Annotated in this window: 65 protein-coding genes and 2 pseudogenes; 33 read left to right on the top strand and 34 right to left on the bottom strand. The window is 74.1% G+C overall.

Annotation, left to right across the window (positions count from 1 at the left end):
• Positions 1–31: 31 nt before the first annotated feature.
• Entirely contained in the window at positions 32–331 is a 300-nt protein-coding gene (locus TR48_RS17540; RefSeq protein WP_042368150.1) for a hypothetical protein, read from the bottom strand.
• Complete coding sequence (locus TR48_RS17535; RefSeq protein WP_042368148.1) at positions 328–1,482, bottom strand: aKG-HExxH-type peptide beta-hydroxylase; 1,155 nt, start codon at positions 1,480–1,482, stop codon at positions 328–330. The genes TR48_RS17540 and TR48_RS17535 overlap by 4 nt, the downstream gene beginning before the upstream one ends.
• 306 nt (positions 1,483–1,788) lie before the next feature.
• Here TR48_RS17535 and TR48_RS17530 point away from each other — a divergent pair, with 306 nt between their 5' ends.
• The gene (locus TR48_RS17530; RefSeq protein ID WP_042368146.1) at positions 1,789–2,712 is read left to right on the top strand and encodes an LLM class F420-dependent oxidoreductase; all 924 of its coding nucleotides are present in this window, start codon (positions 1,789–1,791) and stop codon (positions 2,710–2,712) included.
• A gap of 109 nt (positions 2,713–2,821) precedes the next feature.
• On the opposite strand, the gene TR48_RS17525 is transcribed toward TR48_RS17530, so the two are convergent.
• On the bottom strand, positions 2,822–4,951 hold the full coding sequence (locus tag TR48_RS17525; protein WP_042368195.1) for a prolyl oligopeptidase family serine peptidase: 2,130 nt from the start codon (positions 4,949–4,951) through the stop codon (positions 2,822–2,824).
• A gap of 229 nt (positions 4,952–5,180) precedes the next feature.
• Here TR48_RS17525 and TR48_RS43325 point away from each other — a divergent pair, with 229 nt between their 5' ends.
• A complete protein-coding gene (locus TR48_RS43325; protein ID WP_161789849.1) occupies positions 5,181–5,336 on the top strand; it encodes a hypothetical protein in 156 nt (51 codons plus the stop codon).
• Between the two features lie 83 nt (positions 5,337–5,419).
• On the opposite strand, the pseudogene TR48_RS40585 reads toward TR48_RS43325, so the two are convergent.
• The 5 genes and pseudogenes from TR48_RS40585 to TR48_RS17500 form a co-directional block, all read right to left on the bottom strand.
• A pseudogene (locus TR48_RS40585) lies at positions 5,420–5,539 on the bottom strand (sigma factor-like helix-turn-helix DNA-binding protein); the annotation flags it as partial.
• A gap of 704 nt (positions 5,540–6,243) precedes the next feature.
• Positions 6,244–7,557, bottom strand: a complete 1,314-nt coding sequence (locus tag TR48_RS17515) for an SUMF1/EgtB/PvdO family nonheme iron enzyme (RefSeq protein WP_042368144.1) — start codon at positions 7,555–7,557, stop codon at positions 6,244–6,246.
• Between the two features lie 133 nt (positions 7,558–7,690).
• Positions 7,691–8,368, bottom strand: a complete 678-nt coding sequence (locus TR48_RS17510) for a lysophospholipid acyltransferase family protein (protein WP_042368142.1) — start codon at positions 8,366–8,368, stop codon at positions 7,691–7,693.
• A 215-nt stretch (positions 8,369–8,583) separates the two neighbouring features.
• On the bottom strand, positions 8,584–9,231 hold the full coding sequence (locus tag TR48_RS17505) for a class I SAM-dependent methyltransferase (RefSeq protein WP_236652195.1): 648 nt from the start codon (positions 9,229–9,231) through the stop codon (positions 8,584–8,586).
• A 230-nt stretch (positions 9,232–9,461) separates the two neighbouring features.
• Positions 9,462–9,938: a DUF5709 domain-containing protein gene (locus tag TR48_RS17500; protein WP_042368139.1), complete on the bottom strand. Its 477-nt coding sequence runs from the start codon at positions 9,936–9,938 to the stop codon at positions 9,462–9,464.
• A 351-nt stretch (positions 9,939–10,289) separates the two neighbouring features.
• Here TR48_RS17500 and TR48_RS17495 point away from each other — a divergent pair, with 351 nt between their 5' ends.
• Positions 10,290–10,730, top strand: coding sequence for a hypothetical protein (locus TR48_RS17495; protein WP_042368137.1), 441 nt, complete (start codon positions 10,290–10,292; stop codon positions 10,728–10,730).
• Positions 10,731–10,990: 260 nt separating this feature from the next.
• Here the strand turns inward: TR48_RS17495 and TR48_RS17490 are convergent, their stop codons facing one another.
• A complete protein-coding gene (locus TR48_RS17490; RefSeq protein WP_084729513.1) occupies positions 10,991–11,380 on the bottom strand; it encodes an STAS domain-containing protein in 390 nt (129 codons plus the stop codon).
• 323 nt (positions 11,381–11,703) lie between these two features.
• Positions 11,704–12,015 carry a WhiB family transcriptional regulator gene (locus TR48_RS17485; protein WP_042368135.1) on the bottom strand — a complete coding sequence of 104 codons (312 nt, stop codon included), beginning with the start codon at positions 12,013–12,015 and terminating at the stop codon, positions 11,704–11,706.
• 257 nt (positions 12,016–12,272) lie between these two features.
• Between TR48_RS17485 and TR48_RS17480 the strand changes: the two genes are divergently transcribed.
• From TR48_RS17480 to TR48_RS17470, 3 genes are all read left to right on the top strand, one after another.
• Positions 12,273–12,437, top strand: coding sequence for a hypothetical protein (locus tag TR48_RS17480; RefSeq protein ID WP_042368133.1), 165 nt, complete (start codon positions 12,273–12,275; stop codon positions 12,435–12,437).
• 490 nt (positions 12,438–12,927) lie between these two features.
• The gene (locus tag TR48_RS17475; protein WP_042368131.1) at positions 12,928–13,800 is read left to right on the top strand and encodes a SigB/SigF/SigG family RNA polymerase sigma factor; all 873 of its coding nucleotides are present in this window, start codon (positions 12,928–12,930) and stop codon (positions 13,798–13,800) included.
• A gap of 33 nt (positions 13,801–13,833) precedes the next feature.
• A complete protein-coding gene (locus TR48_RS17470) occupies positions 13,834–15,120 on the top strand; it encodes a PP2C family protein-serine/threonine phosphatase (protein WP_236652194.1) in 1,287 nt (428 codons plus the stop codon).
• Between the two features lie 115 nt (positions 15,121–15,235).
• On the opposite strand, the gene TR48_RS44960 is transcribed toward TR48_RS17470, so the two are convergent.
• From TR48_RS44960 to TR48_RS17455, 3 genes are all read right to left on the bottom strand, one after another.
• Entirely contained in the window at positions 15,236–15,433 is a 198-nt protein-coding gene (locus TR48_RS44960) for a hypothetical protein (protein WP_042368127.1), read from the bottom strand.
• Between the two features lie 145 nt (positions 15,434–15,578).
• On the bottom strand, positions 15,579–16,778 hold the full coding sequence (locus TR48_RS17460) for a carboxylate-amine ligase (RefSeq protein WP_236652193.1): 1,200 nt from the start codon (positions 16,776–16,778) through the stop codon (positions 15,579–15,581).
• 256 nt (positions 16,779–17,034) lie between these two features.
• On the bottom strand, positions 17,035–17,277 hold the full coding sequence (locus TR48_RS17455; protein WP_042368125.1) for a hypothetical protein: 243 nt from the start codon (positions 17,275–17,277) through the stop codon (positions 17,035–17,037).
• A 237-nt stretch (positions 17,278–17,514) separates the two neighbouring features.
• On the opposite strand from TR48_RS17455, the gene TR48_RS17450 reads away from it, so the two are divergent.
• Positions 17,515–17,991, top strand: a complete 477-nt coding sequence (locus TR48_RS17450; protein WP_042368123.1) for an SRPBCC family protein — start codon at positions 17,515–17,517, stop codon at positions 17,989–17,991.
• On the top strand, positions 17,988–19,640 hold the full coding sequence (locus TR48_RS17445; protein ID WP_042368180.1) for a phytoene desaturase family protein: 1,653 nt from the start codon (positions 17,988–17,990) through the stop codon (positions 19,638–19,640). The genes TR48_RS17450 and TR48_RS17445 overlap by 4 nt, the downstream gene beginning before the upstream one ends.
• A 53-nt stretch (positions 19,641–19,693) precedes the next feature.
• Here TR48_RS17445 and TR48_RS17440 read toward each other — a convergent pair whose 3' ends face one another.
• Complete coding sequence (locus TR48_RS17440; RefSeq protein ID WP_084729512.1) at positions 19,694–20,758, bottom strand: LacI family DNA-binding transcriptional regulator; 1,065 nt, start codon at positions 20,756–20,758, stop codon at positions 19,694–19,696.
• Between the two features lie 258 nt (positions 20,759–21,016).
• Between TR48_RS17440 and TR48_RS17435 the strand changes: the two genes are divergently transcribed.
• From TR48_RS17435 to TR48_RS17415, 5 genes are all read left to right on the top strand, one after another.
• Entirely contained in the window at positions 21,017–22,096 is a 1,080-nt protein-coding gene (locus TR48_RS17435; RefSeq protein WP_042368121.1) for a LacI family DNA-binding transcriptional regulator, read from the top strand.
• 71 nt (positions 22,097–22,167) lie between these two features.
• A complete protein-coding gene (locus TR48_RS17430) occupies positions 22,168–23,325 on the top strand; it encodes a substrate-binding domain-containing protein (RefSeq protein WP_042368119.1) in 1,158 nt (385 codons plus the stop codon).
• Between the two features lie 5 nt (positions 23,326–23,330).
• Positions 23,331–24,911 (top strand): sugar ABC transporter ATP-binding protein, encoded by a 1,581-nt coding sequence (locus tag TR48_RS17425; RefSeq protein WP_042368117.1) that lies wholly within the window; start codon positions 23,331–23,333, stop codon positions 24,909–24,911.
• The gene (locus TR48_RS17420; protein WP_042368115.1) at positions 24,908–25,915 is read left to right on the top strand and encodes an ABC transporter permease; all 1,008 of its coding nucleotides are present in this window, start codon (positions 24,908–24,910) and stop codon (positions 25,913–25,915) included. Before TR48_RS17425 ends, TR48_RS17420 begins: the two co-directional genes overlap by 4 nt.
• Positions 25,916–25,993: 78 nt before the next feature.
• Positions 25,994–27,067 carry an aldose epimerase family protein gene (locus tag TR48_RS17415; protein ID WP_084729511.1) on the top strand — a complete coding sequence of 358 codons (1,074 nt, stop codon included), beginning with the start codon at positions 25,994–25,996 and terminating at the stop codon, positions 27,065–27,067.
• 701 nt (positions 27,068–27,768) lie between these two features.
• On the opposite strand, the gene araA is transcribed toward TR48_RS17415, so the two are convergent.
• Genes araA through araB form a run of 3 tightly spaced genes read right to left on the bottom strand, consistent with a single transcriptional unit; the run spans position 27,769 to position 31,666 of the window.
• Positions 27,769–29,256 carry an L-arabinose isomerase gene (gene araA, locus TR48_RS17405; protein WP_042368110.1) on the bottom strand — a complete coding sequence of 496 codons (1,488 nt, stop codon included), beginning with the start codon at positions 29,254–29,256 and terminating at the stop codon, positions 27,769–27,771.
• Positions 29,253–29,951 carry an L-ribulose-5-phosphate 4-epimerase gene (locus tag TR48_RS17400; RefSeq protein ID WP_042368109.1) on the bottom strand — a complete coding sequence of 233 codons (699 nt, stop codon included), beginning with the start codon at positions 29,949–29,951 and terminating at the stop codon, positions 29,253–29,255. The genes araA and TR48_RS17400 overlap by 4 nt, the downstream gene beginning before the upstream one ends.
• Positions 29,948–31,666: a ribulokinase gene (gene araB, locus TR48_RS17395; protein WP_236652192.1), complete on the bottom strand. Its 1,719-nt coding sequence runs from the start codon at positions 31,664–31,666 to the stop codon at positions 29,948–29,950. The genes TR48_RS17400 and araB overlap by 4 nt, the downstream gene beginning before the upstream one ends.
• 321 nt (positions 31,667–31,987) lie before the next feature.
• Here araB and TR48_RS17390 point away from each other — a divergent pair, with 321 nt between their 5' ends.
• Complete coding sequence (locus TR48_RS17390) at positions 31,988–32,374, top strand: hypothetical protein (protein ID WP_042368106.1); 387 nt, start codon at positions 31,988–31,990, stop codon at positions 32,372–32,374.
• 167 nt (positions 32,375–32,541) lie between these two features.
• On the opposite strand, the gene TR48_RS45595 is transcribed toward TR48_RS17390, so the two are convergent.
• The 12 genes from TR48_RS45595 to TR48_RS17335 all read right to left on the bottom strand — a co-directional run bounded on the left by TR48_RS45595 (position 32,542) and on the right by TR48_RS17335 (position 80,611).
• The gene (locus tag TR48_RS45595; RefSeq protein WP_236652191.1) at positions 32,542–32,823 is read right to left on the bottom strand and encodes a DUF6479 family protein; all 282 of its coding nucleotides are present in this window, start codon (positions 32,821–32,823) and stop codon (positions 32,542–32,544) included.
• A gap of 138 nt (positions 32,824–32,961) precedes the next feature.
• A complete protein-coding gene (locus TR48_RS17385; RefSeq protein WP_042368104.1) occupies positions 32,962–33,918 on the bottom strand; it encodes a TIGR03557 family F420-dependent LLM class oxidoreductase in 957 nt (318 codons plus the stop codon).
• A 355-nt stretch (positions 33,919–34,273) separates the two neighbouring features.
• Positions 34,274–34,966 (bottom strand): Type 1 glutamine amidotransferase-like domain-containing protein, encoded by a 693-nt coding sequence (locus tag TR48_RS17380; protein WP_042368102.1) that lies wholly within the window; start codon positions 34,964–34,966, stop codon positions 34,274–34,276.
• Between the two features lie 121 nt (positions 34,967–35,087).
• Entirely contained in the window at positions 35,088–35,729 is a 642-nt protein-coding gene (locus tag TR48_RS17375) for a DUF4230 domain-containing protein (protein WP_042368100.1), read from the bottom strand.
• Between the two features lie 123 nt (positions 35,730–35,852).
• On the bottom strand, positions 35,853–36,944 hold the full coding sequence (locus TR48_RS17370; RefSeq protein ID WP_084729509.1) for an SDR family oxidoreductase: 1,092 nt from the start codon (positions 36,942–36,944) through the stop codon (positions 35,853–35,855).
• 47 nt (positions 36,945–36,991) lie between these two features.
• On the bottom strand, positions 36,992–37,909 hold the full coding sequence (gene ddaH / locus TR48_RS17365; protein ID WP_369405586.1) for a dimethylargininase: 918 nt from the start codon (positions 37,907–37,909) through the stop codon (positions 36,992–36,994).
• 36 nt (positions 37,910–37,945) lie between these two features.
• Positions 37,946–38,461 carry a GNAT family N-acetyltransferase gene (locus TR48_RS17360; protein WP_042368098.1) on the bottom strand — a complete coding sequence of 172 codons (516 nt, stop codon included), beginning with the start codon at positions 38,459–38,461 and terminating at the stop codon, positions 37,946–37,948.
• Positions 38,462–38,573: 112 nt separating this feature from the next.
• Complete coding sequence (locus TR48_RS17355) at positions 38,574–38,777, bottom strand: MbtH family protein (protein WP_042368096.1); 204 nt, start codon at positions 38,775–38,777, stop codon at positions 38,574–38,576.
• 91 nt (positions 38,778–38,868) lie between these two features.
• On the bottom strand, positions 38,869–59,046 hold the full coding sequence (locus tag TR48_RS17350) for a non-ribosomal peptide synthase/polyketide synthase (protein WP_042368094.1): 20,178 nt from the start codon (positions 59,044–59,046) through the stop codon (positions 38,869–38,871).
• A gap of 13 nt (positions 59,047–59,059) precedes the next feature.
• Positions 59,060–77,890 (bottom strand): non-ribosomal peptide synthetase, encoded by an 18,831-nt coding sequence (locus tag TR48_RS17345; RefSeq protein ID WP_042368093.1) that lies wholly within the window; start codon positions 77,888–77,890, stop codon positions 59,060–59,062.
• Positions 77,891–78,022: 132 nt separating this feature from the next.
• Positions 78,023–79,375, bottom strand: a complete 1,353-nt coding sequence (locus tag TR48_RS17340; protein ID WP_042368091.1) for a serine hydrolase domain-containing protein — start codon at positions 79,373–79,375, stop codon at positions 78,023–78,025.
• Between the two features lie 141 nt (positions 79,376–79,516).
• Positions 79,517–80,611 (bottom strand): cytochrome P450, encoded by a 1,095-nt coding sequence (locus TR48_RS17335; protein WP_236652190.1) that lies wholly within the window; start codon positions 80,609–80,611, stop codon positions 79,517–79,519.
• Positions 80,612–81,314: 703 nt separating this feature from the next.
• Between TR48_RS17335 and TR48_RS17330 the strand changes: the two genes are divergently transcribed.
• From TR48_RS17330 to TR48_RS17315, 4 genes are all read left to right on the top strand, one after another.
• The gene (locus TR48_RS17330) at positions 81,315–82,349 is read left to right on the top strand and encodes a magnesium transporter CorA family protein (RefSeq protein ID WP_152628014.1); all 1,035 of its coding nucleotides are present in this window, start codon (positions 81,315–81,317) and stop codon (positions 82,347–82,349) included.
• A 49-nt stretch (positions 82,350–82,398) separates the two neighbouring features.
• Positions 82,399–83,304: a LysR family transcriptional regulator gene (locus TR48_RS17325; RefSeq protein WP_042368165.1), complete on the top strand. Its 906-nt coding sequence runs from the start codon at positions 82,399–82,401 to the stop codon at positions 83,302–83,304.
• Positions 83,305–83,382: 78 nt separating this feature from the next.
• Entirely contained in the window at positions 83,383–83,958 is a 576-nt protein-coding gene (locus TR48_RS17320) for a cysteine dioxygenase family protein (protein ID WP_042368089.1), read from the top strand.
• A gap of 101 nt (positions 83,959–84,059) precedes the next feature.
• Positions 84,060–85,589: an FAD/NAD(P)-binding protein gene (locus tag TR48_RS17315; RefSeq protein WP_084729508.1), complete on the top strand. Its 1,530-nt coding sequence runs from the start codon at positions 84,060–84,062 to the stop codon at positions 85,587–85,589.
• Between the two features lie 45 nt (positions 85,590–85,634).
• Here TR48_RS17315 and TR48_RS17310 read toward each other — a convergent pair whose 3' ends face one another.
• The gene (locus TR48_RS17310; protein ID WP_152628013.1) at positions 85,635–85,844 is read right to left on the bottom strand and encodes a hypothetical protein; all 210 of its coding nucleotides are present in this window, start codon (positions 85,842–85,844) and stop codon (positions 85,635–85,637) included.
• A 357-nt stretch (positions 85,845–86,201) separates the two neighbouring features.
• On the opposite strand from TR48_RS17310, the gene TR48_RS17305 reads away from it, so the two are divergent.
• From TR48_RS17305 to TR48_RS43320, 7 genes are all read left to right on the top strand, one after another.
• Positions 86,202–87,353, top strand: a complete 1,152-nt coding sequence (locus TR48_RS17305; protein WP_042368084.1) for a GNAT family N-acetyltransferase — start codon at positions 86,202–86,204, stop codon at positions 87,351–87,353.
• Entirely contained in the window at positions 87,350–88,522 is a 1,173-nt protein-coding gene (locus TR48_RS17300) for a LuxE/PaaK family acyltransferase (protein ID WP_042368079.1), read from the top strand. The genes TR48_RS17305 and TR48_RS17300 overlap by 4 nt, the downstream gene beginning before the upstream one ends.
• Positions 88,519–91,044 (top strand): acyl-CoA reductase, encoded by a 2,526-nt coding sequence (locus tag TR48_RS17295; RefSeq protein WP_042368077.1) that lies wholly within the window; start codon positions 88,519–88,521, stop codon positions 91,042–91,044. Before TR48_RS17300 ends, TR48_RS17295 begins: the two co-directional genes overlap by 4 nt.
• Positions 91,045–91,151: 107 nt before the next feature.
• Positions 91,152–92,423, top strand: a complete 1,272-nt coding sequence (locus tag TR48_RS17290) for a phenylacetate--CoA ligase family protein (protein WP_042368075.1) — start codon at positions 91,152–91,154, stop codon at positions 92,421–92,423.
• 643 nt (positions 92,424–93,066) lie between these two features.
• The gene (locus TR48_RS17285; protein WP_236652189.1) at positions 93,067–93,660 is read left to right on the top strand and encodes a hypothetical protein; all 594 of its coding nucleotides are present in this window, start codon (positions 93,067–93,069) and stop codon (positions 93,658–93,660) included.
• Between the two features lie 89 nt (positions 93,661–93,749).
• Entirely contained in the window at positions 93,750–93,986 is a 237-nt protein-coding gene (locus TR48_RS44380) for a hypothetical protein (RefSeq protein ID WP_042368073.1), read from the top strand.
• Positions 93,987–94,150: 164 nt separating this feature from the next.
• On the top strand, positions 94,151–94,303 hold the full coding sequence (locus TR48_RS43320; protein ID WP_161789848.1) for a hypothetical protein: 153 nt from the start codon (positions 94,151–94,153) through the stop codon (positions 94,301–94,303).
• 37 nt (positions 94,304–94,340) lie between these two features.
• On the opposite strand, the gene TR48_RS17275 is transcribed toward TR48_RS43320, so the two are convergent.
• Positions 94,341–94,733 (bottom strand): hypothetical protein, encoded by a 393-nt coding sequence (locus TR48_RS17275; protein WP_042368071.1) that lies wholly within the window; start codon positions 94,731–94,733, stop codon positions 94,341–94,343.
• A 157-nt stretch (positions 94,734–94,890) separates the two neighbouring features.
• Here TR48_RS17275 and TR48_RS17270 point away from each other — a divergent pair, with 157 nt between their 5' ends.
• Together TR48_RS17270 and TR48_RS17265 are read left to right on the top strand one after the other, a co-directional pair.
• Positions 94,891–95,208: a UBP-type zinc finger domain-containing protein gene (locus TR48_RS17270; RefSeq protein WP_084729507.1), complete on the top strand. Its 318-nt coding sequence runs from the start codon at positions 94,891–94,893 to the stop codon at positions 95,206–95,208.
• A gap of 405 nt (positions 95,209–95,613) precedes the next feature.
• Entirely contained in the window at positions 95,614–96,339 is a 726-nt protein-coding gene (locus TR48_RS17265) for an SDR family NAD(P)-dependent oxidoreductase (RefSeq protein WP_042368068.1), read from the top strand.
• 4 nt (positions 96,340–96,343) lie between these two features.
• Here the strand turns inward: TR48_RS17265 and TR48_RS17260 are convergent, their stop codons facing one another.
• The 3 genes from TR48_RS17260 to TR48_RS17250 all read right to left on the bottom strand — a co-directional run bounded on the left by TR48_RS17260 (position 96,344) and on the right by TR48_RS17250 (position 98,871).
• Positions 96,344–96,796 (bottom strand): hypothetical protein, encoded by a 453-nt coding sequence (locus TR48_RS17260; RefSeq protein WP_042368066.1) that lies wholly within the window; start codon positions 96,794–96,796, stop codon positions 96,344–96,346.
• Between the two features lie 291 nt (positions 96,797–97,087).
• Entirely contained in the window at positions 97,088–97,774 is a 687-nt protein-coding gene (locus tag TR48_RS17255; RefSeq protein WP_042368064.1) for an SRPBCC family protein, read from the bottom strand.
• An 89-nt stretch (positions 97,775–97,863) separates the two neighbouring features.
• Positions 97,864–98,871 carry a LysR family transcriptional regulator gene (locus tag TR48_RS17250; RefSeq protein ID WP_042368062.1) on the bottom strand — a complete coding sequence of 336 codons (1,008 nt, stop codon included), beginning with the start codon at positions 98,869–98,871 and terminating at the stop codon, positions 97,864–97,866.
• A 176-nt stretch (positions 98,872–99,047) separates the two neighbouring features.
• On the opposite strand from TR48_RS17250, the gene TR48_RS17245 reads away from it, so the two are divergent.
• The 6 genes and pseudogenes from TR48_RS17245 to TR48_RS17220 form a co-directional block, all read left to right on the top strand.
• Positions 99,048–99,950 carry an FAD binding domain-containing protein gene (locus tag TR48_RS17245; protein ID WP_042368060.1) on the top strand — a complete coding sequence of 301 codons (903 nt, stop codon included), beginning with the start codon at positions 99,048–99,050 and terminating at the stop codon, positions 99,948–99,950.
• Between the two features lie 2 nt (positions 99,951–99,952).
• On the top strand, positions 99,953–100,456 hold the full coding sequence (locus TR48_RS17240) for a (2Fe-2S)-binding protein (protein ID WP_042368058.1): 504 nt from the start codon (positions 99,953–99,955) through the stop codon (positions 100,454–100,456).
• A complete protein-coding gene (locus TR48_RS17235) occupies positions 100,453–102,843 on the top strand; it encodes an aerobic carbon-monoxide dehydrogenase large subunit (RefSeq protein WP_042368053.1) in 2,391 nt (796 codons plus the stop codon). The genes TR48_RS17240 and TR48_RS17235 overlap by 4 nt, the downstream gene beginning before the upstream one ends.
• The gene (locus TR48_RS17230; protein ID WP_236652188.1) at positions 102,840–103,865 is read left to right on the top strand and encodes an XdhC family protein; all 1,026 of its coding nucleotides are present in this window, start codon (positions 102,840–102,842) and stop codon (positions 103,863–103,865) included. Before TR48_RS17235 ends, TR48_RS17230 begins: the two co-directional genes overlap by 4 nt.
• Positions 103,862–104,797, top strand: a complete 936-nt coding sequence (locus tag TR48_RS17225; protein WP_084729505.1) for an AAA family ATPase — start codon at positions 103,862–103,864, stop codon at positions 104,795–104,797. Before TR48_RS17230 ends, TR48_RS17225 begins: the two co-directional genes overlap by 4 nt.
• Positions 104,790–105,093 (top strand): annotated as a pseudogene (locus TR48_RS17220) (hypothetical protein); the annotation flags it as partial. The gene TR48_RS17225 and the pseudogene TR48_RS17220, both read left to right, overlap by 8 nt.

The following is a 105,093-nucleotide window of genomic DNA, read 5'->3' as shown; positions in this document are numbered from 1 at the left end:
TTAGGTGCGAGGGCACCCTGCCGCGGAGAACTCAGGTTCCGACGACGATGTGCTTCTCCATGAGCAGCTGCACAGCCTCACGCAGCCGTTCACGTGCCTCGTCGGGTCCCACCTCGTCGCTCGTGAACTCGACGAAGGCGTCCTCCAACTCCATGGGGGTCCGGCCGTCGCACAGCTCCAGGACGGCCCATGTGGTGGTGTTCAGATAACACAACGCTGGCGAGCTCGGCGTGTAGACAAGTGCGCCGGCCCATTCGGGCAACGCCCGCACCCGCGTATCGGCGACGCGCCGGTAGACCGTTTCTTGGATGAGCGGTTCCTGATTGGTCATGCGAGCTCCTGAATACGTTGCGGGCCGATGCGGGAGCCGGTGGACGGGTCGCCGAATACCCGTGCGAGAAACTCCACGAGGCGGATGCCGTCCGGGCCGAGGACAGGGTTCATCTGACGACGAAGTGTGGCCAGCAGGTACCTGCCCCTGGTATGGCACCGCCGCAGCCGTGCCACGACTGGCTGCCTTTCTTCGGGAAAAAGGACGTCATCCCGGCCCAGCGCGGCCGTCCATAGGGCGGCGAGGTGGGCGTACACGTGTAATGCCGCGAGCACCCGGTCCGCGTGCCAGGCCTTCCCCCCGCCTGACTCGCTCGCGTACCAGGGGGGCGTCACCCGTGGCGACGTCTGCGGCGAGTAGCGCGGCGCGTACAACTGGCGGCAGAGCATGAGGTCGTACAGTCGTTGGTGAGTCCCTTCGTGCAGGACCGCCTCCGCTGCCGAGAGCCGGTCACCGAGCGCCGCCACGGAGAGGAACAGCGTCCCGGGAATCGTGGAGTCCGATGCGCTCAGCATCCTGACGGACACCCCGCCCGGCACGACGACACTGATCAGATGTACGTGACGGCCGATCGACGCGGTCAGTTCCGGCGCAGCAGCGCGCAGCAGCCGCAACGCCGCGGTCAGCACTCCCACGTGCCCGGATACGTCAACGCCGTCGCCGGCCACGATCCGCGCGGGCGCGTCGACGGCTACTGAGCGTTCGAACTGACGGGTCAGCAGGCGCTGCGCCGCGCCGCCGGGCGTCCGCGGCAGCCAGAGGCGGAACTCGTCCCCCTCCGGCCCTTCCAGCGGGAGCACGTCTCCTTCGAGCGCCGCACCGGTACGAGGAGGAGCGTCGAGGAGAGCCGCACCCTCTCGCAGCACGCCCTGGGCGTCGGCATTGCCACTGGCGGCGTCGCCCCGCACAGCCGGGTGGGCGGCGAGCAGTTCTGACACCGCACATCGAAGTGCCGACGAACTCAGCAGTCGGTGCACCTGATCAGGGGGCGCTGCTGACATATTCCGGGCCAGGTCCGCAGCCTCCGGGATGCTTCCGGCCAGCGCCTCGATGCCCAGATCGAAGTAGGCTTCAGCGGATTCGGTGATGATGTCGGCATCAGCCAACAGTCGATCGCTCAGTAGATATTGCTGTAAATCGGCGCGCTGCATACGTGTCCGCCGTCCTGGACCAGTGGCCGTCCATTTCGCCGTGGTTCACCAACTGCCGTTTGGTTCCTGCGCGTTCGGAACCGTGCGTTTCAACCATAAGCACACATCCGAATGATGTCGACCGCACTGTGCTCGAATCGAGGGATCGAGCGGCGCATCCGTCCGGCGAAATGCGCGCTGAGCTGCGGTGGAGTGCGGGGCGGATTGATCCGTGGAATCTTTGCCGCTCCGGGTCTGTCGCGGCGTCAGGCGCGGTCGGGAGCGCGTCTGCGAATCAGTCACGGTCGTCTGGCGTAGCGTGGGCGCATGGATCTGCGCATCTTCACCGAACCTCAGCAAGGCGCCGACTACCGGACGCTGTTGCGGGTGGCCCGAGCCGCCGAGGAACTCGGCTACGACGGCTTCTTCCGCTCGGACCACTACCTGAAGATGGGCGACGTGAGCGGCCTGCCCGGGCCCACCGACGCCTGGATCACGCTGGCCGGCCTGGCTCGGGAGACCACCCGGATCCGCCTGGGGACGCTCATGACCGCCGCGACCTTCCGGCTGCCCGGAGTACTCGCCATCCAGGTCGCGCAGGTCGACCAGATGAGCGGTGGCCGCATCGAGCTGGGACTCGGCGCTGGTTGGTACGAGGCCGAGCACGCCGCCTACGGCATCCCCTTCCCGGCCGCCAGGTTCGGGCGACTTGAGGAGCAGTTGGCGATCGTGACCGGGCTGTGGCGGACCGCACCCGGCGAAACCTTCGACTTCGACGGCCGGTACTACCAGCTGAAGGGCTCCCCCGCGCTTCCGAAGCCGGCGCAGGAGCGGCTTCCCGTCGTGGTCGGAGGCATGGGCCCGAAGCGCACCCCTGAGCTCGCTGCCCGCTTCGCCGACGAGTTCAATCTCCCCTTCGTCTCCGTCGCCGACAGCGCCGTCCAGATCGCGCGGGTCCGCGAAGTCGCGGAGGCGCACGCCCGAGCGGCGGACTCGCTGATCTACAGCAACGCACTGGTCGCCTGCGTGGGCCGGAACGACGCGGAGGTGAGGCGCCGCGCCGCGGCCATCGGACGGGACGTGGCGGAGCTCAAGGAGAACGGCCTGGCCGGAACGCCGGCCGAGGTCGTCGACAAGATCGGCCGCTATGCCGGGGCGGGCAGCAGCAGGATCTACCTCCAGATCCTCGACCTCCACGACCTGGACCACCTGGAGCTCATCGCGGACCAGGTGATGCCGCAGCTGAGTTGACCGATCCGTGCCGCGTCGCCCACCTCGACGGACGAGCACCCCGCCCCGCGAGGAGGCCGCCCGGCGCACTGTCGCATCTGACGCGTCGGATGCGACGGCAGCCGGGTGTTCAGTCGTCGAACGGGACCGGGACGGCGAGCTGGGCCGCGAGGAAGGAGAGCCGGTCGACGGCCAGGCCGATCTGCCGCGAGACGGCCCGTTGGCCGTGGCCGACGCCGGTCTCGTCGCGCAGCAGGATCGGACGCGCGCCGACGGTGGCGTGCTGGAGGGCGGCGGCGAGTTTGCGCGCGTGGAGGGGATCGACCCGGGTGTCGCCGTCGAAGACGGTGAACAGCGTGGCGGGGTAGTCGGTCCCGCTGTCCGCCGCGCGGACGCGGTGGTACGGGGAGTAGGCGTGGAGCCAGCCGAACTGCTCCGGCTCGGCCACGGTCCCGTACTCCCCCGTCCACAGCGCGCCCTTGCCGAACCGCTCGTAGCGGACCATGTCCAGCAGCGGGGCGGAGCAGACGACGGCAGCGTACTTCTCCGGATGCTGCGTCAGGGCCGCCCCCACCAGGAGGCCGCCGTTGGAGCCGCCGAAGACGGCGAGCCGGTCACCGCTGGTGAGACCGGCGGCGACCAGGTGGTCGGCCGCGGCGTGGAAGTCGTCGAAGACGTTCTGCTTGCTGCCCAGCATCCCGGCCCGGTGCCACGCCTGGCCGTTCTCGGAGCCGCCGCGCAGGTTCGCGATCGCGTACCGGCCCCCGGCCTGCACCCAGGCGAGGACCGCGGCGTCGAACGCTGGGGTGAGGGCGATGTCGAAGCCGCCGTAGCCGTAGAGGATCGTCGGGCGCGGTCCCGGGTCACCGCCGTCGTCCATGACGAACATCCGCACCTCGGTGCCGTCCTTGGACGGGTAGGCGATCTGGCGCACCCGGATCGGGGGGACCTCGACCTCGCCGGGCGCCGCGGCCCACAGCGTGGTCTCGCCGGTCGTCGCGTCGTAGCGGTAGACCTGGCCCGGGGTCGCGTAGTCGGTGTAGCAGAACCACGCCTCATGCCCGCCCTCGGGGCGCACGTGGAGTTGGCGGTCGAAGGCGCCGCCCAGCGTGCCGAGGCCGGGCAGCGGCACCTCGCCGATCCGCTCGCCGGTGGCCAGGTCGTGGACGGTGATCTCGCCGATCGCGTGGCGGGCGCGGGCGACCAGGAGCAACGGCCGCTCCACCTGTGGCCCGTCGAGGACCGCGAAGTCGTGCAGCACCGCGTCCGGATCCTCCGCGACCAGCTCCCGCCAGGACTCCGCCGACAGGTCGTCGACGGTCGTCACGCACAGCCGCCCGCGTGGCGCGTCCCGGTCGGTGAGCACGTAGACCCGTTCGGCCAGGGGGCTGTCGGGCCGGGCGAACTCCAGCCGGGTGCCCGCGTCGACGCCCGCCTGGACCGGCTCGAACCTCGGGGTCTCGGGCGCGTCCGCCGCCAGGTCCGCCAGCCACACGTCGTTGGCCGACGAGGTGCCGTCCCGGGACTCCACCTGGACCCAGCGCCCGTCCGGAGCGACCGAGACCTGGTACCGCTCGGTCATCGGCCGGCCCTCGCCGAACACCATGACGTCGTCGGCGGCGTCGGTTCCCACCCGGTGCAGCCAGAGCCTGCTGTGGTACTCCCGCTCCTCCACGGGCAGCAGGTCCGCGGGTATCTGACGGGTGAAGAAGAACGCCTTGCCGTCGGGCAGCCACGCCAGGGAGGTGAACCTGGTCCGGTCGATCGGACCGTCCACGGTCCGGCCGGTCGACGTCTCCATGACGTACAGATCCGACTCCTCCAGGCCGCCGGCCTCGACCCCGTACGCGAGCAGGTCGCCCTGCGGCGACGGCGTCCAGTGGTCCAGGGTCGTGGTCCCGGCGGGGTCGAGCGCGCCCGGGTCCACCAGGACGCGCTCCCGGCCGTCCGGGTCGACCGTGAGCAGCACGGCGTGCTCCTGCTCCGCGGTGCGCCGGGTGAAGAAGGGCCGGTCCCCGCGCCAGACCGGCGTCGTGACGGCGCCGCAGGCCAGCAGGCCGGCGAGCCGCGCGCGGAACCACTCGCGTCCCGGCCAGGTCTCCCGGGCGGCGGTCAGGAGCTCCTCCTGCGCCTGCCTCCAGGTCGCGGTCCGGGGATCGGCGGGATCCTCCAGCCACCGGTAGGGATCGGCGACAGCCTGCCCGTGGATGGTTTCGACCAAGTCGAGCCGCTCGGCGCTGGGATAGGGAGGTCGCGTCATGCGACGCAGCATAGGCAAGGCGGCAAGTGGTTCGCAGCCGAATCGGCCGTCCGGAGCGCCACGAGGTGACGGCCCGACAGGTGGCTTCAATCACAAGGCGACACTCGGCCGATGGGCAGAAAATAAAGGTGCAGCCCCGGCTTGGGTGCTACAATCGTAGCCATACGGGCCTCCGGGCCACCATTGCGAAGGCGCCGACGACTTCTCCGTCGGCCAGGGGGACGTCACCATGACCTACCAGCTCGAAGCCACGACCCAGGCCGCCATCGACGAGCGCCTGCGCGCGGCACGTCAGTACCGCCTCGCCCGCGCCGCCCGGCTCACCAACCGCGCCGAGCGCGCCGAGCGACGCGCCCGCAAGGCCCTGACCAGCCTGCACGCATGACCACCCACCCGAAACGGGCCGCCACCTCATCAAGGTGACGGCCCGTTTCCGTATGCGGCCGACCGGGCCGTCCCGACGGGTCAGCCCGACAAGTCAGCGACCTGCGCCTCTGGCAGGTCCTGGTAGTAGCGCAGCACGACGGCCGCGCGCTGCCGGGCCGGTAGGCGTGCGAGCGCGGCTTCGAGCCGGTCCCGCTCGCCGACCAACTCGGCGGGGTCGTGGAGTCCTCGGCATCGGTACTGCGGGCGGGCCGAGTACTGGCACGCTGGACGGGTGCTGCCCGCCTCCGCTGAGCGTGCCGATGGCCGTCGACCCCAACATCGGCGAGGAGGTCGGCTGGCAGGAGCTCACCGCGGCGACCGCCGCCGGCTGGGCGGCGATCCCAATGGCGGAGCGTTCCCACGCAGTCGTGCTCACCGCCAACTACGGGGAGGCCGGGGCCATCGCGCGCTACGGGCCGGGGCTCGGGCTGCCCGCCCCCTACTCCGGACACATGGGCCTGTGGCTCTGGGGCCCACCCCCGGCCACCGACGACGGGCCCGTGCTGCTCGTCCACCCCGCCCACTCCCCCGCGCTGGAGCAGTACTTCCGGGACTGCCGTCCGGTGGCCCGGGTCGACAACGGCCACGGGACGCCGAACCTGGAGCAGCACGCGGCGGTCGTGCTCTGCGCGGGCCCGGACCGGTCATGGGCCGCGCTGTGGCCCGCGTTGCGGAGGTACCGACGGCGCGTTCCCCGTCTCGGCACCCGCGTCCGGGCGGACTCGCTGGAACCACGTCCGCGCCGCGGCGGCGCCTGCGTCCGCCGCGGCGCCGGCCCCCGCGCTGATCCGCCGGCAGCGGCGGCCGGGCGGGGCCAGGGCCGAGCCCAGACCTCCCCGGCCGACGGCTCCCCCAGGGAACGCCGCTCAGCGCGGTGCGCACGGCGTCAGGTCGCCGATGACGCCGATCCGCATGCTCAGCCACGGGTAGGTGTGGTTGAAGAAGACGTTGTCCTGCGGCTGCAGGCCGACCGCCGAGGGCCACATCTGGTAGGCCGAGGCGTTGGAGACCCCACCGTGCAGCCTCCGCCAGACGCGCGCCGAGCTGCCTCCGGCCGGGGGCGGCGCGATGGTGTCGGTCCACTCGACGGCGTTGCCGCCCTGGTCGAGCGTGCCCCACGGTGAGGTCGTGCGCGCCTGGCCGACCGAGCTGAGGCTGCCCTGGTACAGCGCGGCGTACTCGATCGGATTGAGCCCCAGCGGGTTGACCGTCGCGCACGCCTCGCGCGACACCTCACCCGGGCACCAGCTCGGCGCGGGCTGGCCGTCGGCGTGGTAGGAGGCCAGCGGCTGGGTCGAGGCGTTGGTGACGTCGCCCGTCAACGGGTTGAGCACGGTGGTGTGCGGGGCCGTCGCGTCGCCGTCGCCGAAGACGCCCGGGTTCGTCGGGTACTTCCAGTAGCTGTAGGTGCCGCCGCCGCGCGGGTCGAAGTAGGCGGCCTTGATCCACTCGTCCTGGCTGGGCACGACGAACCCGGTGGTGTTCGACCGGACCGCCTTCGGGTTCGCCAGGTCGTACATGCCGCTCTCCGTGCGCGCGGAGAGCTGGACCCGGTAGCTGACGTACCGGAAGTCGCCGCTCTGGCTCGTGGTCTTGGAGATCACCCGGCCGTTGTAGAGCGAGTTGACGAACCGTGCGGCCCGCAGGAAGGTCGCGAAGCCGTAGGGCTTGTCCGCCCACTCCGGGTAGGCGACCGAGTAGTGCCGGCCGGCCCCGGTCTGCGCGGAGAAGTTGATCTGCCCGTACTTCGGCCAGGCGGACGAACTCTCCGTCTCTCCGTCGTAGAGCCCGTGGGGATCGCTGCCGGTCGGGTCGGCCGTGTTCAGGAACGCCACCCACTGCGAGACGGTGACCTCCGTCTCGCCGATCTCGTAGGGCTTGGCCACGCGGCCGACCATCAGGCAGCCGCGCGAGCTCGCGGGCGCGTCGGCGCACGAGCGGTAGACCGCGTCCGTGAACGGGACGACGCCGACGGCCCGGTTCCCCGGCGCGCCGACCTCGGCGGTCGTCACCGTGACGACCGCACCCTTGGAGCCGGCGGCGTCCGCGGCGGCGGAAGCGACGGAAGCGGCGGCGGCCGACGAGCCGACGGTGAGAGAGGGAGCGAGCACTGCGGCCGCTGTGCCGCACGCCGCCATCAGCGCCTTGACGGAAGGGAGACGACTGGATACGAACCGCATGAGCACACCCTTGGGATCGAATATCACCGTTCGTGTGCACAAAGTAGCCAGAGCCGGACCACACGCCGTCAGCGGCACGCGGAAGGATCAACCGGGTGGCGGCGGCAGCGCGAGCCTGCCTCGCGGCCGGTGACTACGCCGCCCGCCGGTGCGACCGGGCGCCCCGCGGCCCGGCGCCGAGACCGTCCATCGCCATCAGCCAGGCCTCCGTCACGGCCGCGCGGGCCTGGGCCGTCGCCTGCGGGACCGAACCCGTGAGCTGGACCGGGGCGCCGAGGACGACCTGGATCCGCGGCCGCCGCAGCGGCGCGGTGGCCGCCCCCGCCACCTGCTTCACCACGCTCCCCGAAGTGATCCGCCGCGCCCCGGCCTGGCCGAGCGGCACCACGGGCACACCGGTGGCCAGCGCCAGCCGGGCCAGCCCGGTACGGAACTCCTGCGGAGCGCCGTCGGCCGAGTCCCTACGGCGGGGAAGTCGGCCCTCCGGGTACATCACCACCACGCGACCCAGCAGCAGCTCCCGCTCGGCCGCCTCCAGCGCGGCCGCGGCCTGCGCCGTGCCGCGCCGCACCGGGATGTGACCCTCGGTCCGGAGCATCCGCCCGAGCGCCGGAACGCGCCACAGCCCCGCCGCGGCCAGCACCACCGGCCGCGACTCGCCCAACCGCCCGAGCGCGGCCAGCACCACCCCCGGGTCGATCAACGAACTGTGATTGACCGCCACGATGCACGGCCCCTCGGGCAGCCGCCCGCCGCTGACACGGAACCGCCCCATCACGGGCACCACACGACGAGCGAGATCACTGAGCATGCCGCGATCATCGCCCCGGGCGGGGACGCGGCGCCTGAGTCCGTGTACTCAGCCGAGGTACTCAATCCGCGCCTTCCCCGCAGCAATGGACCGAGGCACACCCGGCGAGCTCATCAGTCAGCTGGCCGAGGCGATCGGCTCCGTCACGGCCGCGCAACCGCTGCCGGTCGCCGTCGACGGGCCGCCCGCCTCCGGCAAGACCACGCTGGGCGGATTCACGGGGAGGCCGAGAAGGCGAGATACGTCCAGCCCACGCCCGCACGAGCGTGGGGGTCCTCCCGGTGGGCGACGTGAAGGACCTCGAGCCCGTGCTCGTGGGCGAGGTCGATGGTCTCCTGCGCGGTGACCGCGAACATCCGTCGCCCCTCCGGTACGGGGCCGTGGCGCAGGGACAGGATGACGCGACCCCGCTCGGCCAGGAGCGCCGCCAGGCGGGCCATCGCCGTCGCGCGCTCCTCCGCGTCCAGATGCATCCACACCGCCGTCAAGAGGATCAGATCGAACCGCCGCTGCTCAGTCGTCAGGCCCGGCAGCTCCGGCAGCGCATCGCCGACCCACTCGATGTCCCGGTCGGCGTGGATGGACCGTCCCAGCTCTCGCAGCTCGGCCGTGGGCTCCGCAGCCACGACCCGGTGACCTCGCGCCGCAAGAGCCGCGGCGTCACGCCCGCTCCCCGCGCCGACATCCAGAACGGAGCCGGGCTGAGCGGGGAACAGGTGCAGCACCTCTCGGTGGACTTCAGCGAAGGTCACGCTCTCGTACTGCTCGACCAGGGCCTCGGCGGCCTCGCCGTATCCGGCGGTGCTGTCCATCGCGAGGAGCTGGGCGTCGAGGGGCCGGGCGTCGGGGGTCTCGTTGATCACAGCGAGAGACCCTATGCCAGCCTGCGCGCGAGGACCAGCACACGAAGCTCGGTGGCAGCTCGGCACCTGAGTACGCGTCCTCAGGTGGGTCACAGACGAGTTGCGGCAGAGTGCTCACTTCGCGGAGGACGATCACGGGGGTGCGGAGTGTGCGGCCCAGGGACAGCTGAACCGACGTCAGGGCCCGCGCGGGGTGAGCCCAACCCACCCAGTCAGTGACGGGGCCTCGTTCATTCAGGCGTGGGCGCGGCGTCGCGCTCGCGGTCCTCCTCGGGGAGGAGGTGGACGGCGGCCTCCTCGGCGCCCGCGGCACCGCCGTCGATACCGACGTCGGTGGCGACGAGGTCCTTCTCCGTCTCCGGATGGACTCCTTCGTCCGGGGCCACCAGCCGTCCGGCCCGCTCGGCGCCGGCCTGCGGGTCGACCGGCTCGCCCGCCCCCTCGGGAAGGTCTCCGACGCCGTCACCCTCCACAGGCGCGGGTTCGGGCTCCTCTTGGGCGAGCCGTTGCTCCAGCGACTCGCCCTCACGCTGTTCGGCGGCGGTGACCCCCGACTTCCGCACTGCGAGAGGCTTCTCCGGCGGGGAGTACCCCTGGTCGAGAAGCTCGTCGTAGTCCGGCCCATCGACGGCGTCCTCCGGGTCCAACGCTGCCGCGTCCGCCTGTTCGTCCATGTCCCCGGTGGGCTGGTAGACGTCGTCGCCCATCCCTGCGGCGTCGCTCAGGTGCGCTCCCGTGTGTCGCGTTCGCTCGTGTCGCCGGGCGGAGGCCGTCTGCCGGTTCCCGGGCGGCGACTGTCCGTACGGCGCCGCTACCCCGGGCCGTCGCGCTCACGCCTGCCTCGTCGGAGTTGCCCCTGGAGCAGGCACCCCACGCCTACGACCAGTGCGACATGCGCGCCGACGGCTGGACCGAGGTCCTGCTCCACCCCCAAGCTGCCTGGCCCGCCCGGCTCAGCGCCCCAGGGCTGGATTGCAGCCGAACGCGTGCCCTGGGTCGGAGCGGGTTAGACGACTCGAGAGAAGCACCCCGAACGACGCGAACGAGAGGAACACTCCGTGGGCAAGGACACCATCGCGCAGGCCAGGACCGAGGCCGTGATCAAGGCCGTCGCGGACGCCACCGACAGCGTCAGGACGCATGCCGAGCAGGCGGCCCAGGCGACCCGGACGGCCGCGGGCACGGGCGTCCAGTCGCTCCGGCACGGCAGCGGGCACGTAAGCGGGACGCTGCAGGACGCCGCCGAGCAGGTCCACCAGGCTGTCGGCCCGGTGTGGGACGCGGCCGCCCAGGCCGCGGACCAGGTCCGGCACACCGCTGCGGCACTGACCGGGCGCTCCGCCGACCACCGGCAGGCCGTCGCACGGACATGGAAGGTCTGCGCGCTGATCGCCGCCGGGTGCACGCTCGGCGCGGCGGGACTGACCTGGTGGCTGACCCGCACCCCGGAGGAGGCCACGCCTGCCGTGGTCCCGGCCCAGCCCGTGCCGCCCGCCTGACGCGCGACGCCCGAACCGGGCTTCCCGGTGCCGGCTACGACGAGACGACTGCGGCGATGAGAAGCGTCGCCCGCCGCGAGTGCGACGCGCATGCGGCGCGGCTACCCCGCTTGAGCGCCACGAAGGGGTAGAGAGCGGCCCCGCCCGGGAAGACGGGGTTGGGCGGGGCCGCGGCTCGACGGCGACCGGGACCACACGGGACGGCCGCAAAGCCGGCCGCCGGTGCCGAGCGTGGCCATCGGCACCAGGGGCGGCGGTGTTCACGCCGCCGTGCTGGGCGTCGCCAGCAGTTCGGGAAGGTCGGCGAGGGCGGAGCTGACGCTGTCGTAGACGAGGACGACCGTGTTCGCGCCGGTGAGCTGGAAGACCCGGGCGACCGCCGCCGTGATACCGGCCACGCAGACGACCACCCCACGCGCGTGTGCCTCCAAGCGCAGGGCGAGCACGGTGTTGACTCCGGACGAGTCGCAGAACCCCACCTGGGAGAAGTCCACCAGCACCAGCCGGTCGGCGTAGTCGACGGCGGCCGCGAACAGCTCCTCCACCGCGGCGCGGCGCTCACCGTCCACGTCTCCGGTCACTCGGCACACCACCACGCCCGGGCAGGGCATGGACCAGCCCAGCTCCCACCCCGTGCGATCGGCATCCATCGGGGACCACCCCAGTCCGCCGGGAACACGACAGCAGCCCTGGTGCGGGCCGAGCCCACCGGCCTCCTCCAGCGCACCGCCGCGGACGCGCGCGGGCAATCCATGAGGCGAACGGAGTCAGGGCAAGGACGCGCAAAACGAAACGTCGACCATCCGGACGGGCGTGCCGCCATGTCTGATCACGGAGCACGCGTGGGGGCTGGGCGGTGCTGCCCGCTCTGGAGACGCTGGGCACCGGCGCGTACATCCCCGATGACCGACGCGATAGGGGGCCGGCGCGGTCGTCTCGCCCGCCCGCCCAGCGCTCCCTCGGCGTGCAGCGGTCACGCGGCGATGGTCCGGGCGGCACGGGCGGCCTTGCGTCGCCGGCGCCGCACCTCTCCACGTTCGTTCTCGGTGAGCCCGCCCCACACCCCGAACTCCTCAGCGCATTCGAGTGCGTACTCGCGGCACTCCGCCAGGACCGGGCAGGCGGCACAGATCCGCTTCGCCGCCCGCTCCCGCTCCTCGAACATGGTCCCCCGCTCGCCGGCTGGGTGGAAGAACAACCTGGTGTCCACGTCGGCACACGCCGCCTGGTCCTGCCACGTCCAAGCCCACTCCATCAGCCCGGGAAGGTCCGGCTTACGCCCCATCAGCTGTCTTCCTCTCTCCGTCGTCGCGGGGGTCGCGCGTCGTTTCGGATCCCCTTGGTCACCTACGCCGATCCTGGGGCGGGACAGTGCCGCCCGAGGTCGCGCCTGCCCCGCCGCTGTGGATCCCACACGCCCGCTCTCGCACCGTCTGACGGGGGCTCATGGCGCGGGCGGCCGGGCGGAGCGGCTCCTCGAAAATCCGACGCATGCCGGCGCGGTCCGGGGGCACACGTGGCCTCAAGAAGGAGGGATACATCATGGGTGCTCTGCTGTTGGTGCTGCTGCTGGCTCTGATTCTGGGCGGCATCGGGTTCGCCGTTCACATCCTCTGGTGGGTCGCGCTGGTGGTGCTGGTGCTGTGGATCGCCGGGTTCTTCTTCCGCGGGGCGGGTGAGTCCCGCGGTCGCTGGTATCGCTGGTAACCGCCTCCCAGCGCACCTGCACATGCGGTGCGGGAACCGCCACCGGAGCGGTTCCCGCACCGCATGTGCGTGGAGGCACGGGCATCGCGATGTTCGTCCGGCGGACAGCCGCCTTCGCTGACGGGGCTGTCGCCTTGCCCGTTGCGGGCATGCGCCGGACATGATTGACGAACTGCGGGCGCAGTACGTCGCGCCCACCCGTGCGAGCCGATCGGGCTGTGGCACGTCGTCGAGATCGGGCGGCTGCGAGCGCTGTGCGGCCACGCCGTCTGCGGCCTGGTGGGGTCCGCGCCGCTCGCCGACCTGGCGGGCATCGACCCGACTGCTGCTGCGACCCGTGCGAGCGGATCTACCGCGGCACCGCCGCACGAGTCCTCGACGAGCCGGTCCAATGACCTGCACGGTCGCCTGCATATCGGCGGCGGTCCGGGGCATGCGCGCGTGGCTTGTCTGAAAATGTCCTGATTCGCTCATGAGAAGGTGAACCCCCGTGGTTGCCCGAACCGCCCTCCCGCTCGACCCCGCACCGTCCCCTCAGACGGCGAGGGACGACGCGCCGGAGCTGCCGCGGCCGATCGCCTGCGACCCGGTCACTCTGGACGCCCTGGAACTGCGCGCGCTCAGCGACGTGCTGCTGGTCCGGCTCGCGGAGCTGGAGGAGGGCACCGCCGCCTACTCCTACGTCCGCAACACCCTGGTCGAACTGAACATGAGCCTCGTCCGCGCCGCCTCACGGCAGTTCGCCCACGGGCGCGAACCGCTCGAGGACGTGCTCCAGGTGGGCATGGTCGGACTGATCAAGGCCATCAACGGATTCGACCCCGGCCGCGGCGTGGAGTTCACCACCTACGCGCTGCCCACCATCACCGGAGAGATCAAGCGGTACTTCCGCGACACCACCTGGGCCGTCCACGTCCCGCGCCGCCTGCAGGAGCTGCGCCTGATGCTCGCCAGGACCTCCGACACGCTGGAACAGGAACTGCATCGCGAACCCACCACCGGCGAACTCGCCGACCGGCTCGGCATCACCGAAGCCGAGGTCGCCGAGGGACACAAGGCCGCCGACGCCTACACCGCGGGCACGATCGAAACCCTCGCCGGCGACGACGCGGAACACGAGGGACCGGTCCAGCGACGCCTCGGCACGACCGACCACGACCTGGAACTGGTCGTCGACCTCACCGCCCTCCACCAGATCCTCCCCGCCCTCCCGGAACGCGACCGCCGCATCCTCCACCTCCGCTTCGTCCAGGACCTCAGCCAGGCCGAGATCGGAGAGGAGATCGGCTGCTCCCAGATGCACGTCTCCCGGCAGCTGGCCCGCATCCTGAACAGGCTGCGCGACCAGCTCGAGGGCCGATAGGGCGGCCTGACCGGCGGCGGGCACACCAAGGCGGTGACCGAGGTGGACAGGTTCGACGTGGATGCGGTGCTCCAGCAGGCGCTGGACCGTCTCGCACTGCTGGCCGAGGTCACCACAGCGCTGGCCGGCACCCTGGACGCGGACGTCGGCCTGCGACGCACCTGCCGGATCATCGTGCCCCAGCTGGCCGACTGGTGCGCCCTCGATCTGCTCGACCAAGGCGACCGGCCGCGCCGGGTGTGCATCACCCACCGCTCACCCGGCGCGCTCCCGGACGGACTCGGCCAGGGCTGCCTGAGCCCTCTGGCCGACGAGGACACCGGCGCCCTGGCCCGGGTCCTGCGCGGCGCCGGCCCGCTCCTGATCGCGCAGCCCCGGGACGCCGACCTCAAGCTCCAGACCATGATCCCCGCGCTGGAGGCGTCCAGCGCGGTCCTCGCCCCGCTGCGGGCCAGACGCAGGGTGATGGGCGCGGTCACCCTCGCCCGCCAGGGCGACCGGCCGCCGTACACCCAGGACGACCTGGCCCTCGCCGACGACCTCGCGCACCGCCTCGCCCTGCACGTCGACAACGCCCGCCTGCACCGGGAGGTGCAGTCCACGGCCGAGCACCTGCAACGCGCGCTCCTGCCCGACCTGCCCCACCCCGACGGGCTGCAGCTCGAAGCCCGCTACACCCCCGCCCGCTCCGAGAGCGCCAAGGTCGGCGGCGACTGGTACGACAGCTTCACCCTCCCCACCGGGGACACCACGCTGATCATCGGCGACGTCACCGGCCACGACATGCGCGCCGCCGTCGCCATGAGCCAGCTGCGCAACATGCTCCGCGGCATCGCGTGCGACCGTCAGGAGCCCCCGGACGCGATCCTGCGCCGCCTCGACCTGGCCCACCACACGCTCACCACCACGACCGCTACCTGCCTGTACTCGATCGTCCACGGCACGGAAGGCGGCCCCTGGCACCTGCGCTACGCCAGCGCGGGCCATCTCGCCCCGCTGCTGGTCACCCACGAGGGCGACACCCGCTACCTCCGGACCCACCACGACCTGCTCCTCGGCGTCGACCCCGGGCGTCCCCGTCACAGCGCCACCGAGCCGCTGCCCGCTCGCAGCACCCTGCTGCTGTACACCGACGGCCTGGTCGAACGCCGTGGGGAAGACCTCGGCACCGGCCTGGCCCGCCTGCGCCAGCACGCCGCCGCGCTCGCGCACGAACCCCTGCCCGCGATGTGCGACGAACTCCTCGCCGGCCTGCTCCCCGAGAACTACCCCGACGACGTCGCCGTCCTCGCCCTGCGCCTGCCCCCAGCAGCAGGCTAGGAAGCACCACCCAGGAGTGCGGGGAACCGGGCCCTGCGCCCGGCAGCCCGCGCCTGCCCGTGCCTGAGGACGCGTCAGGAGTGGAGGTGGTGCTCGGCGCTTCGCCGAAGGCGTGCTAGTAGTGGGCGGCGAAGTGGCCGGTGTGCAGGAAGCCCCAGCGGGCGGCGATTTCGGTGACGGTGGTGCGGGCGGGGTCCGCGGCGAACAGCTCCCGGTGGACGCTGACCGACCCGTAGGCCTGCTCGATCAGTTCGACGGCCAGATCGGGTTCGGTGGCCTCGAAAGCCACCCGCTGCACAGCCGTGCCGGTCATCACCGGTCTCCTGACGCTGTCGGAAACGGCCGCGCGTGGCAGCCGCCTCGTCCGTCTGCCTCGACGCTACCTCCCTGGCATCCCTGCGGCGAAGCGGCCTCGGGCTCCGGCCTCTCCGGTACACCGCCGTCGTCGCGTCACGCGGTCAGGGTGTCCGTGAGACGTGGTCCAAGCTTCCCCGGGTCCTGGTGCGCAGGTAGGGCAGGACCGCAGGCCATCCCTGGGCCGCGAGGGTCCGGCGCAGCACCACGGCGCCGTTTCCGTCCCGGACCATGCGCTCCAGAGCGGGGCGCACGATGGACTGGTCGCCGGAGCGGTCCAGCGCCGGGCCCAGGCGGTCGAGTGCGTCGTTGACGACGTCGGCGGCCGGGCGCGGCCGGAGATCGTGGGGGTCGTGCAGGTCACCGGTCAGGCCGTGCCGGGCGGCGTGCCATACGGCCGCGTCCAGTTGCTCGGGCTCGGCAACGGGTGCCTTCCGGCCCGCCTCTGCCTCGGCGAGCACCGTCATGACCTGGGCGCGGACCAGACCCGCCAGGACGACGGCGTCCTCGGCGGCCACCTGCACGTCGCAGGCTCGCACCTCCAGGGTCGGGTAGCGGGCCGACGCCCGCGCCAGCCAGTACATCTGTCCGATGTCGGCCACCATGCCGCGGTCCACCAACTCCCGCGTGCGGCGCTCATAGTCGTCCGGGTCCTGGAAGCGCGGCGGGATGCCGGCGACCGGCCAGCGGCCGTTGACCATGTGGCGCCAGCTGGCGAAGCCGGTGTCCCGGCCACGCCACAGCGGGGAACTGGCCGACAGGGCGACCAGCAGCGGTAGCCACGGCCGCATCCGGTTCAGCGCCTCGATCCGCGCCCCGTCGTCGCGTACCTCGACGTGCACGTGCAGGCCGTTGATCAGCTGCTCGTCCGTCAGCAGCGGCGCCTCGTCGTGGAGGTGCCGGTAGCGGGGCTTGTCGGTGACCGGCACCGCGACGGCGCCGTCGGGGAACGGAGACGCCGCGCACGCGGCAAGGACACAGCCTTCGTCCTGCGCGGCCTCGCTCAGCGTGCCGCGCATGCGGGAGAGCTGACCGTGCAGCTCGGGCAGCGTCGTGCAGACGGGTGTGGCGATCTCCAGCTGCGCCTGCAGCAGTTCGTGCTGCACCTCGTCGGCGCCGAGCCCGGGATACAGCCGGGAGCGCCTGCGCACCTGCGCGGCGCGCGGCAGCGGCCGCCCGCTGCCGGGGTCGAGCAGCAGGAACTCCTCCTCGACGCCCAGCCGCGGAGCCGCCCCCGAGGCGGAGAGGCCCGCACCGTTCGTCCGTGGCTCTACCGGCTGCGCCGTGTGGTTCTCAACGCTCACTCCGTCTCCCAACCGCGACCCGTCCGGCCGCCGCGAAGCGGGCGGCGCGACGGGCCCTGCACCGTCTGCTGATGCGATGCGTGTACCCCGCGCCACGCTCCGCCACCGCCCCGGAACGAAAGGCCTCACGTGCGGGCACGACGGCTACGGAGCATCGGCAGGGGACGCCCGATGCGGCCGGCTGGAGCGCGTGAGGTCGTCGGCAGTAGTCGGGGCGGGCGGGCACGATGCCCGCCCGCCGCCCTGAACGGCGTGGTTACGCGGAGGTGCGCCGTTCCCAGGCGTCCGGGCCGCCGCCACGCCATTCCACCATGCCCGGACTGTGGACGAGCGCCGTATCCAGGCCCGCACGATCCATGAACTCCGCCACGTCGGCCGCGGCGTACGCGTGCCAGACGGCCTGCCCCAGCACGTCGACACGCCGGAAGGGCCTTCCGTCCGTCCCCAGCTCGACTGGCTGCACCACCACGTGCGGCAGGTGTCCGCTTTCGGCATTCATGCGTTCCGTCCTCTTTCCACTCGGTCGAAGTTGTCGGCTGATTCCGCGCACGGGCAGGAGTCCTGGGCACGGTTTCCGCCGGTCCTGCGGCTGCCCCGTTTCCGCGTCGGCACGCGCCGCCCGGATCGGGCTATCCGATGAGCGGGTATGACCTGGCGTTTCGCGGGCAGGCGCAGACGCGAGTGCCGAACCGACATGGCCGGGCGAGCCGCGAGGCCGCTCTGCCGAGGAGGCGAGATGGCTGTCCGTCACGTGCTGATCGGGCGACCGCCCGAAAGCGTCTGGAACATCCTTGCGGACGAGCGGTGCTACGCCCGGTGGGTCCCCGGGACCTCCCGGACCGAGCCGGGAGACGGCCACTGGCCGGACGTCGGGTCGAGTCTGCGCTACACCGTCCGGCTCGGCCCCTGGCAGTTGCAGGGCCGCACGGTCGTCCGCCGTTGCGCGCCGAACGCGCGCCTGGAACTCGAGGCCCACGCGGGCCGTCTGGGCACGGCCCGGATCGGCATCGAACTGCTGCCCTGGGGCAGCGGCACGCTCGTGATCGTCGACGAGCACCCGCTGCAGGGCCTGGGCGGCAGCCTGCACGCGGCGCCGTCCGAGGCGCTGCTGCACCTGCGCCACCGCAGCATGCTCTCCCGGCTCGCCCGGACGGTCGAGGCCCGCGACGGCGCGACCACGGAAGCCGGACGAGCCGGGTGGGCGGCGGCATGAACGACGCGGTCGTGATCGGGGCCGGCCCCAACGGCCTGGTGGCGGCGAACGTCCTCGCCGACGCCGGCTGGCAGGTCGAGGTCCTCGAAGCCCAGGCCCGTCCCGGTGGCGCGGTGCGCAGCGACCGCGAGGTCCACCCCGACTACGTCAGCGACGTCTTCAGCTCCTTCTACCCGCTCGCCGCCGCCTCCCCCGCCATCACGGCGCTGGGTCTGGAGGAGTTCGGGCTGTCCTGGAGCCGGGCCCCGAGGGTCCTGGCGCACCCGCTCTCCGACGGCCGCTGCGCCGTGCTGCACGACGACCCCGCCGCGACGGCGGAAGGGCTCGCGCGGGACTTCGGCAGCCACGACGCACGGTCCTGGGAACGGTTGTCGCAGTTGTGGCAGCGTCTGGACCCGTGGCTGGTCCGCGCGATGTTCGCGCCGTTCCCGCCGGTGCGCGCGGGTCTCGCGCTGGCCGCCCGGGTCCGGGCCGCCGGAGGCCTGCGGCTGGCGCGGTTCGCCGCCCTGCCCGTACGGCGGCTCGCCGAGGAGGAGTTCGACCACGAGGGTCCCGGCCTGCTGCTGGCCGGCTGCGCCCTGCACGCCGACCTGCTGCCGGAGTCCCCGACCAGCGCCGCGTTCGGCTGGTTGATGGCCATGCTCGGCCAGCAGTACGGCTGGCCCGTCCCCGTCGGCGGATCCTCCGCCCTCACCGACGCCCTGGTGCGCCGACTGGAGGCCAAGGGCGGCCATGTGCGCTGCGCGGAGCCGGTGGTCGAGGTCGTGGTCCGCGGCGGTCGGGCGGTGGGCGTCCGTACCGCGGGAGGCGACGCCGTGCCGGCGCGGCGGGCCGTGCTCGCGGACCTGCCCGCCACCGCCCTGTACGGGGGCCTGGTCGACTGGGACCAGCTGCCCGGGGGTCTGCGGGAGGAACTGCGGCGCTTCCACTGGGACTTCTCCACCGTCAAGATCGACTGGGCGCTGGACGGCCCGATCCCGTGGACGGCCCCCGAGACGGCCCGGGCCGGCACCGTGCACCTGGGGGCGGACCTGACCGAGTTGAGCGACTACGCGCTCCAGGTCAGCACGGGCAGGATTCCGGCACGACCGTTCGGGCTGCTGGGCCAGATGACCACCGCTGATCCGTCCCGCTCCCCCGGAGGCACGGAGTCGGCCTGGATGTACACCCACGTCCCCCAGCACGTCGTCTCCGACCTCGGTCCGGACGGCCTCACCGGGATCTGGGACGAGCGCGAGACCGAGGCCTTCGCACGCCGCATGGAACAGCGGGTCGAACGCTTCGCCCCGGGGTTCCGGGCCCGCATCGTGAACCGACGAGTGCTCACCCCGCCGGTCCTGCAGCGCCTCGACGAGAACCTCGTCGGCGGCGCCCTCAACGGCGGCACCGTCGCACTCCACCAGCAGGCCGTGCTGCGGCCCGTCCCTGGCACCGGCCGCCCGGAGACCCCGGTCCGCGGCCTCTACCTCGCCTCCTCCTCGGCCCATCCCGGCGGCGGCGTCCACGGCGCCTGCGGCGCGAACGCGGCCCGTGCCGCGCTGCGCAGCCAGCACCCGGCCACGCGCTGGCTCTCCGGGACGGCCGCGACGCTCGCCCAGCGGACGCTGACCGCGCACCCCGGCGACGGCTCCGCTCGGGCGAGGGGTTAGTCGCCCGCGCCGGCGGTGTGCTGGGCGAGGGATCCGCTGACCGCTCCGCACGGTCAGTGTGTGGCGGGCACGCTGCTGGAGCGGATGATCAGGCTGGGGGCGATCACCACCCGCTCGTCGGGCCGGGCCGCCTGCCCGTCGAGCTGCCCGAGCAGCAGGCGGATGCTGGCCTGTCCGACGGCGGTGAAGTTCTGCCGGACAGTGGTCAGCGGGGGCAGGAAGAACTCGGCTTCGGGGATGTCGTCGAAGCCGACGACGGCCAGGTCGTCCGGGACCGACAGGCCCGCCTCGCGCACGGCCCGCAGCAGGCCCAGAGCCATCTGGTCGTTGGCGACGAACACCGCCGTCCGCCCCGCGGAGCGCCGGCCGGCCGCGGCGGCGGCGACACGTCCGGCCAGCTCCTGACCGACGCGGTAGCCCGACAGCGGCGTCCAGTCGCCCACCAGCGGAGCCGGAACCTGGACGCCGGCCTCTTCGAGCGTCGCCCGCCAGCCGGCGCTCCGCGCCTCGGCCTCGAGCCAGTCCGGCGGCCCCGCGACATGCCACACCGTGCCGTACCCGGCCGCGAGCAGGTGGCCGGTGGCCAGCCGCGCCCCGAGCTGCTGGTCCACCGAGACGCTGGGCAGGTCGAGGTCGTGTCCGCCCTCGACGGTGACGACCGGCAGCTGAACCTTCAGCTCCTTGAGCGCCGAGACGGCCTGGCGCTGCGGGACGATGACCACGATGCCTTCCACACCCCGGTCCTGGAGGTGGTCGATCGCGTCGGCCAGCTCCGTGCGGGTGTAGCGGCGCAGATTGACCGTGGAGACCGTGTAGCCCTCCTCCCGCGCGGCTTCCTCTATGCCGAGGAGCGTGCTGGCGGGGCCGAACAGTGCGGGGTGGCAGGCCACCACGCCGAGGGTCTGGGTGCGCCGGGTCACCAGCGCCCGCGCCGCCGAGTTGCGCCGGTAGCCCAGCTCCTCGATCGCGCGCAGCACCACCTCGCGCGTCTCCTCGCGCACGTGGGGGTGCTTGCTCAGCACCCGGGAGACGGTCTGGTGCGACACTCCGGCCCGCTGGGCGACGTCGGTCATCGTCGGCGGGCGGCGGACCGCGGCGTCCTCCATGTCACGCGACATGGCTCCTCCTTCTCTGCCACGGCCCACATGTGCACGCTCACAGGAACTATAGGCCAGAGCGATGTACGCCTGGAAGGCGCAGTCGCGCGCGCAACGCGGGGGTCCTGCGCAACGCAATCGTGACCTGCACGACCCATTGACGCACCTGTATGTGAACGCTAACAATCAAGTGCCCCGAAACCGCCGGGGCCGTGCGCGGCCCCGAAGGGCGGCCCAACGGCCACGGCATCATCCCCACCTGATGCCCCAGGAGTTCCCATGCCGTCAGATCACGCTGTCCGCGGCGCGCAGCCGGTGATGGCGGATGTCGCGGCGCTGGCCGGGGTCTCCCACCAGACCGTCTCCCGGGTGCTCAACGACCGCCCCAACGTCCGTCCCGCGACCCGGGAGCGGGTGCTGGCCGCGGTCCGCGAGCTGGACTACCGCCCGAACCCCGCGGCCCGCAGCCTGGTCACCCGGCGCTCGCAGACGCTCGGCGTGATCAGTTTCGACAGCACCCTGTACGGGCCCTCGCAGATGCTCTACGGCATCGAGCAGGCGGCGCGCGGCGCGGGCTACTTCACCACCATCGCGAGCCTGCGCCACCAGGACGTCCGCTCCATCCGCGAAGCCGTCGACCGGCTGCGCGACCAGGCCGTCGAGGGGGTCGCCGTGATCGCCTCGCAGGCCTCGACAGTGGCCGCGTTCGCGCAGCACGTCGGCACGGTGCCGATGGTCACCGTCGGCGCCACAGGCTCCGGACGCCTGCCCGGCGCGGGCGTCGACAACGCGGCCGGGGCCGAGGCCGCGGTCCGCTACCTGCTGGACCTCGGCCACCGGACCGTCCACCATGTCGCCGGGCCGGCGGACTGGCTCGAGGCCGTCGCCCGCAGGAGGGGCTGGGCCCAGGCCCTCGATGCCTCCGCCGGGCAGGTTCCCGACAGCCTCACCGGCGACTGGTCCGCCCGCTCGGGCTACGAGGCCGGGCTCCACCTGCGCCGCGACCCCTCGGTGACCGCCGTCTTCTGCGCCAACGACCACATGGCGCTCGGCGTGCTGCGCGCCTTCCACGAGATCGGCCGTCGCGTGCCGGAGGACGTCAGCGTCGTCGGGTTCGACGACATCCCCGAGGCCGGCTTCCTCGCCCCTCCCCTGACGACCGTCCGCCAGGACTTCGGAGAGCTGGGCCGCCGCGGGCTCGAACTGCTCCTGCGGTGCGTCCAAGCCCCCGGGCCCCCGACAGGGCCCCCGACCGCCGGGCCTCCCGCCGCGATCGTGGCCCCCGAGCTGGTCCTTCGGGCCAGCACCGGACGCCCGGCGGCCGGTCCGCGCACCCCTCGCCGACCGACGAAGTGTTAGCGATAACAGAACCCGCTCCACCCTCCACTCCAGCGGAAACCCCACCCCAGCAGCACCGGAAGAGGAGAACCATGAGCCGTACCGGCACCCGCCACGCCAGAGGCCTGCGCTACGCGGCAGTCGTCGCCGTCGCCTCGATGGCCCTGACCGCGACCGCCTGCAGCAAGCAGGGCGCGGGCAGCCCGTCCACCGGCGACGCCGCCAACTCCGGCACCGCGGCGGCCGCGGCGCCGATCCAGGGCGACATCACCTTCAACGACGCCAACCTGGCCAAGCTCGACGCCGCCCTCAAGGCCGCCCTGCAGGGCAAGGACCTGTCCCGGCTCGACCTCGCGATGGTCGTCAACGTGGCCGTGGACTACTGGAACGCGGGCAAGGCCGGGTTCACCAAGGGGCTGTCGGACCTCGGCGTCAAGGGGACCTTCCAGGCGCCCGCCAACGGCCGCCTGGACCAGCAGCTGTCCATCATCCAGACCATCCGCGGGCAGAACATCTCCGGCTTCTCCGTCTCGGCGATCGACCCGACCGCCATCAAGTCCCCGATCCAGTCCGCGAACTCGGCGGGCATCCCGGTGCTGGCGATCGACTCGCCGCTGCCGGCGGAGGACGGCGCCGCGCTGTACCTGGGCACCCCCAACTACACCGCGGGCCTGAAGGCCGGCGCGGCGATGAAGTCCGCGCTCGGCGGCAAGGGCGAGGTCGTGGTCCTGGTCGGCTCGCTCACCGCGTCCAACGCGGTGCAGCGCATCCAGGGCTTCGAGGACGCGCTCAAGGGCAGCGACATCAAGGTCGTCAACAAGCTCTCCGACAGCATGGACGCCTCGAAGGCGCTCACCAACGCCCAGACCGCGATCCAGACCGACCCCAACGTCAACGGCCTGTACGGCGTCTACTCCTACGACGGCCCCTCGGCCGCGCAGGCGGTCCAGTCGGCGGGCAAGGCCGGACAGGTCAAGGTCATCTCCGACGACACCGACGCCCAGACGCTCAGCTTCATCAAGCAGGGCGTCATCCAGGCCAGCATCGTCCAGTCCCCCTACCAGCAGGGCTACACCGGCGCCTACCTGCTCGCCGCGCTGAAGGTGCTGGGCAAGGACGCCACGCTGAACATCGTCAAGCCCTACCTGGAGTCCGACGGCACCACCCTCAGCTCCGGCGTCGGCGTGGTGACCCAGGACAACCTGACCGCGTTCCAGGCCAAGCAGGCCGCGCTCGGGATCACGGGGTGACCTGAGTGACCACCAGTGCTCCCCGCGTCGGGACCGAACCGGCCGCAGGCGCGGCCGCGGTGCTGCGCGCGGTCAGGAAGAGCTACGGGCCGGTCACCGTGCTGGACATCCCGGAGCTGGAGCTGAAGCGTGGTCAGATCACCTGCGTCGTCGGGGAGAACGGCGCCGGGAAGTCCACCCTCATGGGTGTGCTCTCCGGCACGGTCTCCCCGACCGGCGGGGAGATCCTGATCGCCGGCCAGCCCCTGCTCCCGGGACGGCCCGACCACGCCAAGGCCCTGGGCGTCAGCATGGTGGCGCAGGAGTTCCCCCTGGTGGGCCGGCTCAGCGTCGCGGAGAACCTGCTGCTGGGCCGCCACACCCGGGCCACCGAGAAGGCCGGGGCCCTCCGCCGGGCCCTGTTCGACCGGGCCGGCACCCGCCGCGAGGCCCGCGAGCTGCTGGAGGACATCGGCGTCCACGGCGTCGACGTCGACCGGCCGGTGGAACAACTGCCCGTGCCGCTGCGGCAGATGATCGAGATCGCCAAGGCCTGGGGCAACCGCCCCCTGGTGCTCATCCTCGACGAGCCGACCTCCTCGCTCGGCCCCGTCGAGGCCGGCAAGGTCCTCGACCTCGCCCGTCGGCACACCGCCGGCGGCGGCGCCGTCCTGTTCATCGGGCACCGCCTCGACGAGGTCCGCGACATCGCCGACCGCGTCGTGGTCCTGCGCAGCGGCCGACTGGTGGCGGACCTCAGCCCGCAGGAGGCCACCGAGGAACGCATGATCCGCGAGATGGTCGGCAGCGAACTCGCCCACGGCGACATCGCGCCGCCCGCGACCGTGGAGGCCCGCACGGTCCTGGTCGCGCGCGGCCTCGCGGCCGACGGCCTCGGGCCCGTCGACCTGGAGCTGCGCGCGGGCGAGATCGTGGGCGTCGCCGGGCTGATGGGATCGGGCCGCAGCCGCCTGCTTCACACGATCATGGGCGCCCAGCCCCGGACCGGCGGCGAGGTCCGGCTCAAGGACCAGCCGTTCCACCCCCGGCATCCGGCCGACGCCGTCGCGGCCGGCATCGGCCTGGTACCCGAGGACCGCAAGGAGCAGTCGCTGCTCCCGCTCCACCCGGTCCGCTGGAACGCCACGCTGGCCACCCTGCGGCGCGACTCCCGCCACGGGGTGCTCACCCCGAAGGGCGACAAGGAACGCTCCCGGGAGATCGTCAAGGACCTGGGCGTGCGCATGCACTCGCAGGAGCAGCCGATCGGATCCCTGTCCGGCGGCAACCAGCAGAAGGTGGTCTTCGGCCGCTGGCTGCACGCCAGGCCCGACCTGCTGCTCCTGGACGAGCCCACGCGCGGGGTCGACGTCGGCGCGAAGGCGGAGATCTACCACCTCATCGACCAGGCGGCGCAGGACGGCCTGGCCGTGCTGGTGGCCTCCTCGGAGCTGGAGGAACTGCTGTGGATCTGCCACCGGATCGTCGTCATGGCCCACGGGCGGATCGTCGCCGACCTGCGCCGTGACGACTTCAGCAAGGAACGGATCATGACAGCGGCCGCGGGAACGCAGCCACTGGTAGCAGGTATGGAGGAACCGGCATGACCGCCCAAACCGCTCCCGCCCGCGAGCGGGCCGGCGTGCCCGCGCGCAACCGGCTGCGCGCCCTGGTGGAGACACCCGAGGTGGGCGTCGTCGCCGCCTGCGTCGCGGTCTTCGTCGCGCTCTCGCTGGCCCGCGACACCTTCGCGAGCGCGGTCAACCTCCAGGGCATGGGCTTCGACCTGGCCCAGTACGGTCTCATCGCGATCGGCGAGTCCCTGGTCATCCTGACCGGCGGCATCGACCTGTCGGTGGGCGCACTGCTGGGCACCTCGGTGATCCTGATGTCCTGGTTCAACGTCAACGCCCACCTCCCGGCGGGCGTCGCCGTGCTCGCGACACTCGCCCTCACCGGTCTGGTGGGCCTGTGGCACGGCCTCGCGGTCACCCGCCTGAAGATGCCGCCGTTCGTGGTGACGCTGGTGACGTACACCGTCGCGCAGGGCGTCACCCTGGCCATCACCTCGGGCACCTCGATCGTGGGGATCTCCGGCTTCTTCTCGAACGTCGGCCAGACCTACATCGCCCAGATCCCCGTCCCGCTGATCCTCTTCGCCATCGTCGCGGTGGCGGCCTGGTTCTTCCTGGAACGCACCTACGCGGGCCGTCAGGTATACGCGGTCGGCGGCAACCCGGAGGCGGCACGCCTGGCCGGCATCCGCGGGGACCGGCGCGTCATCAGCATGTACGTCACCAGCTCGCTGCTGTCCGGCTTCTCCTCGATGCTGGTGCTCGGCCGCATGGGCGTGGGCTCCGCCAGCGGCGTCGGCGTCGGCTGGGAGCTGTCCGCGATCGCCGCAGCCGTCATCGGCGGCGTCAGCCTGGTCGGGGGCCAGGGCCGGATCCTCGGCATCGTGGCCGGCACGGTCCTGCTGGAGCTCATCAACAACGGCCTGACGACGCTTCAGATCAACTCCGACTACACCAACATCGTCCTCGGCGGCGTCCTCGGCATCGCCATCCTCGCCGACCGCCTCCGCGCCCAGCACCTGTCCAGGCGCACCTGACCGGCACAGCGTCTGTTTGCAGGAGGGGCTCTGTGGTCACCTCCGCCGAGGAGCCCCTCCACGGACACAGGAACAGCCATGCTCTTCGTCTCCAGCGAACCCCACGGCCGTCTCCCCGACGGCAGGCGGATCGAACGATGGACCTTCGGCTCCGAGGGTGCGGTGACCGCCCAGGCGCTCACCCTCGGCGCCACCCTCAGCGCACTCCACGCCCCGGACTCCGAGGGGCGGCGGGCCAACGTCGTCCTGTCGGCCGGCGACCCGGCGGACCTGACCGGCGAGGCCCGCTATTTCGGGGCCACGATCGGCCGCTACGCCAACCGCATCCGGGGCGGCCGATTCCCCTCCGATACCGGCGTCCACCGCCTGCCGCGCAACGAGAACGAGCGCACCACCCTCCACGGGGGTCCGGACGGCTTCGACAACCGCCTCTGGCGCGCGCGACCCGTCCGGCGCAGCGATCGCGTCGGGGTCGCCTTCCACCTGCACAGCCCCGCGGGCGACCAGGGCTTTCCCGGGGCGCTCGAGGTGACGGCGACCTACGAGCTCGACTCCGTCGGAACGCTGAGCATCACCTACCGGGCCGTCACGGACGCCCCCACGGTCGTCAACCTGACCAACCACGCCTACTTCAACCTGGCCGGCGAGGGCAGCGGAGACATCCTCGACCACGCGCTCCAGATCGAAGCCGACCGGTACCTGCCCGTGGACCGCGACCTGGTGCCACTGCCCGGGCAGGCAGCGCCGGTCTCCGGAACTCCCTTCGACTTCACCCGGCCGCAGTTCCTCAGCCGCGTGACAGCCGGACACCACCCCCAGCTGACGCTGGCCGGCGGCGGCTACGACCACAACTGGATCCTGCGCGACAGGCCCGGCGACAGGCCGGCGCCGGCCGCCCGGCTCTGGCATCCGCCGACCGGCAGACACCTCACCTGCTTCACGACCGAGCCCGGACTGCAGGTCTACACGGGACACCGTTTCGACGGCAGCGTGTCCGGACCCGGGGGGCGGCCCTACCGCGCCTTCGCGGGAATCGCGCTGGAGACCCAGCACTTTCCCGACTCTCCGAACCGGCGAGAATTCCCCTCGACAATGCTGCGGCCGCGCGAGCAATTCACCTCCACGACCGTCTACAGGTTTTCGGTCGCCTGATCCCGTCGGCGCGGAATGTCAGCTTCGCCTCGGCCCGGCCAGAGTTGACCTCGGGCGACCGCACGTTCTCACTGATCGGGGTCGGGTCCGCGGTCGTCGCCGCCCTGTCCCAGAACGGGGCCCCGAACGTGCTCGCGGGCGTGATCACCGGGGTCGGTTTCGTCGGCGGAGGGCTGACCTTCCGTCCGGCCGGCGCGGGCAGGATCGGAGGCACGGCAGCACGACCGCGACGATCTTCGCCCCGGCCGCGATCGGGGCCGCAGCGGGCGTAGGCCTCCTCGCTCTCGCGACCGTGGGAACGCTGCCACGCTGCTGGCACTCGAAATCCGGCACATCCCACTCCCGCGGCTGCTCGCCGGAGGCCACCGGGTCCACCGGTACCGCGAGGAGGACGCGGTCTGTGACGTGCCCGACCCTCGCCCTGACTCCCCGACCGTCCAGGAGCAGGTCATGACCGGAGCCCGCGGCAGGCCGGCCGGCACCTGCGTCAAACCGTCGATGCCGGGATCCCGGACGATGAGGCCGTCGGAGCACCGGAAGGAGCGGTCATCCAGGGCCTCGCCGGTGCGGGACCATCTGTCCATGATGCGCTCGACCTCGGCGTCAGAGCCCACGGGCGATGGTCCCGCGGATCCTCCCCGGCGCCAGGAGCGTGATCGAGGAGGCCGGCGCCTGGCCGTCGGACAGCGGGTGGTCGTGGGTCAGAAGCCCTGGGCCAGGCGGTGGTAGGCCTGGTTCCAGCGGAGCTCCTGGGTGAAGCGGCGGACGGTGGTGTCGGCGTCGATCAGGGCCAGTTCGGTGCCGGTCATCTCGGCGAAGTCGTGGAGCTCCTCGCTCCCGATCGCGGTCGACAGCACCGTGTGGTGGGGCCCTCCGGCGGTGAGCCAGGCCTCGGCCGAGGTGGCGAGGTCGGGGCGGGGCGCCCAGACCGCCCGGGCGACGGGCAGGGCGGGCAGGGGCTGGAGGGGTTCGACGACGTCGATCTCGTTGGCCACCAGGCGGAACCGTGCGCCCAGGTCCGCGAGTCCCACGACCACCGCGGGCCCGGGGGCCGCGTCGAAGACCAGGCGTACCGGGTCCTCCCGGCCGCCGATGCCCAGCGGGTGGATCTCCGCGGTCGGCCGTGCCGTGGCGATGCTGGGGCAGACCTCGAGCATGTGGGCGCCCAGGATCAGCTGCTGCCCGGGGGCGAGGTGGTAGGTGTAGTCCTCCATGAAGGACGTGCCGCCCGGGCGGCCGGCGCCCATCGCCTTGAGGGTGCGCAGCAGGGCGGAGGTCTTCCAGTCGCCTTCGCCGCCGAAGCCGTAGCCGTCGGCCATGAGGCGCTGGACCGCGATGCCGGGGAGCTGGCGCAGGCCGCCCAGGTCCTCGAAGTTGGTGGTGAAGGCGCCGAAGCCGCCCTCGGTGAGGAAGGTGCGCAGTCCGGCCTCGATGCGGGCCGCATAGCGCAGCGAGGTGTGCCGCTCTTTGCCGACGCGCAGTTCGGGGGCGACCGTGTAGAGGTCCTCGTACTCCTTGACCAGGGCGTCCACCTCTGCGTCGGCGACCGCGTCGACCGCCTGGACCAGGTCGTTGACGCCGTAGGTGTTGACCGAGACGCCGAAGCGCAGCTGTGCGTCGACCTTGTCGCCCTCGGTCACCGCCACGTCGCGCATGTTGTCGCCGAAGCGGGCGAGCTTCAGGCTGCGCAGTTCGGCGCGACCGGCCGCCGCGCGTGCCCAGGCGCCGACGCGCCGGGCGACGCGCAGGTCGCTGACGTGGCCGGCGACGGTCTTGCGGGCGAGGCCGAGCCGGGCCTGGATGTAGCCGAACTCACGGTCGCCGTGGGCGGCCTGGTTCAGGTTCATGAAGTCCATGTCGATGCTGGACCAGGGGATCTCGACATGGGACTGGGTGTGCAGGTGCAGCAGCGGTTCGGCCAGGGCGTCGAGGCCGGAGATCCACATCTTGGCCGGGGAGAAGGTGTGCATCCACGCGATCACGCCGACGCAGTCGTCGTCCGCGTTGGCCTCCAGCATCACCCGGCGGATGGCGGCCGCGTCGGTGAGCACCGGCTTCCAGTCCAGCGCGGTGGCGAGCTCGCCGCTCGCCGACAGCGCCCGTGCGATGGCCTGGGACTGTTCGGCGACCTGCCGCAGGGTTTCCTCACCGTAGAGGTGCTGACTTCCGGTCAGGAACCAGATGCTCATGCGGTGACTCCGTCGGTAGAGGGCTTCTGCTGGCCGTAGACGTTCTGGTAGCGGTCGTAGAGGCGGTCGATGGCGTCCGCTTCCAGCCGGGTCACGGGGCCGAGCTGGCGGGCCAGGTGCACCGTGCGGGCGACGTCCTCGCACATGACGGCCGCCTTGACCGCCGCCTTGGCGTCCTTGCCGATGGTGAAGACGCCGTGCTGGCGCATGAGCACCGCGGGCGAGCGGTGGCCCTTGAGCGTCGCCACGATGCCCTCACCAATGGAGTGGTCGCCGATCAGGGCGAAGGGTCCGACGGGGATGTCGTCGCCGAACTCGTCTCCCATCGCGGTGATCGCGCAGGGGATGGGCTGTCCGACGGCGGACCACGCTGTGGCGTAGGGCGAGTGGGTGTGCACCACTCCCCCGACCTCGGGCATGTTCCGGTAGACGTAGGCGTGCGCGGCGGTGTCGGAGGACGGCTTGTGGGAGCCGTCGACGACGGTGCCGTGCAGGTCGGTGACGATCATCGACTCGGGGGTCAGGTCGTCGTACGACAGGCCCGAGGGCTTGATCACCATCAGGTCGCGCCCCGGAACGCGGGCGCTGACGTTGCCGCTGGTCCAGGCGACCAGCCCCCAGCGGAGCAGCTCCGCATGCAGGGCGCAGACCTCGGCCCTGAGCGTCATGAGCGTGGTGTCCGGGTCGGTGGTCATGCGCTCGCTCCGTCGAGGTCGGGGAGGGTGACGGCCGTGCGGGCGCGGGTGCGCAGCGCGCGCAGGCGGTGCATCGCACCGGAGCCGCCGCGGCCGAAGTGGTCGTGCAGTTCCTTGTATTCGGCGTAGAGCAGGTCGTAGGCGCGGGCCCGGTCGGGGTCGGGGGTGTGGACGGCGCGGTGGATGCTGCCCATCGCGGCCGATGCGGCCTGGATGTCCGGGTACGCCCCGGCGGCCACGGCGGCGTGGATGGCGGAGCCGAGGGCGCCGCCCTGCCGGGAGCCGATGACGTTGATCGGGCGGCGCAGCACGTCGCTGTAGATCTGCATCAGGAAGGCGTTCTTGGGCAGGCCGCCGGCGACGGTGAACTCGGTGACCGGAACGCCGGCGAGTTCGAACGCGTCGACGATGGTGCGGGTGCCGAACGCGGTCGCCTCCAGCAGCGCGCGGTAGATCTCCTCGGGGCGGGTGTCCAGGGTGAGCCCGAGAATCAGCCCGGACAGGTGGTGGTCCACCAGCACCGAGCGGTTGCCGCTGTGCCAGTCCAGCGCCACCAGGCCGTGTTCCCCCACGGCCTGTTCCGCGGCCTTCTCCGTCAGCAGCTCGTGCGGGCCGAGGCCCCGCTGGAGCGCCTCACGCTCGTAGGACGCGGGCAGCGCGGTGCGCACGGCCCAGGCGAAGACGTCGCCGACGCCGGACTGCCCGGCCTCGTAGCCCCAAAGACCCGGAACGACGCCGTCCTTCACCGCTCCGCACATGCCCGGCACGTCGGCAGGCCGGTCGGAGTTCATGATGTGGCAGGTGCTGGTGCCCATGATCGCCAGCATGTGGCCGGGTTCCAGAGCCCGGGCGGCGGCGCTGGTGACGTGGGCGTCGACGTTGCCCACGCTGACCGGAGTGCCCTCGTGCAGACCGGTCCACGCCGCCGCCCGGGGGCTGAGGCCCCCCGCGCGCCCGCCGAGCGGGGACAGGGGGAAGTCCACCTTCCGCGTGAAGTCGGCGAACTCCGGGTTGAGCGCACGCAGGAACTCCGGGCCGGGGCGGCCGGAGCCTGAGAGGAGGTCGGGCTGGTGGATCCCCTTGTACCCGGCGGTGCACAGGTTCCGGCTCTCCGCGCCGGTCAGCTCCCACACGATCCAGTCGGCCGCCTCGATCCAGCGGTCGGCGGCCCGGTACAGCTCCGGGTCCTCCTCCAGCAGTTGGAGCGCCTTCGCGTACTCCCACTCGCTGGAGATCCTGCCGCCGTACCGCGCGAGCCATGCCTCGCCGCGTTCGGCGGCAAGAGAGTTGATCCGGTCCGCCTGCGGCTGCGCGGCGTGGTGCTTCCACAGCTTCGGGTAGGCGTGCGGCCGGTCCGCGAACCGCGGCAGGTCGCACAGCGGCGTCCCGTCCGCGGTGGTCGGCAGAACCGTGCATGCGGTGAAGTCGGTGCCGATCCCCACCACCCGGTCCCGGCCCGCCCCCGCGCGCTCGAGCGCCTTCGGCACCGCGTGTCGCAGCACGTCGCGCCAGTCCTCCGGCACCTGCAACGCCCAGTCGGGCGGCAACCGCTCGCCGGTCCGGGGCAGCGTGTGTTCCGCCGCGCCGTGGCGGTACTCGTGGACGGCCTCGCCCAACTGCGCACCGTCGGCGACGGAGACGACCACGGCACGCCCGGACAGGGTGCCGAAGTCCACCCCGATCGTCACGGCCTCGTCGAGAGGTATGTGCTGCACCAGAGGACTCCTGGGAGTATGCCCCGCGCCCACAGTATTGTGAGCGCTAACATCATGACGAAAAGTAGCGCTACGTACGTTGCTCGAACTCAGGCGAGCCCTGGATTCGCAATCGGATCCGCAGCACCCACACCCCCACCACGTGGGCCGGGGCGCACGAACCGAGATGGCACGCCTAGATTGTGAACGCTAACACCACAGACGTCAACCGTCCTGAAGCGGGGTTGGAGGCCCCGTGAGAGGGCATGCGCGCCGCGACCGATCGGCAGGAGGCGTCACAAGGTGCGGTCAGCACCGCCGCCCCCTCGGAAGGAGATCACCATGTCCGTGACCGAGCCCGCCCGCGACAGCGTCGACGACGAGATCCAGGTCCTGCTCGAGCCCTGCCGGCCGCGTGACGCGGACGCGGTCGTCGCCGTCGTCCAGGACCACTTCCAGGCCGACATCCCCACGCCGCCGCCGGGCGAGGGGGCCCGCACGGGGACGGACGGGAACAACCCCGTCTGGGCGTTCGTCCTGCACGCCCGCCCCCGCGGTCCGAAGCCGCGGCAGCCCGTGCAGCTCACCGACCCGGTCAACGTGGACCTCAGTGGCCCGGCGGAAGCCGTCCGCCGCGTCCGGGAGCTGCTCGCCTCGTCCTTCCGTGTGCACGACCGCGCCGACATCCCTGGCGAGCACGAGATCGAACTGCGGCTGCAACTGACCTGAGACAGCGTGAGCCGGCGTCGGCGGCCCGGGCCGCCGACGCCGGCGGCTGCGGCTGCGGCTGCGGCTGCGGACGCCGACCTGACTTGGCGTCCGTCAGTCGCTGTCCGGATCAGCGAAGGTGGCAGCCGATCACGCGAGGGGGAAGGACCTGCTGCCCCGATCCCTGCTCACGAGGCGCGGCCTGCTCCCGGCCCGCCCCTGTCCGCCCTCCTTGTGCCCGCCTGTCGGGGGTGCGCTTCCGCATCCGGGGCTTCCGCATCCGGGGTGGTCCAGGAGTCGGGATCCGGCGCCAGAGGAGAGTCCGCCGGAGGGATCGGCGGCGATTCTCGACGCTTGCGTCGGGACCCCCAGACGAAGGACGCGACCAACACGACCACGACCAACACGCCGATCACGAACACGCTCCAGTCGAGCGCCCCGAAGCCAGTCAGGGCCAATTCCGTGCTCATTTCCGCCTCCCGGTGTCACACGCATCTCATGTCGCCCCGGACGGGCCACGAGCGCCTTGCCCCGGCGGGAGATCCCAAACGGCTGATCGTCAACGGACGGTCGGCCTCGGGTCGTCGTCGGGTCCCCGTCGGAAGCGGTCAGCCGCGCAGGGCCGGCAGGACCTGCTGCCGGTACGCCTCGAAGAACGCCTCGTGGTCGGTGCCGATCTGGCCGACGTAGACCTCGTCGAAGCCGGCCTCCACGTAGGCCTGGACGGTCTTCGTGTGCTCGCCCGGGTCGTCGCCGCAGGTGACGGCCTCGGCGACCATGTCGCGGGTGACGAGCCGACTGGCCTGCTCGAAATGCGCCGGGGTCGGCAGGATCTGGGCCAGCTCTCCCGGCAGGAGCTCGGTCGGCCACAGCCGGTGCACCAGGTCGACGGCCTTGTCGCGGTCGGCGCTCCAGCAGACCTTCACCCCGCCGATCACCGGCTTGCCGACGCCTCCGCCCTGCCGGAAGGCCTGGACGAGCTCGGTGTCGGGCGTCATCGTGACGAAGCCGTCTCCGATCCGCCCGGCGAGGCGTGCGGCGTTCGGCCCGAAGCCGGACACGTAGACCGGCAACGGAGCCTGCGGCGGGGTGTAGAGGCGGGCGTCGTCGACCGTGTAGTGCCTCCCGCGGTGGCTGACCCGGCGGCCAGTGAACAGCTCGCGCATCACCTCGATCGCTTCCTCCAGCATGGCGGCGCGGTCGTCGTAGGAGGGCCACCGGTCGCCGTGGATGTGCTCGTTCAGGGCCTCACCGGTGCCGACGCCCAGGGTGAAACGCCCGTCGAGTAGCACCGAGGAGGTAGCCGCTGCCTGCGCGGTGACGGCGGGGTGCAGGCGGACGGTGGGGCAGGTCACCAGGGTGGTGACGGGCAGATCGGTGACCTGGGACAGGGCGCCGATCATCGACCAGACGAACGGGCTGTTGCCCTGGGCGTCGTTCCACGGGTGGAAGTGGTCGGAGATCGCCAGGCGGGTGAAGCCCGCCTCCTCGGCGCGCCGCGCCTGGTCCAGGAGCTCGGCGGGCGTGAACTCCTCGCAGGACAGGAAGTAGCCGTACTCGGTCATCGTGTCTCTCGCTTCCTCTCGACCGTCCGTCTGCGGACTCTCGCGGGTGGCGGCTACCCCGTCACTCCCCGTGGACACCGGCGCGCTCCGGTCACGCGCCTCGGCGGCGGTCGCGGGCGGCCGGCGCGCCGTTCAGCCCAGTGCGGCGCGGGCGATGCCGAGGAGGAACGGGCTCGTGTCGGCGGACTCGCTGGTCGGAGTGAAGGCGTAGACCAGGATCCGCCCGCTGTCCCTGGTCGCGAACACGCCGTCGGTGCAGCCGGGGGGTGAGCCCGTCTTGCCCCAGACGGTGATGCAACCGCGAAGGGGCGTCGGGCCCCGCTCGCACGGCGACCCCGCGCTCCGAACGGCGGTGTCAGACGCCGCGCGGAGTGTCGTGCCGCGGGTGGAACCGCCACCGGCCTTCCGAGACGATGTCCAGCTTGTCGTCGACGACGCGGAGGGCGGTGTCGTCGTCGATGAAGTAGATCGGGAAGTCCGCGCGGGCGACGATGCGGTCGGCCCAGGCGTCGTCGCGCTCAGGGAAGTGCGGCGAGTACAGGTGCGGCTTCAAGTACCAGTCGAAGAGGCCGAAGGGCGACTCGACCGTCGTCGCGCCGAGGACGTGCAGGTCCGCGGCGTCGCCGATGACGTCGGCGGAGTGCTCGGTGAGGTGCCGGCTGAAGATCATCGATCCCGCGCTGACGCCGACGTAGACCCGGCTCTCGAGCGCCTGGAGGATGCCCTCGGCCAGGCCGTTGCCGGTGATGCTGCGCGCGAGGTGGTAGTGGCTGCCGCCCTCGACGTAGATCACGTCGGCGCGGAGCAGCCGGTCGAGGACCATCCGCTGGGGCAGTCCGTTGAGCTCCAGAACGTCGAACTCCCGCCAGCCGAGGGCGTGCACGCGGTTCAGGTCCTCGATGAACCACCCGTGGTCGCCGGGTTCGGCGACCGAGGCCGTCGGCACGTAGACGACGTTCGCCGACGCGAGCGGCTTGCCGAGGAGGTCACGCAGCGCCTCACGCAGGGTGTCGTTGCGCAGGCCGCTCGCTGTCAGCAGGAGTTTCACCGGCCGAGCCAACCATGGCCGACGGGCGCGTGCAAGTCGCGCCCGGGCCCGCTCCGTCCGCCGTGCGTGCCTGCGTGCCCGCGTGCCTGCGTGCCTGCGTGCCTGCGTGCCCGCGGGTCGCTCACTGGTAGGTGACGGTGACCTTGGTGAAGCCCAGGGACTTCAGCAGCCCTTGAAGCATCGAGGTGGTGTTCTGCTGGGCACGCGTCGTCAGGCCGCTGGCTGCCGCGGCAGCCTGGATGTGGTTGACCGCGAGCACGTTCAGGGCCTGCTGGTCGCCCGGGTTGCCGGAGAAGAACTGGCCGATGCGGTCGAACAGTCCGCGCTGCTGGGCGAAGATGTAGGAGCGCTTGGCGTCCAGCGCGGCCCCGGCCAGCTGCGCGTGCGGCAGGACGATCGACGCGGAGAGGCGGTCGGACGTCACCGACACCTTCGCTCGCGACATGTCGACGTAGGAGTCGACGCTGCCGGCCGCGACGTAGAGGGTCCGGTCGCCGACCAGGGCGGACGGCAGGAAGGTCGCCTCCTTGTCCAGGTCGACGACGACCTGGAAGTTGCCTGCGGCGCCGTCGAAGCGGCTCATGTTCTGCACGGACTGGAGCACCGCCGGGCCGCTGCGGTCCACCGCCTGTTCGCCGAAGGGGTTGGGCAGGCCCGGGAGCCAGTGGAAACGGCCCGCGGCCAGGAAGAGGGCCACGATCACGGCGAAGGTGATCGGGATGCTGAGATACCACGGCACCCGGCGCCGGTTGTTCACGTCCACGCCACCCTCCCCTGGGCGAGCATCCGAGACGGGGCGCGGCGTCTGCCGCGCCCCGAGAGCGCTTCTACCCTGTCCCGGAGCGGTCAGTGATGCCGGGTCAAAAACGAAAAGGGAAGGCCGGGGTCAGCTCGGCGGCGCGGCCTCGACACCGCGGGGCCCGCGGCTCGCCCGGGCCGCCTGTCCGGCCGCCGCGATCCCGGCGCGGAGGGCGGGCATGCCCGCTCGGGCGCGTCCGAGCGCCCGCTGCGCCGAGCGGGCCAGCTCGCCGAGGCGGTGGGCTGCCGTCAGCTGGACGCTGAACGCGTGGGCGCGGTCGTCGAAGCGGCCGTGCGAGCCGAAGTCCTGGTCGGCGTCGGCCGGGGCGAAGAGGTTGTCCGGTGCGTCCTGCGGCTGGAGCTCGGCGGTCTGCTGGGAGTCGAGCCCGGTGCGGGCGAGGTAGCGGTCGAGCAGCCCCGGCGCGACCGCGTTGGCGATCAGTGTCGCGGCGGTACTGCCGCCGACCCAGTACTCGCGCCGGCCGGGGTGGTCGGCCGCGTACAGGACGGCGCGGGCGGCGACCTCCGGCTGGTAGATCGGCGGCACCGGCTGCGCACGCCTGGGCAGCCGGGAGCGGACCCAGTCGAACTGCGGGGTGTTCACCGCGGGCATCTGCACCATGGTGGTCCGCACGCGGGTGCCGGAGGCCAGCAGTTCGCAGCGCAGTGCCTCGTGCCAGCCCTGGAGCGCGTGCTTGGCGCCGCTGTAGGCGCTCTGCATCGGGATGCCGCGGTAGGCGAGCGCCGAGCCGACCTGGACGACGACGCCCGCGTCGCGGGGAAGCATGCGGCGCAGGGCGGCCGCGGTGGCGTAGACGTAGCCGAGGTAGGTCACCTCCGTCACCCGGCGGAACTCCTCCGGGGTGATCTCGGAGAACGGGGCGAAGACGGACGTGAAGGCGTCGTTGACCCACACGTCGATCGGGCCGAGCTCGTCCTCGACGCGCTGGGCGGCGGCCTCCACCGCGTCGGGGTCGGCGACGTCGGCCTCGATGGCGATCACCTTCGCGGCCCCCGCCTGTTCGGCTTCGCGGGCGGCCCCGTCCAGACCGGCCCTGCCGCGCGCGATGAGCGCGACCCGGTCGCCGCGCAGCGCGAACCCCGCGGCGCAGGCGCGTCCGATCCCCCCGCTGGCTCCCGTGATCACCACTGTCCGGCTGCGCGCGTCGTCTCGTGTCATGAGGCGCGTGTTTCCTCGATCATGGCGGGCAAACCGGGCTGCGGACCTCAGGAGCGCAGTTCCAGGGTGCAGCACTTGGCGCTGCCGCCGCCCTTGAGCAGTTCGGACAGGTCGACGCCGAGGGGTTCGAAGCCGCGGGCGGCGAGCTGTGCCGCGAGGCCGGTGGCGGCCTGCGAGAGGATCACGTGGCGTCCGTCGCTCACCGCGTTGAGGCCCAGCACCGCGGCGTCCTCGGCGGTGGCCTGGAGCGCGTCGGGGAAGAGCCGTGCCAGCACAGCCTGGCTGCCGGGTGAGAAGGCCCCCGGGTAGTACATGACCTGGTCGCCGTCGAGGACGGCCAGGGCGGTGTCGAGGTGGTAGTAGTCGGGGTCGACGAGCCGCAGGCCGACGACGGGGCGGCCGAAGTAATCCTGCGCCTCGGCGTGGGCCTCGGGGCGGGTGCGGAAGCCCTGCGCCGCCAGGATCCAGCCGCCGACGACGAGGAAGTCGCCCTCGCCCTCGTTCACGTGCTGCGGGTCGTGCACGTCGGCGAAGCCTGCCGCCCGGAACCAGTCCAGGTACGCGCTGCCCTCGGCGGCTCGCTCGGGGTGGTGGAAGCGCGCGCCGAGGACCCGGCCGTCGACCACGGTGGCGCCGTTGGCCGCGTAGACCATGTCCGGCAGACCGGGCACCGGGTCGATCAGGTCCACCTGGTGTCCCAGGCTCAGGTACAGCTCCCGCAGCTGCTCCCACTGCCGGACTGCCAGCGCGGTGTCGACCGGGACGGCGGGGTTCATCCAGGGGTTGATGGCGTAGGTGACCGCGAAGTGCGTGGGACGACACATCAGGTACCGGCGCGGGGTCGCGGACCGCTGGACGGCATGGACTTCGGGGACGGCGTGGACGGCGTGGACGGCGGCGCGTTCGGCGGTCGTTTCGGCTGTCGGTTCGGCGGTGCGGGCCTGCTGGGCGGCGACGGTGGCCACGGGCGCTCCGTTCGAGAGGGGTAGGGGGAAGGGCCGTCAGGGAAGGTCGGTCGTGGAGATCACCACCATCCTGGTCACCGAGCCGTCGTCGCCGACGACGTCGCGCAGCTCCCGGAAACCGAGCCGACGGCACATGTCCAGGCTCGCGGTGTTCTCCGCGCCGACCATGCCGTAGGCCTCCTTCAGGCCCAGGTTGCCGGCCGCGTGGCGCAGCAGGCCGCGGACGACCTCGGTGCCGAAGCCCCTTCCCCAGTACTCGGGGCGCAGCGCGGTGACCAGTTCGTGCCCGTCGACGTTGCCGGTCTTCTTCACCTCGGCGTGCCCGGCGTACTCCCCGTCATGCCACAGCGCCCACACGTCGAAGAGCCGCTTGGGGTAGACGTCGACGAGGATCGCGCGGAACAGGGCGCGCAGGTCGGGCTCGGGCACCTCGTCCTGACCCATCCAGCGGCACACCAGGGGGTCGCGCAGCAGCGCGACGAAGGCGTCCTCGTCCTCGGGACGGTAGGGCGTGAACTCCAGCCGTTCGGTGCGCAGGGTGGGCGTCGTCATGCGGAACTCCTCGGCGCGGTGGAGTGGCGGTGTCGGTGCGAGGTGCGGACGCTTCGGGAGACCGGGGCGGAGGGGTGTGGCCTCCGCCCCGGCCGGGTGGGCGGGACCGGACTCAGGCGCCGGCGTTCTCCATGCGCTCGCGCAGGCTGCGCGGGCGCATGTCGGTCCAGACCTCGTCGACGTAGGCGGAGCACTCGGCCTCGGTGCCCTCCTTGCCGACCGGCTCCCAGCCGGCCGGCACCTCCACGTCGACCGGCCACAGCGAGTACTGCTCCTCGTCGTTGCGCAGCACCTGGTAGCGGGTGTTCTCGTCCATGTCGGTTTCTCCTGTGATCGGTTGGGCGGGCGGGGTCAGGGGTTGCTCACGGTGTGGGCGGGCGGCGGCGCGCGGGTGGCGCCGGGCGGCGTCACCGCCCGGCCCGCGCGTGCCGGGCGATGTGCCGCAGCGCCTCGGCGAAGTCCTCGGCGACGCGGCGGATTGTCGCGGGGTCGTGACGGTCGGGGCGGTGGTGCCAGGTGAAGGCCAGGCGGCCGCCCTGGACGGCGCCCACCACCTCGAGCGGGTGCGATCCGCCGTCCCTGGGGTCGTGGTCCCGGCCCAGGGAGCCGAGTTCGGCGCGGACCAGGCCGCCTTCCGCCTCGTCCGGGCGGGCGTCCCACTGGCCGAGGTAGTTGAACACCACCTGGCTGTGCGCCGCGTGCCCGAGCCGTCGGCGGACCTCGGGCGGCCCGTAGGTGCGCAGGGCGCCGAAGCCGAGCCCGTTGCCCGGGACGGCCCGCAGTTGGCGGCGCACCGACTTCACCAGGCCGCGCCAGTCCCGGTCGGGCCCGGACAGGCCGGGCTCGCTTACGGCGAGGCGGACCGGGTGGACGGTGGTGAACCAGCCGACGGTGCGCGAGAGGTCCACGCCGTCGAGCAGGTCCTCGCGGCCGTGGCCTTCGAGGTCGAGGCGGACCTCGTCGCGCCCGGTCCAGCGGGCCAGAGCCAGGGCGAGGGCGGCGAGCAGGACGTCGTTGACGCGGGTGCGGTACGCCGTCGGCGCGGCGCGCAGCAGCGCCTCGGTGTCCGGCTCGTCGAGTTGGACGGTGAACGCGTGGGCCGGTTCCGTGTCAGGGCCGGACCGCACGTCGACGGCGCCGGAGGGCGCATCGTCCACGCCGACGGCCACCGCCTGCTCCCAGTAGGGCAGTTCGTGGTCCAGGCCGCCGTCGGCGACGTGGGCGGCGAGTCGGCGGGACCAGTCCAGGAAGGAGGTGGTGCGCTCCCCCAGGGCGACGGGCTCGCCGCTCGCGGCCTGCCGGTAGGCGGCCTCCAGGTCGTCGCGCAGGATGCGCCAGGAGACGGCGTCCACCACGAGGTGGTGGGCGGTCAGGAAGAGGTGCGCCGGACCGCCTCGGCCCCGGGTGAACAGGGCCGCGCGCAGCAGCGGCCCCCGGGCCAGGTCGAATCCCGTGTGCAGGTCGTCGGCGGCCTTCTCCATCGCGGCGTCGGCCTCCTCGGACGGGAGCCCGGCGAGGTCGTGGTGGACGAGGTCGAAGCCGTCGTCCTCGGACGGCGCCGGGTTGAACTGACGCCAGCCGTCCCGCTCCTCGGTGAATCGCATGCGCAGCGCGTCGTGGTGCACCAGCAGCGCCTTCAGGGCGGTACGCAGGGCGACCGGGTCGGGGGTCTCCTGGAGTGCGAGCAGCACGGACTGGTTGAAGTGGTGGCGGCCGGCGCGCGGGGTGGTCAGGAACCACTCCTGGATGGGCGTGAGCGGAACCTCCCCGGTCACCGGGCCGTCGGCCGCGCCGCCCTGGCGCACCGGCCGGACGACGGCCGCGAGCTCGGCCACCGTCTGATGGGTGAACAGGTCGCGGGTGGCCAGGTGCAGGCCGTCGCGGCGCAGCCGGGACACCACCTGCATGCTGAGGACCGAGTCGCCGCCCAGGTGGAAGAAGTTGTCGTCCGCGCCGACCTCCGGCACCCCGAGGACGTCCGCCCAGATGCGGGCGATGCGCCGTTCGGTCGGCGTGCGCGGTTCGGTGCGCGGCCCGCCCGCGGTCGCCGGGCCCGGGTCGGGCAGGGCCTGCCGGTCGGTCTTGCCGCTCGGGGTGAGCGGCAGCCGCTCCAGCGGCACGAAGGCGGAGGGCACCATGTGCGCGGGCAGCAGACCGGCCAGATGCTCGCGCAACTGCGGCACGGCCAGGTCGTCGGCTCCTCCCTCGGCCGGGACGAGGTAGGCGACGAGCCGCGCCGCACCGCCGGACTCACCGCCGCCGGCGTCGCGCCCGGCACGGACCACGACCACCGCGTCCCGGACCTGGGGACTGCGGCGCAGCGCGCTCTCGATCTCCCCCGGCTCGATGCGGAAGCCGCGCAGCTTGACCTGGTGGTCGGCGCGGCCCGCGAAGTACAGCTGGCCGTCGGCGCCCCAGCGGGCCAGGTCGCCCGTGCGGTACATCCGCTCCCCCGGCTCCCCGAACGGGTCCGCCACGAAGTGACGGGCGGTCAGTCCCGGGCGGCCGAGGTAGCCGCGGGCGAGGCCGGGGCCCGCGAGGTACAGCTCGCCGGTGACGCCGGGCGGGACCGGCCGCAGCCGCGCGTCGAGCAGCAGGACCCGGGTGGCGCCCGCCGGACGGCCGATCGGCGGTACGGCGGCGGTCGGAGCCAGCGGTCCGGTCCAGGTGGCGACCACGGTGGCCTCGGTCGGCCCGTACGAGTTGACCACCCGGCGTCCGGGGGCCCAGCGTTCGACGAGGTCGGCGGGGCAGGCCTCGGCGCCCACGATCAGGGTGCGCAGACCCGGCAGGGCCGCGGGGGCGCCCGGGGCCAGGGTGGCCAGGGCCGCCGGGGGGATCAGGGCGTGGCTGATGCTCCGCTCGGCGAGCACCTCGGCCAGCCGTTCGCCGACGAGCGGGCCCTCCTCGCCGGTCACCAGGGTGGCCCCGGCGAGCAGCGACACGCACAGCTCCAGCACGGAGGCGTCGAAGCTGGGGGACGCGAACTGCAGCACCCGGTCGCCGGGGCCGACCGCGTAGCGCTCGGCCGCCGCGGCGGCGAAGCCCGCCAGCCCCCGGTGCGTGACGACGACGCCCTTGGGGGTGCCCGTCGACCCGGAGGTGTAGATCACGTACGCCGGGTGGTCGGGGGTCAGCGCGGCGGTGCGGTCGGCGTCGACGGGGGCGGCCTCCGGCTCGTCGGCCGAGCCGTCGGCCGGAACATCAGCCGGGACGTCGAGCAGGATCTCGGTGGGGTCGTCCAGGACCATCCGGGCGCCCGCGTCGCGCAGCATGAAGTCCCGTCGCTGCTGCGGGTAGTCGGGGTCCACCGGCAGGTAGGCGCCGCCCGCCTTGACCACCGCGAGCTGCGCCACGACCATGGCCGCGCCGCGCGGCAGGGCGAGCGCCACCACCTGCTCGGGACCGACGCCGCGCGCGATCAGCCGGTGCGCCAGCCGGTTCGCGGCGCGGTCCACCTGGGCGTAGGTCAGCCGCCAGCCGCCGTCCGCCAGCGCCGTCGCGTCGGGCGTGCGGGCGACCTGCCGTTCGAACAGCTCCGGCAGGGTGGCCGCCGGGACCGGCCGGGCCGTTCCGCGGCCCTGCGCGAGGACGGCGGCCAACTGTTCCTCCGAGGCCAGCGGAAGGCTGCCCAGCGGGCGGCGCGGATCGTCGGCGACGGCGGCCAGCAGGGTGCCGAGCTGGTCGGCCATCCGTTCGGCGGTGGCGGCGTCGAACAGGTCGGTCGCGTAGGTGAGCAGGCCGTGCAGGGCGCCGGAGTCGGTCTCGGCGAACTCCAGGGTGAGGTCGAACGGCGCGTGGTCGATCTCGGTCGCGATGTCGTCGACCTCCAGGCCGGGCAGCGCGAGGTCGGCCCTCGGGGTGTTCTGGAGCACCACCATGACCTGGAAGAGCGGCGTGCGGCTGGTGTCGCGCTCCGGCTGCACCGCGTCCACGACCTGCTCGAAGGGGGCCTCCTGGTTTTCGAGTGCGTCCCGGACCGTCCCGCGCACCGCGTCGAGGAACTCGGTGAACGGCCGGGCCGGTTCGACCTGCGAGCGCAGCACCAGGGTGTTGACGAAGAACCCGACCAGGGCCTGCGTCTCGGCCCGGTCGCGGCCGGAGGTGACGGTCCCGACGGCGATGTCCCGGCCGCCGGAGAGCCGCGCGAGGAAGGTCTGCGCGGCGGCGACGAGGGTGGTGAACACCGTGGTGCCGTGGGCGCGGCTCAGCCGGGCCAGGCCCTGGGCGGTGCGCTCGGTCAGTGCGAGGCGCGTGGTCGCGGCCGCCCGGGTGCGCACCGCCGGGCGCGGCCGGTCGGTGGGCAGGTCCAGCGGCGGGACGTCGGCGAGGTGCTGCTTCCAGTAGGCCAGCTGCGCGGCGCTCTCCTTGGCGCCGTCGGTGCGCTGCCAGTGGGCGTAGTCTGCGTACTGCACCGGGAGCGGCGGCAGCGGCTGCGCGGTGGCGCCGAGTTCGAGGCGGTAGAGGTGGGCCAGGTCGCCGGTGAGCACCGCCGTGGACCAGCCGTCGGTGACGATGTGGTGCAGGCACAGCGAGAGCACGTGGTGGTCGTCGGCCAGGCGGACCAGCCCGGCGCGCAGCAGCGGGCCCGTGCGCAGGTCGAAGGGCTTGTTGCGCTCGCCCGCCAGCAGCCGGTCGAGCCGGGCGGCCTGTTCCCGCTCGGGCCGCCCGGACAGGTCGTGCAGCGGCAGCGGCACGACCGTGGGCGGGTGGATGTGCTGGACGCCGTGACCGTCCACCGAGTCGAAGGTGGTGCGCAGCGACTCGTGCCGCGCGACCAGGGCGTCCAGGGCCGCCGAGAGGGCGCGGCGGTCGAGGCCGCCGCGCAGGCGCAGCGCCAGCGCGGTGACGTACTCCGCGCCGCCGGGCGCGAACTCCTCCAGGAACCACAAGCGTTGCTGGGCGTAGGACATCGGCGCGACGCCGTCCGCGGCATCCCTGGCCACGGGTCGGACCGCGCGCCGCGCGGTGTCGTCGGCGCGCCCGGCGCCCGGCGCGGCGAGCAGCCCGGCGACCAACTCGGCGAGCGCCGCCGGAGTGGGGTGCGTGAACACGGCGCGCGGGGACAGCGGGGCGCCGAACTCCTCGGCGAGGCGGGAGGCGAGGCGGATGCTGAGCAGGGAGTCACCGCCCAGCCGGAAGAAGTCGTCCTCGACTCCCGGCCGTTCGACGCCGAGCACCTCGGCGAAGACGTCCGCCGTGCGGCGTTCGCCGTCGGTGCGGGGCTCGGTGCGCGGCCGGCCCCCGTCGGGGTCGGCCTGCGGGGCGGGCAGCGCCGCGCGGTCGACCTTGCCGTTGCCGCTCAGCGGCAGTGAGACCAGCGGCACGAACGCCGAGGGGACGAGGTAGTCGGGCAGCGAACGGCGCGCGAACTCCCGCAGTCCGTCGTCGTCGTGGGCGTCGGGGCCGACCACGTAGGCGACCAGCCGGCGCGCGCCGGGCCGGTCCTCGCGGGCGATCACGGCCACGTCGGTGACACCGGGGTGGGCGGCGAGGGCGGCCTCGGCCTCGCCGGGCTCGACCCGGAACCCGCGGATCTTGACCTGGTCGTCGGCCCGGCCCAGGAACTCGACCGTGCCGTCCGTGCGCCGCCGGGCCAGGTCGCCGGTGCGGTACATGCGGGCGCCGGGCGGCCCGGACGGGTCGGCCACGAAGCGGGCGGCGGTCTCGCCGGGGCGGCCGAGGTAGCCGCGGGCCACGCCCTCCCCGGCCGCGTACAGCTCCCCCGGGCTGCCCGGCGGGACGGGCCGCAGCCGGGCGTCGAGGACGTGCACCCGCATGTCGTCCAGCGGGCGGCCGATGGGCAGCGTGTCGGGCACGGCGGCCGCGTCGGCGAACGCGCAGGAGGTGGTGAAGGTGGTGGCCTCGGTCGGCCCGTAGCCGTCCACGACCGTCAGGCCGGGGCAGGCGGCGAGCACCCGGCGCACGGCCGCGGCGGGCACGGTGTCGCCGCCGGTCCACACCTGGCGCAGGCCCGCGAGGCACTCGGGGGCGTCCTGCGCGAGCAGCCGGAACAGGCCCGCGGTCAGCCAGGCGGCCGTCAGCCCGCCGTCGGCGCGGAGCCGCCGCAGCACCGCCGCGTCGACCGGGCCTTCGGGCGCGACGACGACACGGCCGCCGGTGAGCAGCGGCGCCCACACCTCGAAGGTGGCGGCGTCGAAGGCGACGGGCGAGTGCAGCAGCACGCGGTCGCAGACGCCGTCGGCGAAGCGGCTGTCGGTGGCGAGCGAGGCGATGTCGCGGTGGCGGACCGCGACCGCCTTGGGGGTGCCGGTGGATCCGGAGGTGAACATCACGTAGGCCAGCCGGTCCGGGTCCGCGACCGCGGCGCGAGTCGCGGCCGGGTCGGCTTCGGCGGCCGCGACCTGCGCGGCGGTGAGCCGGGCGGCGACGCCCGCCTCGGCGAGCAGGGCGAGACGGCGCTCCTCCGGGGCGCGGGTGTCCACGGGCAGGTAGGCGCCGCCGGCCTTCAGCACGGCGAGCTGGGCGACGACGAGTTCGGCGGATCGCTCCAGCAGCAGCGCCACCCGGCCCTCGGGCGCGAGCCCGTCGGCGCGCAGGCGGGCGGCCAGGCGGTCCGACCACGCGTCCAGGCGGCGGTAGGTCAGCCGGCGCGGGCCGTCCTGCACCGCCACCGCGTCCGGTGTGCGACGGGCCTGCTCGGCGAAGACCGCCACCGGGCTCGCGGGCGCGGCGCGGCGGGCGGTGGCGTTCCACCGCGCGAGCAGCGCGCTGTCGTCGGGGGTGAGCGCCGTCAGGTCGCGCACCTCGCCGTGGTCGTCCAGGCTCTCGGCGATGGCCGTGAGCAGGGCCGCGAGCCGGTCCCCTGCACGTTCGACGGTGGCCCGGTCGAACAGGGCGGGGTCGTAGGCCAGGTCGAAGCCGAGCCGGTCGGCCAGGTGGGCGCGAAGGCACAGCGGGAACGTCGTGGCGTCCTCGGCGCGGACGCCCTCGACGCGCACGCCGGTGCGGTCCGCGGCCGACTCGTCGACCGGGTAGTTCTCGAACACCACCATGCTGTCGAACAGGGTCTCGCCCGCGGGCACGCCGCTGACGGACTGGATGCGGGGCAGCGCGAGCCAGTCGTGCGGGCGGGCGTCGCTCTGCTGCTCCTGGAGGCTCCGCAGCCACGACAGGACCCCGGTCTCGGGGACGCGGACGCGGGTCGGCACGGTGTTGATGAACATGCCGGTCATGGTGTCCACGCCCGGCAGTTCGGCCGGGCGGCCGGAGACGGTGGTGCCGAACACCACGTCGGCGGTGCCGCCGGAGCGGGCCAGCAGCAGCGCCCAGGCGCCTTGGAGCACGGTGCTGACGGTGAGTCCCGCGCGGGCGGCGCTCTCCCGCAGGCGCGCCGAGGCGGGCGCGGACAGCTCGTGGGAGACAGCCGCGGCGGAGCGGGCGCGGTGCGCCTCCGCGGGGGTCCGGTCGTAGGGCAGCGGGGTGCGCGCCGTGAACCCGTGGAGGGCGTCGGCCCAGTACCGTTCGGCGACCGTCTCGTCCTGTTCCGACAGCCAGCGCAGGAAGTCGGCGAACGGACGCCGGACGGGCGGGGCGGCGTCGGGGCCGCCGGTGAGCGCGGCGTAGCGCTCGCACACCTCGGTGAGCAGTTGGGCGGTGCTCCAGCCGTCGAGGATCAGGTGGTGCGTCGTCCACAGCAACCAGACCTCGTCGCCGGGCAGCTGGGCGAGGGTCAGACGGGTGAGCGGCGCGGTGGTCGGCTCCATGCCCGCCGCGCGGTCGCGCTCCAGCAGGTCGTCGAGGGCCTGCTGCCGCTGGGCGGGGGCAAGGTCGCGCCAGTCGAGGTGGGTGACGGGCAGCTCGGCGCGCCGGTGGACGAGCTGCACCGGGTGGGGCAGGCCCTGCCAGTGGACGCTGGTGCGCAGCACCGGGGTGCGGTCGGCGACCTGCTGCCACGCGGTGGCGAACGCCTGCGGGTCGGCGACGCCCGAGAGCCGGACGGCCGTCCGGTCGACGTAGGCGCTCCCGGTGTCGGTGTGGACGTCGGTGTCGGCGTCGACCAGCCCGTGGAAGAGCATCCCGGCCTGCAGCGGCGTCAGTGGCAGGACGTCGTCGACCTGCCGGCCGTCGCCGACCAGCGCGTCCAGCCGGTCCTGGTCGAGCCCGGCGAGCGGGAAGTCCGAGGGGGTGCGTCCCCCTGCGTCGGGGCGGGCGCAGTGCTCCGCGATCTCGCGCAGCGCCCCGGCCATGTCCTCGGCCAGGCGGCGCACCTCGGCCTCGTCGTAGAGGGCGGTCGGGTAGGTCCAGCCGAGCTCGAGCCGTCCGTCCTGGACGACGCCGGTGACGTCGAGCAGGTAGGGCCGGGGCTCGTCCGGGTCGGTGTCGCGCCCGACGGGCGGAAGCGCGGCGCGGTAGAGCCCGTCGGCCTCGCCGTGGCCCGCGTCCCACCGGCCGTGGTAGTTGAACCCGACCTGCGGCGCGGGTGCGCCCGCGAGGGGGCTCTCGGGCAGCAGGTGGCGCAGCGCGCCGTGGCTCAGGCCGTGCAGCGGGACGGCGCGCAGCTGCTCCTTCACCGACCGCAGGGTGTCGTGCCAGCCTGCGTCCGGACGGACCGTCAGGGCGAGCGGGAACTCGGCGGTGAACCAGCCGACCGTGCGCGACAGGTCCATGTCGTCGAAGAGGTCCTCGCGCCCGTGGCCCTCGACGCCGACCAGGACGGTGTCGCTCGCGCACCAGCGGGTCAGGGTGCGGCCGAGGGCGCTCAGCAGCACGTCGTTGACCTGGGTGCGGTAGGCGTCGGGGACGTGGCGCAGCAGGGCGTCGGTCAGCTTCGGCTCCAGGGTCACCGTGACGGTGGCCGCGGCGCCGTGGGTGTTGGCGCCTTGTCCGGGGGCGCGCAGCGCGACCGGGGCGGCGGCGGTGCGCCTCCAGTGGGTGAGGTCAGCGTCGAACGCGCCGGAACGCGTGTGCTGCTCCAGGCGGGCGGCCCACTGGCCGTGGGTGGCGCCCGGCTCGGGCAGCTCGACGGGGGCCCCGGCCTCTGCCGCCCGGTAGGCGGTCTCCAGGTCGGGCAGCAGGATGCGCCAGGAGACCCCGTCCACCACCAGATGGTGTGCGACGACGAGCAGTTGGGCGGGGCGTCGCGGTCCGCGGTCGAACAGCAGCACCCGCACCACCCGGCCCTCGGCGGGGTCGAGCACGGACCGGGCCTCCTCGGCGGCCTGCCGGACGCGCCCTTCCAGCGCGGCCCCGAACAGGCCCGCCAGGTCGTGGCGCCGGAACACGCCCGCCGGGGCCTCGGGCAGCACCTCCTGGCGCCAGCCGGCGCCGGTGCGACGGAACCGGGTCCGCAGGGCGGCGTGCCGCCGCACGAGCGCGTCGACGGCCGCGCGCAACGCCTCCGGGTCGGTGCCGGGAGCGAGTTCGAGCCGCTGGGACATGGTGAAGCGCAGCGGGTCGCCCGGGCGGCGGGCGTCCAGGTACCAGCGCTGGATCGGGCTGAGCGGCGCCTCGGCCGGGGCGTCGGCGGCCGCGGCGGCGGGCCGCCGCTCGGTCTCGGTGACGCGCAGGGCCAGTTCGGCGACGGTCTGGTGGCGGAAGACGTCCTTGGTGGTCAGGTTCAGCCCGGCCTGGCGGGCGCGGGAGACGATCTGGATGCTGAGGATCGAGTCCCCGCCGAGGGTGAAGAAGTTGTCCTGCGCCCCCACCCGTTCGACGCCGAGGACCTCCGCCCACAGGGCGGCCAGCCGTGCCTCCGTGCCCGGACGCGGGGCCACGTACCGGGTGCCGGTCCCGGGGCGCTGCGAGGGGGCGGGCAGGGCGCGCCGGTCGGTCTTGCCGCTGGTGGTGCGCGGGATGCGGGCCAGCGCGACGAAGGCGGCGGGCACCATGTGGTCCGGCAGCGTCCGGCGCAGCCACAGCCGCAGCTCGTCGGGCGACGGGGTGCGGTCCCCGGCGGGCACCAGGTAGCCGACCAGCACGGGACGCCCGGCGAGCTCACGGACGGTCACCACGGAGTCGGCGACATCGCGGTGCCCCAGCAGGGCCGCCTCCACCTCGCCCGGTTCGATGCGGAAGCCGCGGATCTTCACCTGCTCGTCGACCCGGCCGAGGAACTCCAGCCGGCCCTGCGCGTCCCAGCGCGCCCGGTCGCCGGTGCGGTACATCCGCTCCCCCGGCGCGCCGAACGGGTCGGCGAGGTAACGGCTCGCGGTCAGGCCCGGCCGGTTCAGATAGCCGCGCGCCACCTGCGCCCCCGCCAGGTACAGCTCTCCCGGCGTGCCGGGCGGGACCGGGCGCAGCGCGTCGTCGAGCACGTAGGCGCACAGGTTCCGCCCGGGACGGCCGATGACCGGCCGGTCGGGCCGGTCGGCGCACGGGCCGTAGACGGCGTCGACGGTGCACTCGGTGGGCCCGTACACGTTGTACGCGGTGACGCCGAGCTCCTGCTCGGCCACGGCCAGCCGCTGCCAGAGCGCGGGGCCGACGGCCTCCCCGCCCACCAGCAGCACCCGGGGCCGGTGGCCGTCGGCGGCGAGGAGTCCGGCGGCGATCAGTTCCCGCAGGAAGGTGGGGGTGACGTTGACCAGGTCCAGCCGCCGGTCGGCGACCAGGGCGTGGAAGGCCTCGGGGTCCCGGCGCACGTCCTCGTCGACGAGGTGCACCTCGTGGCCCAGCGCCAGCAGCAGCGGGCCCTCCCAGAAGGTGTCGAAGGAGCACGAGGCGCTGAGCGCCGCGCGCAGCCGGCCGCCGTCGGCGGTGTGCGGGGCGAGCAGGCCGTCGCGGTGGTCGTGGCAGAGGTTGGCGAGCTGGCGGTGTTCCACCGCGACGCCCTTGGGACGGCCGGTCGAGCCGGAGGTGTAGACGAGGTACGCGGTGTTCTCCGGATGCAGCGGGGCGATCCGGTCGGCGTCGGTCGGGTCGTGGCTGGCCAGGGCGGACCACGGGGCCGCGTGCAGCGTCTCCGCCGTGACGACGGTGTGCGGCGCGGCGTCGTCGAGGAGGAACGCGACGCGCTCCTCGGGCAGGTCGGGGTCGAGCAGCAGCAGCGCGCCGCCCGTCTTGAGCACGGCCAACACGGCCACCATCAGGTCGGTGGTGCGCGGCAGCCGGACGGCGACGACGCGTTCGGGGCCCACCCCGAGGGCGATCAGGTGGTGGGCCAGCCGGTTGGCGCGCGCGTTGAGGGCGCCGGCGTCGAGGACGGCGTCGCGGGCCGTCAGCGCGGCGGCGTGCGGGTCGCGCGCGGCCTGTGCCTCCCACAGCTCGGTCAGGGTGGCCTCGGCGGGGGGCGTGCGCTCGCCCTGCCACCGCGTGAGGACGCGGCGGCGCTCGTCGTCCGTCATCAGCGGCAGCGCGCCGACCGGCCGGTCCGGGTCGTCGGCGGCGGCCTCCAGCAGCAGGCGCAGCCGCGCGGCCAGGCTCGCGGCGGTGGCCGCGTCGAACAGGGCGGTGTCGTACTCCAGATGGCCGGTGAGGCCGTCCTCGCCCGCGACGAAGTCGAAGGCCAGGTCGTAGGAGGAGTGGCGGACCGGCGGCGTCACCGGTTCGACGTCGAGGCCGGGCAGCCGCGGCGCCTCGACGCCGAGGTTGTGCAGCGCCACCATGACCTGGAACAGCGGGGTGCGGCTGGTGTCCCGCTCGGGCTGGAGGGCGTCCACGAGCCGCTCGAAGGGCGCCTCCTGGTGGGCGAACGCGTCCAGGACGGCGGCGCGCCCCTCCGCCAGGTGCTCCCGGAAGGACCGCTCCGGGCGGATCCGCCCGCGCAGCACCAGGGTGTTGACGAACATGCCGACGACCTCGTGCAGGTCGGGGTCGTCCCGGCCCGCGGTCACCGTGCCGAGGGCGACGTCCCGCTGACCGGTCCAGCGCGAGAGGAGCACCTGGCAGGCTGTCACCAGCGTGGTGTAGAGGGTGGTGTCGGCGGCGCGGCCGGTCTCGCGCAGCCGCTCGGTCAGCGCGGCGGGCAGGGTGAAGGTGACCAGGGCGCCCTCGCCGGTGCGGACGGCGGGCCGGGGCCGGTCGGTGGGCGGCTCCAGCGGGGCGAGGCCCTCCAGGGCCCCGCGCCAGTAGGCCAGGTCCGCCTCGGCCCGGTCGGCGCGGCTGCGCTGCCGGACGGCGAAGTCGCTGTAGCGCAACGGGAGTTCGGGCAGGTCGGGGGCGCGGCCCGCGAGCGCCGCCGCGTACAGCTCGCTCAGGTCCCGTCCGAGCACGCCGAGCGACCAGCCGTCGGTGACGATGTGGTGCAGGGCCAGCGTCAGGACGTGCTCGTCCGGGCCCAGTCGGGCGAGCCGGGCACGCAGCAGCGGGCCGGTCGCGAGGTCGAACGGGGTGGCGGCCTCGTCCGCGAGGAACGCCTCCAGCGCCGCCGACGGGTCGTCGGCCGCGCCCAGGTCGTGGACGGGCAGCGCCACCGGGTACGGCGGGTGCACGGTCTGGCGCGGCGCGCCGTCGTGGTCGGCGAAGGTGGTGCGCAGCGCCTCGTGGCGCGCGACCAGGCCGTCGACGGCTGTGCGCAGGGCGGCCTCGTCGAGCTCTCCGCGCAGCCTGAGCGCGGACAAGGTGGTGTACTCGGTGCTGCCGGGCTGGAAGCGGTCGAGGAACCACAGGCGCTGCTGGGCGTAGGACAGCGGCGCGGGCGTGCTCGGGTCGGTGGCCGGGACCGGCGGCGCGGGCGTGCTCGGGTCGGTGGCCGGGACCGGGCCCGTCGGCCGCTGCGGCTCGGGCTCGGGCGGCTCGCCGAGGGCGACGGCCAGTGCGGCAACGGTGGGGTGGGTGAACAGCAGCCGCGGGGAGACGTCCGCGCCGAAGGCGGCGCGCAGCCGGGAGGTCACCCGGACGGCCAGGATGGAGTCGCCACCCAGGGCGAAGAAGTCGTCGCCCACGCCGACCTCGTCCACGGCGAGGACGTCCGCCCAGGCCCGCGCGACCAGGCGTTCGGCGGCGGTGCGCGGCGCGGTGCGGTCCGCGACGGTGACGAAGCCGTCCGGTCCGGGGGCGGGCAGGGCGCGCCGGTCGAGCTTGCCGTTGGGGGTGAGCGGCAGCGCGGGCATCGGGACGTAGGCGGCGGGCACCATGTGCGCGGGCAGCAGCCGCTCCAGATGGGCGCGCAGCTCCGCGGCGGACGGCTCCTCACCTGTCATGGGGACGACGTGCGCGACCAGCCGCCGCGTCCCGGCGGCGTCCTGATGGACGTTCACCGAGGCGGCGGCGACACCCGGGTGGGTGTGCAGCGCGGCCTCGATCTCGCCGGGCTCGATCCGGTAGCCGCGGATCTTCACCTGCTGGTCGGCCCGGCCCAGGTACTCCAGGGTGCCGTCAGCGCGCCACCTTGCCCGGTCGCCGGTGCGGTACATGCGGGCGCCGCTCCGTCCGAAGGGATCGGCGACGAAGCGGGCGGCGGTCAGTCCGGGCCGGCCGAGGTATCCGCGCGCGAGGCCTTCGCCCGCCACGTAGAGCTCGCCGACGGCCCCGGGCGGCGTCGGGACGAGGTCGCCGTCGAGGACATAGGTGCGCAGGTCCGGGATGCCCGTGCCGATCGGGCTCGCGCCGCCTTCGGCGGCCACCGCGTGGCCGAGCGGGGCGTAGGTGACGTGCACCGTGGTCTCGGTGATGCCGTACATGTTGACCAGGCGCGGGGCGCTGTCGGGGTGACGGCGGTACCAGTCGGCGAGCCGCTCGACGTCGAGGGCCTCCCCGCCGAAGACCACTGTGCGCAGGACCAGCCGGGAGCGGATCTCCGGGTGCTCGGCGTCCGCGCGCACCAGCGGATAGAAAGCGGACGGGGTCTGGTTGAGCACGGTCACCTGCTCGTCGGCGAGCAGGCGCAGGAAGTCCTCCGGGGAGCGCGCCACGTCCTCGGGCACGACCACGAGCCGGCCCCCGTGCAGCAGCGCGCCCCACAGTTCCCACACGGAGAAGTCGAAGGCGTAGGAGTGGAACAGGGTCCACACGTCGTGCTCGTCGAAGCCGAACCAGCGGCTGGTCCGGGTGAACAGGCGCACCACGTTGGCGTGCGGCACCACGACGCCCTTGGGGCGTCCCGTCGAGCCGGAGGTGTAGATGGTGTAGGCGGGGTTCTCCGGCCGGGGCCGCAGGGCGGGGTCGAGCGCCTTCACGGGGCCGGAGGCCAGGTCGGCCCGCACGGCCGGGTCGTCCAGCGGCAGCATCGGCACCGCGCCGCCGCGCAGCCGCCCGACGGTCGCGGTGGTGGTCACCAGGGCCACCGGGGCGGCGTCCGCCAGCAGCCCGGCGATCCGCTCCTCGGGCGAGGCGGGGTCGATCGGCAGGTAGGCCGCACCCGTCTTCAGCGTGGCGAGGATCGCGACGACCTGGTCGGTGCAGCGCGGCAGGGCGAGCGCCACGTAGCGCTCCGGTCGCGCGCCCAACTCGGCCAGCCGGTGGGCGAGCCGGGTTGCCCGGGCGTCCAGGGCGGCGTAGTCGAGGCGGTCGGGGCCGCAGCTGACGGCGACGGCGTCGGGGCGGCGGGCGGCCTGGGCCTCGAACAGCTCCACCAGGGTCCGGTCGGGCCGGCCCTGCTCGGCGCCGTTCCACTCGGTGACCAGCTGCCGCCGTTCCTCGGGGGTCGTCCAGGCCAGGGCGCGCAGCGGGCGGCCGAGGTCGTCGGCGAGCTCGGTGAGCAGCCGGCACAGCCGCCCCGCGAGCGCCCGGACGGTCGAGGCGTCGAACAGCCGCGGGTCGTAGGCCAGGTCCAGGCCCAGGCGCTCACCCTGGTAGGCCCGGAGCACGAGCGGGTAGTTGGTGGCGTCCCGCGAGGCGACCTCGACCAGCCGCACCCCGGACGTGGCCGCGCGGGCCTCGTCGAAGGGGTAGTTCTCGAAGGCGACGACGCTGTGGAAGAGCGGGCTGCCGGAGGGCACCTCGCTCAGCGAGGCCAGCTCGGCCAGCGAGACCGCGGCGAAGCGCCGCGACTCGGCCTGGGCGTCCTGGAGTTCGCGCAGCCACTCGTCGGCGGCGCGGTGGCCCGGCACGCGGACCCGGGTGGGCAGGGTGTTGATGAACATGCCGACCATCGACTCGACGCCGGGCAGGTCGTCGGGCCGTCCCGAGACGGTGGTGCCGAACACCACGTCCTGCTCGCCGCTGTAGCGGGAGAGCAGCAGCGCCCACGCGCCCTGCACCACGGTGCCGGCCGTGAGCCCGGCCTGCCGGGCGGTGCGCGTAAGGCGCTCCGACACCTCCTGCGACAGGTACGCCTGGTGGAGGTCAGCGGAGCGGGCGTCGTGCACCGCGCGCGGGGTGCGGTCGGCGGGCAGCGGGGTGGGCGTGGCGAAGCCGTCGAGGACGCCGCTCCAGTGGGCGCGCACGGCCTCGGCGTCCTGGTCGGCCAGCCAGCGCACGTAGTCGCCGAACGGACGGCGCAGCGGCGGGCGGCCCTCACCGCCCGCGGTGAGGGCCGCGTACTCCTCGAACACCTCGGTCAGCACCTGGGCGAGGCTCCAGCCGTCCAGGATCAGGTGGTGCGAGGTCCACAGCAGGTGCAGCCGTGCGTCGGGGAGCCGGACCAGGGTGAGCCGCATCAGCGGGGCGGTGTTCAGGTCCAGGCCGCGGGCGAGGTCGTCGGCGCGCAGCTCGGCCAGGCGTTCGGCGCGCTCGGCCTCGGTGAGGTCCCGCCAGTCGAGGTGGGTCACCGGCAGGCGCACCCCCCGGTGCACGACCTGCACCGGCACGGGCACGTCCTCCCAGACCACGGAGGTGGCCAGCGCGGGCGTCCGGTCGGCCACACGCTGCCAGGCCCGTTCGAGGGCGTGCGGGTCCGCGACGCCGTCGAGGAGCAGGGCGGCCTGGTCCACGTAGACGTCGTCGGGGCCGCCCACCAGGCGGTGGAAGAGCATGCCCTCCTGAAGCGGCGTCAGCGGCAGGACGTCCACCACGTCGCGGCCGTCGCCGACGAGGCGGTCCACCCCGGCCTGGTCGAGCCGCGCCAGCGGGAAGTCGGACGGCGTGCGGCCGCCCGCACCGGGCTGGGCGCAGTGCTCGATGATCGAGGTCAGAGCCCGGACCATGGCGTCCGCCAACCCCTGCACGGTGGCGGTGTGGTGGACCTGGTCGCTGTAGTGCCAGGTGATCTCCAGCGCGCCGTCGAGCACCAGGGCCGAGACGTCCAGCAGGTGGTCCAGCGGTTCGTCGGCCGCGACCTCCCGGCCGGGCACGTCGTCGGCGGCCGGGGCGAAGTCCCGCCCGTCGGGCAGCTCCCACTGCCCGTGGTAGGTGAAGCACACCTGCGGCAGCGGCCGCGCGCCGAGGGCACAGGCGGCGGGGTCGGGCGAGCCCAGGCGGGCCAGCGCCTCGTAGCCGAGGCCGCGCCGCGGCACGGCCCGCAGCTGTTCCTTCACGCCCTTCAAGGTGGCGGCCCAGTCCGGGTCGGCGGCGGGTCCGGCCGGGGCCAGCGTGACGGGGTACTGGGTGGTGAACCAGCCGACCGTGCGCGACACGTCGACGCCCCGGTCGGCGGCCGGGTCGCCCAACTCCTCGCGGCCGTGGCCCTCCAGGGCGACGGTTACGCGCTCGGTGTCCGCCCAGTCGGCGAGCGCCCGGCCCAGGGCACTGAGCAGCGCGTCGTTGACCTGGGTGCGGTAGACGCCGGGCACCTGGCGCAGCAGCGCGTCGGTGGCGGCCCGGTCCAGGCGGGTGCGCACGGTCCGGACCGTGCCGGCGAGCGCCTCGCCGGAGCGGTCGACGGGCAGGGGGGTGGTCGGTTCGGCTGCCTGGGCCGTCCAGTAGGGCAGGTCGTCGTCCAGTTCGCCCGCGCGCACCCGCCGCGAGAGGTGGGCGGCCCAGTGGGCGAAGGGCGTGCCGGCCGGTTCCAGCCGGATCGTCTCGCCCCGGCACGCCTGCCGGTAGGCGTCCTCCAGGTCGGCGAGAAGGATCCGCCAGGAGACGCCGTCGACCGCGAGGTGGTGCGCCGTCAGGAACAGCTGCGGGCGCACGTCCTGCTCACCCGGTGCGGGCAGCAGCAGAGCGGCGCGCAGCAGGGAGCCGATCGCGGGGTCGAGGGCCGCGCGGGCGGCCTCGGCGGCCTCGGCGCGGGCGGCGTCCGGGTCCTCCGCGGTGCGCTCGTGCCGGGTCATCAGCCCGTCGACGGGACCGACGCCGGGCTCCTGCCGCCAGCCGGACCCGTCGCGCGTGAACCGGGTGCGCAGCGCCGGGTGCCGGGCGGCCACCGCCTCGACAGCCCGGACGAGGGCCTGCTCGTCGAGGTCGCGGGGCAGGTCCAGCAGCATCGACATGCTGTAGTGGCGCAGCGGACCGTGGGTCGCGAAGAACCACTCCTGCACGGGCGTCAGCGGCGCGGGGCCGTCGTCGTACGCCTGGGCGGCCTCGGGGTGCTCGGTCGCGCGGCGGCCCGCGGCGGCGGCCGCCAGGTCGGCGACGGTCTGGTGGCGGAAGACGTCCTGGGAGGTGAGGTGCAGCCCGGCGGCGCGGGCCCGGGAGACCGCCTGGATGGAGAGGATCGAGTCGCCGCCGAGCTCGAAGAAGTTGTCGGTCACACCGACCTGGGCGACGCCCAGCACCTCGGACCAGATCGTCGCGAGGGCCTCCTCCTGTGGGGTGCGGGCGGCGACGTACTCGCGTTCGCGCGGAGCCGTTCCGGGGCCGAGCGCGGCCAGCGCGCGCCGGTCCAGCTTGCCGCTGGTGGTCAGCGGCAGCGCGTCGAGCACGGTGAAGGACGAGGGCACCAGGTGGTCGGGCAGGACGCGCCGGCAGGCCGCCCGCAGCTCGGAGCCGACCGGCACGGAAGCGCCGGCCGCGCCCACCAGGTAGGCGGCGAGCCGCAGATGACCGTGCGCGTCGGGGACGGCGGCGACCGCCGCCGCGGCGACGCCGGGCAGGTCCAGCAGCGCCGCCTCGACCTCGCCGGGCTCGATGCGGTGGCCGCGCACCTTGACCTGGTCGTCGACCCGGCCCAGGTAGTCCAGCCGCCCGTCGGGGGTCCAGCGGGCCAGGTCGCCGGTGCGGTACATCCGCGAGCCGGGCTCCCCGAAGGGATCCGCGACGAACCGCGCGGCGGTCAGGCCGGGCCGGTTCAGGTAGCCGCGGGCCAGCTGCTCCCCCGCCAGGTACAGCTCGCCGCCGACGCCCGGCGGGAGGGGTCGCAGCCGGTCGTCCAGGACGTAGGCGCGCACGCCCGGCAGCGGTCGGCCCACCAGCGGGCGGCCGTCGCCCTCGATACGGCAGGCCAACGCGTCGACGGTGCACTCGGTGGGGCCGTAGAAGTTGTAGGCGGCGACGCCCTCGTGCCCGGCCAGCTCGCGCCACAGGCCCCGGCCGACCGGCTCGCCGCCGAGCATCAGCACCCGGGGACGGTGGCGCGAGTCGGTGAGCAGTCCGGCGGGCAGCAGTTGCCGCAGGTAGGTGGGCGTCAGGTCGAGGAAGTCGATGCGGTGGTCGACCACGTAGGCGACCAGGGCGGCGGCGTCGAGGCGGGTGGTCTCGTCGACCAGGTGCAGCGGGTGGCCGTCGGCCAGCAGCAGCAGGCCCTCCAGCGAGGTGTCGAAGGAGAACGAGGCCGTCAGCGCCACGCGCAACGGCCCGCCGCCCGCCTCGGTGACGAACCCCTGCCGGTGCGCGGCGAGCAGCGCGGCCAGCGACCGGTGCGTGACGCGGACGCCCTTGGGACGGCCGGTGGAGCCGGAGGTGTGGATGACGTACGCGGTGTGCGCCGGGTCGGGCGGGGCGAGCGGATCGTCGTCGCCGGGAGAGGCCTCGACGTGCGCCTCGGTCGCCGATCGCAGCGCGGCCTCGTCCAGGACGAGTGCGGGCCGGGCGTCGTCGAGCAGCAGGCGGACGCGTTCCTCGGGCAGCGCGGGGTCCAGCGGCAAGTAGCCGGCGCCCGCCTTCCAGACGGCCAGCACGGCGGTCACCAGGTCGGCGGTGCGCGGCAGCCGCAGGGCGACCAGCCGCTCGGGGCCCGCGCCGAGCGCGACGAGACGGCGGGCGAGCCGGTCGGCCCGGGCGTCCAGGGTCGCGTAGTCCAGCCGCTCTCCCCCGGCGACCAGCGCGGTGGCGAGCGGGGTGCGGGCGGCCTGCTGCGCGAAGCGGGCGGGAACGGTGCTCTCGGTGACGGGCCGAGCCGCGGCGTCCCCCTCCCCGCCGGTGCTCCACTCGTCGGTGATGCGACGCGCCTCCGCCGCCGAGAGCAGCGGCAGGCCGCCCAGCGGCCGGTCGGGCTCCTGGGCGACGGCGGTCAGCAGGCACAGCAGTTGGTCCGCCATCCGCTCCACGGTGGCCGCGTCGAACAGGTCGGTGCGGTACTCGAGCAGGCCGGTCAGGCCGTCGCCGTCGGGGACGAACTCGACGCTGAGGTCGAAGGTGGCCGACCGCCGGGGTATCGGGACGTGGGAGACCGCCAGACCGCCCGGCGCGGGGGCGACGGGCGCGGGGTGGAGCAGGACCATCACGTCGAACAGCGGGTTGCGGCCCGCCTCCCGGGGAGCGCCGGCGGCCTCCACCACGCGCTCGAACGGCGTGTCGCCGTGCGCGAACGCGTCGTTGACGGTGTCGGCCACCGCGGCCAGCAGGCGGCGGAAGCTCGCGGCGGTGTCCACCTCGGTGCGCAGCGCCACGGTGTTGACGTAGAAGCCGACGGCCCGTTCCAGATCGGTGCGGGAGCGGCCGGGCGTGAGCGAGCCGACGGTGATGTCCCGCTGCCCGGTCCAGCGGGCCAGCAGGGCCTGGCAGGCGGCGACCAGGGCGGTGAACACGGTCGTGTGCTCGCCTGCGGCGAGCCGCCGCAGGCGAGCCGCGGTGTCCGCCGGGACGGCGAAGGCGTGCACGGCGCCCGCGCCGGGCTCCTCGCCCCGACGGGGCCGGTCCAGCGGCGGTTCGGGCGCTGTCGCTCCGGTCAACGCGCCTTTCCAGAAGGCCAGCTGGCGCTCCAACCGGACGCCGGACAGCTGCTCGCGCTGCCAGGCGGCGTAGTCCGGGTACTGCGCCGCCACCGGCGGCAGCTGCGGCTGCGTACCTCGGGCGAGGGCGTCGTGGGCGGTCCACAGCTCCTCCACCATGACGCCCATCGACCAGCCGTCGGTGACGATGTGGTGGGCCGTCAGCAGCAGCACGTGCGAGGTGTCCGACTCGCGCAGCAACAGGGCGCGCAGCAGCGGTCCTGCCGCCAGGTCGAAGGGCCGGGCGTACTCCTCCAGCAGCCTGTGCTCCAACAGCCGCTGCTGCGGCAGCTCCCCGGACGCGCCACCGCCCGCCGCGTCCAGGTCGCGGACCGGCAGCGGGACCGGGCCGGCGGGGTGCACGGTCTGCACCGGCCGCCCGTCCCGCTCCTCGATCGTGGTGCGCAGCGCCTCGTGGCGGGCCACGACCAGGTCGAGCGCGCGGGAGAGCGCGGAGCGGTCCAGGTCGCCGGTCACCCGCAGGGCGACGGCGCTGTTGTAGCGCGCGTCACCGGGGCGCAGCCGGTCCAGGAACCACAGGCGCTGCTGGGCGAAGGACAGCGGCAGCGGGCGCGTCCGGTCCGCCGCCGGGATGCCCCCGGCTCCTGGGCCGCCGGACGCGCCGGACGTGTCGGCGGCCCGCCCGGCGAGTCGGCGCCGCAGCGCCTCCTGGAGGTCGGCGGGCAGGGCGTCGGCGTTTCGCTTCGAAGACGTCATGGTCGTCGGTCCCTCACCGTTCGTCGTCGTGGTCGTCGCCGACGCCGCTCACCGCGGCGTCCTCGAATTCGCTGAGCACCTGCTCCACCACCAGCTCCGCCAGCGCGGCCACCGTGCGGTGGACCAGCACGTCACGCGGAGTGAGCCGGACCCCGAAGGCGTCGTTGGCCCGCGAGGCGATTGCCAGGGCGCGCAGGGAGTCCCCGCCGAGCAGGAAGAAGTCGTCCGTCACGCCGAGGGGCATGCGCAGGACCTCCTCCCACACGGCGGCCAGCGCCTCCTCTGTGGGCGTGCGCGGGGCGACGCGGCTCACGGTCTCCGCTCCGGCCGGGGCGGGAGCCGGCAGGGCGGCCCGGTCGGTCTTGCCGTTCTCGGTGATCGGGAAGGCGTCCAGCACCACGAACGCCGACGGCACCTGGGCCACGGGCAGCGCGGCGGCGGCCAGCGCCCGCAGCTCGGGGGGCTCGGGCGGCGCGGCGTCCGGCCGGGCGAGCAGGTGGGCCACCAGGCGCGGCAGCCCCGGCTCGTCCTCCCGGACCGTCACAACCGCGTCCAGCACCGACGGGTGGCGCGACAGGACGGCCTCGACCTCGCCCGCCTCGATCCGGTGGCCGTGCAGCTTGAGCTGGTGGTCGGTGCGGCCCAGGTAGTGCAGTTCGCCGCGCGCGTCGCGCCGGACCAGGTCGCCGGTGCGGTACATACGCGTTCCGGGCGGCCCGTACGGGTCGGCGGTGAAGCGGGCGGCCGTCAGGCCCGGGCGGTGCAGGTAGCCGCGCGCCAGCGCGGGGCCGGCGAGCCAGAGTTCACCCGCCACGCCGTGGGGGACCGGCCGCAGCCGAGCGTCCAGGACGTAGGCGCCGGTGGCGGGCAGCCTGCGGCCGATCGGCGGGGCCGACCCGTCGGGCTCCAGCGGTTCGGACCAGGCGGCCACCACGGTGGCCTCGGTCGGCCCGTAGGAGTTGACCATCCGGTGGTGCGGGGCCCAGCGCGCGACCAGGTCAGCGCCGCAGGCGTCCGCGCCGACCACCAGGGTCTTCAGGTGCGGCAGGGTGCCGGGGACGTCCGCGGGCAGGGTCGCGAGCGCGGCGGGCGGCAGCAGGGTGTGCGTGATGCGCTCGCGGCGCAGCGTCCCGGCCAGCTCGGCGCCCAGCAGCGGGCCGGGCTCCGGCACCACCAGCGCGGCGCCGTGCGGCAGGGCCAGGCACAGCTCCAGCACCGAGGCGTCGAAACTGGGCGTGGCGAAGGCCAGCACCCGGTCCCCGGCGTCCACCTGGTAGTGCGCGGCCTCGGCGGCGGCGAAGGGCGCGAGGCCCCGGTGGGTGACGACCACGCCCTTGGGAGTTCCGGTGGAGCCCGAGGTGTAGATGACGTAGGCCGGGTCGTCGAGGTCGAGCGGGCGGACCCGGTCGGCGTCGGTCGGCCGGTGCTCGGGCAGGCCGTCGGTCGCCGCGGCGAGCAGGTCGGCGACCTCCGCCGCGTGCAGGGTCACGGCCGGCGCCGCGTCCCCCAGCATGAGGGCGACGCGCTCGGCCGGGTAGCCGGGGTCCACCGGCAGGAAGGCCGCACCCGCCTTGGTGACCGCGAGTGTTGCGAGGACCATGTCCGTGCCGCGCGGTAGGACGAGGGCCACCAGCTCGCCCGGGCCCGCGCCTCGGGCGATCAGCCGGTGCGCCAGACGGTTGGCGTGCCGTTCGACCTCGGCGAAGGACAGCACGCGTCCCCGGCCGAGCAGCGCGGGCGCGGTCGGCCACCGGTCCGCGGCGGCCTCGACCAGCGCGGGCAGGGTGGCCGGGGCGACCGGCGCGGTGGCCGGACGGGCGGGCCCGTGGAGCAGCCGTGCCCGTTCCTCGGCGGGGAGCACCTCGATCTCGTCCAGCCGGGCGGTGTCCGGCGCGGCGGCCAGGGCGTCCAGGGTCTGCAGCAGCTGGGCGGCCAGCCCGCGAGCGGTGCTCTCCTCGAAGTACCTGGCGTCGTAGCCCAGTTCGACGCCGAGCCGCTCGCCGGGTGAGATCACCGCGGTGAGCGGGTAGTTGGTGGCCTCCCGGGCGTCGAGGTCGCGGACCCGGACGCCGTTGGCGTCCGCCGTCGCGTCGCCGACGGGATAGTTCTCGAAGACCAGCAGGCTGTCGAACATCGTGCTCCCGGCGGGGAGTTCGGTGAACGTGCGCAGTGAGGTCAGCGGGACGTGGTCGAACCTGCGGTCCTCGGCGCCGGCCGCCTGGAGAGCGCGCAGCCAGGCGCCGCAGGCGGCCTCGCCGTCGACGGTGACCCGGGCGGGCAGGGTGGTGATGAACAGGCCGGTGACGGTGTCCGCGCCGGGCAGGTCGGCGGGCCGCCCGGAGACGGTGGCGCCGAAGCACACCTCCCGCTCGCCGCTCCAGCGCGACAGCAGCAGCGCCCACGCGCCCTGCACCACGGTGTTGAGGGTCAGGCGGTGACGTCGGGCGAACTCCGTGAGGGCGGCGGTCCGCTCCGCCCCGAGCCGCTGCGAGAGCCAGGTGCCCGAGCGGGCCGCCGCTCCCTGGGCGGGCCTGCGGTCGAAGGGCAGCGCGGTGGGCGCGGTGAACCCGGCGAGGGTCCGCGCCCAGTGCTGCTCCGCCTGTCGGGTGTCGCGCTGGGCGAGCCAGGCCGCGTAGTCCGCGAACGGACGCCGGTCCGGCAGCTTCGGCCGCTCGCCCCGGGCGAGCGCCGCGTGGCAGGCCAGGACGTCCGACAGCACGTGGAAGACGCTCCACCCGTCCAGCAGCACGTGGTGGAAGGTCCACACCACCCGTGCCTCGTCCGGACCGAGCCGGACCAGGGCGATGCGCAGCAGCGGCGCCCGGTCCAGCGCGAGACCGCGGGCCCGGTCGTCGGCGAGCAGCCGCTCCAGCTCCTCCTCGCGCCGCGAAGGCGTCAGAGCGCTCCAGTCGTGCTCGGAGACCGGCAGCTCGACGGCGCGGTGGACCACCTGCAGCGGCTCGGGCACCCCTTGCAGCACGACGGCGGTGCGCAGCACCGGCGTGCGGTCGACCACCTGCTGCCAGGCGGCCGCCAGGCGTCGCACGTCCGGCACGCCGTCCATGACGAAGGTGATCTGTTCGACATAGAGGCCCTGGCCGGGCTCGTCCAGGGCGTGCACGACCATGCCGGTCTGGGTGGGGGTGAGCGGGTAGACGTCGACGACCTCGCGCCCGGTGCCCACCAGCCGGTCCAGAACCTGCTGGTCGAGCCGGGCGAGCGGGAAGTCCGAGGGGGTGCGACCGCCCGCGTCGGGCTCGGCGCAGTGCCGCACGATCGCGCGCAGTTCGTCGGCCGTCGCCTCGGCGAGCCGGGCGATGGTCTCCGGGCGGTGCAGCTCGCGCGAGTACGCCCAGGTGAACTCGAGGCGCTTGTCGCGGACGCGGCCCACCACGTCGATCAGGTGCGGCCGTTCCCCGGCCCGGTCCATGCCGCCCGTGAGCCCGCCGTAGGGGCCGTGCAGCAGGCCGCCGGGATCGCCGTTCTCGTTCCCGTCCTGCTGTCCCAGGTAGTTGAAGGCGAGTTGCGGCAGCTCGGGCAGCCGCGCCCCGAGGGTCGGGTGCAGGTGGCGCAGCGCGCCGTAGCCGATGCCGCCGTGCGGAACGGCGCGCAGGCCCTCCTTGACGGCCTTCAGCGCCTCCCCGGTGCCCCCGTCGGCCGGAAGGCGCAGCGCGACCGGGAACATCGTGGTGAACCAGCCGACGGTGCGGGACAGGTCGAGGTCCTCGAAGAGGTGCTCGCGGCCGTGGCCCTCCAGCGCGACGGTGACCTGGTCGCGGCCGGTCCAGCGGGTCAGCACCCGACCGAGGGCGCACAGCAGCACGTCGTTGACGCGCGTGCGGTAGACCTCCGGCACGTCCTGGAGCAGGCAGCGGGTGTGCTCGGCGTCCAGCGCGACCGTCAGGCTCTCCTCCTGCGCGGCGGTGTTCGCCCCGCGGTGGTCGGTCGGCAGGGCGGTGTCGTCGGGGAGGCTGCGCCAGTGGGCGAGTTCGGCGTCGAAGCCGCCGGCCTCGGTGTGGGCGGCCAGCCGCGCGGCCCAGGCGCCGAAGGCGGTGGTCTTCGGCCCGAGCTCCACCGCTTCGCCTGCGCGCAGCGCCCGGTAGGCGGCGTCGAGGTCCTCCAGGACCACCTGCCAGGAGACCGCGTCCACCACCAGGTGGTGAGCGGCCAGCACCAGCACCGGGCGACGGCCTCCGGCCGGTCGGCACAACGCTGCCCGCACCAGCGGACCTGCCGCCAGGTCGAAGCCCCGGCTCAGCTCCTCGGCCAGGGCCGCGATCGCGCGGTGGACGTCCGCCTCCGGCCCGTAGGGCAGGTCGTGGACGGCGAGTGGGACGGCGCCGCCCGGAACGCCGTCCGGGGCGGCGCCGTGCTGACGCCACCGCCCGTCGCCGTCGGTCTCGAACCGCAGGCGCAGCGCGTCGTGCTGGTCGACCACGGCGGCCAGGGCAGCGCGCAGGAGTGTCGGGTCGGTGTCCGTCGCCACGTGGTGGGAGACGGTCTGGGTAAACGCCGCCGGATCGCCCGAGAGGGTGTCGAACAGCCAGTGCTGGATCGGCGTGAGCGGCGCCTCCCCCACGACCGCGCCCTGTTCGGCCACGATGACCGCCGCCGGCAGCGCGTCGGCCGCCGAGGCCAGTTCGGCGACGGTCTGGTGCTGGAACAGGTGCCGGGGGGTCAGCGCGAGACCGGCCCGCCGCGCGGCGGCGACGATCCGGATGCCGAGGATCGAGTCCCCGCCGAGGGTGAAGTAGTTGTCGTGCACGCCGACGCCGGGCACGCCGAGCACCTCCGACCAGATGCCGGCGAGCGCCCGCTCGGTGTCGGTGCGCGGCAGCCGCTCGTCGTCGTCAGCTGTGGCGGCCGTGGGCGCGGCCCACTCCGGGTCGGGCAGGGCGCGCCGGTCGAGCTTCCCCGTCGCGCCGAGCGGGAGCCGCTCCAGCGGCACCACCAGCGCGGGGACGAGGTGGTCGGGCAGCGTGCGGGCGAGGAAGGAGCGCAACGCGGCCGAGTCCGGGACCTCGCGGTCCGGCAGGGCCGAGCCGGGCAGAGAGGCCGCAGCGCCCCAGTCCCGCGCGGCGGACCCCCGCGCGGCGGAGCCCGGCGCGCCGGAGCACCGCGCGTCGGCACCGTGCGCCGCGCGGTCCGAGGCCGGCCCGCGGAACACCGCGTAGGCCACCAGCCTGCGGTGCCCGTCGTGTTCGACCACGCGGGCGGCGGCGGCCGACACCTCGGGGTGGCGGGCGAGGGCGGCCTCGACCTCGCCGAGCTCGATGCGGAAGCCGCGCACCTTGACCTGGTCGTCGCTGCGGCCGAGGTAGACGAGGTCGCCCCCGGCGGTCCAGCGCACCAGGTCGCCGGTGCGGTACATGCGGTCGCCCGGCGTGCCGAACGGGTCGGCGAGGAAGCGGGCGGCGGTGAGGCCGGGACGGCCCAGGTAGCCGCGGGCGACGCCGGTCCCGGCGAGGTGGAGCTCCCCCGGCACCCCGGCGGGGACCGGGCGCATCCGCTCGTCCAGCACGTAGGCGCGGGCCCCGCCCAGCGGGCGGCCGATCGGCGGGAGACGGTCGGGGTCGGCCGCGTCGCAGGTGAAGGCGGTGGCGTAGACGGTGGCCTCGGTCGGGCCGTAGATGTTCAGAACCTGGCAGCCGGGCACGGCCTGCCGGACCTGACGGACCGTGTGGGCGGGCAGCGCCTCGCCGGCCAGCACGACGGTCTCGGCCGTGCAGTGGACGGTGTCCTCGGCGAGCAGCCGGCCGAGCGCGGAGGGCACCGCGCTCAGCAGCCCCGCCCGCCACGGCCCCGGCCGTTCGGCGAGCGCCAGCAGGTCGCGGACGAGCTCGACGCAGCCGCCCGCGAGCAGCGGGCAGAGGATCTCGAACACCGACACGTCGAAGTTGAGCGAGGTGGCCGCCACCACGTGGTCGAATCCCCGGTCTCCGAACTCGACGGCGGCCCAGTCGGCCAGCGCGGCCACGGACTCGTGCGCGACCACGACGCCCTTGGGGCGTCCGGTCGAGCCGGAGGTGTGGATGACGTACGCGGGGTGGCCGGGCAGCAGCGGCTCGTCCGGCGTCAGGGGGTCGGCCGGGGCGGCGGCCAGGCGCGCGGCGCACGCCGGTTCGTCCAGCTCGATCCGTGCGAACGGACCGTCGGGCAGCCGGGCGGAGGTGGCCGAGGAGGTCACTACGGCGTGCGGCCGGACGTCGTCGAAGAGGAACGCGACGCGTTCGGCCGGGTAGCCCGGGTCCACCGGCAGGTAGGCCGCGCCGCTCTTGAGCACCGCCAGCATGGCGACCACCAGGTCGGCGGTGCGCGGCAGCGCGAGGGCGACGAACCGCTCGGGGCCGGCCCCGGCGGCGACCAGCAACCGGGCCAGGCGGTTGGCCCGCTCGTCCAGCTGCCGGTACGTCAGGCGCTCGCCGTCGGCCAGCAGGGCCGGGGCGTCGGGGGTGCGGGCCGCCTGTGCGCCGAACAGCTCGGGCAGGGTCCGCTGCGGGGCGCGCACGACCGCGCCGCCGAACCGGTCGAGCAAGGCCGGGGCCGCCGCCGGGTCCAGCAGCGGCAGGTCGGCCAGGCGGCGGTCCCGGTCGGCGGAGATCGCGGTCAGCAGCGTCCGCAGGGCCGCCCCCATGCCCTCGACCGTCGCGGCGTCGAAGAGCGCCGGATCGTAGTCGAGGTTCACCGTGAGGGTGTCGCCGGGCGCGACGACCACGCTGAGCGGGTAGTTGGTCGGCTCCAGGTCGCGTTCCTGCTCCATCGCGAGCCCGTGCCGGGCCAGTGAGCCCGCGTCGAAGGGGTAGTTCTCGAACACCACGATCGAGTCGAACAGGCCGGCGCCGCCGGGGACCTCGCTCCAGTTCCTGAGCTGGGCGAGCGAGACGAACTCGTGGCGGCGCGCCTCGGACTGGGCGGCCTGGAGGTCGCGCAGCCACGCCCGCAGCTCGCGCCGGCCGTCGACGCGCACCCGGGTGGGCAGGGTGTTGATGAACAGCCCGACCATCGAGGTCACGCCGGGCAGCTCGGCGGGGCGTCCGGACACGGTCGTGCCGAACACCACGTCCTCGCCGCCGCCGTAGCGGGACAGCAGCAGCGCCCAGGCGCCCTGGAGCACGGTGTTGACGGTCAGGCCGGACCGCTGCGCGGTCTCCCGCAGCCGCGCCGACACACCCGCGTCGAGCGCCACCCGGACCGAGCCGGAGGACGAGCTGCGGTGCGCCTCGGCGTTGCGCCGGTCGTACGGCAGCGGCGTCGGGACGGAGAACCCGGCCAGCACCTCGCGCCAGTAGCCCTCCGCGCTCCCGCCGTCCTGCGCGGCCAGCCACCGCAGGTAGTCGGCGAACGGGGCGCGGTCCACCACCTCGGGCGCGCGCCCGGCGGTCAGGGCCGCGTACCGCTCGCACACCTCGTCGAAGACCTGGGCGGCGCTCCATCCGTCGAGCAGGACGTGGTGGAACGTCCACACCAGCCGCACCCGCTCGGGCGACAGGCGGATCAGCGTCAGCCGCATCAGCGGCGCGACGGTGAGGTCGACGCCGGCCTCGCGATCCGCGGCGAGCAGGGCCGCGAGCTCGCGCTCGCAGCGCTCGTCGGTCAGGGAGGTCCAGTCGTGGTGGGTGACAGGCACGGTGGCCCGGCGCCGCACGAGCTGGAGCGGCTCGGGGGTCTCCTGCCACACCAGTCGGGTGCGCAGGATCGCGTTGGCGTCCGCGGTGCGCTGCCACGCCTCGGCCAGGGCCTGCGGGTCGGTGACGCCGCACAGCACCAGCTGCACCTGGTTGACGTAGCTGCGGCCGCCCGGGTCCATCAGGCCGTGGAAGAGCATGCCCGCCTGCATCGGCGTCAGCGGGTAGAGGTCGGCGACCGCGCGGCCGTCGCCCACCACCCGGTCCACGGCGGCCTGGTCGAGCCGGGCCAGCGGGAAGTCGGACGGGGTCCGGCCGCCCGCCTCGGGACGCAGGCAGTGGGCGACGATCTCCTCCAGCGCCCGCAGCATGCCCTCGGCGAGGGCGGTCACCGTCTCCTCCCGGTGCCGTCCGGCGCTGTAGTGCCAGACGACCTCGAGCCGGTCGTCCTCGACGCGGGCGACCACGTCGAGCAGGTGCGGCCGCTCGGACTGGGCCGCCTCCTCGCCGCCGAGACCGCCCGGGACGGCCGACACCAGCGCGCCGCCGTCGGCGGACCAGGCGAAGCGGCCCAGGTAGTTGAAGCTGACGGCGGGGCTCGGCGCGTCGGCGAGCCGCTCGTCGCCCGCCAGGTGGCGCAGGGCGCCGTGGCCGACGCCGCGGTCCGGGACGGCCCGCAGCTGCTCCTTGACGGACTTCAGCGCCGTGGCCCAGTCGCCGCCTGGCACGTCGAGGGCGACCGGGTAGACGCTGGTGAACCAGCCGACCGTGCGGGACAGGTCGACGTCCTCGAACAGCTGGTCCTCGCGCCCGTGCCCTTCGAGGTCGACGGCGACGGTGCCGCGGCCGGTCCAGTCGGCGAGCACCTTGCCGAGGGCGGTCAGCAGGACGTCGTCGATCCGGGTCCGGTAGACCCCGGGGACGGTGCGCAGCAGGTCCTCGGTGCGCTGCCGGTCCAGACGGACCGTCACCGCGCGGACGTCGCCCGCGGTGTTGCCGCCGTCGCCGTCCACCGGCAGCGGGGCCGCGCAGTGCTCCGCCACCGCCTCCCAGTACGCGCGCTGCGGTGCGAAACCGCCGGCGGCGGTGTGGGCGTGCAGCCGCCGGACCCACGCGCGCACGGAGGTGGTGCGCTGCGGCAGCCGGACCGGCTCGCCGTCGCGCGCCTGGCGGTAGGCGGTCTCCAGGTCCTCCAGCAGGATCCGCCAGGAGACGCCGTCGACCACCAGGTGGTGCCCGACCAGCAGCAGCCTGGCCGGGCGGCCCTCGCGGGTGAACAGCCGCGCCGTCAGCAGCGGGCCGGTGTCGAGCCGGAAGCTCTCGTGCGCCTCCCGGGTCGCGCGCGTCTCCGCCTCCTCGGCGGCGGCCGGGTCCAGCCCGCTGAGGTCGCAGACCGTCAGCAGTTCGCCCGGCGGGGTGTCGGGGGCGGCGCAGTCCTGCTGCCAGGAGCCGTCCTCCTCGCGCACGAAGCGGCCGCGCAGGGCGTCGTGGTGGGCCCACAGCGCGGCCAGCGCGCGGCCCAGAGCCTCCGGGTCGGGGGCCTCGGCGCTCTCCACGACGACGCACTGGTCGAAGACCTCGGGACGCTGCGGCGTGTCGTCCAGGAACCAGTGCTGGACGGGGGTGAGCGGGACCGGCCCGGTGACCGGCTCGGTGCCGGCGACCTGCGCGGCGGTGCCGGTCGCGGCGGCCAGGGCGGCGACGGTGGGGTGCCGGAACACGTCGCGGGGGGTGAGCGCGAGGCCCGCGCTGCGGGCCCGGGAGACGACCTGGATGCTGAGGATGGAGTCGCCGCCCAGCATGAAGAAGTCGTCGTCGGCGCCGACCTGTTCGACCTCCAGCAGCTCCGCCCAGATCCCGGCGAGGATCCGCTCGGCCTCCGTGCGCGGCTCCCGGTAGGCGGTGTCCCCGGCGGTCGACCAGTCCGCGGCGGGCAGCCGACGCCGGTCGACCTTGCCGTTCGCGGTCAGCGGCAGCTCGGCGACGGTGACGAAGGCGGCGGGCAGCATGTAGTCGGGCAGGTCCGCCCCGAGATGCGCGCGCAGCTCGGCCGCGGCCGGAACGTCTGCCTCCGGGGCGGCCACGAGGTGCGCGACCAGGTGCTTGCGGCCGCCGTGCTCGGCCACCGACACCACCGCCTCGGCGACGGCGGGGTGCGCGGTGAGCCGGGACTCGATCTCGGCGGGCTCGACGCGGAACCCGCGGATCTTGATCTGGTCGTCGGCGCGTCCCACGAAGTGCAGTTCGCCCTCGGCGCTCCAGCGCACCAGGTCGCCGGTGCGGTACATCCGGCCGCCGACGGGGCCGAACGGGTCGGCGACGTAGCGCGCGGCCGTCGCCCCGGGACGCCCCGCGTACCCGCGCGCCAGGCCGGCCCCGGCGACGTACAGCTCCCCGGTCACGCCCACGGGTTGGGGCTGCAACGCGTCGTCGAGCACGTAGACGCGGGTGTTGTCGAGCGGACGGCCTATGGGCAGCGTCGCAGGCAGCGGGTCGCCGGAGCGGAAGACGCGCCGGGTCGCGAAGGTGGTGGTCTCGGTGGGTCCGTAGCCGTTGACGACGGTCAGCCCCGGGCAGGCGTCCAGAACCCGGCGCACCACCGCGCCGGGCACGGCCTCGCCGCCGGTCCACACCTCGCGGGCGCCGCGAAGGCAGCCCGGGTCCTCCTGGGCGAGCAGCCGGAACAGGCCCGCGGTCAGCCACAGGCAGCGGACGCCCTGCTCGGCGACGGCGCGGCGCACGGCCTCGGCGTCGAGGTCCGACGGCGGGGCCAGCACGGCGGTGCCGCCGCGCAGCAGCGGCACCCACAGCTCGTAGGTGGCGGCGTCGAAGGCGTGCGGGGAGTGCACGAGCACGCGCTCGTGCCCGGCGAAGGCGCGGTCCAACGCGAGCGCTACGACGTCCCGCTGGCGCACCGCGACGCCCTTGGGCGTGCCGGTGGAGCCGGAGGTGAACATCAGGTACTGGACGTTGTCGGGGTGGACGACCGCTTTCGCGGCCGGCGGCAGCGGCCCCCTCGCGTCCGCCCGCAGCACGTCCCCGTCCGGGAGCAGCGCGTGTGCCCTCCCCTCCCACGCCGCGTCGGTGAGCAGCAGCGCGGCCCGCGCCTCGGCGAGGATCCGGCGCAGCCGGTCGCCCGGGGCCCGGCCGTCCAAGGGCACGAAGACGCCGCCGAGGCGGGCGAGCGCGAGCTGGACGACGACCAGCTCCACCGAGCGGTCCATCAGCACCGCGACCGGCTGCTCCACCGTCACGCCGCGGGCGGCCAGCCGGGCGGCCAGCGCCTCGGCGCGGGCGTCCAGGTCCCGGTAGGAGATCTCCTCGTCCCCGGCCGCGACGGCGATCGCGTCGGGGGCGCGGCGCACCTGGGCGGCGAAGAGGTCCGCCACGGTCGCCTCGGGCACGTCGGCGGCGGTGTCGTTCCAGCCCTCGACGATCTCGGTGCGGCGCTCGGCCGTCAGCAGCGGGAGCCGGGCGGGCGGCAGCTCGGCGTCGTCGGTCATCGCGGTGAGCAGCACGGTCAGTTGCTCGGCCGTCCGCAGGGCGGTGGCGGCGTCGAACAGCTCCGGGTCGTAGCCGAGCCGCAACGCGAGCTCCGGGCCCGGGCACGCGACCAGGCTGAGCGGGTAGTTGGTGGTCTCGACGCCGTCCAGCTCGCTCAGGCGCAGCCCGTGCGCGGCGGCGAGCGCGTCGTCGACCGGGTAGTTCTCGAAGACCACGATGCTGTCGAAGAGGGCGACGCGTTCCGGCAGGTCGGTGAGCGCGGCCATCCGATGCAGCGGGAGGTGGTCGAAGCGCCGGTCCTCGCTCTGGTCCTGCTGCAGCCGGCCCAGCCACTCCAGGAGCGTCCCGGTGGCCGGCACCGTGACGCGGGTGGGCAGCGTGGTGATGAACAGGCCGGTCATGGACTCGGCTCCGGCGAGCTCCGGCGGCCGTCCGGACACGGTGGTGCCGAAGACCACCTCGTCGCGGCCCGACTGACGGGCCAGCAGCACCGCCCAGGCCCCCTGGACCAGGGTGTTCAGGGTCAGGCCCGCGGCCTTGGCCCGCTCCTCCAGGGCGCGGGTGGTCGCGGCGGGGACGCTGACCCGCACCGCGGCGGTCGACTCCGCTCGATGGGACTCGAGCGGCTCGCGGTCGTAGGGCAGCGAGGTGGGCTCGGTCAGGCCCTGGAGCCTTGCCTGCCAGTGGCGTTCGGCCTGCTCCCGGTCGCGGTCGCGCAGCCAGGCGACGTAGTCGCGGAACGGCCGCCGGGCCGGCGGGACCGCCTCGGCGGGCTCACCGTCGCCCCTGTCCGGGCCCGGGCCCGCCAGGGCGGCGTGGCAGGCGAAGACGTCGGAGAGCACCTGGAACAGGCTCCAGCCGTCCAGCACGAGGTGGTGGAAGGTCCACACCACTCGCACGCCGCCGTCGGGCAGGCGGACGAGCACCAGCCGCTGGGGCGGGGCGGCGCCCAGGTCGAGGCCGCGCTCGCGGTCCCGGAGAAGCAGCTCCCGCAGCCGGGCGTGCCGCTCCTCCTCCGCGAGCTCCCGCCAGTCCAGCAGGGTGACCGGCACGGGGACGTGACGCTCCACCACCAGCAGCGGCTCCGGCAGGTCCTGCCAGACCACGCGGGACCGCAGCACCGGTGTGGCGTCGGTGACCCGCTGCCAGGCCTGGGCCAGCACCTCCGGCTCGGGCACGCCGTGCAGCACGAAGGCCAGCTGCTGGAGGTAGACGCTGCCCTGCTCCTGGGACAGGCCGTGGAAGAGCATGCCCGCCTGGGTCGGCGTGAGCGGGTGGACGTCCTCGACCGCGCCGGGGTCGTCCCCGGTGATCCGGTCGACCGCCGCCTGGTCGAGCGCGGCGAGCGGGAAGTCCGAGGGGGTGCGCCCGGCCGCGCCGGGGCGTTCCGCGTAGCGGGCGAGGTCGGCCAGGGCCTCGGCGAACCGGTCGGCGAGGGCGGCGACGGTCGACTCCCGGTGCGCCTGCGCCGAGTAGCACCAGGTGAACTCCAGCGCGTCCTCGTCCAGTCGGCCGATGACCTCCAAGGCGTGGGGCCGCGGCAGCCGCGGGTCGACGTCCAGATCCAGCGGACGGGCGAGGTCGCGGTAGAGGCCGCCCGAGCCGTCCGGCGGCGCGATCCGCCCGAGGTAGTTGAAGCTCACCCGGGCGGGCGGCACGTCGGGCAGGGGCGCGCCCGGGGCCAGCCGGCGCAGCGCGTCGTAGCCGAGGCCGTGCCGGGGCACCGCGCGCAGCTGCTCCTTGACCTGCCCCAGCAGCTCCCCCCACCCGGCGTCGGGCCGCCCGGCGAGGGCGACCGGATGACGGGTGGTGAACCAGCCGACGGTGCGGCTCGTGTCGACGTCCGCGAACAGCTCCTCGCGGCCGTGGCCCTCGACGTCCACCAGGACGCGGTCGTGCCCGGTCCACGCGCACAGCACCCGTCCCAGGGCGCTCAGCAGCACGTCGTTGGCCTGTGTGCGGTGGGTTTCCGGCAGAGTGCGCAGCAGCGAGGCGGTGTGGCGGGGGCTGAGCCGCACGGTCACCGTGCGGGCGGAGCCGTAGGAGTCGCCGCCGGTGAGGTCCACCGGGAGCGACGCCTCGGCGCCGGCGAGCGCCCGGGACCAGTAGCCGCGTTCGTCGTCGAAGCCGCCCTCGGCTGCGTGGTCGGCCAGGCGCCGGGCCCAGTGCCGCAGGGCCGAGGTCTTCGCGGGGAGCGCCGCCGCGCCCTCGCGTCCCTGCGCTCTCGCGCGGTAGGCGCGGTCGAGGTCTTCGAGCAGCACCCGCCAGGAGACGCCGTCGACCACCAGGTGGTGCACCGCCAGGTGCAGCACCGGCGCACGGTCCGGCCCCCGGTCGTGCAGGACGGCGCGCAGCAGGGGGTCGTGGCCCAGGTCGAAGGGCCCCGCGTGGGGCGTGTCGCCGTCCGGGCCGCTGTGCCGCTCCAGGCGCGGGCGCGGCGCCCGCCCGTCCACCTGCCAGCACGCCTGCCCGTCCTCGGCGACGGTGAAGTGCGAGCGCAGCGCGTCGTGGTGGGCCACCAGGTCGCTCAGCGCGTCCTCCAGCGCGGACGGGTCGACCCCGTCGCCGAGCTCCACCGAGAGGGTCTGGGCGAACCAGCCCGCCCGTTGGCCCACGGTGTCGAACAGCCAGCGCTGGATCGGCGTCAGCGGCGCCGGTCCGGTGGCCGGGACGGCGGCGACGGCGGGCGCGGCCCCGCCGCCCGCCTCGTCCGCGCACCGGGCCAGGGCGGCGACCGTCTGGTGCCGGTAAACGTCCCGCGAGGTCACCGTCAGGCCCGCCTGGCGGGCCTTCGCGACCACCTGGATGCTCAGGATGGAGTCGCCGCCCAGGGCGAAGAAGTTGTCCTGTGTCCCGACGCGCTCCACCCGCAGCACCTCGGCCCAGATCCCGGCCAGGGCGCGCTCGGTGGGCGTGCGGGGAGCGACATGGCGTGCCGCCCGGGCCGCCGGTCCGGGATGCGGGAGGCGGGTGCGGTCGAGCTTGCCGTTCGGGTTCAGCGGCAGGGCGTCGAGCACCACCACGACCGAGGGCACCATGTAGTCGGGCAGGGTGCGGGCCAGCGCCCGTCGCACGGCCTCCGGGTCCGGCCGGGCCCCGGGCACCGGCACGACGTAGCCGACGAGGCGGCGGTGCCCGTCGTCCTCGCGTGCGCTCGCCGCGGCCTGGGCGACGTCCGGGCAGCCGCGCAGCGCCTCCTCCACCTCGCCGAGCTCGATGCGGAAGCCGCGCACCTTGACCTGCTGGTCCATACGGCCGAGGTACTCCAGCTGCCCGTCGGCGGTCATCCGGACCAGGTCCCCGGTGCGGTACATCCGGTCGCCGGGCGCACCGAACGGGTCCGCGGTGAACCGGGCGGCGGTCAGGCCGGGCCGGCGCAGGTAACCGCGCGCCAGGCCGCCGCCGCCGAGGTACAACTCCCCCGCGACGCCCGGAGGCTGGGGGCGCAGCAGCCGGTCCAGCACGTAGGCGCGGGTGCGGGCCACGGGCCGCCCGATGGGCGGGGCCTGCTCGGGCAGCGGACCGTCGGCGAACCAGGCGGTGGCGTAGACGGTGGCCTCGGTCGGGCCGTAGACGTTGGCGACCTCAGCGCCGGGCATGGTGGCGCGCAGCTCGTGCACCGTCCGCGCGGGCAGCGCCTCGCCGGCCAGCACGACGGTGTCCGCCTCGACGGCGGCGCCGTCGGTGACCAGCCGGGAGACCACCGACGGGACGCCGCTGAGCAGCCCCGCGTGGCGCGGGGTCGGCGCGTCGGCGAGTGCGGGCAGGTCGGCGACGACCTCGACGGAGCCGCCCGCCAGCAGCGGGCAGAGCAGCTCGAAGACGGAGACGTCGAAGTTGAGCGAGGTGGAGCCGACCACGTGGGCGAGCCGCTCCGGACCGAACCGGTGGGCCGCCCAGGCGGCGAGCGCCGCCACGCTGCGGTGGGTCACCACGACGCCCTTGGGTCGGCCGGTCGACCCCGAGGTGTAGATGACGTAGGCGGGGTGGTCGGGGTCCAGCGGCCGCAGACGGTCCGCGTCCGTCAGGTCCGCGCCCGTCAGGTCCGCGCCCGTCCGGTCCGCGTCGGGATCGGCCAGGTCCGCGTCGGCGCCTTCGGCGTGCGGGCCGTCGAGCAGGTCCTCCAGCAGCAGTGCGTCGCAGCCCTCGGGCAGCGCGCCCGCGGTCTCGCGTGTCGCGACGACCAGCGTCGGCGCGGCGTCGTCCAGCATGAACCGGACGCGGTCCACCGGATACCCCGGGTCGACGGGGAGATAGGCCGCGCCCGACTTCAGCACCGCCCACAGCACCGGCAGCAGTGCGGCGGAGCGGGGCAGGCAGAGCGCCACCAGCCGTTCGGGACCCGCGCCGTGCGCGGAAAGCAACCGGGCGAGCCGGTTGGCGCCGCGGTTCACCTCGGCGTAGGTGAGGCGGGTGTCGGCGCAGACCACGGCGGTCCGGTCGGGTGTGCGGGCCGCCTGGGCCTCGAAGAGCGCCGGCAGCGTCTCGCCCGAGGTGTCGCGCCCGGCGGCACGGGCGGGCGGGTTCCAGGTCTCCAGCAGCGTGCGCCGCTCCTGGGAGGTCAGCAGCGGCAGCTCCGCGACCCGGTCGTGGGCGGCGCCGTCCGCGAGTCCCTCCAGCAGGTGGTGCAGGTGACGGGCCATCCGTGCCGCCGTGGCGGCGTCGAACAGGTCGGTGTTGTACTCGACCGTCAGCTCCCAGCTTCCCCCGGTCTGCGGGGCGAACTCCAGGACCAGGTCGAAGCGGGCGGCCGGGCGGGGCAGCGGGTGGTCCTCGATGCGCAGCCCGCCGGCCTGCGGCGGGTGTGCGGGCGCGGTCTGCTGTACCACTACGGCCTGGACCAGCGGGGTCCGGCTGGGGTCGCGCGGCGGGGCCAGCTCCTCGACCACCCGGTCGAAGGGCACCTGGTCGTGGGCGAAGGCGTCGAGCAGGGTCGCCCGCATGCCGTCGAGGAACCGGTCGAGCGTGGCGGCGTCGTCGACCTCGGTGCGCAGCACGACGGTGTTGGCGAAGAATCCGGTCACGTTCTCCAGGTCGCGGCGGCCGCGGCCGTTGGTGACGGTGCCGAACGCCACGTCCCGCTGCCCGGAGTACCGGGAGAACAGGACCGCGGCCGCCCCGGCGAACAGGGTGAACACCGTCATGCCGCGGCTCGCGGCCGACGCTCCCAGCCGCGTCACCAGGTCGGTGGGCAGCTGGCGCCGGTGGGCCGCCCCGGCGCTGGTGCGCACGGGCGGCCGGGGCCGGTCCGTGGGCAGGTCGAGCTGCGGCGCTCCCGCCAACTGGCGCTTCCAGTAAGCAAGATCGTCGGTGTCACCGGCTGCGGCGCGTTGCCGCCGCTCCCAGACGGCGAAGTCCGGGTACTGGACGCCGGGCGCGGGCAGGCCGTCGTCCTCGCCGGTGGCCTCCGACCGGTACAGCGCCGCGAGTTCGCGGGTCAGCACGCCCACCGACCAGCCGTCGGTGACGATGTGGTGCTGGGCCAGCAGCAGCAGGTGCTCGTCCTCGTCGAGCCGGACCAGCAGGGCGCGGGTCAGCGGCCCGGCGGCCAGGTCGTAGCGGCGACCGAGCTCCTCGGTCAGCAGGGCTTCGGCGGCCTCGGACCGCCCCTCGGCGGGCAGTGCCCGGAGGTCGGCCGTGCGCAGCGGCAGGACGACGTCGGGGCTCACCCTCTGCACGCCCTGCCCGTCCACGGTGGCGAAGGTGGTGCGCAGCGAGTCGTGGCGCGCCGCCAGCCGGCGCAGGGCCCGGTCGAGCGCGTCCCGGTCCAGTCGGCCACGCAGCCGCAGGGCCACGCCGGTGTTGTACTCCGTTCCGCCCGCGTTCAGGTCGTCGAGGAACCACAGCCTCCGTTGGGCGCTGGACAGTTCCAGCGGCCGGTCGCGCGGCGCGGGCGGAATCGCGTCCTGGGGCGCGGCGAGGGCCGGGTCGGCGAGCACGGGCGCCAGGGCCGCGACGGTCCGGGCGGTGAACACGTCGCGCAGGGTCAGCCGGACGCCGGACGCCTCGCGGATCCGGGCCACCGCGCGGGCGGCGAGGATCGAGTCGCCCCCGAGGTCGAAGAAGTCGTCGTGCACGCCGACCGCGTCGACGCCCAGCACCTCGGCCCAGACTCCCGCCAGCGCGCGTTCCGCGGCGGTGCGTGGCGGTACGTGGCCTGCTGACGGCGCGTCGGCGGGTGCGGGCAGGGCACGGTGGTCGATCTTGTGCTGCGGGGTGAGCGGCAGCCGGGGAAGGACGACGACGAGCGGCACCATGTGCGCCGGCAGGGCGGCGGCGAGCGCGGCGCGCAGCTCGGCCGGCTCCGGTGCGTGCCGCGGGTCGGCGGCGGTGACGTAGCCGACGAGCCGCCGGTGTCCCGGCGCGTCCTCGCGGACCACCACGACGGCCTCGCGGACACCGGGCCGCTCCAGCAGAGCGGCCTCGACCTCCCCCGGTTCGATGCGGAAGCCGCGCAGCTTCAGCTGCCGGTCGACGCGTCCGAGGAACTCCAGCTCCCCGTCGGCCCTGCGGCGCGCCCGGTCGCCGGTGCGGTACAGGCGGGCGCCGGGCGGGCCGTAGGGGTCGGCGACGAACCGCGTGGCGGTCAGCCCCGGACGGCCGAGGTAGCCGCGGGCCAGGCCGTCGCCGCCCACGTACAGTTCGCCCGTCTCGCCGTCCGGTACGGGCCGCAGGGCCGCGTCGAGCACGTGGGCGCTCGCCCCCGGCAGGGGCGCGCCGATCGAGGGCGCCCCGCCGCCGGGGGCGAGCGGCCCGGTCCAGGTGGCGACGACGGTGGCCTCGGTCGGCCCGTACGAGTTGATCATCCGGCGTCCGGCGGCCCAGCGGTCCACCAGCCCCGGCGGGCAGGCCTCGGCCCCCACGATGAGCGTGCGCAGGTGCGGCGCGAGCAGGCCGTCCACCCGGTCGGGCACGGTGGCGAGGGCGGCCGGGGGGATCAGGGCATGGGTGATGCGGTGCTCGTCCAAGACGGCGGCCAGCTCCTCGCCCAGCCAGGGGCCGTCCGGCGGCACGACCAGGGTCGCGCCGGAGAGCACCGAGACGCACAGCTCCAGGACGGAGGCGTCGAAACTCGGCGAGGAGAACTGCAGCACCCGGTCGCCCGGCCGGACGGCGTAGGTGTCGCAGGCGGCCGCGCGGAATCCGGCGATCCCGCGGTGGGTGACGGTCACGCCCTTGGGCGTGCCGGTGGACCCGGAGGTGTAGATGACGTAGGCCGCGTGGTCGGGACCGACCGCCGCGGGTCGCCCGGTCGACGTAGCCGCCTCGCCGTTCCCCAGCAGGCCCGCCAGCCGGTCCGGGGCGTCGAGAACCACGGCGGGCGCGGCGTCCTGCAGCATCAGCGCCCGGCGCTGCGCGGGGTAGGCGGGATCGACCGGCAGGAAGGCCGCGCCGGCCCACGAGACGGCCAGCTCCGCCGCGACCAGCTCCATGGAGCGGGGCAGGACCAGCGCCACCGTCCGTTCCGGGCCCGCGCCGTGGCGCACGAGGTGGTCGGCCAGGCGGGCGGCGCGGGCGCCCAGCTGCGCGTAGCTCCAGGTGCGCCGTCCGTCCGTCAGCGCGGGCGCCTCCGGGGTGCGGGCCACCCACCCGGCGAACAGCTCCCCCAGGGACGCGAAGGGCACGCGGCCGACGGCGGCGCCTGCGGGATTCGCGGTGGCGGCGTTCCCGGTCCGGGCACGTGCCGAGGTGGGCTTGTCGTGCAGGTCCGTCATGGGTGAAGTCCTTCGATGCAGGCGGGGACGGTACGGGTGCGCGGGCAGGCGAGGTCCTGGGGGCAGCCCAGGGGCCCACCGGGGCGCGGTGGGTGTCCTTCGTGCAGCGGGTCGCGGCCGGGCGGCGCGGGCTCAGGCGGCGTCGGCGCGTCGAGCCGTGCGCCCGGAGATCTGCACCCGGTCCACGACGCCGGTGGCCGGGTCGCGGTGGAAGCGCCCGCCGGGCTCGCGCCGGCCGGTGGCCGGGTCGACCAGGTCGAAACAGAGGTCCTGATAGCACGCCAGGCCGAGGGGTAGGTCGCCGTCCACGGACAGGGTGGGCGTGCCGTCCGCGTCGACCCGGACCCGGTACTCGGTCGTCCCGTTGAGATAGGTGCCGTCGCAGTCGGGCACGGCGGCGACGGGCAGTCCGCGGGCCGGGGGCGTCACCGCGGTCGGCACGGGCGCTCCGGTGAGCAGGGCCAGGTCGTCGGCGAGGTCGCGCCACAGCGCGGTGGCCCCGCCGGCGTTGCCGGTGAAGGCGACCACCACACCGCTGTCGGGCTCGGCCCGCAGGTGGCAGGAGGTGCCCTGGGCGTTGCCGTCGTGCCCGCACCACCAGCTGTCGCCCTGCCGGTAGAGGGCGGCCCCGAGGCCCCAGGCGTCGGCCAGGGCACCGGCCTCGCTCCCGGGCTGTGGCCGGCGCATCCGTTCGGCGACGCCGGGCGGCAGCACGGCGGAGCGCCCGATCAGGGCCCGGCCGAGGGCGGCGAGGTCCAGGGCGCTCGCCGCCAGGGCCCCGGCGGGCGCCTCGACGGGGGCCAGGTTCTGCCGGGCCGGACGCGGCCTGCCGGACGCGGTGTTGAGCGCGTGGCCCCCGGCGGTCGGCCGCTCGGGGCGGACGTCGTCGAGGAAGGCCGGGACGGTGCCCAGCGGTTCGAGCAGCAGCGCCTGGACGGCCTCGTGCCAGGACATGCCGGTGACCGACTCCACCACCCGGCCCAGCACGACGTAGCCGGCGTTGGAGTAGGAGAAGCCCGTCCCGGGCGTGAACAGCAGGTCCTCCGCGGTGCAGAACCGCGCCAGGTAGCCGGCGGTGCTCGCCTCGGCGACGGTGTCCGAGTCCGGTCCGCTCGGCAGGCCTCCGGTGTGGCTGAGCACCTGTCCGACCGTCACCTGCGGCAACGCGCGCAGCTCGGGGACGAGAGCGGCGACGGGGTCGGTCAGGTCCAGGTCGCCGTCGTCGGCCAGGAGCATCACGGTGGCGGCCGTGTAGGGCTTGGTGAGCGAGCCGAGCGGGACGGCGGTGTCCGCGGTGAGGGCCGTGCCCGTGGCGACGTCCGCCGTCCCGGTGTGCCGACTGACGAGGCGCGTGCCGGTGTCCACGACCAGCTGGGCGCCGGGGACGTGGTGGCGGCGGGCGAGGAGGTCGAGCCGGTCCTGGAGGTCGTCGGGCAGCGCGATGGGACGGCGGGCGACGACCGGCCCGCTGGTGGTGTACGGCATGAGAAGGGGTCTCCCGTGGTGAGGGCTGAGGTGCCTGGCACGTCGGCGTGGTCCGCCCGGTGCGCCGTCCGCCGCCCGCCGGCGTCCGGCTGGGACAGCGCGGAGAGCAGGGGGCGTGGACGCCGGAGGACGGTGCGGCACTCAGGAACGGGTGACGGCGACCGGCAGGTGGCGGACGCCGACGATGACGGCCGGGTTCTGGTACGTGACGTCGTCGTGGGAGGGGACGACGAGATCGCGGTAGCGGTCGAGCAGCATGCCGAGCGCGATGCGCGCCTCCAGCCGGGCCAGCGGCGCGCCGAAGCAGAAGTGGATGCCGTGCCCGAAGGTCAGGTGCGGGTTGGGGCTGCGGCGGATGTCGAAGACGTCCGGCTCGGCGAAGCGCGCGGGGTCGCGGTTGGCCGCGCCCAGATGGGCCATCAGCAGGGCGTTCTCCGGGAGTTCGCGGCCGCCGAGCACGACCGGCCGGGTGGTTCGCCGGCCCAGCTCCGGAAAGGGCGGCAGCCAGCGCAGCACCTCCTCGACCGCGACGGGCAGCAGGCCGGGCTCGGCGCGCAGTTCCGCGAGCGTGCCGAGGTGCCGGTCGAAGGCCACCACGGCGTTCCCCAGCAGCGCGGTGGTGGTGATGTGCCCGGCGACCAGCAGCAGGGCCACGAAGCCCACCATCTCCTGGTCCGTGAGCCGGACGCCGTCCAGTTCGGCCGCGATCAGCCGGCTGGTCAGATCGTCACCGGGGTGCGCGCGGCGGCTTCGGATGTGGTCCAGCACGTAGCCGTTCATCGCGCGCACCGTCGGGGCGATGGCCTCAAGGGCCCGTCCGAGGTCGTCCATGTCGGGCGCCTCGCCGAGCTGGTCGCCGCCGAACAGGACGGCCGCCCACTCCTGGAAGAGCCGGTAGTCCTCGGCGGGCACGCCGAGCAGCTCGGCGATCACGATGATGGGCAGCGGGTACGCGAGGGCGTCGACCAGGTCGAACGCGTCGCGGTCCGCGACCGCGTCGAGCAGTCGGGCGCAGACGGCCTCGATGCGGGGTTCCAGTCCGAAGACCACCCGCGGGGTGAAGGCCTGGCTCACCAGCGCCCGGAACGTTCGGTGCCGCGGCGGGTCCATGCCGACGAAGTTGCCCTGCCGCAGCGCGTCGAAGTCCGGCTGGCTGGGCGCGTCGATCGGCGAGAGGTCGGAGGAGTACGTGGCCGGATCCGCGAGGACGGCGGCGACGTCCCGGTGGGCGGCCACACGCCACGCCCCCTGCGCCTCGTCCCACTGGGCGGGCCCGGCCCCGTGTAACGACCGCCACCGGTCGGGCAAGGTCTCCAGTAACGAGGGCGTCGACGTCAGTTCTCTTCCCACCACGTTCCCCTCCTGTGGCTCGCTTCTCGCTCGCTTGTGGCTCGCTGCGCAGGCGCGACGGTGCCGCGCATGCGGGGGTTCCCGGGTAGCTCGGGCGGCGTCCTGTGCCGCACAGCGCTCGTGGCGCGTCGGTCACCGCGCCGGGCGGGGCGCCGGCCCGTACGGTGTCGTCGGTCCGGCCGCCGCCGTGGACTCACAAGGAGTGACACGTACCTGACAAGAATACGACACTCCCATGACCCTTTCGTCCCGGAATCGACCCAGATCGACCGTCGCACAGTCTTCACGGCGAGTCACTTGTTCGCAACCCCACGAGGTCGGAGCGCACTTCGGACCCGCTCTCGCGACCACGCGACGATCCCGACGGATCGTCCCCGCACCACGTCTGCCCCGGCGCCTCAGCGGCAAACGCACCGCAGTCGAATCACTTGGTGAACAACCACCGTGCGGGGCTTGGTGGGTGCTCGCCCTGCGCCTTTTCCGCTCCGGTGCGCGCCGGGCGCACGCCGGAGCCCGGGCAGTGGGGGCGCCGGGCCCGGATCGCGCCGATGCCCGTGTGCCGGCGCGCCTTCGGGGCAGAAGCGCGGACATGCTGCGTACATCCTCCGAACCGGAGTCGACGGCCCGCGAGGAGGCCGCCACCGCCCCCACGGCTCACACCCGCCTGTACCGTGACGGTCGCCTGGCACAGGAGGGCTTCCCCTCCCGGGAACTCCCCGCGCTTCTGCGCGACCCGGACGCCACGGTCTGGCTCGACCTGTGCGGGCCGACGGCGCGGGACTTCGCGATGCTCGAGGAGGACCTCGGTCTGCACCCGCTGGCCGTGGAGGACGCGCGGCACGAGCACCAGCGGCCCAAGCTCGACCGCTACGCGGGCCATGTGTTCCTGAGCGTCTACGCCGTCTCGCCGGAAGGCGGTTCCGGACCGCTGGAGACGGTGGAGATGTCCGTCTTCGTCACCCGGAACGCGCTGATCACGGTCAGGACCGACGACCGGTTCGACATCACGGCGGTTCTGAGGCGCTGGGACGAGAACGCCGACCTCGCGGGCGAGGGAGTCGCGTTCCTGCTGCACGGCCTGCTCGACCACGTCGTCGACGGCCACTTCAGGGCGGTCCAGGACCTCGACGACCGGATCGAGGAGCTGGAGGACCTGCTCTTCGACGACGGCCGGGCGCAGATCGAGACGGTCCAGCGCTCCTCCTACGCGCTGCGCAAGGAGCTCACCCGGCTGCGCCGGGTGGTGCTGCCGATGCGCGAGGTGGTCAGCGGCCTGCTCCGGCCCGACCTGCGCGTGGTGGGCGAGCCGATGCTTCCCTACTACCGGGACGTCCAGGACCACGTGCTGCGCGCCTCGGAGTGGACCGAGTCCCTGCGCGACCTGGTGAACTCGATCATGGAGACCAACCTCACGGTCCAGGGCAACCGCATGAACCTGATCATGAAGAAGGTCACGAGCTGGGCCGCGGTGATCGCCGTGCCCACCGCGATCACCGGCTTCTACGGCCAGAACGTGCCGTACCCGGGCTTCGGCAGCGTCGCCGGGTTCTGGACCTCCACCGCGGCCATCGTGATCGTCTCGGTCCTGCTCTACGCCGTCTTCAAACGCAGGGACTGGATCTGAGCCGTCCTTCGCCGGCTTCCGGCCCCCAACTTCCGCTTATGATCCGATGGTGCTTGACTCACGCCATCTCGCCACATTTCACGAAGTGGTGAGCGCCGGCACCTTCTCCGCCGCCGCACGTGCCCTGGGCTGCACCCAGCCCGCCATCACGCAGCAGATGCGCGCACTGGAGCGCAGCGTCGGCATGCCGCTGTTCGTCCGTGCGGGACGCAGGCTGAGACTGACGGAGGCGGGCGAGGCCCTGGCCCGGCACACCGGCTTGATCCTGGGCCAGCTGTCGGCGGCGGAGCAGCAGTTGGGCGCGCTGGCGCGGCTGCACCTGGGACGCGTGCGGATCTGCGCGTTCCCCAGCGCCAACGCGACGCTGGTGCCCGCGGTGATCGCCCGGCTGCTGGCGGAACACCCCGGGATCCGGATCGAGTTACAGGAGGACGAACCGCCCGGCTCGCTGCGCCGCGTCCCGCGCGGGGACTGCGACATCGCCCTGGCCTTCAGCTATCCCGGCTTCCAGGTCGGGGACGCCGCCGAGCTGGTCGAGTACCCGCTGATGGAGGACCCGGTGACGGCGCTGCTGCCGGTGGGCCACCCGGCCGCCCGGCACAGCGCGGTCCGCCTCGCCGACCTCGCCTCCGAACGCTGGATCGCGGGCTGTCCGCGATGTCAGGCGAACCTGCTGTACGCCTGCGCGGAGCAGGGCTTCGCGCCGGACGTCGTCTTCGCCACCGACGACAACCTGGCGGTGCAGAACCTGGTCTCGGTGGGCGCCGGAGTCGCCCTGATGCCCGCCCTGGTGCTCGGCTTCCTGCGCCACGACAAGGTCACCGCACGCCCCGTGGAACCGCTCACCCACCGGAAGATCGCCGCCTACGCGTTGCGCGAGCACACCCACCTGCCCTCGATCGCCCTGGTCCTGGACGTGCTCCGCGACGTCGCCCGCGCCCACCCGGGCACCTGACTCCGCATAAGCAGCGCTTGACCGTACCCAAGCAACGCTTGTTGGACGCGATGCGACGCGGTGCGCACAGTGGAGCCCGTGCCCTCATCCACCGCACACGAAGCGCAAGCGCCCGGCGTCACCACGACGCCCTGGATCCGCGATCTCGCCGCCGGGATCCGTGAGGTACTCCGCCGCGACCTGTCGCCGCAGCTGACGGCGGACCAGGTCGCCGAGGTGCTCAGACCCTCGCTCGGCAGGCCCGGTCTGCTGACCGACGCCCAGCGGGAAGGCGATCCGCGCGCCTACCGGCAGCACCTGCTGCACGGGGAGCCCGACGGGAGCTTCTCCGTGGTGGCCCTGGTCTGGCTGCCCGGCCAGCAGACCCCGATCCACGACCACGTCTGCTGGTGCGTCGCCGGGGTCCACGAGGGCCAGGAGACCGAGCACCGCTACCGGCTCACCGGCGCGGGCGAGACCGCGGAGCTGGTCCGCGACGCCGTCCTGGTGAACCCGCCCGGCGCGCTCTCGGCGATCGCGCCGCCCGGCGACATCCACCGCGTGCGCAACACCGGCGCCACCAAGGCGATCTCCCTGCACATCTACGGCGCGGACATATCCCGGCTGGGTTCGAGCGTCCGCAGGACCTACCGGGCGCCGCACGAAGAGTCCTGACGGCGGACCACCACCCCGCCTCCGACTTCCCGCGCCCCGCGCACCCCGCGCCCCCGCGCCCCGGGCACCCGCGCCCCCGCACCAGAAGAAAGACGAACGGCATGGCCGAGACCCTCACCGTCGCAGACGCCCGACGCTTTTCGACCGCACGCACCGCGCACCCCACCCCGTCCGCCGGTCCCGCCTCTGCCGCTCGCTCCGGGACCGTGCGCGACATCGCCGTCGTCGGCGCGGGGGCGGCGGGCACCCTGACGGCGATGCGACTGCTCCGCAACGCCGCCGAGCATGCGGGGCAGCGTGAGCCCGCCTGCCGCGTCTGGCTCGTCGACCCGGCTCCCACCGGAGGCGGCCTGGCCTTCTCCACCACCGAGCCGCACCATCTGCTCAACGTCCCGGCCACCAACATGAGCGCCCACGTCGACGAGCCCGACCACTTCGTGCGGTGGCTCGCCGCGCACGGGCACAGCGCCGGCTTCGTCCCGCGCCGCGTCTACGGGCGCTACCTCGCCGAGAGTCTGGAGGACGCGGCCCGGCTGCGCGGCGCGCCGGAGCTGCTCCGCCTGCACGAGCGGGTCGTCTCGGTCGGCCACGCCTCGGACGCTCCTGACGGCGACGGGTCTGCGCTCGTAGAGCTCGGCTTCGCCACCGGACAGGTCCTCCAGGTCCACGCCGCCGTCCTCGCGCTGGGCAACTTCGCACCCGACGACAGCTGGGCGCCCCCCGCGCTGCGCGACGCGGCCGGCTTCTTCCCCGACCCGTGGGTCGCGGGGCTGGACGCCGCCGTCGGCGACAGCGGCGACGTGCTGCTCGTCGGCACCGGACTGACCATGGTCGACATCGCCCACACCCTCCAGCGGCCCGGCCGCGTCGTCCACGCGGTCTCACGCCACGGGCTGCTCCCCCAGCGCCACGGCGACACCCCCGCCGCCCCGGCGGACGCCCCCGAACTGGAGGGGTGCACCGGCCTCGGCGACCTGCGCCGGGCGGTGCTCCGCCACCTGTCGCGGTGCCGCCGGACGCACGGCGACTGGCGGCCGGGCTTCGACAGCCTCCGCCCGCTCACCACCGCGCTGTGGCAGCGAATCACCCCCGACGAGCGGGCCCGCTTCCTACGCGAGGACCTCCGCCACTGGGAGACCCACCGCCACCGGATCCCGCCGAGCAGCGCGGCAGCCCTCCAGGGCGCGATCGACGCCGGCCGGGTCGCCGTCGGCCGGGGCACGGTCGCCTCGGCCACGGTCACCCCCGACGGCATCCGCGTCGTCCTCGACGACGGCCGCGCCCTCACCGTGGGCGCGGTGGTGAACTGCACCGGCTCCCGTACCGACCTCACCCGCGTCGACGACCCGCTCGTCTCCGCCCTGCTCGGCTCCGGCCTCGCCCAGGCCGCAGCGCCCCCCGGCGGCTTCCGGACCGACCCGACCGGCCGGCTCCTCCCCGCCCCGGGCACGACCCCGGCCCCGCTGTGGACCCTGGGCAGCCTGCGACGCGGCGACCTTCTCGAATCCACGGCGATCCCCGAGATCCGCCAACAGGCCGAGGCCCTCGCACGCGCCCTCCTCGCCCGGGAAAGGGCCGACTTCGCACGGCGTCAGCTCGACCCCGCCGCGCCGGGCCGGATGGGCCACTGACCGAGGCAGCCGCCCTGGCGGCCGGCGAACCCGGCGGGGGAGCCGCTAGTCCCGCTGCTGGGTGTCGGTCGCCGCTCCGCAACGGCGGGCGGCGGCGAGAGCCAGGGACGCCGCCGCGGCGAGCAGCACGGCCGCGATCACCGCCGTCCAGCCGCGCCGGAAGGCGTCCGGCACGGCCTGCGGTCCGTGCGGGGGGCGCACTCCTGCGGCCGACCGCCCGGCGAGCCGCTCCCGGCGCGCTTCGACCATCTCCATCGTGTGCGGTGTACATCGCGGATTCGGCCGCCCGTCGCCTGCCCATTCCCAACGGTTCGCCGTCGATGTGATCCTCGTCCCATTCATGGCGTCCTTACAGGAAAAGACACTTGACGTGTCGTTACGGCCCCTTCCGACGGGTTACAGTGATCTTGTCGGTCCGCTCCGCAGCGCGGACCCGGCTCCTCCTTTCGGTTCGCCGCCCCGCAGGTCAAGACACCAGGCGGGTTGCGGCACGGCCTGCTTCGTGCAGGATCCACCACACGCGGACACCTCATCCAGGACCGTTCCGACTGCGAGGGTGAAATCCGGCCCCGGGTGAACCCCGGGCGCCCGGGGGGACTTTGGGGAGGTACATTGGCTGCGCAATTCCGTGCTGCCCGCACGGACGACATCGACGAGCTGCTGACGCTCTATCGGGCCGTGTACGGCAGCTCGTACACCCTGCCTCTCGGCACCGACCGGGAGGTGATGGCGCGGGAGATCGACTCCCCCACGACCACCTGGCTGGTGGCCCGCACCGGCCCGCAGGGGCGGCTGGTCGCCTCGATTCTCGGCACCGTCTCGCCCCAGGAGCGACTGGGCAAACTGCAGGGACTGGCCGTCCACCCCGACGCCCGCGGCGGCGGGATCGCACGACAGGCCGTACAGGAGCTCAGCGACCAGATCCTGGGCGAGCAGCCGGTGGACTCCGTCTACGCGACGGCGCGCACCAACTCCACTGCGCCGCAACGCATCTGTCTGCAGAGCGGGTTCAAGGCCCTCGGCGTGTTCCCGAACCTGCGCAAGTCCGAACGCCACGAGACCATGGTGCTCCTGGCCCGTCACCGGCCCGGAGTCCTGGAACAGCGCCTCGCGGTGCCGCGGGTGCCGGCCGGGCTCGGCGGCCTGGTCGACGCGGTCCACGAGACCGTCGGCCTGCCCGACGCGCCCCGGCCCACGGTGGACGAGCGGACCACGCAGACCCCCGACCACGTCGGACCGCGCGCCGCGTCCTCCTTCGAGCTCGTGGACGCGCCCGCGTTCGTCCGGCGCCGGTTCGCCGAGGCGGTCCCCGAGCCCGGGGACCGGTTCTACCCCTTCCACACGCCGAACGTGCTGCTCACCGCCGAGGACGGCGGCTTCGAGGTCTACGCCCAACTGAACCGGGGCGACGGCTACTGCGCGCTCGTCGCCACGGCTCCGGGTCTGTCGGAGCGCGGCGGCGACCTCGACGCGGTGATCAGCACCCTGTCCGACCACGGCGCGCTGCACATCGAGATGCTGCTGCCGCTGGACCGCTACGCGGACCTGAACCTGCTGCTCGGCAACGGGTTTCTGCCGGCCGCCGCCTATCCGGCGATGCGCCGCGAGGGCGACGGCTACCGCGACTACGTGGTGATGGCGCGCACCATGAAGCCCCTCGACTTCCGCGGCCTGGCCATCGACGCCGCCTTCCGCCCCTTCACCGAGCAGTACATCGAGCTGTGGAAGCAGCGGTACCTCAACACCCACGGGATCTTTCAATGAGCCAGTATCTTGACCCGGTCGCGGTCCCGGACCCGGCCGCGCTCGCGCACGTCCAGCAGCTGTGCGACATCGCCGAGCCGTACGCCGTCGGCGCAGAGCTGGACGAGCTGTTCGTCCGGGCGATGAACGAGTCCAACGCGTGGCACGCGGCCAGGTCGCCGTTCTTCGCGCGGCTCTTCGAGTCCGGCCCCACCGGCGGTGCGCCGCTGGGCGGCATCGACGAGCTGCACCGACTCCCCTACGTGCACGCCAACTTCTTCAAGGCCCACGAGATCGTCTCCATCCCTGAGCAGGACGTCGCGCTGCACGTCACCTCCTCCGGAACGACCGGGCAGAAGTCGCAGATGTTCTTCGACCACTGGACGCTGCGCAACGGGCAGCGGATGGTCGCCCGGGTCTTCGACTCCTACGGCTGGCTGGGCGAGGAGGAGCCGGTCAACTACCTGCTCTCCAACTACCAGCCGCGGCCCGGCCTGAACCTCGGCACCTCCTTCACGGACGAGTACCTGTGCCACTTCGCGCCGGTGCGGTCCGTCGAGTACGCGCTCAAGCACACCGGCGCGGGGCACGAGTTCGACCCCTTCGGCTGCGCGCGGGCCCTGCTGCGCTACGCGGAGGAGGGCGCCCCGGTGCGGATCCTGGGCTTCCCCGCGTTCCTGTCCTTCACCCTGGACCGGATGCGCGATCTCGGCCTGCCCCCGGTGCGGTTGGACCCGCGTTCGCTGGTCGTCTTCGGCGGCGGCTGGAAGGGCCACGCCGACAAGCAGGTCGCCAAGCCGGAGCTCTACCGCCGCATCCACGACCAGCTGGGCATCCCCGACGAGCGGATCCGCGACGGCTACGGCGCGGTCGAGCACTCGGTGCTGTACATGGAGTGCGCCAACCACCGGCTGCACGTGCCGACCTGGTCGCGGATGCTGGTGCGCGACGTGGGCACGCTGGAGCCGCTGCCCTACGGGGAGCGCGGCTACGCCCAGTTCGTCTCCCCCTACATCACCTCGGTGCCGGCGCAGTCGGTGCTCATGGGCGACCTGGTCTCGCAGCACTCCCCCGAGGAGTGCGGCTGCGGGCTGCCCACCCCCTGGTTCGCCGTGCACGGGCGGGCCGGGGTCAGCCGTAACCGCAGCTGTGCCGTCGCCGCCGCCGAACTGCTCAAGGGAACGTCATGACGATCGATCAGCACTACTGGCAGGGCGCCTGGGTCGACGACGCCGAGGCCGAGAAGCGTCTGGACACGCTCGGAGAGGACGTGCGCACGGCGCTCGGGCACCAGCTCAGCCCGCTGGTCGTGCTGGCCGCCTGTGACCTGCTGTCCCACGCCCTTGCCGACGCGCACAGCCCCCAGTCGCTGCGCCTGGCAGCCGAGTTGGAGGCCTCGGGCGTTCCGGCCCACGAGGCCGCCCGTACCCTGCGCGACGTCGCCGAGGCGCTCGGCCGGGAGCCGCTGGAGACCAAGCTCATGCGTGAGCTCGGCGGGATCGACCCGGGCCGGCTGGCCCGCTTCGACTTCCGGCGCGAGATCTTCGAGGGCTGGCTGCCGGTCGGGCTGCTGGTCCACGTCGCCCCGGGCAACGCCCCGGCCGCGGGCGCGCTCAGCGTGGTCGAGGGGCTGCTGGCGGGCAACGTCAACGCGGTGAAGACCAGCGGCGGTTCGCGGTTCACCCAGATGCTGCTGGCGGAGCTCGCGGACCTGGACCCCAGCGGCCTGCTGGCCGCGCGCACGATCGTGCTGAACTTCCCCTCCAGCCGCACCGAGTGGCTACGGCGCCTGTGCGAGCAAGCGGACGCGGTCGCCGCCTGGGGCGGCGAGGAGGCCATCGCCGGGGTCGCCGCCCTGGTGCCGCCGGGCTGCCGTCTCATCGACTGGGGCCCCAAGCTGTCCTTCGGCTACCTGACCGAGGACACCTGGTCCTCGCCCGAGACGCTGCGCGGCATCGCGGAGGACATCTGCCGACTGGACCAGCAGGCCTGCTCCAGCCCGCAGGTCGTCTACCTCGACACCGATGACGACGAACAGGTCTTCGCGTTCGCCGAGCGGTTCGCCGGCGTCCTCGACCAGGCCGTGGCCGCGCTTTCCCCGGCCCCGCCGGAGCTGCTGGAGCGTGCCGAGATCAGCAACACCGTGCTGGTCGCCAGGCTGGAGGAGCACCTGGGCCTGACCCGGGTGCACGAGGCCGCGGACGGCACCTGGCGGGTGCTGGCCGACACGCGCAGCGCGCTGCGGGCCTCCCCGCTGTACCGCACGGTATGGGTCAAGCCGCTGCCGCGCACCCGGATCGTGGAGGTGCTGCGCCCGATGCGCCGCTACCTCCAGACGGTCGGCCTCGGCGCCTCGCGCGCCGACACCGCGCCGCTGGCGCAGGCGGTGCTCGCCGCGGGCGCGCAGCGCGTCACCGTGCCGGGCCGCATGCTGGACAGCTACGACGGCGAGCCGCACGACGGCGTCTACGCGCTCCAGCGCTACAGCCGCCGCGTGGACGTCCAGTTGGACGAGCGCTTCAGCGGCGACGCGTGCCTGGACGACCTGGTCGCGGCTCGGGAGCTGGCGCCGCCGAAGGCCGAGGTGGTGTCCAAGAGCGACTTCGAGCTGCTCCAGGACGACCTGAGCCGCGCGGAGGTCTTCTTCCGCAGCGGCGGCAGCTCCGGCGCGCCGAAGCTGTCCGCGTTCACCTGGGACGACTACCACGAGCACATGCGCTCCGGCGCCGAGGGCCTGCTGGCGGCGGGCTTCGACGTGCGCACCGACCGCGCGATGAACCTCTTCTTCGGCGGTCTGCTCTACGGCGGCTTCTCCAGCTTCTTCTCGGTGCTGGAGACCCTGCAGGCCGTGCAGTACCCGATGGCCGCGCAGGACGACCACGCGCTGGTCGCCCGCTCGATCGTCGAGCACGGGGTCGACACGCTGTTCGGCATGCCGAACTACCTGCTGCGCGTGTTCGCGGCCGGCGAGGCCGAGCTGCGCGCCTACCGCGGCGTGCGCAAGATCTTCTTCGGCGGCGAGCACTTCCCGCAGGCCCAGCGGGAGTGGCTGCGCACCGAGTTCGGGGTCGAGGTGATCCGCTCGGCCGCCTACGGCAGCGTCGACGCGGGTCCGCTGGGCTACCAGTGCCCCGACGCGCCGGACCGGGTGCACCACCTGTTCAGCGGTCTGCACACGCTGGAGATCCTCGCGATGGACGAGGACCGTCCCGCCGCCGTCGGCGAGACCGGCCGCCTGGTGTTCACCGCGCACACGCGGCGCGGGCAGCGCCTGGACCGCTACGAGATCGGCGACCTCGGGCGCTGGACGCCCGGCGACTGCCCGTGCGGCCGGCGCACGCCCCGCTTCGAGCTGCTGGGCCGGTTCGGAGACATCTTCCGCAGCGGCAGCCACTTCCTCAACGTCCGCCGCTTCGTCGCCGTGGCCGAGGAGAACCTGGGCCACCGGGGCGCTCTGCAGATCGTGCTGGACGAGGACGCCACCAGCGAGTCGCTGACGGTGCGGCTCGAGGCGGAGGCGGGAGCCGAGGCTTCGACCGCCGAGGCGACCGCGCAGGCCTTCCTGGACGGCTACCCCGAGCTCGCGGCGGCGGTCGTCCGCGACCGGCTGGTCGACCTCCGCGTGGAGCACCTGCCGTCGGACGCCTTCGAGCGCACCGCCGCCAGCGGCAAGCTCCCGGCCGTGGTCGACCGCCGGGTCCGCAACCGCTGACGCAGCCCCGCACCTCGCAGCCCGCTGCACCCCGGGTCGGACGGCCCCCTCGCCGTCCGGCCCGGTGCCGCCCCTCCCCAGAGACGACACGGACGAGACCCGGACCGATGACCCCTCACCAGACCACCACGGCGGACCTGATCGCCTTCGTGCGGCAGCACTCGCCGTTCTACCGTGACCTCTACGCCGACCTGCCCGCCGCGACCGGCGACCTGACCGCGCTGCCCCTGGTCGACCACACCGCCTTCTGGCAGGCCCACGGCGCCACCACCAGCAGCGTCCTGACCGGCCCGCACGACGACGGGATCGTCTTCAAGACCGGCGGCACCACCGGCGCGCCCCGCGTCTCGCGCTACACCCGCGAGGAGTGGCGCGCGATGTGCCACCGCTTCGGGGAGGGCCTGCCCGCCGCCGGGCTTCTCCCGGGCGACCGGGTGGCCAACCTCTTCTACGCCGGCGAGCTGTACTCGAGCTTCGTCTTCACACTCAACCTGCTCCAGGAAGCGCCGATCCCCACCGTCCAGCTGCCGATCGGCGGCGCCGCCCCGCTGGACACCACCATCGCCACGCTGCGCGACTTCTCGGCGACGGTGCTCGCCGCGCCGCCCACCTCGCTGTGCCGGCTGGCCCGCGCGGTCGTCGCCGGGCCGGGCACGCTGCAGGACGTGCGGCTGGTCCTGTTCAGCGGCGAGGCCTTCTACGGCGACCAGCTCGCCCTGCTGGCGCGGGCCTTCCCCGCGGCCGAGGTCCGCTCCATCGGCTACGCCAGCGTCGACGCGGGCGTCCTGGCCGGGCCGGTGGCGGGCGAGTCCGACCAGCGCATCCACCAGGTCTTCACCGCGGACAAGGTCGTCGAGCTGCTGGACCCGGTCACCGGCGAGCCGATCGAGGAACCCGGCCGTCCCGGCCGCGTGGTGGCCACCGACCTCGCCCGCAGGCTGATGCCGGTCATCCGCTACCCGGTCGGCGACCTGGCGGAGTGGACGGACTTCCCGCAGCGCCGGTTCCGGCTCCTCGGCCGCTCCGAGGAGGGCGCCCGCGTCGGCCCGGTCACCGTCTACCTGGAGGATCTGCGCGGCGTCGTCGCCGCGGCGGACGAGCGCTGCCGGATCGCCGACCTGCAGATCGTCCTGCGGCACCGCGACGAGCTCGACGAACTCGTCCTGCGTCTCGCCGACACCACACCGGGCGAAGGCGACCGCCAGGCTCTGGCCCACGACATCGCCCGCCGCCTGGGCGAGACCCGCCCGATGTTCGACGACCACGTCCGCCGCGGCCTGATCCACCCCCTCGCCCTGGAGTGGGTCACCGCCGCAGACCTGACGGTCAACCCGCGCACCGGCAAGCTCGTCCGCCTCCTCGACGAGCGCATGTCCTGACCCCTGGGCCGCCCCGAGCGGCGGCGCCCTGTCTTGTCCCGGACGGCTCGCGTTCAGACGAAGGTCTGACGTGCGTGCTGCAACTCGCCTGAGATGTTGATCAGAAAGCGTCTCAGTCGAGTTGCCATCGGGGCGGGTTGGCCACAAGCACGACCCCCGGCGCCCTCGTGTCCGGCCCAGTCTCTCCGGGGTCAAGGCTCGACACCGCCGCGACGGTCGGGGCCTCGCAGTCGCCCCAGGTGGGTGCCCGACTGCTCGCCAGGTCGTCGACCGGGTCAAACAGGCCCGGGCCCCCGCCGGAACTCCAGGCTCCGCACACATCAGCCGCCAAGACCGTTGTCGGCGCTGCTGGTGCGGTTGTCTGCTTCGTCGGCCCCGCCCGGTTCCCCGGCGCGGGGCCTCCTGCTGCCAGCGTGCTCGCGCGGGATTTCGAGACAGTGCCTTCAGTCTTCAGCCAGCTCCACGATCACCAGCGTGCCACGGCTTCCGGCGCGGACCGGCGTCGAGCACGAGCAGCGCTACCCGAGCAGGAGCCCTGCGGCATAGCTACAAAATTAACATTTGACTCGAAACGTATTACCCAGCGCGAGGCCCCGGTGCGTGGGCGGATCCGGGCGGGCGGGTGGACGATCGGAAGGAGTGGATGTCCGCACAGGTTCAGGGAGGCGTCATGGCGGAAGGGGCCGAGGACGAACGGCGGCGATCGGCCGCTCCCGGGGACGAGGAGTGCCCTCCCGGCTCGAGCCTGCCGGCACGCTGGCGGGCGACGCTGGACCGGCACACCTCCCCCGTGCAGCGGTCGTTGCTGGCGACATGGCTCTCGTTCGGAGCGACGTTCGGCACCGTCCGCCTCATCACGCACGGGATCCGCGGCGGCTGGCTGCCCTGGGGCAACATCTCGGCCGGGGGCAAACACCTGCACCACTACAACATCGGCATCGCGACGCTCGCGGGCGTCGGGCTGGTCGCCGTCCGCGGGGACGCGAAGTTCACCGGCCACCCGGGGGTCGGCGCGGCCTACGGCGCGGGCGCGGCGCTGATCGCCGACGAGTTCGCGCTGCTGCTGGACCTCCAGGACGTCTACTGGGCCAAGGAGGGCCGCGTCAGCGTGGACCTCTCGCTGGGCATCCTTTCCGGCCTCGGCGCCTACCTGACGGCGGCACCCTTCTGGCACGAGCTCGCCAAGGTGACCGCCGGCCATGCCCAGCAGCGCCTCTCCGCCGGACAGGCCCGCTGAGCCGTGGACGCCCGGACCCGGCACGGCGACGCGCACGCGGCGCGCACGTCGCGGATGCACGCCCGTGCCGGTGGCCGCAGGCTGGAGGTATGAGCGAGCCACGGCCCGAGACGCGCGGCCACGCCGCGCACGTCGTCGTCCACCCGGTGACCGACGCGGACGAGGACCCCTTCCGGCGCGTGGACATCGTCACCGCCCACGTCGGGGTCGCCCACGACCTGGAGGACGTCCTGGACCTGATGCGCCGCGCGGGACTCGATGACGGCGATCTCGACGACCCCCGGCTGGTGGAGTGGCAGGGCGGCGGCCCCGAGGTGTGGCACTGATCCGCACGCGCGGCGGCCCATCCGCGCAGGCGGCCGCCGGGCGACCAGCCGGGAGGATGGGACGGTATGAGCGGCTACGAACTGCGGGCCCGGCAGCCCGCCGACCCGGCCGGACCGGAGGCCCTCAGCTGGCACGTCGTCCGGCAGGGCTCGGCCTCCGCCCTGTGCGGTCGCGCTTCCCGCTGACCACCGCCACCAGGCCGATCACCGACGCGCACACGATCTCGCCGCCGAGCCGCTGCGGCGAGTGCTGGCAGCACATGGAGGCGCTGGAACAGGTCTGGGCGGAGGGCAGCCCGCGCGAACCCGATCCCTGACGCGGCGGCGGTCAGGCCGCGCCCCCACGAAGCGGTTTCAGACGCCTGGGCCGGACGCGTCCCCGTCGCGGTCGTCGAGCCAGGCGAGCAGCGCCAGACTCACCACCGCGGCCGCTCCGCCGCACAGGAGCCTGGTCACCTGTCCGCCGTCACCGGCGGGCCTCACGGCCGAGAGGCCTCCGGTCTCCCGCGCTGCGGCGAGGGCGGCGAGTTGGACCGCCGTCACCAGCGCGACCCCCAGTCGCGCCTCACGCCGGGCGGTCACCGCGACGACGACCGCGGCCGCGGCAAGCACGACGGCATCCGCGCCGAGGGCGGCCGCCGGGCCGATCGGGCCGCCCTCGGCCCACCGCGCCGCCTGCAGGGCGGCGGAGACAGAGGCGACCACGAGGAAGACGACCGCGGCGACGCGCCACAGGAGCACGAGCACGCCCTGAGGTCGCGGTCGGGGCCTCGAAACGGGCCGTGAGAGGGGCCGTGAGAGGGGCCGTGATCGGGGCGGCGCGAGGGGACGTCCCGACCCGAGCCGGCTTTTCGTCTGCTGCATCTCGTCCTCCGGGCGGCGAGCGCGCCATGATTGACGGGTGATGAGCGAGGAGTCCGCGACCTGGCGGGTGACGCAGCCTCCCGGTGCGGCCCGGAAACGAACGTGCCGTCACCTGGAGCGCGCCCGGCCGGTCACGGCCGTCGCGGAGGGGTGCTCCCGGTGCCTCGCGCCGGGCGGCTCCTGGGTGAACCTGCTGGCGTGCCTGGAGTGCGGCGCCGTGGGCTGCTGCGACAGCTCACCGGGACGGCACGCCTACGAGCACTTCGCGGTCACGGGACATCCCCTGGCCCGCACGTTGAAGGCCGGTGAGGCCTGGGGGTGGTGCTACGCCGACGCGGTGTTCCTGGAACAGGGCTGACCGGGTGGTGGACGGGGATCCCGACGCAGGTGGAGGACCCGCGCTCGGGCATCCCCTCCGGACGGGCCAGTCCCTCCGGAGGGGCCAGTCCCTCCAGACGGCCCAGTGGCCGGACCTGTGGCCGGGACCGGCTGCTGGACCCGGCGTGCGGGGACGACGTGACCGGTCATGGCTTCCTCCCGGCGTGCTCCCGGTGTGCTTCCTCGATGCTGCCAGCCTGACGGGCCCCGTTCGAGGGCTCCCTCGGCATCGTTGGCGCATCGCTTGCCCATCTGCCCCAGCTGCCCCGGCCGCCCCGGCGCGGGTGACGGGGTCAAGGTGCGGGTGCGCGTCCGGCGTGGGGCCTACGCTTCAACTGAGCGGCACTCCTGGCTCGGCCAGGCAGGGACGAGAGGTTGGGCGATCATGAGTCGGGTGCTGGTGACCGGTTCCGCGCAGGGCCTCGGGCGGGCCGCGGCGGAGGCCCTACTGGCGGCCGGGCACGACGTGGTCGTGCACGCCCGCAACCCCGAGCGCGCGGCGAGCCTGGAGACGCTGGTCGCACGCGGGGCGGGCATCGTCGTGGGCGACTTCGGCGACCGTGAGGACGTGCGCCGCTGCGCCGCCGAGCTCGGCGGCGGGCCGCCGCTCGACGCGGTGATCCACAACGCGGGCGTGTGGAGCGGACGGGCGGTCATGCCCGTCAACGTCGTCGCGCCCTACCTGCTCACCGCGCTACTGCCGGGCCCGCGCCGGCTGGTCTACCTGAGCAGCGGCTCCCACTTCGGCGGGCAGCCCTCGCTCGCCGGGGTCGACTGGCACGGACGGCGTGCGGGCTCGTACGCGGACAGCAAGCTGTTCGTGACGGCCCTGGCGGCGGCGGTGGCGCGCCTGCGTCCGGAGGTGCTGAGCAACGCCGTGGATCCCGGCTGGGTGCCGACCAGGATGGGCGGGCCGAACGCCCCGGACGACCTCGAACTCGGTCATGTGACGCAGGAGTGGCTCGCCGTCAGCGACGAGCCCCCGGCCCTGACCACCGGCGGGTACTGGTACCACCAGGAGCGGCAGGAGCCGCACCGCGCCGTCCATGACGAGGCGTTCCAGGACCGCCTCGTCATGGCGCTGGCCGAGGAGACAGGCGCCGAGCTGTGACGGCTCAGGCCGGCGGGGCGACCAGGTGGACGACGAGGTCCGCCGGGAGGCCGGTCGGACGTGCGCCGGTGTAGTGCAGGTCCAGCTCGGTGTAGCGGGTGCTTCCGGGATGTCCGGCCCACGGCTCGGGCTTGGTGAGTGTGACGGTCGCCGGGAATTGGTGGAAGGCTCCGGCCGCGCAGTTCGGCGTGCAGTCGTTGGCGTTGTCGGTGCCCGTCGCGGTGGCGGTGGCGGTTCCCCAGTCGGCCCAGTGCAGACCGGAGAGGTAGTTGTTGCCGTCGCCGCAGGCGACCAGGAACGTGCCGGGCTGGTTCTGCGCCTGGCCCGCGCAGTCGAGGACGACCGCGGTGGTGGACGGCGCCTGGTGCGGCTGGGCCGCGAGCGCGGGGGCCGCGACGGCGGTGACAGCTGCTGCGGCGCTGAACAGCGCCAGTCCGACGATCTTGGGGGAGAGCATGGTCCGTACTCCTCTGAGTGCGCGTACGGCGGGCTTTTCGTGTGGCGCACCGCCTGAATGCGGTGCCGCGCCATGCGCGCGCTTGGACCCTCAATCGGCCGACTTCCGGGGTCGGTCGTGCCCGTTCGAATAAGGTATGGGGCTTATGTGGCCTACGCCACGTCGATCCCGTTTGTCCCACATGGCAAGACCGGCGGCCTCGGACGGCACATAGTCGATCGCACACAGTAAGCCCCGAAGCCATGGCCGCGGCCGCGCCGAGTGAGACGAAAGGCCTGGTCAGAGCCTGTTTCAGTGGCAGCGACGGCGTCGTCCGAACCACAGCGCCAGACCGAGCAGGCAGAGCGCGCCGAGGGCCACCGGGGCGAACCGCTTCAGCACGGGCCCACGGGCGAGACCGAGCAGGTCGATCGCCTCGGCGCCGTCGTCCGCCGCCGTCGCGGCTGCCGTGGGCACGGGCGCCGCCGCCCGCTCCGCGGTCTCGGGCTCGACCGGCTCCTTCGCCTCTTCCTCCTTCTCCGGAGGAGGCGACGACGGCTGCGCCAGCCTGCTCTCCAGGCAGTCCACGAACTGCGCGATCAGCTTCTTGCTGATGTCCTCCATCACGGACTTGCCGAACTGCGCCGCCTTCCCGGTGACGCTGAGCCGGGTGTCCACCGTGACGCCCGTGCCCTCGCCCTCGGGGCGGAGCCGCACGGTGACGTGGGCCTCGGCGTTCCCCTGGCCGTGGGTGTCGCGTCCGGACGCCTTGATCCGCACCGTGCGGCTCGCGGCGTCCCGCTCCTCGAACGAGGCGACGCCCTTGTACTGCACCGTCACCGGCCCCACCTTCACCTTGACCGTGCCGTGGAAGACCTCGCCCTCGGTCTGCGTCAGCTGCGCGCCGGGCATGCACGGGACGAGCCGTTCGACGTCGGTGAACAGGTCCCAGGCCGGTTCGACGGGCAGGCTCACGCGGAACTCGTTGCTGAACTCCATGGCGGGAAACGCCTCCTGTCTTCTGTCTTCGCTTCGGGATTCGGTTGTGCCCCGCGGCTCAGCTCCACAGCGTCAGGTGGACCACGGCGTCACGTGGACCACAGCGTCACGTGGACCGTCGGCCGGTAATGGCCCACCGGCACGCCGGTGGCCCGGGCCAGCAGGCTCTCCAGAGCCACCGGCGTGGTGACGAAGCGGCACAGCGCGGACGCGGCCTGGGAGCGGCGGTCGCCCCCCAGCACGCCGGCGTAGTGCACGCCGCCCACCGGCGTTCCGGGGACGTCGACGACGGTGAGGGCGCCGCGCCGCAGCTGGTCGCGGACCAGGTGGACGGGGGCGATCGAGACGCCGTCCCCGGCCGCGACGGCGTTCCAGGCCGCGGTGGCGCTGGGGAAGATCGACGCGCAGGCCTCGCCGACGCCGTGCCGGGCCAGGAACGCCCCGGCCGGTGTGCCAGGGTCCAGGCCGCCCGGCCCGAGCAGCCAGTGCTCCCTGGGCAGCCCGCTGTCGAGCAGGCGCGGCCGCCCGGCGCCCGGACGGGGCAGGCCCGGCCCCGGCGGACGCTCGCCCCGGCGGACCGGGGAGGCGATGACGACGAGCTGGAAGCGGAGGAAGGGGACGCGTTCGACGGCCTCGTCGGCCGGCAGGGTCTCGCTGGCGGCCCCGATGACGACGTCCGCGCCGCGGTCGCGCAGGACCTGGTCGAGCAGGGCCGCGGGCATGGCGATGGTGGTCGTCTCCACGTCGGGCTGCCGCCGGACGAATGCCTCCAGCAGCGGCGGGACGATCTGCTCCGCGCTGGACTCGGTGGTCGCCACGCGCAGGTAGGAGCTGCCGGTCCGGGCCTCGCGGACGCGCCTGCGGGTGTCCTCGGCCAGGCCCACGATCTCCGCCGCCCCGGCGGCCAGCCGCCGGCCTCCCGGCGTCAGCGCGATCCCGCCGGCCGCCCGGACGAAGAGCGGGTCGCCGAGCTCGCGGCGCAGGGCGGCGACCGCGCCGGAGACGGCCGGCTCGCTGACGCGCAGGGACAGCGCGGCGGCCTTGACCGAGCCCAGCCGGGCCACCGTGACGAACGCGCGCAGTTGGGTGAGGGTCACACCGCCTCCCGCATCATCGCCACTGCCTCCAGTCTGCGCCGAGCCTCTTAAGCATTCACTTCAGTCACCGTTGACCGGCCGGTTCACCGGGGTCACAGTGCGACCAAGCGGCAACGCGTGACCACGCGGGGCACCAGGCCGGCCCACACCCGGGGCCGCGGAGCAAGGAGGCCGACGTGCAGGTTCCGGCGGCATTCGAGTACCGGCGCGCGTCGAGCGTCGAGGACGCGCTCGCCCTGTTGGAGAGCCTCGGCGAGGAGGCTCGGGTCGTCGCGGGCGGCCACAGCCTGCTGCCGATGATGAAGCTCAGGCTGGCCCGGCCGGAGTACCTGATCGACATCAACGACCTGAGCGATCTCGACTACCTCCGCGTCGAGGGCGGCGAGCTGCGCGTGGGCGCCCTGACGCGCCACCGCAGCCTGCTGGAGTCGGAGCTGGTCTTCCGCCACTTCCCGATCTTCCACGACGCCGAACGGGTCATCGCCGACCCGCCGGTCCGCAACCGCGGCACCATCGGCGGCTCGCTGTGCCAGGCCGACCCGTCCGAGGACCTCTCGGCGGTGTGCGCCGCCCTGCGCGCCGCCCTGGTGGTCCGCGGCCGGAACGGGACGCGCGTGATCCCCATGGCGGAGTTCTACCGCGGACCCTACGAGACCGAGGTCGGCCCCGCCGAGATGCTCGTGGAGATCCGCCTGCCCCTGGTGGCGAACGCGGGCAGCGCCTACGAGAAGGTCGAACGCAAGGCCGGGGACTGGGCGGTGGCCGCGTCGGGCGCGGCCGTGGCGCTGGAGGGCGGCCGGATCACGCAGGCCGGCATCGCGCTGGCGGCGCTCGGGGCGGCGACGGTCAACTCCGTCCGCGCGGAGCAGGCGCTGCTCGGACGGGAACCCACCGAGGAGGCGTTCGCCGCGGCCGGGCGGTCCGCCGCCGAGGACTGCGACCCCGTCACCGACGGGCGGGGCAGCGCGGAGTACAAACGGCACCTGGCCGACGAGCTCACCCGGCGCGCGCTGCGCCGCGCCGCGGATCGCGCCGCAGTGGCCGCGCTCGCGGCGGGTGCGGCCGGAGAGGACGGCTGACCATGCAGGTCACCATCAACGTCAACGGCGAGGACCGCAGCGCCGACGTGGAGGCCCGGCACCTGCTGGTGCGCTTCCTGCGCGACGACCTCGGCCTGACCGGCACCCACTGGGGCTGCGACACCAGCAACTGCGGCACCTGCGTGGTGCTCATGGACGGGGAACCCGTCAAGAGCTGCACCGTCCTGGCCGCCATGGCGGCGGGGCACGAGGTGCGGACGGTCGAGGGCCTGGAGGGACCGGACGGTCTCGACCCCGTCCAGCAGGGCTTCATCGAGAAGCACGGACTGCAGTGCGGATTCTGCACCCCCGGCATGATGATGACCGCGCGGGCGTTGCTGGACCGCAACCCCGACCCGTCCGAGGACGAGATCCGCGAGGCCATCTCCGGGCAGCTGTGCCGGTGCACCGGCTACCTGAACATCGTCCGCGCGGTCCAGTGGGCCGCGCAGCATCCGGCAGAGGCCGAGCAGGCGCCTGCCCAGACCGCGGGGAGCGCGGCATGACCACCGTCGAGGAGAGCGCGCCCGCACCCGAGCCGGCAGCCGCGCCCGAGGAGCGCCCGATCGGCTACGGCAGGCTCCGGCGCAAGGAGGACCCGCGCTTCGTCCGGGGCAAGGGTCACTACGTCGACGACATCCAGCTGCCCGGCATGCTGCACGGGGCCGTGCTGCGCAGCCCGCTGGCGCACGCCCGGATCGTGTCGATCGACACCTCGGCGGCCGAGTCGCACCCCAAGGTCAAGGCCGTCATCACCGGCGCGACGCTGGAGGGTCTGGGCCTGGCCTGGATGCCGACGCTGTCGATGGACACCCAGGCCGTGCTGGCCACCGACAAGGTGCGCTTCCAGGGCCAGGAGGTCGCCTTCGTCGTCGCCGAGGACCACTACGCGGCGCGCGACGCCGTCGAGCTGATCGACGTCGAGTACGAGCCGCTGGACCCGGTGATCGACGCCCGGCACGCCCTGGACCCGGGCGCGCCGGTGATCCGCGACGACCAGGAGGGCAGGACCGACAACCACATCTTCGACTGGGAGGCCGGGGACAAGGCCGCCACCGACGCGGTCTTCGCCCGCGCCGACGTGGTCGTCACCCAGGACATGCTCTACCCCCGGGTGCACCCGGCGCCGCTGGAGACCTGCGGCTGCGTCGCCGACATGGACCCCGTCGAGGGCAAGCTGACGCTGTGGGAGACCACGCAGGCGCCGCACGCCCACCGCACCCTGTACGCGATGGTCGCGGGCCTGCCGGAGCACAAGATCCGGGTGGTCTCGCCCGACATCGGCGGGGGCTTCGGCAACAAGGTCGGCATCTACCCGGGCTACGTCTGCGCCGTCGTCGGCTCGATCCTGACGGGCAAGCCGGTGAAGTGGGTCGAGGACCGCTCCGAGAACCTCATGAGCACCTCCTTCGCCCGCGATTACCACATGCACGGCGAGATCGCGGCCACCCGCGACGGCCGCATCCTCGCCGTGCGTGTGGACGTCCTGGCGGACCACGGCGCCTTCAACGGCACCGCGCAGCCCACCAAGTACCCGGCCGGCTTCTTCCACATCTTCACCGGCTCCTACGACATCGAGGCCGCGCACTGCAAGGTCACCGGCGTCTACACCAACAAGGCGCCCGGCGGCGTCGCGTACGCCTGCTCGTTCCGGGTCACCGAGGCGGTGTACCTGATCGAGCGCATGGTGGACTGCCTGGCGGACGAGCTCGGCGAGGACCCGGCCGAGCTGCGGATGAAGAACCTGCTGCGCCCCGAGCAGTTCCCGTACCACAACAAGACGGGCTGGGAGTACGACTCGGGCGACTACCCGACCACCCTGCGCAAGGCGCTGGACGTCGCCGGGTACCAGGAGCTGCGCCGCGAGCAGGCCGAGCGCCGGGAGCGCGGCGAGCTGATGGGCGTCGGCGTCTCGTTCTTCACCGAGACCGTGGGCGCGGGTCCGCGCGCCCATATGGACATCCTCGGGCTCGGCATGGCCGACGGCTGCGAGCTGCGGATCCACCCGACCGGCAAGGCGGTGCTGCGGATCAGCGTGCAGAGCCAGGGCCAGGGCCACGAGACGACGTTCGCGCAGATCGTCGCCGAGGAGCTGGGCATCCCCCCGGAGGACATCGAGGTCGTGCACGGCGACACCGACCAGACCCCGTTCGGGCTCGGCACCTACGGCAGCCGCTCGACCCCGGTGTCCGGGGCCGCGGCGGCGGTCGTGGCGCGCAAGGTCCGCGACAAGTCCCGGATCATCGCGGGCGCGATGCTGGAGATCGCCCCCGACGACCTGGAGTGGGAGAAGGGCCGATGGCTCGTCAAGGGCGACCCGGGCAACGCCAGGACGATCCAGGAGATCGCGCTCGCCGCGCACGGCGTGCTGGAACTTCCCGAGGGGGTGGAGGGTCATCTGGAGGCCACCACGGTCTACAACCCGCCCAACCTCACCTACCCCTACGGCGCCTACATCTGCGTCGTCGACGTGGACCCCGGCACGGGCGCGGTGAAGGTCCGCCGGTTCGTCGCGGTCGACGACTGCGGCACCCGGATCAACCCGACCATCATCGAGGGCCAGGTGCACGGCGGTCTCGCCGACGGCGTCGGCATGGCCCTGATGGAGATCATCGCCTTCGACGAGGACGGCAACTGCCTGTCCGGGTCGTTCATGGACTACCTGCTGCCGACCGCGCTGGAGGTGCCCGCCTGGGAGCTGGACCACACCGTCACCCCCTCCCCGCACCACCCCATCGGGGCCAAGGGCATCGGCGAGTCCGCCACCGTCGGCTCGCCCGCGGCGGTCGTCAACGCGGTCATGGACGCCATCGGCGTCCGCCACGCCGACATGCCGCTCACCCCGGGACGCGTCTGGCAGGCCATGCACGGCGGGGTGGGAGCGCCGCAGTGAGGCCAGGAGCGGCGCTGGACGCGCGGATGGCCGACCTGATCGCCCATCACGTGCCGTTCGTGAAGGCGACCGTGGTGCGCACGCGGCGGCCCGCCAGCGCGCGTCCGGGGGACACCGCGCTGGTGCTGGGCGACGGCCGGATCGAGGGCTTCGTCGGCGGCGTCTGCACCGAGGCGACGGTGCGCCTGCAGGCGCTGCGGCTGCTGACCAGCGGCGAATCCCTGCTGCTGCGGATCTCCCCGGTCGCCCCGGAGGTCCTCGAGGAACCGCCGACGAAGGAACCGCCGACGCCCGTGGGCGCGGACTCCGCGGAACTCCGCGCGCCCGACGACGGCGCTCTCGTGGTGACCAACCCCTGCCTGTCCGGCGGCGAGTTGGAGATCTTCCTGGAGCCGCTGCGCCCCGCCCCCACCGTCCTCGTCCTCGGCCGGACGCCCATCGCGCAGGCGCTGCTGGCGCTCGGCCCGGGCCTGGACTACGACCTGCGCGGCGTGACACCCGAGGAGGTGGCGCCCGACCGGCTCGAGGACGTCGAAGCCGTCGTGGTGGCCTCCCACGGGCGTGACGAGGAGCAGCTGCTGACCCTCGCCGCCCGCGCCGAGGTGCCCTACGTCGCCCTGGTCGCCAGCCGCAGGCGCGGCGCCGCGGTGCTGGCCGGCCTCGACCTGACCGAACCGCAGCGGTCCCGGATCCACACCCCGGCCGGTCTGTGGATCGGGGCGCGCACGCCGGGCGAGATCGCCGTCTCGATCCTCGCCGAGCTCGTCGCCTCCCGGCACGCGGTGCCCTTCAGGACCGATGAGAGCGGCGGCGACGAACACGCCGCCGCAGGCCGTGGCGCGACGGACGACACGCGGCAGGCCGGACCGCCGACAGCCCTCGACCCGGTCTGCGGCATGACCGTGGCCGTCCTCGCGGACACGCCCGCCTTCGAGGCGGCGGGCACGACCCGCTGGTTCTGCTCGACCGGGTGCCGTGACCGCTTCGCCGCCGACCCCGCCGGGTACCCGGACCCGTCATGACCGAGGACGTCCGGTCGGCCCCGGGCGTCGACGCCCGGGGAGCCGTCGCCCGCGCCGCGCCGGACGTGGAGACGCTGCGGGCCTCGCTCGACGCCGTGGGCTACCTCACCGACACCGGGCTGTGCACGGCGCTCTTCCTGGCGCTGCGGCTGCCCCAGCCGCTGCTGCTGGAGGGCGAACCGGGCGTCGGCAAGACGGAGGCGGCCAAGGCCCTCGCCGCCGTGCTCGACACCCCGCTGATCCGGCTTCAGTGCTACGACGGCCTGGACGTCGCCGAGGCGCTGTACGAGTGGAACTACCCCAGGCAACTGCTCGCCATCCGCCTGGCCGAGAGTCAGGGGACGCCCCTGGCCGAGGCCGACCTCTTCTCCGACGCCTTCCTGCTGCGCCGTCCGATCCTCGCGGCGCTCACCCATCCGGGGCCGGCTCCGGCCGTGCTGCTGATCGACGAGATCGACCGGGCGGACGACGACTTCGAGGCCTTTCTGCTGGAGGTGCTCGCCGAGGCCGCCGTCACGATCCCCGAGCGCGGAACCGTCCGGGCGACCGTCGCCCCGGTCATCGTGCTGACCTCGAACCGCACCCGGGACCTGCACGACGCCCTCAAGCGCCGCTGCGTCTACCACTGGATCGACTACCCCGACGTGGAGCGCGTGGCCGAGATCCTGCGGCGCCGTGTCCCGGACAGCCCGCGCGTCCTCGCCTCCGGCGTCGCGGCGGCGGTGCGCCGGCTGCGGCTGCCGGAGCTGCAGAAGGCTCCCGGCATCGCCGAGGGCATCGACTGGATCCGCGCCCTGAGCCTACTGGGGGTGGAGCGGGTCGACGCGGCCGCCGCGGACCGCACGCTCGGGCTCCTCGTCAAGTACCGCGAGGACCAGGACCTCGTGCGCGCCCGCGGCCTGGACTGGCTGGTGGGCGAGGGCGATGACTGAGTCCGGCGTCGCGCCGCCGACCTTCGACCGGGCGGAGTTCGCCGCCCGGCTCGGAGCCGAGCTGCGCCGGGCGGGCCTGTCGGCCGACCCCGAGCGCTGCGCCCGGTTCCAGGACGCCTCGCGCCTGCTCCGGCCGGTGGACCGCACGGCGCTGTACTGGGCCGCGCGGCTCGCGTTCGTCACCGGCCGCGAGCAGATCGAGCCCTTCGACCTCGTCTTCGCGCAGCTGTTCGGCGCGCGCGGCGACAGCGAAGGACGGCACCCGGACGACACCGCTCCGGGACACGAGCCGGGAC

Origin of the sequence: Streptacidiphilus neutrinimicus (assembly GCF_000787815.1) — a bacterium.
In the GTDB taxonomy this organism is placed as follows: Bacteria; Actinomycetota; Actinomycetes; order Streptomycetales; family Streptomycetaceae; genus Streptacidiphilus; species Streptacidiphilus neutrinimicus.
Note: the sequence above shows the minus strand (reverse complement) of the source record. Positions and strands in the feature narration are given on the sequence as shown.

What these genes read in the sequence shown, in the direction of transcription:
- TR48_RS17345 (WP_042368093.1), bottom strand. Translation starts at nt 77,890, where the DNA reads ATGACGGACCTGCACGACAAGCCCACCTCGGCACGTGCCCGGACCGGG.
- TR48_RS17525 (WP_042368195.1), bottom strand. Translation starts at nt 4,951, where the DNA reads ATGACGCGACCTCCCTATCCCAGCGCCGAGCGGCTCGACTTGGTCGAA.
- TR48_RS17330 (WP_152628014.1), top strand. Translation starts at nt 81,315, where the DNA reads ATGCTGCGTACATCCTCCGAACCGGAGTCGACGGCCCGCGAGGAGGCC.
- TR48_RS17315 (WP_084729508.1), top strand. Translation starts at nt 84,060, where the DNA reads ATGGCCGAGACCCTCACCGTCGCAGACGCCCGACGCTTTTCGACCGCA.
- TR48_RS17265 (WP_042368068.1), top strand. Translation starts at nt 95,614, where the DNA reads ATGAGTCGGGTGCTGGTGACCGGTTCCGCGCAGGGCCTCGGGCGGGCC.
- TR48_RS17420 (WP_042368115.1), top strand. Translation starts at nt 24,908, where the DNA reads ATGACCGCCCAAACCGCTCCCGCCCGCGAGCGGGCCGGCGTGCCCGCG.
- TR48_RS17390 (WP_042368106.1), top strand. Translation starts at nt 31,988, where the DNA reads ATGTCCGTGACCGAGCCCGCCCGCGACAGCGTCGACGACGAGATCCAG.
- TR48_RS17515 (WP_042368144.1), bottom strand. Translation starts at nt 7,557, where the DNA reads ATGCGGTTCGTATCCAGTCGTCTCCCTTCCGTCAAGGCGCTGATGGCG.
- TR48_RS17370 (WP_084729509.1), bottom strand. Translation starts at nt 36,944, where the DNA reads ATGACACGAGACGACGCGCGCAGCCGGACAGTGGTGATCACGGGAGCC.
- TR48_RS17510 (WP_042368142.1), bottom strand. Translation starts at nt 8,368, where the DNA reads ATGCTCAGTGATCTCGCTCGTCGTGTGGTGCCCGTGATGGGGCGGTTC.
- TR48_RS17450 (WP_042368123.1), top strand. Translation starts at nt 17,515, where the DNA reads ATGGCTGTCCGTCACGTGCTGATCGGGCGACCGCCCGAAAGCGTCTGG.
- TR48_RS17340 (WP_042368091.1), bottom strand. Translation starts at nt 79,375, where the DNA reads ATGCCGTACACCACCAGCGGGCCGGTCGTCGCCCGCCGTCCCATCGCG.
- TR48_RS17350 (WP_042368094.1), bottom strand. Translation starts at nt 59,046, where the DNA reads ATGACGTCTTCGAAGCGAAACGCCGACGCCCTGCCCGCCGACCTCCAG.
- TR48_RS17540 (WP_042368150.1), bottom strand. Translation starts at nt 331, where the DNA reads ATGACCAATCAGGAACCGCTCATCCAAGAAACGGTCTACCGGCGCGTC.
- TR48_RS17440 (WP_084729512.1), bottom strand. Translation starts at nt 20,758, where the DNA reads ATGTCGCGTGACATGGAGGACGCCGCGGTCCGCCGCCCGCCGACGATG.
- TR48_RS17430 (WP_042368119.1), top strand. Translation starts at nt 22,168, where the DNA reads ATGAGCCGTACCGGCACCCGCCACGCCAGAGGCCTGCGCTACGCGGCA.
- TR48_RS17255 (WP_042368064.1), bottom strand. Translation starts at nt 97,774, where the DNA reads ATGGAGTTCAGCAACGAGTTCCGCGTGAGCCTGCCCGTCGAACCGGCC.
- TR48_RS17260 (WP_042368066.1), bottom strand. Translation starts at nt 96,796, where the DNA reads ATGCTCTCCCCCAAGATCGTCGGACTGGCGCTGTTCAGCGCCGCAGCA.
- TR48_RS17270 (WP_084729507.1), top strand. Translation starts at nt 94,891, where the DNA reads ATGAGCGAGGAGTCCGCGACCTGGCGGGTGACGCAGCCTCCCGGTGCG.
- TR48_RS17400 (WP_042368109.1), bottom strand. Translation starts at nt 29,951, where the DNA reads ATGACCACCGACCCGGACACCACGCTCATGACGCTCAGGGCCGAGGTC.
- TR48_RS17535 (WP_042368148.1), bottom strand. Translation starts at nt 1,482, where the DNA reads ATGCAGCGCGCCGATTTACAGCAATATCTACTGAGCGATCGACTGTTG.
- TR48_RS17295 (WP_042368077.1), top strand. Translation starts at nt 88,519, where the DNA reads ATGACGATCGATCAGCACTACTGGCAGGGCGCCTGGGTCGACGACGCC.
- TR48_RS17355 (WP_042368096.1), bottom strand. Translation starts at nt 38,777, where the DNA reads ATGGACGAGAACACCCGCTACCAGGTGCTGCGCAACGACGAGGAGCAG.
- TR48_RS43325 (WP_161789849.1), top strand. Translation starts at nt 5,181, where the DNA reads ATGACCTACCAGCTCGAAGCCACGACCCAGGCCGCCATCGACGAGCGC.
- TR48_RS17490 (WP_084729513.1), bottom strand. Translation starts at nt 11,380, where the DNA reads ATGGATGCCGATCGCACGGGGTGGGAGCTGGGCTGGTCCATGCCCTGC.
- TR48_RS17290 (WP_042368075.1), top strand. Translation starts at nt 91,152, where the DNA reads ATGACCCCTCACCAGACCACCACGGCGGACCTGATCGCCTTCGTGCGG.
- TR48_RS44380 (WP_042368073.1), top strand. Translation starts at nt 93,750, where the DNA reads ATGAGCGAGCCACGGCCCGAGACGCGCGGCCACGCCGCGCACGTCGTC.
- TR48_RS17385 (WP_042368104.1), bottom strand. Translation starts at nt 33,918, where the DNA reads ATGACCGAGTACGGCTACTTCCTGTCCTGCGAGGAGTTCACGCCCGCC.
- TR48_RS17485 (WP_042368135.1), bottom strand. Translation starts at nt 12,015, where the DNA reads ATGGGGCGTAAGCCGGACCTTCCCGGGCTGATGGAGTGGGCTTGGACG.
- TR48_RS17240 (WP_042368058.1), top strand. Translation starts at nt 99,953, where the DNA reads ATGCAGGTCACCATCAACGTCAACGGCGAGGACCGCAGCGCCGACGTG.
- TR48_RS17480 (WP_042368133.1), top strand. Translation starts at nt 12,273, where the DNA reads ATGGGTGCTCTGCTGTTGGTGCTGCTGCTGGCTCTGATTCTGGGCGGC.
- TR48_RS17500 (WP_042368139.1), bottom strand. Translation starts at nt 9,938, where the DNA reads ATGGGCGACGACGTCTACCAGCCCACCGGGGACATGGACGAACAGGCG.
- TR48_RS17285 (WP_236652189.1), top strand. Translation starts at nt 93,067, where the DNA reads ATGTCCGCACAGGTTCAGGGAGGCGTCATGGCGGAAGGGGCCGAGGAC.
- TR48_RS17415 (WP_084729511.1), top strand. Translation starts at nt 25,994, where the DNA reads ATGCTCTTCGTCTCCAGCGAACCCCACGGCCGTCTCCCCGACGGCAGG.
- TR48_RS17455 (WP_042368125.1), bottom strand. Translation starts at nt 17,277, where the DNA reads ATGAATGCCGAAAGCGGACACCTGCCGCACGTGGTGGTGCAGCCAGTC.
- TR48_RS17235 (WP_042368053.1), top strand. Translation starts at nt 100,453, where the DNA reads ATGACCACCGTCGAGGAGAGCGCGCCCGCACCCGAGCCGGCAGCCGCG.
- TR48_RS17435 (WP_042368121.1), top strand. Translation starts at nt 21,017, where the DNA reads ATGCCGTCAGATCACGCTGTCCGCGGCGCGCAGCCGGTGATGGCGGAT.
- TR48_RS17360 (WP_042368098.1), bottom strand. Translation starts at nt 38,461, where the DNA reads ATGACGACGCCCACCCTGCGCACCGAACGGCTGGAGTTCACGCCCTAC.
- TR48_RS17300 (WP_042368079.1), top strand. Translation starts at nt 87,350, where the DNA reads ATGAGCCAGTATCTTGACCCGGTCGCGGTCCCGGACCCGGCCGCGCTC.
- TR48_RS44960 (WP_042368127.1), bottom strand. Translation starts at nt 15,433, where the DNA reads ATGACCGGCACGGCTGTGCAGCGGGTGGCTTTCGAGGCCACCGAACCC.
- araA (WP_042368110.1), bottom strand. Translation starts at nt 29,256, where the DNA reads ATGAGCATCTGGTTCCTGACCGGAAGTCAGCACCTCTACGGTGAGGAA.
- TR48_RS45595 (WP_236652191.1), bottom strand. Translation starts at nt 32,823, where the DNA reads ATGAGCACGGAATTGGCCCTGACTGGCTTCGGGGCGCTCGACTGGAGC.
- TR48_RS17225 (WP_084729505.1), top strand. Translation starts at nt 103,862, where the DNA reads ATGACCGAGGACGTCCGGTCGGCCCCGGGCGTCGACGCCCGGGGAGCC.
- TR48_RS17445 (WP_042368180.1), top strand. Translation starts at nt 17,988, where the DNA reads ATGAACGACGCGGTCGTGATCGGGGCCGGCCCCAACGGCCTGGTGGCG.
- TR48_RS17530 (WP_042368146.1), top strand. Translation starts at nt 1,789, where the DNA reads ATGGATCTGCGCATCTTCACCGAACCTCAGCAAGGCGCCGACTACCGG.
- TR48_RS17310 (WP_152628013.1), bottom strand. Translation starts at nt 85,844, where the DNA reads ATGGAGATGGTCGAAGCGCGCCGGGAGCGGCTCGCCGGGCGGTCGGCC.